At 75.4% G+C, this 111,873-nt stretch carries 100 protein-coding genes and 1 pseudogene (2 of these 101 running past the window's edge); 54 read left to right on the top strand and 47 right to left on the bottom strand.

Annotation, left to right across the window (positions count from 1 at the left end):
• The 3 genes from ACIBAI_RS19205 to ACIBAI_RS19195 all read right to left on the bottom strand — a co-directional run.
• Positions 1-127: the 5' portion of a LacI family DNA-binding transcriptional regulator gene (locus ACIBAI_RS19205; RefSeq protein ID WP_399035719.1), read on the bottom strand. It extends 959 nt beyond the left edge of the window; 127 of the gene's 1,086 nt are visible here — the first part of the coding sequence; the start codon lies at positions 125-127; the stop codon falls past the left edge of the window.
• 325 nt (positions 128-452) lie between these two features.
• On the bottom strand, positions 453-704 hold the full coding sequence (locus ACIBAI_RS19200; protein WP_399035717.1) for a DUF397 domain-containing protein: 252 nt from the start codon (positions 702-704) through the stop codon (positions 453-455).
• Entirely contained in the window at positions 701-1,534 is an 834-nt protein-coding gene (locus tag ACIBAI_RS19195; protein ID WP_399035716.1) for a helix-turn-helix domain-containing protein, read from the bottom strand. The genes ACIBAI_RS19200 and ACIBAI_RS19195 overlap by 4 nt, the downstream gene beginning before the upstream one ends.
• 82 nt (positions 1,535-1,616) lie before the next feature.
• Here ACIBAI_RS19195 and ACIBAI_RS19190 point away from each other — a divergent pair, with 82 nt between their 5' ends.
• Positions 1,617-2,096, top strand: coding sequence for an ATP-binding protein (locus ACIBAI_RS19190; protein WP_399035777.1), 480 nt, complete (start codon positions 1,617-1,619; stop codon positions 2,094-2,096).
• 14 nt (positions 2,097-2,110) lie between these two features.
• On the opposite strand, the gene mmuM is transcribed toward ACIBAI_RS19190, so the two are convergent.
• Positions 2,111-3,142 (bottom strand): homocysteine S-methyltransferase, encoded by a 1,032-nt coding sequence (gene mmuM / locus ACIBAI_RS19185; RefSeq protein ID WP_399035713.1) that lies wholly within the window; start codon positions 3,140-3,142, stop codon positions 2,111-2,113.
• A gap of 415 nt (positions 3,143-3,557) precedes the next feature.
• Here mmuM and ACIBAI_RS19180 point away from each other — a divergent pair, with 415 nt between their 5' ends.
• From ACIBAI_RS19180 to ACIBAI_RS19170, 3 genes are read left to right on the top strand one after another with little or no spacing between them, the layout of a single operon-like run.
• Positions 3,558-4,676, top strand: coding sequence for a family 43 glycosylhydrolase (locus tag ACIBAI_RS19180; protein ID WP_399035711.1), 1,119 nt, complete (start codon positions 3,558-3,560; stop codon positions 4,674-4,676).
• Position 4,677: 1 nt separating this feature from the next.
• Positions 4,678-6,090, top strand: coding sequence for an RICIN domain-containing protein (locus ACIBAI_RS19175; protein ID WP_399035709.1), 1,413 nt, complete (start codon positions 4,678-4,680; stop codon positions 6,088-6,090).
• Positions 6,087-7,142 (top strand): rhamnogalacturonan acetylesterase, encoded by a 1,056-nt coding sequence (locus tag ACIBAI_RS19170; protein WP_399035775.1) that lies wholly within the window; start codon positions 6,087-6,089, stop codon positions 7,140-7,142. The genes ACIBAI_RS19175 and ACIBAI_RS19170 overlap by 4 nt, the downstream gene beginning before the upstream one ends.
• Positions 7,143-7,180: 38 nt before the next feature.
• On the opposite strand, the gene ACIBAI_RS19165 is transcribed toward ACIBAI_RS19170, so the two are convergent.
• From ACIBAI_RS19165 to ACIBAI_RS19150, 4 genes are all read right to left on the bottom strand, one after another.
• A complete protein-coding gene (locus tag ACIBAI_RS19165; protein ID WP_399035707.1) occupies positions 7,181-7,699 on the bottom strand; it encodes a hypothetical protein in 519 nt (172 codons plus the stop codon).
• Positions 7,700-7,807: 108 nt separating this feature from the next.
• On the bottom strand, positions 7,808-8,908 hold the full coding sequence (locus ACIBAI_RS19160) for a glycosyltransferase family 4 protein (protein WP_399035705.1): 1,101 nt from the start codon (positions 8,906-8,908) through the stop codon (positions 7,808-7,810).
• Between the two features lie 293 nt (positions 8,909-9,201).
• The gene (locus ACIBAI_RS19155; RefSeq protein WP_399035704.1) at positions 9,202-11,346 is read right to left on the bottom strand and encodes a glycogen debranching N-terminal domain-containing protein; all 2,145 of its coding nucleotides are present in this window, start codon (positions 11,344-11,346) and stop codon (positions 9,202-9,204) included.
• A gap of 259 nt (positions 11,347-11,605) precedes the next feature.
• Positions 11,606-12,190, bottom strand: a complete 585-nt coding sequence (locus ACIBAI_RS19150; RefSeq protein WP_399035702.1) for a TetR/AcrR family transcriptional regulator — start codon at positions 12,188-12,190, stop codon at positions 11,606-11,608.
• A 300-nt stretch (positions 12,191-12,490) separates the two neighbouring features.
• Between ACIBAI_RS19150 and ACIBAI_RS19145 the strand changes: the two genes are divergently transcribed.
• The 3 genes from ACIBAI_RS19145 (at position 12,491) to ACIBAI_RS19135 (ending at position 16,115) form a co-directional block, all read left to right on the top strand.
• Positions 12,491-14,203 (top strand): PHP domain-containing protein, encoded by a 1,713-nt coding sequence (locus ACIBAI_RS19145; RefSeq protein ID WP_399035700.1) that lies wholly within the window; start codon positions 12,491-12,493, stop codon positions 14,201-14,203.
• A complete protein-coding gene (locus ACIBAI_RS19140; protein WP_399035699.1) occupies positions 14,200-14,712 on the top strand; it encodes a hypothetical protein in 513 nt (170 codons plus the stop codon). Before ACIBAI_RS19145 ends, ACIBAI_RS19140 begins: the two co-directional genes overlap by 4 nt.
• A 125-nt stretch (positions 14,713-14,837) precedes the next feature.
• Positions 14,838-16,115, top strand: coding sequence for an MFS transporter (locus tag ACIBAI_RS19135; protein ID WP_399035697.1), 1,278 nt, complete (start codon positions 14,838-14,840; stop codon positions 16,113-16,115).
• 127 nt (positions 16,116-16,242) lie between these two features.
• Here the strand turns inward: ACIBAI_RS19135 and ACIBAI_RS19130 are convergent, their stop codons facing one another.
• The 3 genes and pseudogenes from ACIBAI_RS19130 to ACIBAI_RS19120 all read right to left on the bottom strand — a co-directional run bounded on the left by ACIBAI_RS19130 (position 16,243) and on the right by ACIBAI_RS19120 (position 21,108).
• Positions 16,243-19,110: a glycoside hydrolase family 2 TIM barrel-domain containing protein gene (locus tag ACIBAI_RS19130; protein ID WP_399035695.1), complete on the bottom strand. Its 2,868-nt coding sequence runs from the start codon at positions 19,108-19,110 to the stop codon at positions 16,243-16,245.
• A 173-nt stretch (positions 19,111-19,283) separates the two neighbouring features.
• Positions 19,284-19,715: pseudogene (locus ACIBAI_RS19125) on the bottom strand (winged helix-turn-helix transcriptional regulator); the annotation flags it as partial.
• 124 nt (positions 19,716-19,839) lie between these two features.
• On the bottom strand, positions 19,840-21,108 hold the full coding sequence (locus ACIBAI_RS19120) for a D-arabinono-1,4-lactone oxidase (protein ID WP_399035694.1): 1,269 nt from the start codon (positions 21,106-21,108) through the stop codon (positions 19,840-19,842).
• A 366-nt stretch (positions 21,109-21,474) separates the two neighbouring features.
• On the opposite strand from ACIBAI_RS19120, the gene ACIBAI_RS19115 reads away from it, so the two are divergent.
• Complete coding sequence (locus tag ACIBAI_RS19115) at positions 21,475-22,794, top strand: radical SAM protein (RefSeq protein WP_399035691.1); 1,320 nt, start codon at positions 21,475-21,477, stop codon at positions 22,792-22,794.
• Between the two features lie 785 nt (positions 22,795-23,579).
• On the opposite strand, the gene ACIBAI_RS19110 is transcribed toward ACIBAI_RS19115, so the two are convergent.
• From ACIBAI_RS19110 to ACIBAI_RS19095, 4 genes are all read right to left on the bottom strand, one after another.
• A complete protein-coding gene (locus tag ACIBAI_RS19110; RefSeq protein WP_399035690.1) occupies positions 23,580-26,342 on the bottom strand; it encodes an AAA family ATPase in 2,763 nt (920 codons plus the stop codon).
• A 259-nt stretch (positions 26,343-26,601) separates the two neighbouring features.
• Positions 26,602-27,534, bottom strand: coding sequence for an alcohol dehydrogenase catalytic domain-containing protein (locus tag ACIBAI_RS19105; protein ID WP_399035688.1), 933 nt, complete (start codon positions 27,532-27,534; stop codon positions 26,602-26,604).
• A 96-nt stretch (positions 27,535-27,630) separates the two neighbouring features.
• Positions 27,631-28,548, bottom strand: coding sequence for an alpha/beta hydrolase (locus ACIBAI_RS19100; RefSeq protein WP_399035687.1), 918 nt, complete (start codon positions 28,546-28,548; stop codon positions 27,631-27,633).
• A 390-nt stretch (positions 28,549-28,938) separates the two neighbouring features.
• Positions 28,939-29,592: a hydrolase gene (locus ACIBAI_RS19095; protein ID WP_344600178.1), complete on the bottom strand. Its 654-nt coding sequence runs from the start codon at positions 29,590-29,592 to the stop codon at positions 28,939-28,941.
• 599 nt (positions 29,593-30,191) lie between these two features.
• Here ACIBAI_RS19095 and rsgA point away from each other — a divergent pair.
• The 5 genes from rsgA (at position 30,192) to ACIBAI_RS19070 (ending at position 36,454) form a co-directional block, all read left to right on the top strand.
• Complete coding sequence (rsgA, locus tag ACIBAI_RS19090) at positions 30,192-31,292, top strand: ribosome small subunit-dependent GTPase A (RefSeq protein WP_399035685.1); 1,101 nt, start codon at positions 30,192-30,194, stop codon at positions 31,290-31,292.
• 63 nt (positions 31,293-31,355) lie between these two features.
• The gene (locus ACIBAI_RS19085) at positions 31,356-32,735 is read left to right on the top strand and encodes a DNA-3-methyladenine glycosylase 2 family protein (protein WP_399035773.1); all 1,380 of its coding nucleotides are present in this window, start codon (positions 31,356-31,358) and stop codon (positions 32,733-32,735) included.
• 365 nt (positions 32,736-33,100) lie between these two features.
• The gene (locus ACIBAI_RS19080; protein ID WP_399035683.1) at positions 33,101-33,970 is read left to right on the top strand and encodes an alpha/beta fold hydrolase; all 870 of its coding nucleotides are present in this window, start codon (positions 33,101-33,103) and stop codon (positions 33,968-33,970) included.
• 269 nt (positions 33,971-34,239) lie between these two features.
• Positions 34,240-35,571 carry a protein phosphatase 2C domain-containing protein gene (locus ACIBAI_RS19075; protein WP_399035681.1) on the top strand — a complete coding sequence of 444 codons (1,332 nt, stop codon included), beginning with the start codon at positions 34,240-34,242 and terminating at the stop codon, positions 35,569-35,571.
• Between the two features lie 490 nt (positions 35,572-36,061).
• Positions 36,062-36,454: an ATP-binding protein gene (locus ACIBAI_RS19070; protein WP_399035679.1), complete on the top strand. Its 393-nt coding sequence runs from the start codon at positions 36,062-36,064 to the stop codon at positions 36,452-36,454.
• Between the two features lie 298 nt (positions 36,455-36,752).
• Here ACIBAI_RS19070 and ACIBAI_RS19065 read toward each other — a convergent pair whose 3' ends face one another.
• Both ACIBAI_RS19065 and ACIBAI_RS19060 read right to left on the bottom strand, forming a co-directional pair.
• A complete protein-coding gene (locus ACIBAI_RS19065) occupies positions 36,753-37,796 on the bottom strand; it encodes a DUF2637 domain-containing protein (RefSeq protein ID WP_399035678.1) in 1,044 nt (347 codons plus the stop codon).
• A 345-nt stretch (positions 37,797-38,141) separates the two neighbouring features.
• Entirely contained in the window at positions 38,142-38,996 is an 855-nt protein-coding gene (locus ACIBAI_RS19060) for a (2Fe-2S)-binding protein (RefSeq protein ID WP_399035677.1), read from the bottom strand.
• Between the two features lie 180 nt (positions 38,997-39,176).
• On the opposite strand from ACIBAI_RS19060, the gene ACIBAI_RS19055 reads away from it, so the two are divergent.
• Positions 39,177-39,992 carry a GntR family transcriptional regulator gene (locus ACIBAI_RS19055; protein ID WP_399035675.1) on the top strand — a complete coding sequence of 272 codons (816 nt, stop codon included), beginning with the start codon at positions 39,177-39,179 and terminating at the stop codon, positions 39,990-39,992.
• Positions 39,993-40,014: 22 nt separating this feature from the next.
• Here ACIBAI_RS19055 and ACIBAI_RS19050 read toward each other — a convergent pair whose 3' ends face one another.
• Positions 40,015-40,782 (bottom strand): hypothetical protein, encoded by a 768-nt coding sequence (locus ACIBAI_RS19050; RefSeq protein WP_399035672.1) that lies wholly within the window; start codon positions 40,780-40,782, stop codon positions 40,015-40,017.
• Positions 40,783-40,915: 133 nt separating this feature from the next.
• A complete protein-coding gene (locus tag ACIBAI_RS19045) occupies positions 40,916-42,616 on the bottom strand; it encodes a PucR family transcriptional regulator (protein ID WP_399035670.1) in 1,701 nt (566 codons plus the stop codon).
• A 365-nt stretch (positions 42,617-42,981) separates the two neighbouring features.
• On the opposite strand from ACIBAI_RS19045, the gene ACIBAI_RS19040 reads away from it, so the two are divergent.
• The 4 genes from ACIBAI_RS19040 to ACIBAI_RS19025 all read left to right on the top strand — a co-directional run bounded on the left by ACIBAI_RS19040 (position 42,982) and on the right by ACIBAI_RS19025 (position 48,247).
• A complete protein-coding gene (locus tag ACIBAI_RS19040; protein ID WP_399035668.1) occupies positions 42,982-43,872 on the top strand; it encodes an FAD binding domain-containing protein in 891 nt (296 codons plus the stop codon).
• Positions 43,872-44,420, top strand: a complete 549-nt coding sequence (locus tag ACIBAI_RS19035) for a (2Fe-2S)-binding protein (protein WP_399035666.1) — start codon at positions 43,872-43,874, stop codon at positions 44,418-44,420. The genes ACIBAI_RS19040 and ACIBAI_RS19035 overlap by 1 nt, the downstream gene beginning before the upstream one ends.
• Before the next feature lie 2 nt (positions 44,421-44,422).
• A complete protein-coding gene (locus tag ACIBAI_RS19030) occupies positions 44,423-46,888 on the top strand; it encodes a xanthine dehydrogenase family protein molybdopterin-binding subunit (protein WP_399035664.1) in 2,466 nt (821 codons plus the stop codon).
• A 168-nt stretch (positions 46,889-47,056) separates the two neighbouring features.
• Positions 47,057-48,247, top strand: coding sequence for an XdhC family protein (locus ACIBAI_RS19025; RefSeq protein ID WP_399035662.1), 1,191 nt, complete (start codon positions 47,057-47,059; stop codon positions 48,245-48,247).
• A 490-nt stretch (positions 48,248-48,737) separates the two neighbouring features.
• Here ACIBAI_RS19025 and ACIBAI_RS19020 read toward each other — a convergent pair whose 3' ends face one another.
• A complete protein-coding gene (locus ACIBAI_RS19020) occupies positions 48,738-49,487 on the bottom strand; it encodes a TetR/AcrR family transcriptional regulator C-terminal domain-containing protein (protein WP_399035660.1) in 750 nt (249 codons plus the stop codon).
• Positions 49,488-49,657: 170 nt separating this feature from the next.
• On the opposite strand from ACIBAI_RS19020, the gene ACIBAI_RS19015 reads away from it, so the two are divergent.
• Positions 49,658-51,289, top strand: coding sequence for a CocE/NonD family hydrolase (locus ACIBAI_RS19015; protein WP_399035658.1), 1,632 nt, complete (start codon positions 49,658-49,660; stop codon positions 51,287-51,289).
• 122 nt (positions 51,290-51,411) lie between these two features.
• On the opposite strand, the gene ACIBAI_RS19010 is transcribed toward ACIBAI_RS19015, so the two are convergent.
• Positions 51,412-51,852, bottom strand: a complete 441-nt coding sequence (locus ACIBAI_RS19010) for an SRPBCC family protein (protein WP_399035656.1) — start codon at positions 51,850-51,852, stop codon at positions 51,412-51,414.
• A 240-nt stretch (positions 51,853-52,092) separates the two neighbouring features.
• Here ACIBAI_RS19010 and ACIBAI_RS19005 point away from each other — a divergent pair, with 240 nt between their 5' ends.
• From ACIBAI_RS19005 to ACIBAI_RS18950, 12 genes are all read left to right on the top strand, one after another.
• Positions 52,093-53,055: a UDP-glucuronic acid decarboxylase family protein gene (locus ACIBAI_RS19005; protein WP_399035654.1), complete on the top strand. Its 963-nt coding sequence runs from the start codon at positions 52,093-52,095 to the stop codon at positions 53,053-53,055.
• 152 nt (positions 53,056-53,207) lie between these two features.
• Positions 53,208-54,842: a carbamoyltransferase gene (locus ACIBAI_RS19000; protein WP_399035652.1), complete on the top strand. Its 1,635-nt coding sequence runs from the start codon at positions 53,208-53,210 to the stop codon at positions 54,840-54,842.
• Positions 54,839-55,843, top strand: a complete 1,005-nt coding sequence (locus tag ACIBAI_RS18995) for a glycosyltransferase family 2 protein (RefSeq protein ID WP_399035649.1) — start codon at positions 54,839-54,841, stop codon at positions 55,841-55,843. The genes ACIBAI_RS19000 and ACIBAI_RS18995 overlap by 4 nt, the downstream gene beginning before the upstream one ends.
• Positions 55,840-56,484: a D-glycero-alpha-D-manno-heptose-1,7-bisphosphate 7-phosphatase gene (locus ACIBAI_RS18990; protein ID WP_399035647.1), complete on the top strand. Its 645-nt coding sequence runs from the start codon at positions 55,840-55,842 to the stop codon at positions 56,482-56,484. The genes ACIBAI_RS18995 and ACIBAI_RS18990 overlap by 4 nt, the downstream gene beginning before the upstream one ends.
• Positions 56,481-57,479, top strand: coding sequence for a glycosyltransferase family 9 protein (locus ACIBAI_RS18985; protein ID WP_399035646.1), 999 nt, complete (start codon positions 56,481-56,483; stop codon positions 57,477-57,479). The genes ACIBAI_RS18990 and ACIBAI_RS18985 overlap by 4 nt, the downstream gene beginning before the upstream one ends.
• On the top strand, positions 57,476-58,426 hold the full coding sequence (locus tag ACIBAI_RS18980; RefSeq protein WP_399035644.1) for a glycosyltransferase: 951 nt from the start codon (positions 57,476-57,478) through the stop codon (positions 58,424-58,426). Before ACIBAI_RS18985 ends, ACIBAI_RS18980 begins: the two co-directional genes overlap by 4 nt.
• Entirely contained in the window at positions 58,423-59,640 is a 1,218-nt protein-coding gene (locus ACIBAI_RS18975) for a glycosyltransferase (RefSeq protein WP_399035642.1), read from the top strand. Before ACIBAI_RS18980 ends, ACIBAI_RS18975 begins: the two co-directional genes overlap by 4 nt.
• Positions 59,640-60,272 (top strand): SIS domain-containing protein, encoded by a 633-nt coding sequence (locus ACIBAI_RS18970; protein WP_399035641.1) that lies wholly within the window; start codon positions 59,640-59,642, stop codon positions 60,270-60,272. Before ACIBAI_RS18975 ends, ACIBAI_RS18970 begins: the two co-directional genes overlap by 1 nt.
• Positions 60,265-61,632: a D-glycero-beta-D-manno-heptose 1-phosphate adenylyltransferase gene (gene rfaE2, locus ACIBAI_RS18965; protein WP_399035639.1), complete on the top strand. Its 1,368-nt coding sequence runs from the start codon at positions 60,265-60,267 to the stop codon at positions 61,630-61,632. The genes ACIBAI_RS18970 and rfaE2 overlap by 8 nt, the downstream gene beginning before the upstream one ends.
• Positions 61,629-62,594, top strand: a complete 966-nt coding sequence (locus ACIBAI_RS18960) for a glycosyltransferase family 9 protein (protein ID WP_399035637.1) — start codon at positions 61,629-61,631, stop codon at positions 62,592-62,594. Before rfaE2 ends, ACIBAI_RS18960 begins: the two co-directional genes overlap by 4 nt.
• Positions 62,595-62,743: 149 nt before the next feature.
• Positions 62,744-63,658 carry a glycosyltransferase family 2 protein gene (locus tag ACIBAI_RS18955; RefSeq protein WP_399035636.1) on the top strand — a complete coding sequence of 305 codons (915 nt, stop codon included), beginning with the start codon at positions 62,744-62,746 and terminating at the stop codon, positions 63,656-63,658.
• Positions 63,655-64,551 carry a glycosyltransferase family 2 protein gene (locus ACIBAI_RS18950; protein ID WP_399035635.1) on the top strand — a complete coding sequence of 299 codons (897 nt, stop codon included), beginning with the start codon at positions 63,655-63,657 and terminating at the stop codon, positions 64,549-64,551. Before ACIBAI_RS18955 ends, ACIBAI_RS18950 begins: the two co-directional genes overlap by 4 nt.
• A gap of 69 nt (positions 64,552-64,620) precedes the next feature.
• Here ACIBAI_RS18950 and ACIBAI_RS18945 read toward each other — a convergent pair whose 3' ends face one another.
• Complete coding sequence (locus ACIBAI_RS18945) at positions 64,621-64,929, bottom strand: DUF3040 domain-containing protein (protein ID WP_399035633.1); 309 nt, start codon at positions 64,927-64,929, stop codon at positions 64,621-64,623.
• 56 nt (positions 64,930-64,985) lie between these two features.
• Positions 64,986-65,873, bottom strand: a complete 888-nt coding sequence (locus ACIBAI_RS18940; protein ID WP_399035631.1) for a polysaccharide pyruvyl transferase family protein — start codon at positions 65,871-65,873, stop codon at positions 64,986-64,988.
• Between the two features lie 604 nt (positions 65,874-66,477).
• On the opposite strand from ACIBAI_RS18940, the gene ACIBAI_RS18935 reads away from it, so the two are divergent.
• The 9 genes from ACIBAI_RS18935 to ACIBAI_RS18895 all read left to right on the top strand — a co-directional run bounded on the left by ACIBAI_RS18935 (position 66,478) and on the right by ACIBAI_RS18895 (position 73,071).
• Complete coding sequence (locus ACIBAI_RS18935; RefSeq protein ID WP_399035629.1) at positions 66,478-66,909, top strand: DUF2243 domain-containing protein; 432 nt, start codon at positions 66,478-66,480, stop codon at positions 66,907-66,909.
• Entirely contained in the window at positions 66,906-67,808 is a 903-nt protein-coding gene (locus tag ACIBAI_RS18930) for a cytochrome c oxidase assembly protein (RefSeq protein WP_399035627.1), read from the top strand. Before ACIBAI_RS18935 ends, ACIBAI_RS18930 begins: the two co-directional genes overlap by 4 nt.
• Before the next feature lie 22 nt (positions 67,809-67,830).
• A complete protein-coding gene (locus ACIBAI_RS18925; protein ID WP_399035625.1) occupies positions 67,831-68,301 on the top strand; it encodes an SPW repeat protein in 471 nt (156 codons plus the stop codon).
• Between the two features lie 104 nt (positions 68,302-68,405).
• Positions 68,406-69,248 (top strand): MBL fold metallo-hydrolase, encoded by an 843-nt coding sequence (locus ACIBAI_RS18920; RefSeq protein WP_399035623.1) that lies wholly within the window; start codon positions 68,406-68,408, stop codon positions 69,246-69,248.
• Between the two features lie 197 nt (positions 69,249-69,445).
• The gene (locus tag ACIBAI_RS18915) at positions 69,446-69,898 is read left to right on the top strand and encodes a DUF4383 domain-containing protein (protein ID WP_399035622.1); all 453 of its coding nucleotides are present in this window, start codon (positions 69,446-69,448) and stop codon (positions 69,896-69,898) included.
• A gap of 6 nt (positions 69,899-69,904) precedes the next feature.
• Positions 69,905-70,375 (top strand): hypothetical protein, encoded by a 471-nt coding sequence (locus tag ACIBAI_RS18910; protein ID WP_399035620.1) that lies wholly within the window; start codon positions 69,905-69,907, stop codon positions 70,373-70,375.
• Positions 70,372-71,547, top strand: a complete 1,176-nt coding sequence (locus ACIBAI_RS18905) for a zinc-dependent alcohol dehydrogenase (protein ID WP_399035618.1) — start codon at positions 70,372-70,374, stop codon at positions 71,545-71,547. The genes ACIBAI_RS18910 and ACIBAI_RS18905 overlap by 4 nt, the downstream gene beginning before the upstream one ends.
• Before the next feature lie 64 nt (positions 71,548-71,611).
• Positions 71,612-72,541 carry a Rieske 2Fe-2S domain-containing protein gene (locus ACIBAI_RS18900; RefSeq protein ID WP_399035616.1) on the top strand — a complete coding sequence of 310 codons (930 nt, stop codon included), beginning with the start codon at positions 71,612-71,614 and terminating at the stop codon, positions 72,539-72,541.
• On the top strand, positions 72,538-73,071 hold the full coding sequence (locus ACIBAI_RS18895; RefSeq protein ID WP_399035614.1) for a hypothetical protein: 534 nt from the start codon (positions 72,538-72,540) through the stop codon (positions 73,069-73,071). The genes ACIBAI_RS18900 and ACIBAI_RS18895 overlap by 4 nt, the downstream gene beginning before the upstream one ends.
• A gap of 7 nt (positions 73,072-73,078) precedes the next feature.
• Here the strand turns inward: ACIBAI_RS18895 and ACIBAI_RS18890 are convergent, their stop codons facing one another.
• Both ACIBAI_RS18890 and ACIBAI_RS18885 read right to left on the bottom strand, forming a co-directional pair.
• Positions 73,079-73,963, bottom strand: coding sequence for a phosphodiesterase (locus ACIBAI_RS18890; RefSeq protein WP_399035612.1), 885 nt, complete (start codon positions 73,961-73,963; stop codon positions 73,079-73,081).
• A gap of 164 nt (positions 73,964-74,127) precedes the next feature.
• Positions 74,128-75,231, bottom strand: coding sequence for a glutamate--cysteine ligase (locus ACIBAI_RS18885; protein ID WP_344604788.1), 1,104 nt, complete (start codon positions 75,229-75,231; stop codon positions 74,128-74,130).
• A gap of 238 nt (positions 75,232-75,469) precedes the next feature.
• Between ACIBAI_RS18885 and ACIBAI_RS18880 the strand changes: the two genes are divergently transcribed.
• Positions 75,470-76,069, top strand: a complete 600-nt coding sequence (locus tag ACIBAI_RS18880) for a hemerythrin domain-containing protein (protein WP_399035609.1) — start codon at positions 75,470-75,472, stop codon at positions 76,067-76,069.
• Positions 76,070-76,229: 160 nt separating this feature from the next.
• On the opposite strand, the gene ACIBAI_RS18875 is transcribed toward ACIBAI_RS18880, so the two are convergent.
• Positions 76,230-76,577: an antibiotic biosynthesis monooxygenase family protein gene (locus ACIBAI_RS18875; protein WP_399035607.1), complete on the bottom strand. Its 348-nt coding sequence runs from the start codon at positions 76,575-76,577 to the stop codon at positions 76,230-76,232.
• On the bottom strand, positions 76,574-77,836 hold the full coding sequence (locus ACIBAI_RS18870; RefSeq protein WP_399035605.1) for a cytochrome P450: 1,263 nt from the start codon (positions 77,834-77,836) through the stop codon (positions 76,574-76,576). Before ACIBAI_RS18870 ends, ACIBAI_RS18875 begins: the two co-directional genes overlap by 4 nt.
• Positions 77,837-78,051: 215 nt before the next feature.
• Between ACIBAI_RS18870 and ACIBAI_RS18865 the strand changes: the two genes are divergently transcribed.
• Both ACIBAI_RS18865 and ACIBAI_RS18860 read left to right on the top strand, forming a co-directional pair.
• Positions 78,052-79,680 (top strand): FAD-dependent oxidoreductase, encoded by a 1,629-nt coding sequence (locus ACIBAI_RS18865; protein ID WP_399035603.1) that lies wholly within the window; start codon positions 78,052-78,054, stop codon positions 79,678-79,680.
• A 15-nt stretch (positions 79,681-79,695) separates the two neighbouring features.
• Positions 79,696-80,682: an amidohydrolase family protein gene (locus tag ACIBAI_RS18860; protein ID WP_399035601.1), complete on the top strand. Its 987-nt coding sequence runs from the start codon at positions 79,696-79,698 to the stop codon at positions 80,680-80,682.
• Positions 80,683-80,739: 57 nt separating this feature from the next.
• Here ACIBAI_RS18860 and ACIBAI_RS18855 read toward each other — a convergent pair whose 3' ends face one another.
• The 9 genes from ACIBAI_RS18855 to ACIBAI_RS18815 all read right to left on the bottom strand — a co-directional run bounded on the left by ACIBAI_RS18855 (position 80,740) and on the right by ACIBAI_RS18815 (position 91,048).
• The gene (locus tag ACIBAI_RS18855) at positions 80,740-81,075 is read right to left on the bottom strand and encodes a TcmI family type II polyketide cyclase (protein WP_399035599.1); all 336 of its coding nucleotides are present in this window, start codon (positions 81,073-81,075) and stop codon (positions 80,740-80,742) included.
• A 28-nt stretch (positions 81,076-81,103) separates the two neighbouring features.
• A complete protein-coding gene (locus tag ACIBAI_RS18850) occupies positions 81,104-81,583 on the bottom strand; it encodes an SRPBCC family protein (RefSeq protein WP_399035597.1) in 480 nt (159 codons plus the stop codon).
• Position 81,584: 1 nt separating this feature from the next.
• Positions 81,585-81,851 (bottom strand): acyl carrier protein, encoded by a 267-nt coding sequence (locus ACIBAI_RS18845; RefSeq protein WP_344604818.1) that lies wholly within the window; start codon positions 81,849-81,851, stop codon positions 81,585-81,587.
• 115 nt (positions 81,852-81,966) lie between these two features.
• Complete coding sequence (locus ACIBAI_RS18840; protein WP_399035595.1) at positions 81,967-83,214, bottom strand: ketosynthase chain-length factor; 1,248 nt, start codon at positions 83,212-83,214, stop codon at positions 81,967-81,969.
• Positions 83,211-84,479, bottom strand: coding sequence for a beta-ketoacyl-[acyl-carrier-protein] synthase family protein (locus ACIBAI_RS18835; protein ID WP_399035593.1), 1,269 nt, complete (start codon positions 84,477-84,479; stop codon positions 83,211-83,213). The genes ACIBAI_RS18840 and ACIBAI_RS18835 overlap by 4 nt, the downstream gene beginning before the upstream one ends.
• Positions 84,476-84,940 carry a cupin domain-containing protein gene (locus ACIBAI_RS18830; RefSeq protein ID WP_399035591.1) on the bottom strand — a complete coding sequence of 155 codons (465 nt, stop codon included), beginning with the start codon at positions 84,938-84,940 and terminating at the stop codon, positions 84,476-84,478. Before ACIBAI_RS18830 ends, ACIBAI_RS18835 begins: the two co-directional genes overlap by 4 nt.
• 119 nt (positions 84,941-85,059) lie before the next feature.
• Complete coding sequence (locus ACIBAI_RS18825; protein ID WP_399035589.1) at positions 85,060-86,229, bottom strand: SchA/CurD-like domain-containing protein; 1,170 nt, start codon at positions 86,227-86,229, stop codon at positions 85,060-85,062.
• A gap of 799 nt (positions 86,230-87,028) precedes the next feature.
• Positions 87,029-87,820: a S1 family peptidase gene (locus ACIBAI_RS18820; protein WP_399035587.1), complete on the bottom strand. Its 792-nt coding sequence runs from the start codon at positions 87,818-87,820 to the stop codon at positions 87,029-87,031.
• 378 nt (positions 87,821-88,198) lie between these two features.
• Positions 88,199-91,048 carry an AAA family ATPase gene (locus tag ACIBAI_RS18815; RefSeq protein WP_399035586.1) on the bottom strand — a complete coding sequence of 950 codons (2,850 nt, stop codon included), beginning with the start codon at positions 91,046-91,048 and terminating at the stop codon, positions 88,199-88,201.
• A gap of 651 nt (positions 91,049-91,699) precedes the next feature.
• Between ACIBAI_RS18815 and ACIBAI_RS18810 the strand changes: the two genes are divergently transcribed.
• Complete coding sequence (locus ACIBAI_RS18810) at positions 91,700-93,370, top strand: AMP-binding protein (RefSeq protein ID WP_399035584.1); 1,671 nt, start codon at positions 91,700-91,702, stop codon at positions 93,368-93,370.
• Positions 93,371-93,753: 383 nt separating this feature from the next.
• Here ACIBAI_RS18810 and ACIBAI_RS18805 read toward each other — a convergent pair whose 3' ends face one another.
• Both ACIBAI_RS18805 and ACIBAI_RS18800 read right to left on the bottom strand, forming a co-directional pair.
• Entirely contained in the window at positions 93,754-94,365 is a 612-nt protein-coding gene (locus tag ACIBAI_RS18805) for a TIGR04222 domain-containing membrane protein (RefSeq protein ID WP_399035582.1), read from the bottom strand.
• 158 nt (positions 94,366-94,523) lie between these two features.
• Positions 94,524-94,763 (bottom strand): hypothetical protein, encoded by a 240-nt coding sequence (locus tag ACIBAI_RS18800; protein WP_344604838.1) that lies wholly within the window; start codon positions 94,761-94,763, stop codon positions 94,524-94,526.
• 219 nt (positions 94,764-94,982) lie between these two features.
• Here ACIBAI_RS18800 and ACIBAI_RS18795 point away from each other — a divergent pair, with 219 nt between their 5' ends.
• The 6 genes from ACIBAI_RS18795 (at position 94,983) to ACIBAI_RS18770 (ending at position 99,113) form a co-directional block, all read left to right on the top strand.
• Positions 94,983-95,234, top strand: a complete 252-nt coding sequence (locus ACIBAI_RS18795; protein ID WP_399035579.1) for a hypothetical protein — start codon at positions 94,983-94,985, stop codon at positions 95,232-95,234.
• A complete protein-coding gene (locus ACIBAI_RS18790) occupies positions 95,231-95,599 on the top strand; it encodes a helix-turn-helix domain-containing protein (RefSeq protein WP_399035576.1) in 369 nt (122 codons plus the stop codon). The genes ACIBAI_RS18795 and ACIBAI_RS18790 overlap by 4 nt, the downstream gene beginning before the upstream one ends.
• 160 nt (positions 95,600-95,759) lie before the next feature.
• A complete protein-coding gene (gene uraD / locus ACIBAI_RS18785; protein ID WP_344604844.1) occupies positions 95,760-96,269 on the top strand; it encodes a 2-oxo-4-hydroxy-4-carboxy-5-ureidoimidazoline decarboxylase in 510 nt (169 codons plus the stop codon).
• 7 nt (positions 96,270-96,276) lie between these two features.
• Complete coding sequence (uraH, locus tag ACIBAI_RS18780; protein WP_399035574.1) at positions 96,277-96,666, top strand: hydroxyisourate hydrolase; 390 nt, start codon at positions 96,277-96,279, stop codon at positions 96,664-96,666.
• A gap of 5 nt (positions 96,667-96,671) precedes the next feature.
• Complete coding sequence (pucL, locus tag ACIBAI_RS18775; RefSeq protein ID WP_399035572.1) at positions 96,672-97,628, top strand: factor-independent urate hydroxylase; 957 nt, start codon at positions 96,672-96,674, stop codon at positions 97,626-97,628.
• A gap of 105 nt (positions 97,629-97,733) precedes the next feature.
• Entirely contained in the window at positions 97,734-99,113 is a 1,380-nt protein-coding gene (locus tag ACIBAI_RS18770; RefSeq protein WP_399035571.1) for an 8-oxoguanine deaminase, read from the top strand.
• A 182-nt stretch (positions 99,114-99,295) separates the two neighbouring features.
• Here the strand turns inward: ACIBAI_RS18770 and ACIBAI_RS18765 are convergent, their stop codons facing one another.
• From ACIBAI_RS18765 to ACIBAI_RS18740, 6 genes are all read right to left on the bottom strand, one after another.
• Positions 99,296-99,988, bottom strand: coding sequence for a maleylpyruvate isomerase family mycothiol-dependent enzyme (locus tag ACIBAI_RS18765; RefSeq protein WP_399035569.1), 693 nt, complete (start codon positions 99,986-99,988; stop codon positions 99,296-99,298).
• 136 nt (positions 99,989-100,124) lie between these two features.
• Positions 100,125-100,547: an acyl-CoA thioesterase gene (locus ACIBAI_RS18760; protein ID WP_399035567.1), complete on the bottom strand. Its 423-nt coding sequence runs from the start codon at positions 100,545-100,547 to the stop codon at positions 100,125-100,127.
• An 81-nt stretch (positions 100,548-100,628) separates the two neighbouring features.
• A complete protein-coding gene (locus ACIBAI_RS18755; RefSeq protein ID WP_399035565.1) occupies positions 100,629-101,270 on the bottom strand; it encodes a hypothetical protein in 642 nt (213 codons plus the stop codon).
• A gap of 215 nt (positions 101,271-101,485) precedes the next feature.
• Positions 101,486-101,692, bottom strand: a complete 207-nt coding sequence (locus tag ACIBAI_RS18750; RefSeq protein ID WP_399035563.1) for a DUF397 domain-containing protein — start codon at positions 101,690-101,692, stop codon at positions 101,486-101,488.
• Positions 101,689-102,552, bottom strand: coding sequence for a helix-turn-helix transcriptional regulator (locus ACIBAI_RS18745; RefSeq protein WP_399035561.1), 864 nt, complete (start codon positions 102,550-102,552; stop codon positions 101,689-101,691). Before ACIBAI_RS18745 ends, ACIBAI_RS18750 begins: the two co-directional genes overlap by 4 nt.
• Before the next feature lie 141 nt (positions 102,553-102,693).
• Positions 102,694-103,902, bottom strand: coding sequence for a pyridoxal phosphate-dependent aminotransferase (locus ACIBAI_RS18740; RefSeq protein ID WP_399035559.1), 1,209 nt, complete (start codon positions 103,900-103,902; stop codon positions 102,694-102,696).
• Positions 103,903-103,989: 87 nt separating this feature from the next.
• On the opposite strand from ACIBAI_RS18740, the gene ACIBAI_RS18735 reads away from it, so the two are divergent.
• A complete protein-coding gene (locus ACIBAI_RS18735) occupies positions 103,990-104,634 on the top strand; it encodes a winged helix-turn-helix transcriptional regulator (protein WP_399035557.1) in 645 nt (214 codons plus the stop codon).
• Between the two features lie 52 nt (positions 104,635-104,686).
• Here ACIBAI_RS18735 and ACIBAI_RS18730 read toward each other — a convergent pair whose 3' ends face one another.
• The 3 genes from ACIBAI_RS18730 to ACIBAI_RS18720 all read right to left on the bottom strand — a co-directional run bounded on the left by ACIBAI_RS18730 (position 104,687) and on the right by ACIBAI_RS18720 (position 108,353).
• Complete coding sequence (locus tag ACIBAI_RS18730) at positions 104,687-105,508, bottom strand: hypothetical protein (RefSeq protein WP_399035555.1); 822 nt, start codon at positions 105,506-105,508, stop codon at positions 104,687-104,689.
• Positions 105,508-106,773 carry a VWA domain-containing protein gene (locus ACIBAI_RS18725; RefSeq protein ID WP_399035554.1) on the bottom strand — a complete coding sequence of 422 codons (1,266 nt, stop codon included), beginning with the start codon at positions 106,771-106,773 and terminating at the stop codon, positions 105,508-105,510. The genes ACIBAI_RS18730 and ACIBAI_RS18725 overlap by 1 nt, the downstream gene beginning before the upstream one ends.
• A gap of 71 nt (positions 106,774-106,844) precedes the next feature.
• Entirely contained in the window at positions 106,845-108,353 is a 1,509-nt protein-coding gene (locus ACIBAI_RS18720) for an IucA/IucC family protein (RefSeq protein ID WP_399035551.1), read from the bottom strand.
• Between the two features lie 92 nt (positions 108,354-108,445).
• On the opposite strand from ACIBAI_RS18720, the gene ACIBAI_RS18715 reads away from it, so the two are divergent.
• The 3 genes from ACIBAI_RS18715 to ACIBAI_RS18705 all read left to right on the top strand — a co-directional run.
• Positions 108,446-109,960, top strand: a complete 1,515-nt coding sequence (locus ACIBAI_RS18715) for an IucA/IucC family protein (protein ID WP_399035549.1) — start codon at positions 108,446-108,448, stop codon at positions 109,958-109,960.
• A 149-nt stretch (positions 109,961-110,109) separates the two neighbouring features.
• Positions 110,110-111,000, top strand: a complete 891-nt coding sequence (locus tag ACIBAI_RS18710) for a LysR family transcriptional regulator (protein ID WP_399035548.1) — start codon at positions 110,110-110,112, stop codon at positions 110,998-111,000.
• A gap of 412 nt (positions 111,001-111,412) precedes the next feature.
• Positions 111,413-111,873, top strand: partial view of an FAD-binding oxidoreductase gene (locus ACIBAI_RS18705; RefSeq protein WP_399035547.1) — the start only. Its footprint extends 922 nt past the window's final position; 461 of the gene's 1,383 nt are visible here — the first part of the coding sequence; the start codon lies at positions 111,413-111,415; its stop codon lies beyond the right edge, outside the window.

The following is a 111,873-nucleotide window of genomic DNA, read 5'->3' as shown; positions in this document are numbered from 1 at the left end:
TCTCGGGCGCCACGTCCTCGCGGCCGTTGACCACCTTGGACGCCGTCGGCACCGACACCCCGGCCTCCCGGGCCACCACGGCCAGCGTCGGCCCGGCCGCCACGCCCGCCCTGCCCGCACGGACCATCGGGACACCACCTCTCCGGCCCGCCCGAGGGCCGTGGAAAGTTTCGACCAGCGCTGCGCTCAGTGGCCGGACCGGTGCCCGGGCCTGGCTGGGCCCGACCGGATCCGACCGGACAGAAAGCGCTTCCTACTGTAGGTGTGGGGCAGGGCGGCGGGAAGACGGCGGAAAGCGCGGGATCTTGTCGGCCGCACCTTTCGAAAACCCGGACGGGCGGCCGACGCGCCCCGGAGCGGGCCGCGGGTCCCGTGCTCGGACCGGTGGCGTCCGGCGAGTCGGCGGCCGGGGAAGGGGGCGCGTCACTAAGGCGCCGGGACGGCCGCCGCCGTCATCCCCGGCGGGTCCGGGCGAGGTCCAGGAAGGCGGTCCAGGATCCGGGGGCGACGGTGAGGTGGGGGGCGGTGGGGGTCTTGGAGTCGCGGATGTGGACGGCGGTGGGGTGGGGGGCCACCTCCACGCAGGCGTCGCCTTCGTCGGTGCTGTGGGTGGACTTGCGCCAGTGGTAGGCGACTTCCAGGCAGTTTCCGCCTTCGCTGCCGCTGTAGCTCGACTTGAACCACCGAAGTGCGGTGCTGTTCATTGCTCCCCCAGAAGACGGTCCAGCAGGTCCCTCGTGTCCTCAGGGGTGAGGGCCTGTGACCGCAGCATCGCACACTTCTGCGTGAGGATCGCCACCTCGTCTGGGTCGGCGATGAGTTGGCTGCCGCGCTGGTTCTCCATGTACGCGAGGCGTTGGTGCTCCGGGGTCTCCAGCAACACGAACGGGCCGTCAAGGGAGGCATGGGTAATGCGCTTTAGCGGCAGCACCTGGAGCATGAGACCTGGTAGTTCGGAGCACGCCCGCAGGTGTCGTAGTTGCTGGGCCCACACCTCTTTCCCGCCGATGGGCGCACGCACCACCGGCTCCCACACCACGAAACATGTGATCGGCGGCTCCTTACCACGCAGGATCTCCTGACGTGTGATGCGTGCCGTCACCAACTGGGCAATCCGGTTGTCGTCGTAGACCGGTACACGGCTACGGAACACCGCCTGTGCATACGCTTCCGTCTGGAGCAGGCCGGGCAGTACCTGATTCTCGTACGACGAAATCGCGATGGCCTCCCGCTCCCGGTCAAGGAACTCCTCCGCCCACAACGGCACCAGATCCACTTCGGGCAGATGCGCCAGCGCCGCCGACAACGCCCCCTTGGTGTCCAGCAGATCGTCCAGCTGCTCGGCGAGGTCGGGCTTGAGCGGCCGTCTGCCCTGCTCGATCGAGGCGATCTGCTCCTCGCTGACGACGAACGCCTCGGCCAGCGACTTCTGCGTGTGGCCGGCGGCCTGGCGGTAGAGGGCGAGCAGCGCGCCCACCATCCTCATCGCGGAGGCGTTCCGGCGTGACCGGCGTGACCGTGTCGTGGTGCTCATGCGGTCGGACTCCCCACCCGGGTGCGTACGTTCACCGGTGCGCGGCCGTACGGAGGAGGCGTACGGCCGCGCGCCCTGTGCCATGGTGGCCACACAGCGTCACGCTGGCCCTGTGAACGCGGAAAATTCACCCTCGCTCCGGCCGCCGTCCCCGCGCGAGCGGTTCTACCCCCGGGAGCGCAGATCCGTACCGGCGGCACGCGCGTTCGCGCGGGAGGCGCTGGCCGACTGGGGCGTGTGCGGGCGCGCGGACGACGTGCTGCTGTGCGTCAGCGAGCTGGCGACCAACGCCCTGGTGCACGGCGTGCCGCCCGGCCGGGGCTTCCTGCTGCGGCTGCTGCCCGGCGGCGACGGCGGGGTGCGGATCGAGGTGCACGACAGCGGGGACGGCGTACCGGCGCCGCCGCGGACGGACGGTCAGGAGCCGGGCGAGGGCGGGCGCGGGCTGCTGCTGGTGTCCGAGCTGGCGGACAAGTGGGGGGTGGGGGAGCGGGACCCCGGCAAGATCGTGTGGTGCGAGTTCGCCGGGCGGGGCCGGGGCTTCGGCGCGGAGGCGCTGTGACCGGGTGAATCCGCCTACGGCGCCTCCGCGCCGGGACCCGGGCTTCGGGCGGGAAGCGGGGAGGGCGGTTGCAGCACCTCCGCGATCCCCCCGATCGCCCCCGGCCCCACCCGGCAGCACCCCCCGACCAACCGCGCCCCCGCCGCCCGCCAGGCCCGCACCCGCTCGGCGTCGAAGGTCGAACCGCCGGTCCAGGCCCGCGTCCGCGCGTCCCATCGCTCCCCGCTGTTGGGGTACGCCACGACCGGCTTGCCGGTGACCCGGGACGCCGTCGCGACCGCGTGCTCCACGTCCTCGGGGGCGCAGCAGTTGACGCCCACCGCGATCACCTCGTCCGCGTCGGCGGCCAGGGCGAAGGCCTCCTCCAGCGGCTGCCCGGCGCGGGTGCGGTCGCCCGAGACGGTGTACGACAGCCAGGCCGGCACGCCGAGCCCGCGCACCGCGCGCAGCAGGGCGGCGGCCTCGTCGGCGTCGGGGGCCGTCTCCAGGGCGAGGACGTCCGGGCCGGCGGCGGCCAGGACCTCCAGGCGGGGCCGGTGGAAGCGCTCCAGCTCGGCCACGGTCAGGCCGTACCGGCCCCGGTACTCGGAGCCGTCCGCGAGCATCGCCCCGTACGGGCCGGCCGAGGCCGCCACCCACCGCGGGCGGCCGGGCGCGGCCCGCCGGGCCGCCTCGCGGGCCAGCTCCACGCTCAGCGCCATGAGGCCGGCCGCCCGCTCGCGTCCGATGCCGCGCCTGCCGAACCCTTCGAAGGTGGCCTGGTAGCTGGCGGTGATCGCCACGTCCGCGCCCGCCGTGAAGTAGGCGAGGTGCGCCTCGGCGACCGCCTCCGGCCGCTCGGCGAGCAGCCGCGCCGACCACAGCTCGTCGCCCAGGTCGTGCCCGGCCGACTCCAGCTGGTTGGACAGGCCGCCGTCGAGGACGAGCGTCCCGGCGGCCAGGGCGTCGGCGAGGGGCGGCGGAGCCTGCCGGGCGCCGTGATCGGTCCACCGGGTGTCGTGAGCGGCCCGCCTGGTGTCGTGGGCGGCACGAGAACGCCTGGTCATGTCTCGACGCTAGTCGAAGCGGCCGGCGCGGCGGTCCCCGGCGCCGGAACCCCTGGCGCCGCGAGGCCCGCGTCCACGAGTCCGGACCGGCCCGGATCCGGCAGCCGTACGGCATCCGCGCGCCCCGCCCGCCGGCCGGACCGCGCTACCGGGAGCGGGGGCCGGTGCCCGTGTCCCTCGCGGGGCGGGCGGCCGGGCGCCGTCGCCGGGCTTCCCGCGGGCGCCGAGCGCGGCCGCCGTCCCGAGGGGACGGGAATCCGCGGGCGCCTCTTCACGCCGGACCCGTTGACCTGTCCGTGACACACCCTTACCTTTTCGGCGTTCGTAATGACAGATGTTGTTTGAAATACCGAACAGATTCGCGCACAGCGGGACTGGACCCCGTTTCGATCCCCCCACCCGAGAGGAAGTCCGCATGAGCCGCGCCGACGACCTGCCCGAAGCCGCCGAAGCCCGTCAGGCCCCCCACGTGCCCAGCCGCAGACTGATGCTGAAGGGCGCCCTGGCCGCGGGCGCCCTCGCCGCCGCCCCCGCCCAGGCCCTCGCCGCCCCGGGGACCGCCCCCGCTCCCTCCCCGAAGGCGGCCTCGTACGTGAACCCGCTCGTCCGCAACCGCGCCGACCCGCACATCCACCGCCACACCGACGGCTTCTACTACTTCACCGCCACCGCCCCGGAGTACGACCGGATCATCCTGCGCCGCTCCCGCACCCTGAACGGCCTGGCGACCGCCGCCGAGTCGGTCATCTGGCGCAAGCACGCCACCGGCGCCATGGGCGCGCACATCTGGGCGCCGGAGATCCACCGCGTCGACGGCAAGTGGTACATCTACTTCGCCGCCGCGCCCGCCGAGAGCGTGTGGGACATCCGCATCTGGGTGCTGGAGAACGCCCACCCCAACCCCTTCCGCGGCGCCTGGGTGGAGAAGGGGCAGCTGAAGACGGCGTGGGAGACCTTCTCCCTCGACGCCACCACCTTCACCCACCGCGGCACCCGCTACCTCGCCTGGGCCCAGCACGAGCCCGGTATGGACAACAACACCGCCCTGTGGCTGTCCGAGATGGCCGACCCGTGGACCCTGACGGGCCCCCAGGTGCGGCTGTCCACCCCCGAGTACGCCTGGGAGTGCGTCGGCTTCAAGGTCAACGAGGGGCCGTCGGTCATCGCCCGCAACGGCCGGCTGTTCATGACCTACTCGGCCAGCGCCACCGACGCCAACTACTGCATGGGCCTGCTGACCGTCGACGCCGACGCCGACCTCATGAACCCGGCGAACTGGTCCAAGTCCCCGGTCCCCGTCTTCACCAGCAACGACACCACCCGGCAGTACGGCCCCGGCCACAACTCCTTCACGGTCGCCGAGGACGGCCGCACCGACGTCCTCGTCTACCACGCCCGCCAGTACAAGGAGATCACCGGCGACCCGCTGCACGACCCCAACCGCCACACCCGCGTCCAGAAGCTGGGCTGGAAGCCGGACGGCACCCCGGACTTCGGCGTCCCCGTGGCCGACACGGCGCGGGAGGGCGCGTGAGATGAGACGCGCGCACGCGATCCTGCTCGCCCTGTGCCTGGGCGTGCTCACCGCCCTGGCCGGCGCCGGGCCCGCCCAGGCCGCGCCCCGGACGATCGTCAACGGCACGCAGTTCACCGACACCTCGGGCAACCCCGTGCACGCGCACGGCGGCGGCGTCATCAAGGTCGGGGCCTACTACTACTGGTTCGGCGAGCACCGCAACGCCGACAACACCTTCCGGTACGTGGACGCCTACCGCTCCACCGACCTGAAGAACTGGGAGTTCCGCAACCACGTCCTGACCCAGTCGTCCGCGCCCGAGCTGGCCACCGCCAACATCGAACGGCCGAAGGTCATGTACAACGCGGCCACCGGCCAGTTCGTGATGTGGATGCACAAGGAGAACGGCACCGACTACAGCGAGGCCCGGGCCGCCGTCGCCGTCTCCTCGACCGTCGACGGGGACTACACCTGGCGGGGCAGCTTCCGCCCGCTCGGCCGGCACATGTCGCGGGACCTCACGGTCTTCACCGACACCGACGGCGCCGGCTACCTGGTCTCCGCCGCCCGCGAGAACTACGACCTGCACATCTACCGGCTCACCGCCGACTACACCGGCGTCGCGAGCCTGGTCGCCAACCCCTGGCCGGGCGGCCACCGCGAGGCCCCGGCCCTGTTCAAGCGGGGCGGCGTGTACTTCATGCTGACCTCGGGCGCCACCGGCTGGAACCCCAACCAGCAGCAGTACGCCACCGCCACCAGCCTCGCCGGACCCTGGTCGGCGATGACGAACGCCGGCGACTCCACGGCGTACGGCTCGCAGACCGCGTACGTCCTGCCGGTGCAGGGCACGTCCGGCACCGCCTACCTCTACCTGGGCGACCGCTGGGGCAACTCCTTCGGCGGGACCGTGAACGACTCGCGGTACGTGTGGCTGCCGCTGGCCTTCCCGACCGCCACCTCGCTGTCCCTGTCCTGGTACCCGGAGATCACGGTCGACGCCGACGCCGGGACGGTCACCGGCACCGCCGCCGCCTACCACACGCTGACCGCCCGGCACAGCGGCAAGTGCGCCGACGTCACCGGCCAGTCGCAGTGGCAGGGCGCCCAGCTCAAGCAGTACGACTGCAACGGCGGCGGCAACCAGCGGTTCTGGTTCCGGCCCGCCGGCGGCGGCTACCACCAGCTGATGGTCCGCAACAGCTCCCTGTGCGTGCGGGAGAACGCGAGCACCGTCACCCAGGAGGACTGCGACAGCGCGGCGACGGACCAGCAGTGGTCCCTCACCACCACCGGCTCCCACCTCACTATCAGATCCCGGGCGACCGGGGAGTGCCTGGACGTGAGCGGCGCGTCCACGGCCGACTCCGCCGCGCTCATCACCCACCCCTGCAACGGAGGGACCAACCAGCAGTGGACGCGCGGAACATGACCGGCCCGGCGGGACGCCTGTCCCTGGCCGTGCTGGCGGCGGCGGCCCTGGGCGCCGCCCTGCCGGCCGCACCGGCCCGGGCCGGCGAGGCCCGCCGGCCGCCCGGCATCGAGCACTGCACCGCCACGGCCTGCCACTTCGACGTGCCGCCCGGCACGTACGACGTGCGGGTGGTGCTGGGCGGCGGGACCGCGTCCGCCACCGCGATCGGCGGCGAGACCCGGCGCTCCCTGCTGCCCGAGACGTCCGTGCCGGCCGGCGAGCGGGCCGTCCGCTCCTTCACCGTGGACGTCCGCACCCCCGAGGGGGAGCCCACCGGACCCGACGGCAGCCCCGGCCTGGACCTGGTGATCGGCGGCCCGGCGCCCGCCCTGGCCGGCGTCCGCGTCACCCCCGCCCGGCACACCCGGCAGATCCTCCTGGTCGGGGACTCCACGGTCTGCGACCAGCCCGGCGACCCGTACGCGGGCTGGGGCCAGCAACTGCCCCGGTACCTGCGCAAGGGCCTGTCGGTCGCCAACCACGCCGACTCCGGGGAGAGCACCGTCTCCTACCTCCGGGACCCGCGGCTGTGGGACACCGTCCGGGCGCGGATCCGCCCCGGCGACCTGGTCCTGATCCAGCTCGCCCACAACGACAAGACGACGGACGGGGCGACCTACCGGGCCAACCTGGAGGCGCTGGTGGCGGGCGTGCGGGACCGGGGCGGCGAGCCGGTCCTGGTCACGCCGATCGTGCGGCGCTGGTTCAACGCCGACGGGACGCTGGACAACGGCACCGCGCTGCTCGTCAACGGCCTCGGCGTCGACCACCCGGCGGTGATCCGCTCGGTCGCCGCCGACCGGGACGTGCCGCTGATCGACCTCACCGCGAAGACCAAGGCGCTGGTGGAGTCCCTCGGCGTCGAGGGCTCCAAGGCGCTGTACCTCCACGACGAGAAACGGGACAACACGCACACCTCCGTGCACGGCGCCACCGTGTACGCGCAACTGGTCCGCGACGCGCTCGTCGCCCGGCGCCTGGTGCCCGAGGGCCTGGTCCGGGCGGGCTGAACCCCCGGGCGCCCCGACCGGAACCGGGGCGCTCCGGGTCAGCTCTGCAGGCGGCGCCGCATCTGTTCGAGACGGCGGGCGAAGCGGCGGTTGTACCAGGTGAACCAGGTCATGAACGCCACGGCCAGTGCCAGGGTCCAGCCGCCCGCGGTGACGGAGCCGGACGCGAACCACAGGGCCGAGACGCCGAAGAAGAGGAGGGCCAGCAAGGGCAGCGCCCACCAGCTGTTGCGGCGTATCCGCTCCTGGCGGGAGGCGACGAAGGCCGCCATCGCCTGCCGCCGCCGCGGATCCTGCGGCGCCGGCCCGCCCTTGAGGACCTGCCGCTCCATGGCCGGGACGTCGTCCGCCTCCGTCCCCGTGGTCGCGGCGTCGTGCCGCCGTCGGCGGCGCACCAGCCACACGGTCCAGCCGGCCAGGAACGCGGCGCTCACGGCGGCGTACGGCCACGCGGACATCCCGTCGAAGAGCAGGCGGACCACGAAACCGACGACCAGGGCGAACAGGCCGATCACCCATAAGCTGTCCTGCGGACGCCGCTTCGTCCCGTTCTCCATCTCCACCTCCAAGGCAGCGAAGGGCAGTCACGGAAGTACGACGCCCGCCGGGTACCCGGGAGCGGCCCGCCGGACACCGCCGGTCCGGCGGGCCGCCCGCCGGGCCGGTCAGGCCACCGGCGCCATGTCCTTCTGCCTCGGCCTCGGCACGAGGGGCGTCGGAGCCGGGGCCGAGGACTCGACGACCTTGCGGTAGACCGCCTCGTAGCCGGCCGCCATGGTGTCCGGCTGGAAGTGCTCGATGACGTGGTTGCGGCAGTCGCGCGAGTCGAGGGCGCCCACCGCCTCGACGGCGTCGGGCAGTTCGGCCACGTCGTCACGGACCAGGCCCGTCACCCCGTCGACGACGACCTCCGGGACCGAGCCGCGGCGCAGCGTGACCACCGGCGTGCCGCACACCATCGCCTCGATCATCACCATGCCGAACGGCTCCTCCCACTGGAGCGGGAAGAGCAGGCAGCGCGCGCGGGCCAGCAGCTGCTTCTTGCGCTCGCCCGTCACCTCGCCGAGCCACTCCACGCCCGGGCCGAGCCGCGGCTTGATCTCGGCCTCGAAGTAGGCGTGTTCGGCGGGCTCGCTGCACTTGGCCGCCAGCTTGATCGTCCGGCCCGCGGCGCGCGCGGCGTCGATGGCGAGGTGCATGCCCTTGTCGGGGGTGCAGCGGCCGAGGAAGAAGACCCAGTCCTCCTTGTCGCGCCGGTAGGGGAAGTCGCCCGCGCGCAGCGCGTTGTGCACCGTGCCCGCCCAGTTGAGGTCCGGGGCCTGGGAGCGCTGCGAGTCCGAGATCGCCACCAGGTGCACGGAGTCGCCCAGCTGCCGGTAGTAGTCGCCCGGTTCGCCGTCCAGCGGGCCGTGCGTGGTCACCACGGTGGGCACGCTCCGGCCGCGGGCCAGCAGCGGGCCGGCCAGGGTGTGGTCGTGGACGACGTCCACGTCGAGGCCGTCGAGGATGCGGGCGGTGGCCGCGGTGTGCCACACCTCGGGCAGCGGCTCGCCCAGCCGCTTGCCCTGCGGCACGTCGTAGGTGCGCAGCATGCGGCGGGCGCGGGTGCCGTTGCGGCCCGCGGCGATCAGGGTGACGTCGTGGCCGCGCTCCACCAGCGCGTCGGTGAGGTCGGCGCACATCGCCTCGATCCCGCCGTAGCCGCGCGGCGGGAGCTCGAACCACGGCGGCGCGACCATGGCGATACGAAGCGGCCGGTTGCTCACGTCAAGCTCCTTTCCTTGGGTGCGTCCGCCGCCGGGGCGCCGCGGCCGGCGCCGGACGGCCGCCCGGCGCCGGCGCGCGCCCGTGCGGCGGACGGCCGGTCGCGCCCGCTGCTTGCGCGCACGGCACGGCCCCGCCGCGGCTCGGCGTGCCATGTCATGCCCGGAAACAGGGGCGAGGGGTGGGAGTGGGCCGGCCACGGACGGCGTCGGCCGCGGCGGCGGGACACGGACGGCGCGGGCGCCCACGGGGGCGCCGGGCGCCGTCCGGTGCGGGGGAAAGCCTGCGTCGTGGGTCAGGAGGACGGCGGGGCGGAGGCGGCCGTGCAGGCGCAGGGCTGCGTCGAGACCTCCATCCCCGCGGGCAGCCCGGTGACCTGGACCTCCCCGGCCTCGGTCACCCGGACGCCCACCTGGGCCGTGCCGACCGGCACCTCGGTCAGCCGCAGGGCGCCGAAGCGGGCGGGCAGCACGGGGGCGAGCCGGATCCGGCCGTGCGGGACGCACACCTCGGCGCCCAGCAGCACCCGCAGCAGGTACACGGGCGTGGCGGAGGCCCACGCCTGCGGCGAGCAGGCCGCCGGGTACGGCACCGGCTGGGCGTACTCGGCGCGGTCGAAGCCGCACAGCAGCTCCGGCAGCCGCCCGCCGAAGGCCGCCGCGGCGTCCAGGACGGCCTCGGCGACGCGGCGGGCGTGGTCGGTGAAGCCGTAGCGCATCAGACCGGCGGCGACGATGCCGCTGTCGTGCGGCCACACCGAGCCGTTGTGGTAGCTCATCGGGTTGTACGCGGCCATGGTGGTGGCCAGGGTGCGCACGCCCCAGCCGCTGAACATCTCGGGGGACAGCAGCCGCTCGGCGACCGCTTCGGCCTTGTCCTCGTCGACGATGCCGGTCCACAGGCAGTGGCCCATGTTGGAGGCGAGGGAGTCGACCGGGTTCTTGTCGCCGTCCAGCGCCTCGGCGTACCAGCCGCGCCCGGGCAGCCAGAACACCTCGTTGAAGCGCCGCTTGAGCTGCCGGGCCCGCTCGTGCCAGCGCGCGGCGCCCGCCGCGTCCCCGGTGTGCTCGGCGAGCAGCGCCCGCGCCCGGTACGCGCCGTACACGTACCCCTGCACCTCGGCGAGCGCGATGGGCGGCTCGGCGAGCTTTCCGTCGGCGCTGTTGACGCCGTCCCAGGAGTCCTTCCAGCCCTGGTTGGCCAGGCCCCGGTCGGTGGAGCGCCGGTACTCGACGAAGCCGTCGCCGTCGCGGTCGCCGTACTTCTCCACCCACTCCAGCGCCCGGTCGGCGTGCGGCAGCAGCTCCCGCACCGCGTCCGGGTCGACGCCCCAGCGGCACAGCTCGCCGAGCAGCATCACGAACAGCGGGGTGGCGTCGACGGTGCCGTAGTACACGGTGCCGCCGAGCGCGAGGGACGCCTCGACGCCGAAGCGCAGCTCGTGCGGGATCTTCCCCGGCTCCTCCTCGGTCACCGGGTCGGTCCGCGTGCCCTGGTACCGGGCGAGCGTCTGGGCGGTGCCGAGGGCGAGCTGCGGGTCGAGGGGCAGCGACATCAGCGCGGTGAGGATCGAGTCGCGTCCGAACAGCGCCATGAACCAGGGGGCGCCGGCCGCGACGACGGGCGTGTCCGGCCGCCCGGGGTCGAAGATGCGCAGGGCGCCCAGGTCCTGGCAGCTGCGCCGCAGCGTCAGCGCCAGCGACTCGTCGCCGACCTTCACCCGCGGCCCGGACTGACGCCACTCACTGGTCCGCACCGACGGCCCGGCCTGCTCCACGGGCCGCTCCAGCGGGAACGACGTGGGCGTCTCCACCCCGTCGATCACCGGCGTCACCAGTACGGACGCCCGCCAGGTGCCGCGCGGCGGGACGAGTGCGCGGAAGGTGAGCTGGCCGGGCGAGCAGATGGCGTCCTCGGCGACGATCCGCACCCCCCGGCTCTCGCCGCGCCACTGCCGGTTCAGGGAGAGCACCCCGTCGCCGTAATCGACGCCGTACTGGCCGCGCGGCTGGACCCGGCCCTCCTTGACCTCGAACAGGTCGGCGAAGTCGGCCTCGACGCGCAGGGTGAGCCGGCAGGCGGCGGCCTCGTTGCCGAGGTTGCGCAGCACCAGGTCCTCGCGCATGCCCGCGCCCACGAACCGGCGCCGCTCGACCAGGACGGTGGCCTCGCTGTGTCCGGGACGCGGCCGGGCCCGGCCCAGGAACAGGGCCTCGTACGGCTCCTGCGCGATGACGGAGAGCGGGTCGACCTCCTCGTCGTCCAGCCGCAGCTGCCAGACGGACAGGATGCGGGTGTCGCGGTGGAAGAGTCCTTGAGGAGTACCGGGTGCGAGGTCACCGCCCCGCTCGGACAGACAGAACGACGATCCCTCGATCAGCGTCACCGAGTCGCCGCCGCCCTGCGTCGCCTCTCCGGCGAACGTCCAGCCCTGGCCCATCGATCACCTTCCCGCCATGACAGCCCAACACCACGAAACACGGGCACGGCATCACGGAGCACGCACGTGAGCACGAAACCCGTGAGAAGACGGTCGATCGGACATTGTTTATACGACGTAACTCAATTTTCCTGCAAGTGGCCGCATGTCCCCCCGGAGCGCCGGCGGCCGGCGCCGCCGCAAACCGCTCCGCGCGCCTTCCCGGGTACCCGCACCGCGCCGGCGTGCCCGCCGGGGAACGCGCCCGGCGCGGTGCGGGTCAGCGGCCGTCCCCGTCCTCGCGGGGCCAGTTCTCCAGCGTGATGTGCAGGGCGTCGACCGCCTTCTCCCAGGACGCCCGGACGTCGCGGGGGGCGCCGAAGCCGCCGGCCGCCTCCAGGGCGCAGTAGCCGTGGAAGGTGGCGCGCAGCAGGCGCACGGCGTCGGTGAGGTCGGGCTCCCGCAGGCCGTAGCCGCGCAGCATGCCGTAGGTGATCTCGGCGGTGCGGCGCAGGGTCGGGGAGCCGGCGACCAGGTCCTGGTCGATGCGGATCTGGGTCGCCGCGTACCGGCCCGGCCGGGTGAGCGCGTACTCGCGGTAGGCGCCGGCGAAGGCGGCCAGCGCGTCCTTCCCGGCCCGCCCGGCGACCGCCGCCGCGATCCGGTCGATCAGCTCGCCGCCCGCGAACAGGGCCAGGTGGGTGCGCAGATCCTGGAGGTTCTTGACGTGCGTGTACAGGCTCGCGTCCTTCACGCCGAAGCGGCGCGCCAGCGCCGACAGCGTGACGTTCTCGAAGCCGACCTCGTCGGCGAGTTCGGCGGCGGCCGCGACCAGGCGGTCGGTGGTGAGGCCGGCACGGGGCATGGCGGGACCTCCGCGAACCTGGGATTCCTAGGAGAGAGCCTAGTGTCCCAAGGATCCGGCGCGTTCGCCGGGACGCGGCCGACGAGCCGTCCGGCGCCGCTCACGGCCGGCACAACTGGTGTGATTTTCAGGGGAAACAGGGAAAGCTGTGACGGATGGGCCGAGCGGCCGTGTCCGGGACGTCTGCCGCTCACCTCCAGGCCGTTCAACATTCATCTTCCATGTTGATCCTCCTCACGCACGCACAGCAGTGCGGCGAGAAGGCAGCCGCGGAAGGCAGCGGCACTCAGGAGGCACATCATGGGACACGGCCACGACCACGGACACGGTCATGGACACGGGCATCACCACGGACACCACGGCCACGAGGGACCGGAGCTGCCCGCGGCCTTCGACACCTCCGTGCCCGACGAGGCCCTGACCCCCGAGCAGCGGTCGCGCCGCTCCCTGCTGCGCCGCGCCGGCCTGCTCGGCGCCGGCCTGGCCGCGGGCGGCGTCCTCGCCCAGACGACGGCCGCCGCCCCCGCCCGCGCCGCCTCCAACGGCCGCCGCGGCAAGGGCTTCCTGTGGCTGGCCGGCGACCACCACATCCACACCCAGTACAGCAGCGACGGCAAGTACCGCGTCGTCGACCAGGTCCGCCAGGGCGCCCGGCACGGCATGGACTGGCTCGTCATCACCGACCACGGCAGCGCCACGCACGCCAAGATCGGTGTGGAGAAGGTCAACCCGGACATCCAGGAAGCCCGCGCCGCCTACGAGGACACCCTCGTCTTCCAGGGCCTGGAGTGGAACATCCCCGCCGCCGAGCACGGCACCGTCTTCGTGCACCCCGGCAAGAACGAGGTCTCCGTCCTCAAGCAGTTCGAGACCGACTACGACGGCAGCGTCAAGGGCGCCTCCGACTCCACGCCCGCCAACGAGGCGCTCGCCGTCGCCGGCCTCGCCTTCCTCCACGACCAGGTCAAGCGGCGCAAGGTCAAGGACGCGCTGATGCTCGCCAACCACCCGGCGCGGCGCGGCGTCGACTCCCCGCACGAGATCCGCGCCTGGCGCGACGCCACGCCCGCGAGCCACCGGATCGCCGTCGGCTTCGAGGGCGCCCCCGGCCACCAGGCCGCCGGCCTGCCCACGCCCCTGGGCATGGGCCGCGCCCGCGGCATCTACGACAACAACCCCAGCGCCAACTCCTTCGCCGGCTACCCGCTGGAGTCCTACCGCACCTGGGGCGGCTTCGACTGGATGACCGCCACCGTCGGCGGCCTGTGGGACAGCCTCCTCGCCGAGGGCAAGCCCTGGTGGATCACCGCCAACTCCGACTCCCACCAGGTCTACGCCGACACCGCCGTGCGCGGCACCGGCGGCGACTTCGCCACCGACGGCCGCTACGCGGACCCGGTCTACGGCGGGCAGATCGACATCACCCAGGGCGACTACTGGCCCGGCCAGTACAGCCGCACCCACGTCGGCGCCGACGGCTTCTCCTACGCCGCCGTCATGGACGGCATCCGCGCCGGCCGCATCTGGGTCGACCACGGGCAGCTCATCAGCGGCCTCGACGTCCGCGTCGCCGGCGGCGGCCGCTGGGCCACGCTCGGCGGCGCCCTGCACGTGAAGAAGGGCGCGCACGTCACGCTCACCGCCGACGTGGCGCTGGCCGGCGGCCCCAACTGGGCGGGCTTCGTGCCGAAGCTGGCCCGCGTGGACGTCATCCAGGGCGACGTGACGGGCGAGGTGAAGGACAAGGACACCTTCACCGCCCCCACCGCCAAGGTCGTCAAGTCCTACGAGGTGGACAAGTCCACCGGCACGGTCCGCCTCACCTACGACCTCGGCCGCGTCGACCGCCCCGTGTACGTCCGGCTGCGCGGCACCGACGGCAACCGCACCGCCGTCGGCGCGATGGGCGCCGCGGTCGACCCGGCGGGCCCGGCCCTGGACGTCGTCGGCGACGCCGACCCGTGGCGCGACCTGTGGTTCTACTCCAACCCGGTGTGGGTCCTGCCCTCGTGACGCCGCACGTCCTCACCGTGGACGCGGGGATCCGGGACCTGCGCGCCGCCGACCACCTGCTGCACACGCTGGCGGTCGGACTCGCCCTGCCCGAGGACGCGTTCGGCTGCACGCACCTGGTGCGCGGCGGGCACCCGCGGGTCGTGGTGTCCCTCGCCCTGCCCTCGGAGCCGCTCCTGCGCATCGCCCGGGAGCGGCTCGGGGCCCAGGGGTACGAGGTGTCGCCCGGCGCGCCGGACGGCTCGGGACGCGCGGTGCTCTACCCGGGAGTCCGCGCGCTCACCGGCACGCTGACGGTCGCGGACCTGCTCGCCCGGTCCGCGATCGACGGCGTCACGGTCCTCGGCGCCCCGGAGCGCCCCGCCCCGGACACCCGGCTGCACACCCGGGACCACGTGCGCCCGCAGTGGCACGACGGCCGTCTCCTGCTGGCCGCGATGCCGGCCGCCGGGGGCACCCTGGTGCCCTTCGAGGTCCCCGAGCCCACGCCGTGCTGCGCCGACCACTGAGGCCGTGACGGCCCGCCCGTACCGCCCCGGCCGCGCCCTGACCCGCGGCCGGGGCGGTACGGTTGCCGGACGGAGGAGCCGACGGGGAGGGTGCGTGTGACGGGGCGGCGGACGGCACCGGACCGATGACGTACGAGGCGCCCGAGGAGCGGGCCGGGCGGCATCCGCCGGACACCGGCCGCACGCGGCCCGGCACCCGTCCGCCGGGCCGGCGGCGCGACTTCGGGATCTTCTGGGCCGCGCAGACCCTCTCCGTCCTCGGCGACTCCTTCGCCCTGATCGCCCTGCCGCTGCTGGTCCTGGACGCCACCGGGTCCGTCGCCCGGATGGGGCTGCTCACCGCGGTCGGCGGGGCGGCCTCGGTGGTGGCGGCGGTGTTCGCCGGGGTCGTGGTGGACCGCGTGGACCCCCGCCGGCTGCTCATCGGCTGCGACCTCGTGCGCATGGTCCTGTACGGCCTGGTCCCGCTGGTGTGGCTGTCCGGCCCGCGGATCCCGCTGCTGTACGCCGTGCTGCCGCTGTGCGAGGCCGTCGGCATGCTGTTCGCCGTCGGCTACGTCACCGTCGTGCGCGGCCTGGTCGGCACCGAGCGGCTCACGGAGGCCAACGGACGGCTGAACGCCACGGCCGCCGCCGCGGGCGTGCTCGGCCCGCTGTGCGCGGGGATTGTCGCCGCCTGGTCCGGCCCGGCCGCCGCGGTCGGCGTGAACGCGGCCAGCTTCGGGGTGTCGGCCGCCTGCCTGGCGCTCGTACGCTTCCGGGCCCGCCCCGCGGACGACCGGGCGGGGGAGCGGGCCGGGCTGTGGCGGGACCTGCGGGCCGGGATCGCCTTCCTGTACGGGCACCCGGTGCTGCGCGCCCTGACCGCCGCGCTGTTCCTCTTCAGCTTCCTCACCCTCGGCCTCAACGACCTGGTCATCTACCGCCTCAAGCACGACCTGGGCCGCGACGACGGCACCGTCGGCACCGTGCTGGCCGTCGGCGCGCTCGGCACCGTCACCGGCGCCCTGCTGGTCGCCCGCGTCCGCCGCCGCCTCGGCTTCGGCCCGACGTGGACCGGCGCCGTCGCGGTGTCCGGGCTCGCCCTCGCCGGACTCGGCGGGGCCCAGGACGTGCCGGCCGTCGCCGCGCTGAGCGCGGCCTTCCTGTCCGCCGTCGCCGTCGCCGGCACCTGCTCCATGTCGCTGCGCCAGGAGGTGACCCCGGAGCCCCTGCTGGGCCGGGTCACCGCCGCATTCTGGACCCTCCAGTACGCGGCCGCCCCGGTCGGCGCGGCCCTGCTCACCTGGGCCGCGGAACGGCACGGCACGGAACCCGCCGCCCTGGCCGCCGGCGCGTGCTGCGTCCTGATCGCCCTGGCCGCGCTGGTCACGCCGATCCGCACCGCCCGGGGCCGGGCCTGACGGACCGCGCCTCACCCGGAGCGCCCTCCCGCACCGGAGGCCGGGCCGCGGCGGCGCCGGGCGCGCGGACGCACACCCGGCGCCGCGCCACGACGCCGCGGACCCCCGTACCGCGCCCCGGGCGGGATCAGCCGGGCGACGGGGCGAACACGAAGGAGAACTCCGCGGGCTCGGCCCGCAGGAAGTACCGCGGCAGCGGGCCGGGGCCGCACGACTGCGACCCGATGCCGTGCTGCCCGTGGTCGAGGTTGACCCACACCGTGTCGCCGGGGACGAGGTCGGTCAGGTGCCGGGCCGCGTCCAGCTGCTCGGTGGTCCAGCGGCGCGCGGTGAACCAGAACTCCGGCTCGCCCTCGACGCGCAGCCCGCCGATCTCCGCCCAGCGGACGTCGGCCCGCGCGCCGTTCTCCTGCGGGCGGACGTACGGCGTCTGCAGCTCCTCCACCGTCGCCTCCCAGCGGCCCAGCAGCGACGCGGCCCTGGTGTCCGGGTACGCCTCGCCCGGGCCCCCGCCGAACCAGCGGACCCGGTCGGCCCGCGGCAGCCCGAACCGGATGCCGAGCCGGGGCAGCGGCACCGTCCAGTCCCCCTCCGGCACGACCGAGACGGCCAGCCGGACCCGGGTGCCGTCCGAGGTCCACCGGTAGGCGGCGGCCAGGCCCAGCTCCCGGCCCGCGGGCGCCACCCGGGTCCGTACCGTCAGCGCGTCGCCGCCGGCCTCGACGGCGTCCAGGCGGTGCCGCATCCGGTGCAGGCCCAGGGTGCGCCACAGCACCCCGTACCGGACGTCCGGCTGCCACGGGGCGCCGTCGTCGTTGTCGGTCGGCGCCCGCCACACGTCCAGGCGCAGCCCGGTGACGTCCACCCCGCCGATGCCGCGCAGGACGCCGGTGCGGGCGTCGAACACGGCCGGGCCGAGCGTGATCCGCCCGCCGTCGGCGGCGGGCCGGACACCGGCCGCGGCGGGCGCGGGAGCGCGCCGGGCGACCGTGCCCTGCCCCCACGCCACCACATGGCCCCGCTCCGCCCAGGGGGTGTCCTCGGCGAGCCGGGCGCGGACCGTCCACTGCACCTCGGCGCCCCGGCCGTCGGGGGCCGGGGGCAGCGCGACCTTTGCCGACTCGCCGGGCGCCAGCGGCTCCACCGTGAGCCGGGCCGTCGCCGTGACCTCGCCGTCCACCTGGTGCAGGCACTCGAACTCCAGGTGGGACAGGTCGGCGAAGTCGTACCGGTTGGTGATCCGCACAGCACCGTCCGCGGCGCCGCCGTCGATGCGGACCGGCTCGATCACCTTGGCGTACTCGACGAGCCCCGGCGAGGGCCGCCGGTCGGGGAAGAGCAGCCCGTCGCAGACGAAGTTGGAGTCGTGCAGCTCCTCCCCGAAGTCGCCGCCGTAGGCGAAGCCGAGCTCCGGATGCGCGATGCCGTGGTCGATCCACTCCCAGACGAACCCGCCCTGGAGCCGGTCGTACGTCTCGTACAGCTCCTGGTAGTCGGCGAGCCCGCCGGGGCCGTTGCCCATGGCGTGCCCGTACTCGCAGTGGACGAAGGGGAGTGCGCGCCGCTTGCGGGGACCGCCGTCCAGGCCCCGGCCGATCCGCTCCACCTCCTCGTGGAAGGCGTACATCCGCGCGTACACGTCCGTGTCGCGGCAGGTGGCGTCGCCCTCGTAGTGCACGAGCCGCGAGGCGTCCCGGCCGCGGATCCACTCGGCCATCGCGGTCAGGCCGCGCCCGGTGCCCGCCTCGTTGCCGAGGGACCAGAAGACCACCGACGGGTGGTTCTTGTCCCGCTCCACCATGCGGGCGGCGCGGTCCAGCAGGGCCGGGGTCCAGCGGTCGTCGTCGACGGGGTTGTCCCGCCAGCCCTGCTCGGTGAAGCCGTGGGTCTCCAGGTCGCACTCGTCGATCACCCACAGCCCGTACTCGTCGCACAGGTCGAGGAAGGCCGGGTGCGGCGGATAGTGCGAGGTGCGGACGGCGTTGACGTTGTGCCGCTTCATCAGCAGCACGTCCTCGCGCATCGTCGCCGGGTCCAGGGCGCGGCCCCGCTCCGGGTGCCACTCGTGCCGGTTGACGCCCCGGAAGAGGACCGGCCTGCCGTTGACCCGGATCAGGCCGTCCGCCAGGACGACCGTGCGGAAGCCGATCCTGAGCGGCACCCGCTCGCCGGGGGTGGCCAGCACGCCGTCGTACAGCGTCGGCTCCTCCGCCGACCACGGCTCGACCGGGACCGTCACGGACTCGCCGGTCGCGACGTCGACGCCCAGCGCGGGCACGGTGACCCGCCCCTCGACGTCGGAGTCGACGCGCAGGGTGCCCCGGCCGGTGGTGTGGTCGTAGGAGGCGTGCACGAAGAAGTCGCCCGCGCAGCCCGCCGGGCGGTGCAGCAGCGTCACGTCCCGGAAGATGCCGGGCAGCCACCACTGGTCCTGGTCCTCCAGGTATGACCCGGCCGACCACTGGTGGACCCGGACCGCGAGCACGTTGCCGGCCGGCTCCAGCAGGTGCCCGACGGCGAACTCGTGCGGCAGCCGGGAGCCCTTGAACTCGCCGAGCTCGGTGCCGTTGAGCCAGACCCGGGCGCAGGACTCCACCCCGTCGAAGCGCAGCACCGCGTCCCCGCCGGCGGGCCAGTCCGCCGGCAGGTCGAAGACGCGCAGGTGGTCACCGGTGGGGTTCTCCGCCGGGACGTGCGGCGGGTCCACCGGGAAGGGGTAGAGGTGGTTGGTGTAGATCGGCGCGCCGTGCCCCTGCAGGACCCAGTGGCCGGGGACGGACACCTCGGCCCAGTGGCCGGCGTCGTACCCGGGCGCGGCGAACGCGTCGTCCTCGGCGTCGGCGGCCGGCGACAGCCGGAACCGCCAGCTGCCGTTCAGGGAGAGGGACTTCGCGTCCGAGGACGCGTACCAGGCGCGCGGGGGCAGCGTTCCGCGGCCGGGCGCGACGTCCTCGACGTAGGCGGCGGCCGGGGCGGGAGAGGCGCGGAAGGACATCGGTCTCCTAGGTCGGCCCTTGATGCCGGTCCGTGCGGTCCCCCGGGCCGGCCGGCGCGGCAGGAAGGGGAGCACGGACACCAGGGGCGGAGTGGGAACGGCCGTGGCCATGAGGATCGGGTGGAAGGTGACGGACCGGTCGGCCGGATGGGGGGAGCGCGCCACCCGGACGGCCCGGGCGCCCGGGCCCCTTCGACGCCGGCCCGCGCGACCACCGAGCCGACGGCCGCGGCGACCCGGCCGGCCACCTGCTCGGGGCGGCTCTCGCCGGGGCGCATGTCCTCGCCGGCGCGGGCCGGCACGTTCAGGGCGAGGTCGAACAGCTCGACCCGGACGTAGGTCTCCGCGACGTCGACGCCGATCAGCGCGCCGCCCGGGGCGTTGACCGCGACCAGGCCCCGGGAGCGGCCGCCGGCCGAGTCCTCGGACCCGGCCTCCGTGATCACGCGGAGGCCGAGCAGCTCGCCGACCAGGGTGGCGACCGTGGCGAGCGAGAGGCCGGTGGCGGCCGCCAGCTCCTGCCGGGACGTGGGCGACGCGGCGATGATCTGGCGCAGCACCTCGTAGCGGTTCGCGGTGCGGATGTCGCGTGAGGTGCGCTTCACCGGACGGCCCCCTCCCTGCCAGGCCGGGCCGGGGCGACCCGAACTCCGGCGCGGCGCAAGGCTAGGGGCCGCGGTGGCTTTCGACAAGGGCTTCGGAAAAGGGCTTCGCGAGGCCCGGGCCGGGTCAGCCGCGGCCGGTCCGGCCGGTCCGGCCGTCCAGGACGTCCCGCACGAACGCGTTGGCGAACTTCCCCCGCGGGTCCAGCTCCCGCGCCAGCGCCCGGAAGTCGCCCAGCCGCGGGTAGCGCTTCCACAGCTCGGCCGCCGGAGCGGTGAAGACCTTCCCCCAGTGGGGCCGCGCCTCGAAGCCGGCCAGCGCCTCCTCGACCCGCCGCACCACCGGCAGCACCGCCGCCGTGTCCTCGACCCAGGTGAAGTGCACCGCCACGGTGTCCCGCCCGTACGCCGGGCTCAGCCACTGCTCGTCGGCGGCGACCGTGCGCACCTCGCAGGTCTGCAGCACGGGCGCCACCGTCGCCCGTATCGCGTCCAGCGCGTGCAGCACGTCGAGGGCGTACGGCCGCGGCATCAGGTACTCCGACTGCAGCTCGGCGCCGCTGCTCGGGGTGAACTCGGCCCGGAAGTGCGGCAGCCGCTCGTGCCACGGCCCGGGCACGCCGAACTGCTCGGTGCAGTTGACGGCGGGCATGCCCGGCACCGGGTGCAGCTTCTCGGTGGCGGGAGCGGCCCACGGGAAGACGGGCAGCGGCTGGTCGGTGCGCCGCTTCAGCCACACCTGCCGGAAGCCCGGCGCACGCCAGTCGGTGAACAGGCTCACGCTGTACGCGGTCGCCGCCACGGTCTCGAAGTCCAGCCCTCGGAGCGGCAGTTCGGTGAACAGGTGCTGCTCGACCTCGAACGCCGGCTCCAGGTCGAGGGTGAGCGCGGTGACCACCCCGAGCGCGCCGAGGGAGGTGACGGCGCCGCCGAAGCGCGGGTCCCCGCGGCCGATGACGACGGTCGAGCCGTCCGCCGTGACGAGTTCCACCTCCCGCACGGCCGACGCGAGCGAGCCGTTGCCGACGCCCGAGCCGTGCGTGCCGGTCGCCACCGAGCCGGCCACGGAGATGTGCGGCAGGGACGCCATGTTGGGCAGCGCCAGCCCGTGCTCGTGCACCCGGCGGGCCAGCTGCGCGTACCGGACGCCGCCGCCGACCCGTACCGTACGGGCCGCCGTGTCGACGTCGATCCGCGGCGGCAGGGCGGCCAGCGACAGCAGGGCCCCGTCGGCGCCCGGATCGGCGATCTCGTTGAAGGAGTGCCCGCTGCCCAGCACCCGCACCCGCGCGCTGTCCGCCACCAGCGCCCGCAGCGCGTCCAGCGAGTGCGGCCGGTGCACTTCCTTGGCCGTGTAGGTGATGTTGCCGGCCCAGTTGGTCACGGTCTCGGTCATCCCGCCCCTTTCCTGCCGCGTCGAGAACCAGGAGGTCACCGCTGGAACCTACCCCGGAGATCGTCCGGCCGGCGCAGCGGTCGCCGCTGCGGCGGGCAGCGGTTCCCGCCGCGGCGGCACCCGCCCCTGCCGCCCGCCTCCTCGCCGCCCCTGCCGCCCGCCCCGCCGCCCGTACCGGGGGAGCGCCTTCTCGCCCGGGCCTGCCCGGGCCCTTCCGCCCCGGCCGCGCCGGTTCGCCGGGGTGGTTTGCGACGGTATGCGGTGAATATCCGTCTCGTTCGCCGGCTGGGGGGACCCGGTACGGCTCACGTACAGGCGGGGGCATACCGTGAGGAGTCGTACGTCCGAACCGGGAGGAGACACGGGATGGGCAGCCGTACCGCGCTGGTCGAGGATCTGATGGAGCGCTTCCCGCACGTGCCGCGGGAAGCCGTCTTCAAGGAGGACCTGCTCCGCGGAGGCGTGGCCTTCGACCCGTCCGCCCTCAGCGACAACGAGAACGGCGAGGTCAAGCCGAAGTCGTACTTCATCTTCTCCTTCGACCACGGCACCCTGCCCGAGCTGGGCGAGGCGGCCCTCAGGCGCCCGCCGGAGGAGATCATCCTCACCGGCGGCCCGTACGACCTGCGCCGGACCGTGGTCTCGGTCCGGGTGAACCCCTCGTCGCCGTACCGCGTCGCCGCGAACGAGGACGGGGTGCTCGGCCTCTACCTCGACGGGCGGCGCATCGCCGACGTCGGCGTCCCGCCGATGCCCGAGTACTACCGGCACACCCTGTCCAACGGGAAGTCGGTGATGGAGGTGGCCCCGACCATCCAGTGGGGCTACCTGATCTACCTGACCGTCTTCCGGGTCTGCCAGTACTTCGGCGCCAAGGAGGAGTGCCAGTACTGCGACATCAACCACAACTGGCGCCAGCACAAGGCGGCCGGACGGCCGTACACGGGGGTGAAGGACGTCGAGGAGGTCCTGGAGGCGCTGGAGATCATCGACCGGTACGACACCCAGAAGGCGTCCACCGCGTACACGCTGACCGGCGGCGCCATCACCAAGACGGTCGCGGGCCGCGACGAGGCCGACTTCTACGGCCACTACGCCAAGGCCATCGAGGAGCGCTTCCCGGGCCGCTGGATCGGCAAGGTCGTCGCCCAGGCGCTGCCCAAGGCCGACGTGCAGCGGTTCAAGGACTACGGCGTGCAGATCTACCACCCCAACTACGAGGTGTGGGACCGCCGCCTGTTCGAGCTGTACTGCCCCGGCAAGGAGCGGTACGTCGGCCGGGACGAATGGCACAAGCGGATCCTGGACTCGGCGGAGGTCTTCGGCCCGCGCAACGTCATCCCCAACTTCGTCGCGGGCGTGGAGATGGCCGAGCCGTTCGGCTTCACCAGCGTCGACGAGGCGATCGCCTCCACCACCGAGGGCCTGCGCTTCTTCATGTCGCACGGCATCACGCCCCGGTTCACCACCTGGTGCCCCGAGCCCACGACGCCCCTCGGCAAGGCCAACCCGCAGGGCGCGCCGCTGGAGTACCACATCCGCCTGCTGGAGGCCTACCGCGCCACCATGGACGACTTCGGCCTGTCCTCCCCGCCCGGCTACGGCCCGCCCGGTGCCGGCCGCGCGGTCTTCTCCGTCAGCTCCTTCATGGACAGCCTCCCGGCGGACGAGCCCGTCGAGGCGTGACCGGAGGTCCGGTGCGCGGGACACGCCGCCGTCCGCGCACCGGCTCCGCGCCGTCCGGACGGCGGCCCCACACCGGCTCCGCGCCGTCCGGCGTCGGCTCCGCCGCCGGCTGCGAGGCCTCCGCCCCCGGGAACGGAGGCATCGCAGCCGGCCGCCCCGCCTTCCGGCGCGGCACGAACTCCCCGGCATACGGCTTCACACCGGACGGACGCGACCGCGCTCGCCGAAACCCGGCTGCTCGCCGGCCGCGTCGAATTCTTCGCCCCCCGCGAACCCGACCGAGCGCAGCAGCCCCTCCCGCGTGCCCTCCGGCCCGCAAGCGCTCGACGCCCCGCTGCTGGGAGCGGCCGCCCCGGCGCGCACCGCGTTCGTTCCTGGCTGGGACGGGCGTCGGGACGAGGCGGCTGAACGCATGGTCGCCGCCCGCGGCTAGGTCGTGTCCCCCGACTCCTGCGTGAGCACTGGGAACAGAGGGCTTCGTCGAAGCTCGTAGAATCATGGCGTGGCATTCATGAGCACCCCGCACTGCTGCTTCCTCTGATCGGAGGACTTTGCGGGCGATGCCGGACGGCGTCGCCCTCCTCGGTGTGCCTGTGGCGTGAAACCACGCTCCCGTCGCTGCCCGTTCCTTCCCGAGGCAGTGACGCTCTGAGCGCGCAAGCAGGCACGAACCCTTTCCTCCACCCTTGTATTTTCGATCACGCGTCGGACACCCGGCCACGTGAAAGACCGAGGCTGGGCCCGCCACCCGGAGCCCCCCGTCCGGCAGCGGCGGCACCGGCAGCTCACGCGGTCTGCGTCACCACCAGGGGAAGGCCGCGCAGTTGACGGCGCGAGGTGATGTCGAGCTTTTTGAAGATATTGCGCAGATGGGTGTCGACCGTGCGTGGGCTCAGGAACAACTGCGTGGCCACCTCCTTGGAGGTAGCGCCCGTGGCGACGAGCCGCGCGATCTGGAACTCCTGCGGCGTGAGCCGGTGCTGTGCCTCAGCCCTCGGCTTCCGCACCTGCCCGCCACCGGCCGCCAGTTCACGGGCGGCGCGTGCGGCGAACGCTTCCGCTCCGATCGACGAGAGCTGCTCGTACGCGGCACGCAGTTGGGTGCGGGCCTCGGAGAGGCGTCCCTCACGCCGCAGCCACTCACCGTGCAGGAGCCGGGCGCGCGCGAGATGGACGGTGCCTTCGCTGCGACCGAGCTGAACGATCGCCTCCTGGTAGAGCTCGTCGGCCGCCGGGCCGTCCGTGAGGAGCGCCCGGGACCTCAGCTCGGCCCCCGTCGCCCAGGGGGTGCGGCTGGCCCTGGCGCGTTCGGAGAGGCGCTTCATCACCGGGAGGGCGAGATCCCGCCGTCCGGCTCGCGCCGCCGCCTCCACGAATTCCACCGGGATCCAGGAGTGGAAGCCCGGTTCGTCGAGATCGCACGCGGGGCGGGCCGCCTGCAGAGCCTCCTCGTACCGGCCGAGACCGTTGTGCAGCACGGCGCGGGCGTACTCGGTGACATTGGCGAGTCTGCCTTCTCCTCGCTCGTGGGCGGCGCGCATCGCGACGTCGGCCAGTGCGGCCGTCGCGGCCTCGTCCCCCCGCCATGCGGCGAGGGAGACATCGACGTACACCACGGGCGGGGCGCCGGCGTCGACCGCGATCGAGTGGGTCTCGTCGACGAGTGCCGCCGCGTCGCCGAACTCCCCTGCGTGGATGTGAGCGAGGGCGCGGAAACTCAGGAGTACAGGAAGAGACGCCAGGGCGCCGTGCTGCCGGCACAGGGAGATCTGGCGGTCGGCCAGAGCTCTCCAGGCGGCGTCGTCCCACAGGTCCATCGCGGCGTTGCAGGCCATCCACACCTCGCCGAGGCCGTACTCGCTGCCGTCGTCGGCACGACGGTGGAGGTCGACGGCGCGGCGCAGCTGCGGGACGGCCGCGGTGTACCCCTCCCTCACCTGAGCGGCCAGCCCTTTGAGAAGTATGTCCAGCGGGCGCGGGGGGTCTTCGACGGGCGACATGGCATGTGCCGCGTCCGCCACCTCGAGCAGGCGCGGCCCCTTGGCGAACCGGCCGACGAACACGGCCGCCGCAAAGGCGTCGAGCAGCAGCTCCCGGGCACCGGCGGCATCGCAGCGCGTGGTCAGCTTCGCGGCCCGCAGGAGTCCGACCACCGCTTCGTCGTCGCGCTTCCTGTCGAAGGAGACCCGGGCGCGCAGGGCGGCCGCCTCCGCCCGTCGGGGCTCGTCGTCCGGTCCCAGGTTCGTCTCCGACATCGCCACCAGCGTCAGAGCCGCTTCCGCAGCGCCTGTGTCGCGCTTGGCCCGGGCCGCGGCCAGCGCGCGTACGGCACGGCGGCCGGGATCCGGGGTGAGGGTCGCCGCTCGTTCGAGAAAAGCGGCGGCCGCCGCGATGCCACCGCGTGCCCGTGCGCGTCCGGCGGAGTGTTCGAGTGCTGCGGCGACGCCCTCGTCGGGGCCGGCGGCCGCCATGGAACGGTGCCAGGCCCTCCGGTCGGGTTGGGCGTCGGCGTCCGTCACCTCGGCGAGCGCCCGGTGCGCCGCGCGGCGGTCTTCCGGGGAGGCGGCGCGGTAGACGGCGGAACGCACCAGCGGGTGCCGGAACCGGACCCAGGCGCTGACGGTCAGCAGCCCGGCGTCCTCGGCCGGTGTCACGGCCGCCGGATCGACGCCGAGAAGTTCCGCCGCCCGCCGCAGGAGTGATGGCTCCCCGATCGGCTCCGCCGCCGCCGTCAGCAGCAGGAGCCGGGTGTCCGCGGGCAGTCCTTCCCAGCGGCTGCGGAAGCTGGCCTCGACACTTCCCGGTGCGGGCACCGCCTCGGGAACGGCGAAGCCACCCGCCAGTTCGGCCGTCCGCGGCAGCTCCAGCAGGGCGAGTGGGTTGCCCCGCGCCTCGGCGATGATCCGTTCACGTACCTGACGGTCCATCGGCGCCCGGAACTGGGAGGCGAGCAGTCCGCGGGCATCGGCGTCGGCCAGACCTTCGAGGCGCAGCTCGGGAAGGTCCGTCAGTTCCGCACCGCCCGAGGGCGCCCGCACCGCGAAGACGACCGCCACCGGCTCGTCGTGAAGCCTCCGTGCGACGAAGGAGAGGGCCTGCGCCGAGGCCCGGTCGAGCCACTGGGCGTCGTCGACCAGGCAGAGCAGGGGCTGTTTGCCCGCCGCCTCCGACAAGAGGTTGAGTACTGCCAGGCCGAGGTGAAAACGGTCGGGCGTACCGCTGCTCAGCCCGAAAGCCGCCTCCAGCGCGCCGCGTTGCGGGCCCGGCAGGCGCTGCAGAACACTCAGCATCGACCCGCAGAGTTGGTGCAGCGCCGCGAACGCGAGCTCGCTCTCGAACTCGGCTCCGGACACTCTCAAGGTGCGTACCCCGGGCGCCGTCCTCATGTACTCCAGCAGGGCGGTCTTGCCGATACCCGCTTCCCCGCGGATGACGAGGGCGCCACCCCGTCCTGCCTGTGTCCGGTGGAGGAACTGATCGAGCACGTCCGACTCGTGACGGCGGCCGAGGAGCACTGGACGCCGGGGAACGAAGCGGTTTGCCGGCATAGGGCCTCCGCCGCCGTGACACCTCGGTGGGCGGCGCCGGGAGCGGGGGCGTCGAACCTGCCCGGGACGACCGTCGAAGCCACGCGGCACAGTCTCTGAGCAGCGGTTGTACCCCCTGGCCGGGAGCGTATGGCATGGCCGTTCGGCGCGTCAACGAAACGCCGGACGGAGATCCGGTTACGAGCGGCACGCCGGTGACGGTCGCTGTTCCGGGGCAGACCGGACGCCGCCGGGCACAGCTTGCTCGCGGCGTGCCGGCTCAGAACGTGATGGTCACCTTTCCGCGGATGTGCTGGTGGGCGAAGTCGACGAGCGCGCGCCGCGCTTCGGCGAACGCGTACTCGGCTCCGATCGCAATGCGCAGTCCGCCCGTGGCCGCCTGCGCGGCAAGGGCCGCAAGCCGCCCGTCCGGGGTGGTGGTTCCTCCGTACACGGCGGTGACGCCGCGCTCGAAGGACGCCGGTCCGCCCAGGGGCGAGACGAGGCGGCCGCCGCCGCGGGCCGCGCCGGCGGTCAGCGCCAGGGCGGGGCCGGTGTTCGCGAGGTCGAACACGACGTCGACTCCGCCCGGTACGAGCCGGAGAGCCTCCTCGGTGATGTCCACGTGCTGGTAGTCGATGGTGTGCAGCGCTCCCAGACCGTCCAGGAACTCCTGGTCGCCGGTGCGGCCGGTCGCGAGCACGACGAGGCCCGCCTGGCCGGCGAGCTGCACGAGGTAGGAGCCCACGCCACCACCTGCGCCCACCACGAGCACGGTGTCGCCCGGGCTCGTTCCCGAGATGTCGAGCAGCGCCGCTGCGGTCAGTGCAGCGGTCGGGAGCGCGGCTCCCTGCGCCGCGGTCAGTCCGGCGGGCCGTACGGCGGCCGCGGCGCTGGCCTTCACCAGTACGTACTCGGCCAGTGCTCCCGAGGGGACGCCGTTCCAGGCCACGATCGCCTCGCCGACGGTGAAGCGGGTGACGTCGGCGCCGACGGCCTCGATCACCCCGCTGACGTCGACACCGGGCACGAACGGGTGCCGCACCGGCAGCACGTGCCGCATCGTTCCGGTGATCAGGGCCTTGTCGATGGCGTTGAGGGCGGTCGCCTCCGTCCGGACGAGCACATGGTCCGGCCCGGGTACGGGTCTGGGCAGGTCGATGAACTCCAGTTCCTCCAGCGGTCCGTAGGCGGTGGCGGCAAGGGCTCGCATGATGAGTCTCCTCCGTGGTGCGGGTTCAGCGGACGAGGTGGCCGTGCGGGGGCCGGCGGCGTGGGACGACAGCGGGCGTGGGGGCCTGGCCGGCCGTTACAGGTGCAGGGTCCGGCGAAGCCAGCGCACCCGCGCCGCCCTCGCGTCCCTGGACAGGGTCGCGTCGGGCACGAGGGCGTCGAATCCGTGGAAACCACCGGGCCAGACGTGCATCTCGGCCTCTCCACCGGCCTGCCAGACGCGCGTCGCATAGGCGACGACCTCGTCCCGGAACGTTTCGGCGGAGCCCACGTCGACAAGGAGCGGAGGCAGCCCGGACAGGTCCGCCGCACGCGCCGGTGCGGCATAGGGGGAGACGTCGGGCCCGCCTCGCAGGTCTCCCAGCAGCGCGCTCCAACCGGTGTTGTTCGACGTCCGGTCCCACACTCCGAGCCCGGCCATCTGATGGCCGGAGACCGTGGTGTCGCGGTCGTCCAGCATGGGGCAGACGAGTATCTGCCCCGCCGGCGCCGGTTCGCCCCGGTCCCGCATGAGCAGCGTGAGCGCGGCGGTGAGGCCGCCACCCGCGCTGGCTCCCGCGACGACGATGCGGCCGGGGTCGATGCCGAGTTCGCCGGTGTGGGCCGCGGTCCACCGCAGGCCCGCGTGGATGTCCTCCAGAGCGGCGGGGTACGGATGCTCGGGGGCCAGCCGGTACCCGACCGAGACGAGTACGAGGTGCAGTTCCTGCACCCAGTCCAGCATCTCCGCGAGGAGACTTCGGTTGTCTCCGAAGACCATCCCGCCGCCGTGGGTGAAATAGACCGCGGGCAGGGGTCCCGAGACTTCGGCCGGGCGGCAGACCAGCAAGGGGACCGCCGGCGCGCCGGCCGGGCCCGGTACCCGGAACTCCTCGACCACGAGGGACCCGCCCCGGCGCAGTTCCTCGTCGGAGGGGCGCGTGGCGCGCATGGTCCGGCGTATGCCCGGGATCATGCCGGGCAGGACGGCCGTCGGGATGAGTTCGGACAACATGCCGAGCACATCGGCTAGTTCGGGATCGAAGGGGGGCGGTGGTCCGATGCGGCCGGTGGTGGTAATGGTCACTCCTGTTGTACGGGGTGGACGCTGGGAACAGGACCCGGCTTCCCGGCGGGGCCGGATCGGGGCAGGAAAGGACGCGCGGACCGCGGTGGCCGCGCCGTTCCGCCCGGTGCAGTACGCAAGGCGTTGCGGCAACGGCGACCGCCGGGCGGAACGGAGTGTCCGATCGCCGTCGGGACCGTCCGCCCACGCGGACGGGTCGGTCCTGCCCTCCGGCCCGTTCCGATCAGCCGCGGGGCGAGGACCGGAACCCGGGCCTTCGGGCCGCGGCCGGGCTGAAAAGTGCCGGGGTCCGGCCGGGGTCCGAAGACACGAGGGACGTCATCCCTTGTCGAGCCCGAGAAGCTGCAGTTCCCAGGCGAGGCTCGTACCGAAGCTGCCGCCGTGCTGCAGCATGATGTCGGTGATGCCGGGAACCGTCTCCTCCCGGGCCCAGTCCCGCTGCCACTCCGAAATGACGGTGCCGGCGCAGGTGGGGATGACACCGGCCTGGATCATGCGCTGGACGCCGCGCTCGTGGGCCTCGGTGGTGGTGGCACCCGAGGCGTCCGTCACCGCGAAGACCCGGTAGCCGTCGGCGAGGGCGTGAACGGCAGGCCAGGCCAGGCAGATGTCCGTCCACAGGCCCGCTATGACGAGGTCCCTGCGCCCGGTCGCGGCCACGGCGTCCACGACGCGCTGGTCCTCCCAGGTGTTGATCGCGGTGCGGTCGATCGGGGTCTGCTCGGGGAAGACTTCCTGCAGCTGGCGGATGATCCGACCGCCCCGGTCCTCCACCACGGTGGTCAGGACGGTCGGGACGTCGAACAGCTTGGCGCCCTTCGCCAGGGCCGTCACGTTGTTGACCACCAGGTTGGTGTCCGTGCTGCCCATTCCCGCGAACTGGGCACCCTGGTGGTCGATCAGCAGCAGAACCGAGTTCTCGGGGGTGAGCAGAGCGTCGAGGCCGGTGTAGGTGATGCCGTGGTCCGTCATGGGAAACTCCGGTGTCCGTGTCGGTCGCGGCGCCCACTGGCCGCCGTCGACTCGAAGTTCCCACGTGGCCACAGGCCCGCGCATCAGCGATCCCTACGTAAGCCGGGTACCTACTGAGGACTTCGGGTTGCCCGGTCGGTCTCGTTCAGCGGCGTCCGGCGGTGAGCCGGCCGCCGAAGGCGCTGCCGAAGACTTGGAGTGCGGTCTTCCAGCGCATGGTCCGGCGTTTGCGTCCGGTGCCGGTCGGGCCCGGGCCGTGATCCTGGCGACGGTGCAGGCGGACTGCGTCGGGCGTAGGCCTTGTGCCGGTGGGACAGCTCGCTCCGCCGAGCTGCGATCCACGAGCGGAAGGGGGCCGGAAAACCCGATGGCGCGCGATCGTCGGCGGCTCTAGGCTGTGCCGTGTTGGCGAAGCGCTCCGTGAGTGCTGTTCGTTCGAGTCGGGATTTCCGGGAGGTGTGACCGATGGCTGTCTCTGCGGTGGGCCCTGCCCGCATCCAGTCGCTCGTTCCGTTCACCTCCGTGGCCTCCGGCTGACGCCTTCCTCCTTCCGCGCCTGCGATGCGTGGCGCCGGGGGCTGCCCTTCGAAGGGTTTCCCTTGAATCTCTCTTCTCCTTCGGCTCCGTCGCACCCGCTTGCCCGCTTCGGCTGGGACGAGGGGTGGGAGGCCGAGTTCTCTCCGTACGCCGCGCAGGGTCTGGTGCCGGGCCGGGTGGTCCGGGTCGACCGCGGGCAGTGCGACGTGGTCACCGCCGACGGGACCGTGCGCGCCGACACCGCGTTCGTCACCCCGCACGACCCCGTGCGGGTCGTGTGCACCGGCGACTGGGTCGCCGTCGAACCGGACGGGAACCCGCGCTACGTCCGCGCGTATCTGCCGCGCCGCACCGCCTTCGTGCGCTCCACCTCCTCCAAGCGGTCCGAGGGGCAGATCCTCGCCGCCAACGTCGACCACGCGATCATCGCCGTGTCCCTGGCCGTCGAACTCGACCTCGCCCGCGTCGAACGGTTCCTCGCCCTCGCCTGGGAGTCCGGGGCGCAGCCGGCGGTGGTGCTCACCAAGGCCGACCTCGTGCCGGACGCGGCCACGCTGGCGTACCTCGTGCAGGACGTGGAGACGGCCGCGCCGGGCGTGCCGGTGCTCGCCGTCAGCGCCGTGGACGGCGAGGGGCTCGACGTCCTCGCCGCCGTCGTCGCCGGCGGCACGGCGGTGCTGCTCGGGCAGTCCGGCGCGGGCAAGTCCACCCTCGCCAACGCGCTGCTCGGCGAGGAGGTGATGGACGTCCGGGCCACCCGGGACGTCGACGGCAAGGGCCGCCACACCACGACCACCCGCAACCTGCTCCCGCTGCCCGGCGGGGGAGTCCTCATCGACACCCCCGGACTGCGGGGCGTCGGACTGTGGGACGCCGGCAGCGGGGTCGGGCAGGTGTTCTCCGAGATCGAAGAACTGGCCGGGCGGTGCCGCTTCCACGACTGCGCGCACGAGAGCGAGCCGGGGTGCGCGGTGCGGGCCGCCATCGACGCCGGCGAACTGCCGGAGCGCCGGCTGGACAGCTACCGCAAGCTGATGCGGGAGAACCAGCGGATCGTCGCCAAGACCGACGCCAGGCTCCGGGCCGAGATCCGCAAGGAGTGGAAGCGGCGCGGCGCCGAGGGCAGGGCGGCGATGGAGGCCAAGCGGGGCCGCCGGCGGTAGGGGCAGCGTCATGTCCGGTTTCCGCCGGACCGGGCCGAGGGTCCGGCGGAGACTGGAGGCGTGATGGACGAGGACACCAGGTACGAGGCCGTGCGCAGCCGGGACGCCCGGTTCGACGGCGTGTTCTTCTTCGCCGTCGAGACGACCGGCATCTACTGCCGGCCCAGCTGCCCGGCGGTCACGCCGAAGCGGCGCAACGTGCGGTTCTTCGCGACGGCCGCCGCCGCGCAGGGCTCGGGGTTCCGGGCCTGCCGGCGGTGCCGTCCGGACGCCGTGCCGGGGTCCGCGGAGTGGAACGCCCGCGCCGACGTCGTGGGCCGGGCCATGCGGCTGATCGGCGACGGCGTCGTCGACCGGGAAGGCGTCCCGGGGCTCGCCGCGCGGCTCGGCTACAGCGCCCGGCAGGTGCAGCGGCTGCTCACCGCCGAACTCGGCGCCGGCCCGGTGGCCCTCGCCCGCGCCCAGCGCGCCCACACCGCGCGCGTGCTGCTGCAGACCACCGGCCTGCCGGTCACCGAGATCGCCTTCGCCTCCGGGTTCGCCAGCGTGCGGCAGTTCAACGACACCGTCCGCGCCGTGTACGCGACGACCCCGAGCGGGCTGCGCGCCGCCGCCCCGGGAAACCGCCGTACGACGGACCCCGCCACCGCCGGCCTTCCGCTGCGGCTCGCCCACCGCGGCCCCTATCAGGCCGGACCCGTCTTCGACCTGCTGCAACGGGAGGCCGTCGCGGGCATCGAGGAGGTCCTCGGCGTGCCGGGCCGGCGCACCTACCGGCGCACCCTGCGCCTGCCGTACGGCACCGGCATCGCCGCCGTCGACGAGCGGCCGGGCCGTGCGCGGCCGGGCACGGGCGGCTGGCTGGAGGCCCGGCTGCACCTCACCGACCTCCGCGACCTGACCACCGCGGTCCAGCGGCTGCGCCGCCTGTTCGACCTCGACGCCGACCCGTACGCCGTCGACGAGCGGCTCGGCGCCGACCCGCGGCTCGCCCCGCTGGTCGCCGCCCGGCCCGGCCTGCGCTCCCCGGGCGCCGCCGACCCGGAGGAACTGGCCGTGCGGGCCCTGGTGGGGCCCGCGGAGGCCGGGCGGCTGGTCCGGCGCTACGGCAAGGTGCTGGACGCGCCCTGCGGCGGCCTCACCCACGTCTTCCCCGAACCGGCCGTCCTCGCCGAGGCCGAGCCCGGCGGCACCCTGGGCGCGCTCGCCGCCGCCCTCGCCGACGGCGTCGTACGCCTGGACGCGGGCGCCGACCGGGACGACGCGCAGCGGGCGCTGCTCGCCCTGCCCGGGCTGCGCCCCCGCACGGCCGCCGTCGTCCGTACCCGCGCGCTCGGCGACCCCGACGTGGCGCCGCCCGGCACCGACGTCCCCGACACCTGGCGCCCCTGGCGCTCGTACGCCCTGCGGCACCTGTGCGCCGCGGGGCAGCCGGAGCCGTGACGGCCGGGCCGCCCGCCGGACCACCGTCGCCGCCCGCCGGCGCCGGGCCGCCCGGCAGCGGTGCCGGGCAGCCCGTCCGCCCCGCCCGCGGTCGGGGCGACGCACACAAGCGGAAGGTTCCCTACGGGTAGTGCGGATGATCTTCCGCTGGATAGGGTGAGCCGCCGGACCGCACCACCGCACGTATGTCGCCCCCGGGCTCCGCGCTCGACCGCGTGGCCCCCACCCCGTACGAAGACGTCCCCGTGGCGGGGCGGCGCGCCGCAGGACGAAGGCCCGGCTCCCGGCCGCGGGGCGACCCGTGACGAGGGGACGGGCGACGCGCGGGCCGCCGACGCCGCGGGCACCGGAAAGCGAGAAGACAGATGCAACCGACGTTCGTCCTGGTGCACGGAGCCTTCGCGAACTCCTTCTCCCTGGCGCCGCTCCAGGCGGAGCTCGGCCTCCTCGGTCACCGCTCGGTCGCCGTCGACCTGCCCGGCCACGGATTCGGGGCGACCTACACCCGCGCCTACCAGGCGCCGCAGGACCTCGAAGGGCTCGCCACCGCACCCGGCTCGCTCAAGGGCGTCACGCTCGCCGACAACGCCGCGCACCTGATCGGGATCCTGGAGCGGGCCAAGCGCAACGGCCCCGTGATCCTCGTCGCCCACAGCCGCGGCGGCGTCACGGTCACGGCCGCGGCCAACGCGCGGCCGGACCTGATCGACCGCCTCGTCTACGTCGCGGCCTGGTGCCCGGTCGAGCTCGACGTCAACGACTACTACGCCGAGCCGGAGATGGCCACGGTCGACGCCGCCTCCCTGGGCCTGGCGGCGGCCGGCGACCCCGCCGAACTCGGCCTGCTCCGCGTCAACTTCCGCACCGCGGACCCGGACGCCCTCGCGGCGTTCAAGGCGGCCCTCCTCGCCGACGGCACCGACGAGGAGTTCCTGGCCTTCCTGAGCACCTTCCAGCCCGACGAGAACCTGGACGCCGGCACCTCCGCCGACCGGGCGCAGGCCGCGACCTGGGGCCGCGTCCCGAGGACCTTCGTCCGCCTGGCCGACGACGCGAGCATGCCGCTCGCCCTGCAGGACCGGCTGATCCGCGAGGGCGACGAGCTGACGCCGGACAACCCGTACGACGTCCGCACCCTCGCGGGCAGCCACCTGAAGTGGCTGGTCGACCCGGCGCCGGCGGCCCGGATCCTGGCCGAACTCGCCGAGCTCCCGGCCCCGTCCGCCCGGCCCTGACCGTGACCGGCCGAGGAGGGCGGCGGCGGACCGCACCGGCAGGCGCCTCCCGCACCCCTCGGCCCGCCCCTTCGGGGACGGCGGACCACAGGGCGGGCGGCGGGAAAGCGCGGCGCATCCGGTCCGGGAGGCCCGGACGTCACCGGACGGTTCCCCCCCGCGGGGGCGGGGCCGTCCGGCGGCCCCCGCCGCGCGGCCGCCCGGCGCGGCCCGACCGATTTTCCCGACGCCCCGTTCCCAGGCGGCCCGTGCGGTGGACAATCAGGGGCATGAGCCAGCAGGGGGGAAGGCCCACCGGTCACGAGGACGACTGGTGGGGGCAGTTGTACGACGACTCCACCGGGGACACGGGCCCCACGGCCACGGCCGATTCCGTGGACGACCGGTACGCCTCGGCGGCCGGGACGGTCGGCCCGGGGGAGTCACGGGAGGGTCCGGAGGCGGGGCCGGGGGCGCGGGAACCCCGGTCCGGCCCGCCCCCGGGAGCCGCCGGCCGGTGGGAGCGCCCGGCGGGCGGCGGTGTTCCCGCGCCGCGCGCCGGATCCGCCCCTCCCCCCGGCGCCCCCTGGACCGCACCCGCCCCGGCCGGACGCGCCGGCCCCCCGCCCGCTCCCCGGACCTCCCGCCCCCGCACCCTGCCCCCGTCCCGCGACCACGCCGGGTCCGGGCCGCCCGCCCACGACGCCGAGCCCACCGCGCTGCCGGCCGCCGATCCCGACGCGCTGGACGGCCTCGCGGCGGACACCGTGCTGGACGGGGCCCGGTACGGCAGCTGCACGCTGCGGGCCGTGTCCGTGCGGGGGGAGCTCGCGCGGCACCGGGGCGAACCGCGCCGCGACGCGCTGCTCACCGCCCGCTTCGGCGCGGGGGACCGGGCGCTGGTCCTGGTGGCGATGGCGACCGGCGCCCGTGCCGCGCCGCAGGCGCACCGGGCCGCCGCCGAGGCCTGCCGCTGGATCGGCCGGGCCGTGGGCCGCAGCCACGCCCGGCTCGTCGAGGACATCCGCGCCGCCCGGCGCGGCGACCTGAAGTCCGGCCTGCACCGCCTCACCGACCGCAGCCTCGGCAGGCTCCGCGCCGCCGCCGCCGAACGGGGCCTGTCCCCGGACGCGTACCAGGCCACCCTGCGCTGCCTGCTGCTGCCCGCCGACCCCGCGTGCCGGACCCGCGTGTTCTTCGGCGTCGGCGGGGGCGGGCTGTTCCGGCTCAGGGACGAGCGGTGGCAGGACATCGAGCCCCGAATCGCCGCCGCCGGCGAGCCCGCCGCCGGATCCGGCCCGGCCCCCGCCGAGACGCCCGAGGGCGACCGGCTCACCCTGGACCTGGGCATCACCACACCGCCGAGCCCCTACGGCGATCCGGAACCGCCCCGCGAACCCTTCCGTTTCCGCGCCTCCGTCGCCCGCCCCGGGGACGTCCTGCTGATGTGCACCGCGGGCCTCGCCGACCCGCTGCGCGGCGGACCGGAGCTGGGCGGGCACCTCGCGGGACGGTGGGCCGGCCGCACCCCGCCCGGCCTCGCGGCGTTCCTCGCCGACAGCCAGACCAGGGTCGAGGGGTACGCGGACGACCGTACGGCCGCCGCGGTCTGGGAGGCGTGACGCCCGCCGGCCGGCCGTCCCCGCACGCCCGCCGGCGGGCCGGCACCGCTTCGCGCCGACGTGGGGACCGACGGATTCCGGCCAGTTTCCCCGGCCGTGGGGAGGCGGCGGCGCGGGAGACCCCGCGACCGGCCGCCGGGTCTCCCGCGCCCCGCCGACCGGTTTCCGCCCCGCGCGGTCTCCGCGATACGGCCCGGATATGCGAATGCCGCGGACCGGACCGCCCCCGACGCCGTACCGTGTCCCTCCCGCCCGGCGACCGGGTCCTCCACCCGGAAACCCCGTGGCCGAACACCCGGTCGTCGGCGACGCGGCATGACTGCCTCCTGCCCGAACGGGCAAGCATCCCCGTGAACGTGTTCGAGCACGGAGGGGAACCGACATCGGCACGCGGGCGGGGGACATGAAGAGGCAGGCACGAGGAGGCGGTCCCACGGCGGTCGGGGCATCCTCGGCGAACGACACGGTGGAGGAGAAGGCCGACGGCGTCATGACACAGGCGCCCCAGCTGCGGTGCAGACTCGGGCGGGCCGACCTCAGAGCGGTGCCCGAGGCCCGCCGAGCACTGCGCGAACTGCTCAGACACTGGGGGAGACCCGAACGCTCGCAGGTGGCGGAACTGCTCACCAGCGAACTCGTCACCAACGCGCTCGTCCACACCGACGACGACGCCGTTCTCACGGCCACCGTCGGCCCCCGCGCACTGCGGGTGGAGGTGCGGGACTTCGTGGCCCGCCGCCCCCGGCCGCGGGTACCGAACGCCGACGACAGCACGCACGGCCGGGGCCTGCTGCTGGTGGAGTCGCTCGCGGACGCGTGGGGAGTGCGGGCGCACGGGGTGGGCAAGGCGGTGTGGTTCGAACTCGACGCGGAAGCCGCGTGAACCGGCCGCACGGCAACGCGCGGCGCGACGACGGCGACGGGGGGGGGGGGGGGGGGGGCCCCCCCGCCGCCCCCCCCCCCCCGGCCGCCGGGGGGGGGGCGGGGCGGGCCGCCCCCCCCGCGCGCCCCCGGGGGGGGGGGGGGGGGGGGGGGGGGGGGGGGGGGGGGTCCCCCCCCCGCCGCCCCCCGCGCGCCCCCCCCCCCCCCCCCGCCGGGGGGGGCCCCCCGGGCGCGGGGGGGGGGGCGGGCCCCCCCGGGCCCCCCCCCCCTCGCCGAGAGAACCGGTGGAGCCGCCGGCGTCAGCCGAACTGCTGCTCCAGGTCCTTGAGCTTACGCTCCAGGGAGTCCAGGCGCGGCAGGGCCTGTGTGTCGTCCTCCGCGGTGAGGTCGACGGTGACCGGGTCGGAGCCACCGCGCACGGGCTGCAAGGAGGCCCGCGGCGCGCGGGCGGGAAGCTGCTCCGGCGCGGATATGGCAGGCTCCGCGGGCGCCGGGGCGGAGCCCCGCTCGACGGCCTGGACCTCCACCTGCCGCGCGCCGTTGCGCCCGACGATCCGGTGCCCCCGGCTGATCGCCTTCAGCTGGGCCCGCTCCACGCGCTCCTGCTCGCGCCGGCGGCGTCGCTCCTCCTCCTTCTGGCGCTTGTCCTCGCGCACCTCCTCGACGGCCTCGTCGAGGCTGCGCACGCCCTCCAGGAGCATCAGCGACCAGGCCCGGTACGTCTCCCGGGGCGCCCGCAGCCAGCGGACGACCCGGATCTGCGGCAGCGGCCTGGGCACCAGGCCCTGCTCCCGCAGGGCGGCCCGGCGGGTCTGCTTCAGCGCGCGGTCGAACAGCACCGCCGCGGACAGGGACATGCCGGCGAAGAAGTGCGGGGCTCCCGCGTGGCCCGCGCCCCTGGGCGCGTGCACCCAGTTGAACCAGGCCGCGGCGAACGCGAAGGTCCACACGAGTATCCGGGAGCCGAGCGCCGCGTCACCGTGGCTCGCCTCGCGCACCGCCAGCACGGAGCAGAACATCGCGGCGCCGTCCAGCCCGAACGGCACCAGGTACTGCCAGCCGCCGGAGAGGCCGAGGTTCTGCTCGCCGAAGCCGACCAGGCCGTGGAAGGAGAGCGCGGCGGCCACCGCGGCACAGCAGAACAACAGGCCGTAGGAGACGGCGCCGTAGATGGCCTCCTTGCGCCTGCGGCGCTCCTCGCTGCGCTCCCACGAGTCGTCGGCGCTCGTGTCCTTCCCCGCGGAGCGCTTGCCGCGCGCGAGCACCGCCACCGCCACCAGCATGCCCAGGAGCAGTACGGCGCCCGGAAGCAGCCAGTTCAGCGATATGTCGGTCAGTCTCATCTGGGGTCCCTTGCATTGGGATAGGGCGTAACGCCCGCCATAGTGGCCCAAACCCGCTGGTCCTCAGGGGGTTTCGGGGCAAGAGGCCGCCGAGGAGGTGCAAGGGGATGCCCAAGGCGGCTTTCTGCTCGAACTGCCGCTTGAGGAGCGGGAGTTGAGTTCGAATAAGACTACCCGTACGGGCGGTTCCATGGAAACTTCCTACGACGGGTGAGGAAGTTGTGAATCGCCTGTAACCGTGTGGGTGCCGTATTCGCGGGTGATCTTACGGGACGGCGGGGGCGTTGGGCACGGCGGGGCGCCGAAAGGGCGGGAGAACGCTCCACGATGCGGACCGGGGGCGGCTCAACTCGCGGTGGCGAGCAGCTTGGTGACGCGGTCCGCGTCGCAGGTGCGCGGGCAGGTGACGCAGGTGTCCTCGGGGCGCAGGGTGTAGAACATGCAGCAGCTCGCCCGGTCCCGGGTGCGCAGCGGCTCGCCGTCGGGCCCGGTCAGCTCCCGGAACGCCGCCGCGCCGACGTACGGCCGGGTCGCCCCCGGCAGCAGCAGCTCCAGCTCGCGCCGCGCCCGCTCCTCCTCGCCGAGCAGGTGGGCGACGTACCAGAGGCCCTCCACGACCTCGTCGGTCGCCATGCCCCACAGCGCGCGCCCGCGGCGCCGCATGCGCGGGCCGAAGCCGGCGAGGACGGGTTCCAGGTGCTCGGCGACGGCGGCCCGCACCTGTGCGCGCAGGGCCTCCTCGTCGGCGACCACCCGGGCGCCGGGCAGGGCGGCGGCCGGGTCGCCGGGCAGGCAGGCGAAGCCGTCCGGGCGGACGGCGAGGCGGCCCATGGACAGGCCGGGGGCCGTGCGGTCGTACGAGACGTGCGTCACGGGGTAGCGGGGCACGCGGCGGTGCAGGAACCACGGGACGGTGATCAGTAGGCAGGCCGGCCAGGCGTACCGGTGCAGGCCGAAGCTCGCGACCACGTCCGGGCGGGCCTTCTGCCCGTAGTCCCGCAGCACCTGGGCCTCGTCCCAGGCCAGGAAGGAGTCGAGGGCGGGGCCGCCGGCCGCCAGGGCGGCGGCGGTGACCCAGCCGCCGCCCCGCGGCAGCTCCTCGCCGGCGGCCGCCTCCGTGACGGCCAGACCGGGGAAGACGCCGGTCAGGCGCGCGTAGGCCTCCGCGACGGCCGAACGAGGGGCGGGCGGGACGGGCATACCGGGACCACCGATCCAGGACTGGTGTGCGGGCCAACTAAAGGTAAGCCTTACCTTACCCAAGATTGTCGGTGTTTGAACCGGCGGCTTGTGCGCTTATGGTGCTCGACGGGTGAGCAACCGCTCGCCGTGACGACCGCGAACGCCGACACGTCTGGGACACGTCCGGAGGAGGACCCCGTGGAGCAGGGCGCACCGGGCTTTGCCGGGGCCGGCGGGCAGCCGGACGTGCGGACGGGCCCCGGAGCCGTGCGGGTGCCGGCGCAGCCGGGGGCCGCGGACGCGGACCGGGCCGGGGGCGGCGCGGCCGGGGCGGTGCGCGGGGAGCACCCGCACGACGGGCGGGGCGTTCCGCGGGACCGGCCGGCCGTCCGGCGGTCCTCCGTGCGGGGGCAGGTCCTGGACGCCCTGCGGACCGCGCTGGTGACCGGGGAACTGCGGCCCGGCGAGGTGTACTCGGCGCCGGTGCTCGCGGAGCGGTTCGGGGTGTCGGCCACGCCGGTGCGGGAGGCGATGCAGCAGCTGGCGCTGGAGGGCGCCGTCGAGGTCGTGCCGAACCGCGGGTTCCGGGTGGTCGAGCGGGGCGCGCGGGAGCTGGCGGAGCTGGCCGAGGTGCGGGCGCTGATCGAGGTGCCGGTGATGCTGCGGCTGGCGCGCACGGTGCCCGCCGAGCGGTGGGCCGAGCTGCGTCCGCTGGCCGAGGCGACGGTGCGGGCCGCGTCGTCCGGGTGCCGGGCCTCCTACGCCGAGGCCGACCGCGCCTTCCACCGGGCGGTGCTGTCGCTCACGGGCAACGGGCAGCTGGTGCAGATCGCCGAGGACCTGCACCGGCGCGCGCAGTGGCCGCCGGCGGGGGCGGCGGGGTCCGTGACGCGGGGGCGGGCCGAACTGGTGGCGGACGCGGCGGAGCACGGGGCGCTGCTGGACGCGCTGATCGCGCGGGATCTGGACGTGGTGCGGGTACTGGTGCGGGAGCACTTCGCGGGAGCGGGATGAGCCGGGGGCGGGGCCGGCCGGGTCAGGCCGTCGCCGCGTCCGGCGCCGGCGGTGTCAGGTGGCGGGCCAGCCAGGTGGGGACGCCGCCCAGGAGCCGGTACAGGCGGTGGGCCTCCGCGCGCAGGCGGGAGGCCTCCGGTTCGGCTTCGGTGTCGGCCAGGGAGGCCAGGGCCGGAGCCGTGCCGACCAGGTAGCCCAGTTCCTCGCGGATCCGCAGGGATTCGGCGAAACCGTGCCGGGCCTCCGCCAGCTCGCCGTCCCGCAGGGCGAGTCCGGCCAGGTGGCGCCAGGTGAAGGAGAGGAGCAGGGGGTCGGGGTGGGCGGTGGCGGCCGCGTGGGCGCGGCGGTAGGCGGCGCGGGCGGCCTGGGGGGAGCGGGCGAGGTTCTCGGCGAGTAAACCGCGGCGGAAGTCCAGGAGGGCCCGGGCCGGCCTCCCCGGAGGGATGAGCGCCGCCGCCCTGCCGAGGGCGGCGCGGGCCTCGTCGGCCCGGTCGCGTACGCCGTGCAGCGTGGCCGCGTAGGCGAGTTGGCCGCGTTCGCAGGCGGCGGCCCCGCGCTCGTCGTCGCTGTGGGCCAGCGCCTCCGCGGTGCGCAGCGCGTCCTCGGCCTCCTCCCAGCCCTGCTCGGTGTACAGGCACCGCTCCACGAGCAGCGCGGCCCGTTGCAGTGCCGCGGCGGCGGTGACCGGCTGCAGCAGGGCTGCCGCGTCGGCCCAGCAGGCGCGTGAGCGCAACCGCCATACCGCGGTCTGGAGCGGATCGTCACCTGCGGTCGTTCCCGTACCAGACATGGCGGTATGCGCCACGTTGCCCTCCCCTAGCACGCCATCGAGCTGTTGAGTGGTGGCCGCATCTCAGCACGAATCGCCCGGCCCGGCCAAGAGGGTGGGTGAAGGATTTCACAAAGTCGGGGGACCGGGCCCCTCAGCTCATCCGCAGTGCCAGGAAGAAATCCAGCTTGTCCTCCAGCCGCGACAGGTCACGGCCCGTCAGCTGCTCGATCCGCCCGACGCGGTACCGCAGTGTGTTGACGTGCAGGTGGAGGCGGGTCGCGCAGCGGGTCCAGGAGCCGTCGCAGTCCAGGAAGGCCTCCAGGGTCGGGATCAGCTCGGCGCGGTGACGGCGGTCGTAGTCCCGGAGGGGGTCCAGGAGGCGGGCGGTGAAGGCGCGGCGCACGTCGTCCGGGACGAAGGGCAGGAGCAGGACGTGGGAGGCCAGTTCCTGGTGGCCGGCCGCGCAGACCCGGCCGGGGCGGGCCGCCGCCACGCGGCGGGCGTGCCGGGCCTCCTCCAGGGCGCCGCGCAGGCCCTCCGCCGAGTGCACGGCCGCGCTGACGCCGAGGGTGATCCGGCCGTCGTCGCCCAGGCCGGCCGTGAGCGGGCCCCGGATGGACTCCAGGAGGGCGTCGGCGAGGACGCCGGACTCCGAGCCGTCGTGCTCCGCCGCGACCGCGGGGAGGGGGACCAGGGCGACGGCCTCGTCGCCGGTGTACGCCACGGCGATGCGGTCGGCGGGCTCCGGGCCGGCGAGGTCGTGCCCCCCGCTCGCGGGGCCCGGCAGCGGGGCGGCCAGGACCTCCTCCAGGAGGGCCTGGGCGACCGGGCCCTCCTCGACGCCGCCGCCGTCCCACTCGACGCGGGCCACGACCACCTGCCAGTGCGGCGCCGCCCCGAGGCCGGGGAGCAGGACCGGGGCCGCCACGCGCAGGCGGGCGGCGATCTCGGCGGGGGCCGCGCCCGTCTGCGCCAGCTCCAGGACCTCCTGGGCCAGGCGGCGGCGGACCGTGCGCGCCGCCTCCCGGCGGTCCCGCTCGACCGCGATCAGCTGGGTGACGCCGTGCAGCAGGTCGAGCCGCTCCTCCGGCCAGTCCCCGGCGTCCGCCTCCACGGCCAGCAGCCAGTCGGACAGCACCGTCTCGCGCACGTCCCGGGCGGCCTGCGGGGAGCGGCCGCCGGAGCGGACCGGGAAGAGCGAGTAGGCCGTGGCGCCTAGGGTCACGCGGTGGGGGCCGTGCCGGCCCGTGCGGGTGGCCGCCAGGTGTTCGGCCGCGAGCCGCGCGCACACGTCGGCGGCGGGGGCGGGGCCCGCGACCTTCGGACCCGCGATCAGCCGGCCGGTGGGGGACAGGACCCAGGCGCGCAGGTCCAGGTCCGAGCCGAGCAGGTCCAGGACCACGTCCGGGCCGCCGCCCGCCGGGCCCGACGTCATCATCCGGCGGTGCCGGTCGACCACGGCCGCGAGGTCTCCGGCGCGCTCGCCGGAGACCTGCCGCACGACGTGCTCGGTGATCGTCGCGAAGGCCACCGACTCGTGCACGGCGAACAGGGGCAGGCGGTGGCGGGCGCAGGCGACGACCAGATCCTCCGGGACGTCGCCGAGTTCCGCCTCGCCGGCGGCCAGGGCGGCCACGCCGGCCTGGACCAGGATCCGCACGAACGGTTCGGAGTCGGCGGCGTCCCGGCGCCAGGCCAGGCCCGTCAGCACCAGCTCACCGCCCGAGAGGTAGCGGCTGGGGTCCCGCAGGTCGGTGGTCATCACACCCCGGACGGTGCGGTCCAGCTCGTCCTCACCGCCGAGGAGCCTGAGGCCCAGCGCGTCGGTGGCCAGCAGTGCGCGCAGCCGCATTCTCGTCGCCGCCGTTCTCTGTCTCGAAGTCTTCGCCGAATGGTGCAGGGCGGGGTCCGTCCGGCGGGGTGGTGAGCGGTGCCCGCCGTCTCCCGAGCTGTGTCCCGGCCGTGTTTCCGGTCACGCGGACGTGTCGCGCGTTTCCACAGGAAAACACGGAGGTTACCGATGCCCTCCGTTCATACGAATCTACAAGATACCTGCCCTGGCCAGCCAACTCCTTCATGGTTTCCGTGACTGACCCGCCCGGGTGCAGCGCTGTGTACTGAGGCCACCGCACGGTGACAACACCTGCACGAGCCGGACCGGCCGCACACGGATTGGCTCGATCTTTACGCCCCACGAGACGAAGAAGAGAGCCGGTCATGGACTTCCTTCGCCCCGCCAGCTGGGAGGAGGCGCTCGCCGCGAAGGCGGCGCATCCCACCGCTGTGCCGATCGCGGGCGGCACCGACGTGATGGTCGAGATCAACTTCGATCACCGCCGGCCCGAGTACCTCATGGACCTGAACCGCGTGGACGACCTGTACGAGTGGGAGGTCGGCGAGGAGAGCGTACGGCTCGGGGCCTCCGTCCCGTACACGAGGATCATGCAGAACCTGCGCGCCGAGCTGCCGGGGCTCGCCCTCGCCGCGCACACGGTCGCCTCCCCGCAGATCCGCAACCGCGGCGGCGTCGGCGGCAACCTCGGCACCGCCTCCCCGGCCGGCGACGCCCACCCGGCGCTGCTCGCCGCGGGCGCCGAGGTGGAGGTCGCCTCGGTGCGCGGGGCGCGCCGCATCCCGATCGACGAGTTCTACCGGGGGGTGAAGCGCAACGCCCTGGCGCCCGACGAGCTGATCCGGGCCGTGCACGTGCGGAAGGCCGACGGGCCGCAGCAGTTCTCCAAGGTGGGCACCAGGAACGCGATGGTCATCGCCGTGTGCGCGTTCGGGCTCGCGCTGCACCCCACGACGCGGACCGTGCGCACCGGCATCGGCTCGGCGGCCCCCACGCCGGTCCGGGCCGGGGCCGCCGAGGAGTTCCTGAACGCCGCGCTGGAGGAGGGCGGCTTCTGGGACGGCGGCAAGGCCGTCCCGCCGTCGGTGGCCCAGCGGTTCGCGCAGCTGTGCTCCGCCGCCTGCGCCCCGATCGACGACGTCCGGGGCACCGCGCGCTACCGCCGCCACGCGGTCGGCGTCCTGGCCCGCCGCACGCTGACCTGGACCTGGGAGACGTACCGCGGCACCCGCCGCGCCACGGAAGGAGCCGCGTGATGCGCGTCAGCCTCACGGTCAACGGGCGTCCGCGGGAGGCGGACGACGTGTGGGAGGGCGAGTCCCTGCTGTACCTGCTGCGGGAGCGGCTGGGGCTGCCCGGCTCGAAGAACGCCTGCGAGCAGGGCGAGTGCGGGTCGTGCACGGTCCGGCTCGACGGCGTGCCGGTGTGCTCCTGCCTGGTGGCGGCGGGCCAGGCGGAGGGCCGCGAGGTCGTCACCGTCGAGGGCCTGGCGGACCACGCCCGGCGGCGCGCCCGCGGCACGGACGCCCCCGGCACGACGCACGGCGCCGCCGGCTCCCGGACCGGCGAGGAGGCCGGACTCTCCCCGGTCCAGCGGGCGTTCATCGACGCCGGCGCCGTCCAGTGCGGCTTCTGCACGCCCGGCCTGCTGGTCGCCGCCGACGAGATGCTGGAGCGCGACCCGAACCCGACCGACGCGGACATCCGCGAGGCCCTGTCGGGCAACCTGTGCCGCTGCACCGGCTACGAGAAGATCATGGACGCGGTCCGCCTCGCGGCCGCCCGGCAGTCCGAGGGGGCCTGACCATGCCGTCCAGCAGGCCCTTCGCCGCGTCCGCGCGGGGCGGCGCCCCCGCCGGCGCGCCCACCGGGATCACCCAGGGCTCCCGGACCGGGGGCGGCGTCGGCGAGTCCACGCTCCGCCCCGACGGCACCCTCAAGGTCACCGGCGAGTTCGCGTACTCGTCCGACCTGTGGCACGAGGACATGCTCTGGGGCCAGATCCTGCGCTCCACCGTCGCGCACGCCGAGATCGTCTCCATCGACACGAGCGGGGCGCTGGCGACGCCGGGCGTGTACGCCGTGCTGACGTACGACGACCTGCCGGCCGGCGTGAGGCACTACGGCCTGGAGATCCGGGACACCCCCGTCCTCGCCCACGGCAAGGTCCGCCACCACGGCGAGCCGGTCGCGATCGTCGCCGCCGACCACCCGGAGACCGCGCGCCGCGCCGCCGCCAGAATCGAGGTCGAGTACCGGGAGCTGCCGGTGGTCACCGACGAGGCCTCCGCGCTCGCACCGGACGCGGTCCTGGTCCACGAGAACCGCACCGACCTCCCCCAAGGACCTCCGGCGGGCTCCGGCCCGGGGGGGACCCCCGTCGCCGACCGCGTCCCGCACCCGAACATCGTCCACCGCCAGCCGATCGTGCGCGGGGACGTGGCCGAGGCCCGGCGGCGGGCCGACGTGATCGTCGAGGGCGAGTACCACTTCGGCATGCAGGACCAGGCCTTCCTCGGCCCCGAGTCCGGTCTCGCCGTGCCCGAGGAGGACGGCGGCGTCCACCTCTACGTCGCCACCCAGTGGCTCCACTCCGACCTGCGCCAGATCGCGCCCGTGCTCGGCCTGCCCGAGGACAGGGTGCGCATGACGCTGGCCGGCGTCGGCGGCGCGTTCGGCGGCCGCGAGGACCTGTCGATGCAGATCCACGCCTGCCTGCTGGCGCTGCGCACCGGCCGGCCGGTGAAGATGGTCTACAACCGCTTCGAGTCCTTCTTCGGACACGTCCACCGCCACCCCGCCACACTGCGCTACGAGCACGGGGCGACGAGGGACGGCAGGCTGACCCACGTCAGGTGCCGGATCGTGCTGGACGGCGGCGCGTACGCCTCCTCCTCCCCGGCGGTCGTCGGCAACGCCGCCTCGCTCGGCGTCGGCCCGTACGCCGTCGACGCCGTCGACATCGAGGCGATCGCCCTCTACACCAACAACCCGCCCTGCGGCGCCATGCGCGGCTTCGGCGCGGTCCAGGCGTGCTTCGCCTACGAGGCGCAGATGGACAAGGTGGCCGGCAGACTCGGCATGGACCCGGTGGAGTTCCGGCAGCGCAACGCCATGGCGCAGGGCGACCTCATGCCGACCGGGCAGGTCGTCGACTCCCCGGCCCCGGTCGCCGAACTCCTGCGCCGCGTCAAGGCGATGCCGATGCCGCCGGAGCGGCAGTGGCGGAGCAGCGAGGGCGTGGACGTACGGCAGCTGCCGGGCGGCCTGTCCAACACCACGCACGGCGAGGGGGTCGTCCGCGGGGTCGGCTACGCGGTCGGCATCAAGAACGTCGGCTTCTCCGAGGGCTTCGACGACTACTCCACCGCCCGCGTCCGCCTGGAGGCCGTCGGCGGGCGGCCCGTGGCCGTCGTGCACACCGCCATGGCGGAGGTCGGCCAGGGCGGCGTCACCGTCCACGCGCAGATCGTCCGCACCGAGCTGGGCGTCACCCAGGTGACGATCCACCCGGCCGACACGCGGGTGGGGTCGGCGGGTTCGACGTCGGCGTCCCGGCAGACCTACGTCACCGGGGGCGCCGTGAAGAACGCCTGCGAGCTGGTGCGGGAGCGGGTGCTGGAGACCGGGCGCCGCAGGTTCGGCTCCCGCCACCCCGCCTGGGCGACGGCCGGCCTGCGGCTGGCGGACGGCAAGGTCGTCACCGACGGCGGTGAGGTGCTGGCCGACCTGGTGGACGTGCTCGGCGACGAGGCGGTCGAGGTCGAGCGGGAGTGGCGGCACCGGCCGACCGAGCCCTTCGACCCGCGCACCGGGCAGGGCAGGGGACACGTGCAGTACAGCTTCGCCGCGCACCGGGCCGTCGTCGAGGTCGACACCGAACTGGGCCTGGTCAAGGTGGTCGAGCTGGCCTGCGCCCAGGACGTCGGCAAGGCGCTCAACCCGCTGTCCGTGGTCGGCCAGATCCAGGGCGGCACGGTGCAGGGGCTGGGCATGGCGGTGATGGAGGAGATCGTCGTCGACCCGGAGACGGCGAAGGTGCGCAACCCCTCCTTCACCGACTACCTGATCCCCACCATCCTCGACACGCCGGCCATCCCCGTCGACGTGCTCGAACTCGCCGACCACCACGCCCCGTACGGCCTGCGCGGCGTCGGCGAGGCACCCACCCTGTCGTCCACCCCGGCGGTGCTCGCGGCGATCCGCGACGCCACCGGGCTGGAGCTGAACAGGACGCCGGTACGGCCGGAGCACCTGACCGGGACCGCGTGAGGAACCCTTCGGGCGGCGCCCGGGACGGTCCTCCGGGCGGCGCCCGCAGCGCCGCGGACCGGACGCCGGGGCCGCCCGGGGCGCCGTCCGCCGACGCCCCGCCGGACGGGTGCCGGCCGCGCCCGGCGGGGCCGCGCCCCACAACCGCTCTTCCGAGGAGACCGACGGATGCTGGACATCGCCGAAGAACTGCACCGGTGGATCGGGCAGGGACGGGACGTCGCGGTGGCGACCGTCGTCGCGGTCGGCGGCAGCGCGCCCCGCCCGCCCGGCGCCGCGCTCGCGGTGGACGCCGGCGGCACGGCGCTCGGCTCGGTCTCCGGCGGCTGCGTGGAGGGCGCGGTGTACGAACTGTGCGCCCAGGCGCTGCGGGACGGCGAAACCGTCCTGGAACGCTTCGGATACAGCGACGAGGACGCCTTCGCCGCCGGTCTGACCTGCGGCGGCGTCATCGACGTCCTCGTCACGCCGGTACGGGCGGACGCCCCCGCCCGGCCGGTGCTCGCCGCCGCGCTCGCCGCCGCGGCGCACGGGCGGGCGGCGGCACTGGCGCGGGTCGTGTCGGGTCCGCGGGACCTGAGGGGCCGGGCCCTGCTGGTCCGCCCCGGCGGTGCGTACGACGGCGGCTTCGGGGCGCACCCCGGGCTGGACCGCGCGGTCGCCGCCGAGGCGGGCGCCTTCCTGGACGCCGGCCGCACCGGCACCCTGGAGATCGGGGAGCGGGGCTCTTGGCGCGGAGCACCGCTCACGCTGCTGATCGAGTCCTCCCTCCCGCCGCCCCGGATGATCGTCTTCGGCGCGATCGACTTCGCGTCTGCGCTGGTCCGGATCGGCAAGTTCCTCGGCCACCACGTGACGGTGTGCGACGCCCGCCCGGTGTTCGCGACCCGGGCGCGCTTCCCGGAGGCCGACGAGATCGTCGTCGAGTGGCCGCACCGGTACCTGGAGCGCACCGAGGTCGACGGCCGTACCGTCCTGTGCGTCCTCACCCACGACAGCAGGTTCGACGTGCCGCTGCTGGAACTCGCGCTGCGGCTGCCGGTGGCGTACGTCGGCGCCATGGGCTCCCGCCGCACCCACCTGCACCGCGACCGGCTGCTGCGCGAGGCCGGCGTGACCGAGCCGGAACTGGCCCGGCTCAGGTCGCCCATCGGACTGGACCTCGGCGCCCGCACCCCGGAGGAGACGGCCCTGTCGATCGCCGCGGAGATCGTCGCCGCCCGGCGCGGCGGCAGCGGGGTCCCCCTGGCCGGCGCGCGCACCCCGATCCACCACGACGCGGCGTCCGGGGCCGGGACGAGCGAGAACAGGCCCCGGGCGCGGTTCGTGGCCGGCCCGGTGGCTCGTCAGGGGTTCTGATCCGGCGCTCCGCGTGGCGGACGTGTCCGTGACGGGTCAGGCCGGCCGCCGGCCCCGGTCGCGGACCACGGGATCGGCGAGGCTGCCCTGGAACCGCTGGGGGCGCTTCCACGGTGACCACCCGGACTCCTGCCGGGCGTCGGCGCCGTCCGCTCCCGGAAGGTCTGCCGCCCGCGTCCCGGGACCGGACGGACCAGCCGTCGCATCCTCACCCGGCCCGCGACCTGCCGGCCGCCGGCCGGGTACATCCCGCACCGTTTGGCCGTGATGCCCGTGGACCCTCCCCGTCACGCCCCCGCACACCGGACGGGGAACGGGAACGTCCCGGGTCCGAGCCGTGACCCGGACCGTCTCGCCACCGTCCACCGCGTCCTCGACGACCAACGCCGACGCCCCGGGAACACCGTTTCCGCGAACGCGTTCGCATCATGCACGCTCAGTGATCACAGACGAGCACTCACCGTCACCACCGGCTACGGAACAGACCCGCTCATTCGACGGACCCGTCAAAGGCGCCGCGGGACCAGTCGGTGTCGAGACCGTCGATCAGGCGGTCGAGGAACCGGGTGAAGACGGCTTCGGGGGTGAGGGGGCGGCCGGGCGCGGAGAGGGCTTCGGCGAGTTCCGGGTGGTGGCCGTCCGCGGCGACGGCGGCGAGGTAGCGGGCTTCGGCTGCGGCTCGGTCGGGGGACCGCGCGGCTGCGGCCTGCGCGGTTTCGTGGGCGACGTGCCCGGCCACGAATGCCGTGAGCTGGGCGAAGACCTCCAGTTTCGCCCCGCCGTCCAGTCCGGTGGGCCGCAGGGCGGCGAGCGCGTGTTCCAGGAAGGCCAGGGTGTTGGGTCCGGGGATGCGCCGGGTGGACAGGGCGGCGGGCAGCCAGGGGTGGCGCAGCATGTGGGCGCGCTGGAGGTGGGCGATGGCCTTCAGGTCGGCGCGCCAGTCGCCGGTGAGCGTGTTCGTGGTCGGCAGTTCGCCGCTGACGTGGTCGACCATCAGGTTCAGCAGCGTCTCCTTGTCGGGGGCGTAGCTGTAGAGCGACATGACGCCGGCTCCGACCTGTGCGGCGACTTTGCGCATGGTGACCGCTTCGAGCCCCTCGGCGTCCGCCAGGGCGACGGCCGCCGCGGTGATCGCCTCCCGGCTGTAGGCGGGCTTGCGGCCTCGGTGCGGCCGGCCGGAGGTCGGCCAGAGCTGTCGGGGGTCGACGCCTGGGGCACCGGCCCCTCCGTCCCGGGGCATGGCAGTGCTCCTTCCTCGATCGGCGGTCCTTGCGGGCCTCAGTCAAGCATCCTCTATTCTCGTACACCGTACGGAAATAGAGGAGGGGAACGATGACGTCACGCGCACACGGTGCTGCGCCGAGGCCGGCCTGGGCGCCGCCTTCCGGTAAGCCGCCGCCGGCCGCACGGATGTTGAGGGCGACCTGGCGCGGCCTTCCGGCCAGGCGGCACGATGTCGGGTGGGAGCCGGGGCTGCCGGTGCCGGCCGCCGACGGCAGCCCGCTGATCACGGACCACTACTTTCCGCGCGCCGAGGGCGACTTCCCCACCCTCCTGGTGCGCTCGCCGTACGGCAGGGGCCTGCCGTGGTCCCCCATGTACGGCCTGCTCTTCGCCGAACAGGGCTTTCACGTGGTCCTGCAGAGCTGCCGCGGCACCGGCGGTTCCGGGGGCGCGTTCGACCTGTGGCGCAACGAGGCCGCCGACGGCCGGGCCACGGTGTCCTGGCTGCGCGAGCAGCCCTGGTTCAACGGCACACTGGGCACCGTCGGCCCCAGTTACCTGGGCTACGTGCAATGGGCCCTCGCCGCGGACCCGCCGCCGGAACTGAAGGCCATGGTGGTGCAGGTGGGCCTGCACGATCCCCACGCCCTGTTCCACGCGCACGGTGCGCTGCGCCTGGAGACCGCGCTCGCCGTCGGAGTCGGCATGACCTACCAGCACCGGGGCATGGCACCGTTCCTGAGGGCGACACTGCGCCTGCAACGACGCCTGCGCGACGTCACCACCGCGCAGCCGCTGCGCGGGGCGTACGCGTCGGCCCTCGGGGGCGAAGTGCCCTGGCTGGACGACGTGATGACCCACCCGGACGCCGAGGACGCGTACTGGCGCGGCGCGTCCCTGGCGCAGGTGGCGGAGCGGCTCGGCGTGCCCACGAGTCTGATCACCGGATGGCACGACGCGCTGGTCGACCAGACCTTCGAGCAGTACGACCGGCTGCGTCGGGCCGGATGCGAGACCGCCCTGCTCGTCGGCCCCTGGACCCACACCTCCGCCCTGCGGCAAGGATGGCCCGAGGTGTTCGCCGAGAGCCTCGCCTGGCTGCGCGCCCACCTGTACGCCGACCCCTCCGGCCTGCGTCCCACCAGGGTGCGCGTGCACCTCGGCGGCGAAGACGCCTGGCGGGACCTCGACGACTGGCCGCCGGCCACGGCCGCGGGCCCCTGGTTTCCCACCCCGCAGGGGCACCTCACCCGGCAGGCTCCCACGGACGTCGCACCCCTGGCGTCGTTCCGCTACGACCCGGGCGACCCCACCCCGTCCCTCGGCGGCCCTCTGCTCTCCCGCACCGCCGGCCCTCGCGACAACAGCAGCCTGGAGGCCCGGGAAGACGTCCTGACGTTCACCGGCCCCCCGCTGACCGAGCCCGTGGACGTCCTCGGGCCGGTCTCGGCGCGGTTGAGCATCTCCACGGACACCGGTCATGCCGACGTCTTCACCCGCCTGTGCGACGTGGACCCGCGAGGCCGCTCCGTCAACATCTGCGACGGGCTGGGCCGACTGCGGACGGACGGGCAGGAGCCGTCGCGGATCACCGTGCCGATGAGTTCGACCGCCCACAGATTCGCCGTCGGCCACCGCATACGCTGGCAGATCAGCGGAGGCGCGCATCCGCGCTACGCCCGCGGTACCGGCAACGGGGAGTCGCCGGTGGACGCCACCGCCTTCACACCGGTGCGCATCACGCTCCACACCGACTCGGCGCTGATGCTTGCGGTGCACGCCCACGGTTCCGGGTCCGGTCCTGCGGTGAACGGCTGACCGGCCGGACCCGGCGGCCCGGCTCGCTCCCCGGCGCCGTCTTCGTCGTCCACCCGGCCGCCTCCGGGTCGCGCAAGGCGCGCAGGCCGCCGCCGGCCGGGGTGGAGGAGCGGACCGCCCGGTCACGGCATCCGCAGCAGCCGGTTCGCCGCCCGCCCGAACACGTGCCGCGCGGCCCGCCGCAGCGCGCCGTCGAACACCGCCGGCAGGAACCGCACCCGCACCTCCTCGCGCCACACCACCCGGGCCCGGCCGCCCGGCCCCGGCCGCACCTCGATCTCCGCCCAGCCCGTGATCGCCCGGCCCCGTTTCTCCAGGCGGCACCGGCCGGGCGCCCCGTCCCGGGGCGGCTGCCAGACCGTCACCTCCATCGGGTCGTCGAAGGCGAGCGGGCCGACGCCGGTGCGGGCCACGAAGAGCGTGCCCCGGCGGGTCGGCGGGGGCGTGGTGACGGTGACCCGGGTCAGCGGCACCACCTCGCCGTGCCGGTGCCACTCGGTGAGCCTGCGCCACGCCTCGTCCGGAGGGAGCGGTGCCGTGCGTTCGACGAAGAAGGTGACCACGGCACGATCGTAGGGAACCGGGCCGCCCGCGCGGCGGGGCCGCCACGGCCCCGCCGCCGCGCGGCCCGGCCCCGCACGCCCGCGGGGCGGCGCCGCCCGCACGGCGCCGCGACGGCGCGTGGTCGCGCGGGGCGCCGGACGGCACCCCGCCCGGGCATCGAACGGCGGTTCGAGGTAGGCGGAACCGCTCCCGGGTTACTCGCGCGGACACGCAAGTGAAGCGAGAGTGAGGAGAGCCCCATGAGCGGACACCCCTGGCACCGGGCCCTGGTGACCGGTGGAGCCGGTTTCGTGGGTTCCCACCTGTGCGGCCGGCTGCTGGACGCCGGCACCGAGGTCGTGTGCCTCGACAACCTGTCCACCGGCTCCCGCGCCAACGTGGCCGAGCTGGAGCGGCGCCCCGGCTTCCGCTTCGTCCGGGCCGACGCCGCCGACCCGGCGGCGCTGCGCGGCCTGCCCGGCCGCTTCGACCTGGTGCTGCACTTCGCCTGCCCGGCCTCGCCCGCCGACTACCTCCGGCTGCCGCTGCAGACCCTCGACGCCGGCAGCACCGGCACCCGCAACGCCCTGGAGCGCGCCCGCGCCGACGGCGCCCGCCTCGTCCTCGCCTCCACCTCCGAGGTCTACGGCGACCCGCTGGAGCACCCGCAGCGCGAGACCTACTGGGGCAACGTCAACCCGGTCGGCCCGCGCAGCGTCTACGACGAGTCCAAGCGGTTCGCCGAGGCCCTGACCACCGCCCACCGCCAGGTGCACGGCACCGACGCCGCCATCGTCCGCATCTTCAACACCTACGGGCCCCGCATGCGCACCGGCGACGGCCGCGCCGTGCCCACCTTCATCGCGCAGGCCCTGGACGGCATGCCCCTCACCGTCGCCGGCGACGGCAGCCAGACCCGGTCCCTGTGCTACGTCGACGACACCGTCGACGGCGTCCTCGCCCTGGCCGCCTCCCGCGAGACCGGGCCGGTGAACATCGGCGGCGGCGAGGAGATCACCGTGCTGGAGCTGGCCCGGCGCATCGTCGAGCTCACCGGCTCCGCCTCCCGCATCCGGTTCGTCGAGCGCCCCGTCGACGACCCCGGCCGGCGCCGGCCCGACACCGCCCTGGCCCGCGCACGCCTCGGCTGGCAGCCGCGCGTCGGCTGGGGCGAGGGCCTGGAACGCACCATCGGCTGGTTCGCGCACGCCGCGGCCGCGTGAGACGGCCGGGACGGCCACCGCTTCCCCGTCACGGACGGTGAGACACGGACGCACTCCTGTCATTGAGCTGTCTCCAAGTGTTTGAGACAGCCGCGGCGCGGCACCCGCGTGTCCCATAAGAACCATTTGTCGCTCGGGACGGAGCACATCCCATGCGCATCCTTGGTATCAACGCCCTGTTCCACGACCCCGCCGCCGCCCTCGTCGTCGACGGCAGGACCGTGGCGGCCGCCGAGGAGGAGCGCTTCAGCCGCCGCAAGCACGGCAAGCGCCCGGTGCCGTTCTCCGCCTGGGAGCTGCCCGAGCTGTCGGCCCGCTGGTGCCTGGCCCACGGGGGCGTGCGGCCGGAGGAGCTGGACGCCGTCGCCTACTCCTTCGACCCCGGGCTCGCCCGGCCCGCGCGCGCCATGGGCCTGGACGACCCCTGGGACCCGCTGCGCCTGGAGTACGCCCGCCGCGCCCCGGAGTTCCTCGCCGAGGCACTGCCCGGACTCGACCCCGGCCGGGTCGTCCTCGTCCCGCACCACGTGGCGCACGCCGCCTCCGGTGGGCTGGCCTGCCCGCATCCCGACAGCGCCGTCCTGGTCCTCGACGGCCGCGGCGAGGCCGCCTCCCACCTGGCCGGCCGCTACCGCGACGGCAAGCTCGACACGCTCGCCGCGCAGGCGCTGCCGCACTCGCTCGGCCTGCTCTACGAGGAGCTGACCGCCCACCTCGGCTTCCTGCGCAGCAGCGACGAGTACAAGGTGATGGCCCTCGCCTCCTACGGCACGCCCCGCTTCCTGCCCCGGCTGCGCGAGCACGTGCACGCCACCGGCGACGGCGGCTTCCGCGCCCACGGCGTGGACTGGGCCGCGCTCGCCCCGCCCCGCGCCGGGGACGAGCCCTGGACGCGGGACCACGCCGACCTGGCCGCCAGCGCCCAGGCCGCCCTGGAGGAAACCCTCCTGGAACTCGTCCACTGGCTGCACCGCCGGGCCGGCGGCGAGTCGCTCGCCCTGGCCGGCGGCGTCGCCCTCAACTGCGTCGCCAACTCGAAGATCGCCGCCCGCGGCCCGTACCGGAACGTGTGGGTGCAGCCCGCCGCCGGCGACGCCGGCACCGCCCTCGGCGGGGCCCTGCACGTGGCCGCGCAGGAGGAGCTGCCGCAGCCGATGCCGGGCGCCGACCTCGGCCGCGGCTGGCGCGACGAGGAGCTGCGGGCCTGGCTGGAGACGGCCGCCGTCCCCTACGAGCGGCCGGACGACGTCGCCGAGACCGTCGCCGAGGAACTGGCCCGCGACGGCATCGTCGCCTGGTTCCAGGGCCGCAGCGAGTACGGGCCGCGCGCCCTGGGCCACCGCTCCCTGCTCGCCCACCCCGGCCGGGCCGAGAACCTGGAACGGCTCAACCACGTCAAGGGCCGCGAGGAGTTCCGGCCGGTCGCCCCGATGGTCCTCGCCGACCGCGCCGCCGGCATCTTCCGCGGGCCGCTCCCCAGCCCGTACATGCTCTTCGTGCACGACGTCGCCGCCGAGTGGCGAAACCGCATCCCGGCCGTCGTCCACGTCGACGGCACCGCCCGCATCCAGACCGTCGAGGAGCGCCGCGAGCCGCTGGTCGCCCGCATGCTGCACGCCTTCGAGCGGCGCACCGGGCTGCCGGTCGTGGTCAACACCAGCCTCAACACCGCCGGGCGGCCCATGGTGGACGACCCGCGCGACGCGCTGGAGTGCTTCGGCTCCGCGCCCGTGGACCTGCTGGCGATCGGGCCGTACGTGGTCCGCCGCGGGAAGGCGTACGCATGACCGGATACGCCGTCGTCATCCCCACCCTGGCGCGCGGCACGCTCGCCGACTGCCTCGCCGCGCTCGCCGCCGCCACCGGGCCGCCCCCCGAGCGGATCGTCCTCGTCGACGACCGGCCCGGCCCCGACGCCGGCCCGGAAGCGCTGGAGCACCCGCTGAGCGTCCTCGGCGACCTGCGCGAGCGCACGGTCGTGCTGCGCGGCGGGGGCCGCGGCCCGGCCGCCGCCCGCAACACCGGCGTCCGCGCGGTCACCGCGCCGTGGACCGCCTTCCTCGACGACGACGTGCAGGTCGGCCCCCACTGGTGCGACCAGCTCGTGCGGGACCTCGCCGAGGCGGCCCCCGACACCGCGGGCGTGCAGGGCGTGATCACCGTCCCCCTGCCCGGCGGGCGCCCCCCCACCGACTGGGAACGCGGCACCGCCGGCCTGGCCCGGGCCCGCTGGATCACCGCCGACATGGCCTACCGCACCGACGCCCTCAAGCAGGCCGGCGGCTTCGACGAACGCTTCGAACGGGCCTTCCGCGAGGACGCCGACCTCGCGCTGCGGCTGCTCGACGCCGGCTGGCGCATCCGGCGGGGCCGCCGCACCACCCGGCACCCGGTGCGCCCCGCCTCCCGCTGGGTCTCCCTGGAACAGCAGCGCGGCAACGCCGACGACGCCCTGATGCGGCGGCTGCACGGCCCCGGCTGGTGGGCGAAGGCGACGGCGCCGCGCGGCCGCATCCGCGCCCACGCCGCGATCACCGCCGCGGGCGCCGCCGCGCTCGTCCTGGCCGCCGCCGGCCGCCGGCGGGCCGCCGCGGCCGCCGCGCTCGGCTGGGCGGCCGGCACCGCCGAGTTCGCCTGGGCGCGCATCGCCCCCGGCCCGCGCACCCGGGACGAGGTGACGACCATGCTGGCCACCAGCGTGCTCATCCCGCCGGCCGCGACCTGGCACCGGCTGAGCGGGACGTGGCGGCACCGCGCCGCCCCCGCCTGGCGGGAGGTGGCCGCATGAGCCGCACCGGCCCGGTGAGGGCCGTCCTGTTCGACCGCGACGGCACCCTCGTCCACGACGTCCCCTACAACGGCGACCCCGAACTGGTCCGGCCCGTGGCGGGCGCCCGCGAGGCGCTCGCCCTGCTGCGCGCGCGGGGCATCCGCACCGGCGTCGTCACCAACCAGTCCGGCGTGGCCCGCGGCCTGCTCACCGACGCCGACGTGCGCCGCGTCAACCGGCGCGTCGAGGAGCTGCTCGGCCCCTTCGACGTGTGGGCGGTCTGCCCGCACGGCCCCGGCGACGGCTGCCGCTGCCGCAAGCCCGAACCCGGGCTCGTGCTGCGGGCCGCCGGGCGGATCCGCACGCCGCCCGAGGACTGCGTGGTGATCGGCGACATCGGCGCTGACGTCGAGGCCGCCCGCCGGGCCGGCGCCCACGGCATCCTCGTCCCCACCCCGCAGACCCGCCCGCGGGAGACGGCGGCCGCGCAGCACGTGGCACCGGACCTGGCGACCGCCGTCCGCGCGGTGCTGGACGGGCCGCCGCGAGGCCGGGCCCTGGTGGACGGCCGCCCGATCGGGAACGCCCTCGACGGCGACGGGGCCACCGCCGGCCCGCGCGGAACCGGACCCGCCGACACCAGCGGGAGGTCGTGGTGAAAGCACTGGTCACGCGCTTGGACAGCTTCGGGGACGTGCTGCTCGCCGGGCCCGCCGTCCGCGCCGTCGCCGCACGGGCCGAGCACGTCACCCTGCTGTGCGGACCGCGCGGCGCGCCCGCCGCCCGGCTGCTGCCCGGCGTCGACGACCTCCTCGTCTGGGACGCCCCCTGGGCCGGCTTCCAGCCGCCGGACGTCGACCGGGCCGAGATCGACGGCCTCGTCGAGAGGATCGCCGCCGCCGGCGCCGACACCGCGCTGGTCCTCACCTCCTTCCACCAGTCCCCGCTGCCCACCGCGCTGCTGCTGCGGCTGGCCGGCGTGCGCCGCATCGCCGCGGACAGCGAGGACTACCCCGGCTCCCTGCTGGACGTGCGCCACCACCGCGCCCCGCACGCCCACGAGGTGCAGGCCGCGCTCGACCTGGCCGAGGCCGCCGGCTTCCCGCGCCCCGGCGACGACCGGCTGTGCGTGCTGCCCCCGCCCGGCACCACCCACCTGACCGGCCCCGGCCCGTACGTCGTGCTGCACCCCGGCGCCAGCGTCCCGGCCCGCGCCTGGAGCCCGGAGCGCAGCGCGGAGGCGGTGCGCGAACTGGCCGCGGCCGGACACCGGGTGGTGGTGACCGGCGGCCCGGGCGAGCGGGACCTGACCGCGTACGTCGCGGGCCGGCACGGCCTCGACCTCGGCGGCCGCACCGAGGCACCGGAACTGTCCGGCGTCCTCGCCGGGGCCGCCGCCGTCGTCACCGGCAACACCGCCCCGGCCCACCTGGCCGCCGCCGTCGGCACCCCCGTCGTCTCGCTGTTCGCGCCGGTCGTGCCCGCCGAACGCTGGCGGCCCTACGGCGTGCCGTACGTGCTGCTCGGCGACCAGGACGCGCCCTGCGCGGACAGCAGGGCCCGCACCTGCCCGGTCCCCGGCCACCCGTGCCTGGACACGGTCACCGCCACGGACGTGGTCGCCGCAGTCGAGAAACTGACGGGGGAGACATGAGGATCCTCATCTGGCACGTGCACGGGTCGTGGACCACGGCCTTCGTGCAGGGCCCGCACACCTACGTCGTCCCCGTCACCCCCGACCGCGGCCCCGACGGCCTCGGCCGCGCCCGCACCTGGGACTGGCCGGAGTCGGTGATCGAGGTCCCGCCGGAGCGGCTGCGCGACGAGGACATCGACGTGGTCGTCCTGCAGCGCCCGCACGAACTCGCCCTCGTCGACCGGTGGCTGGGCCGCCGCCCGCCGCTGGTCTACCTGGAGCACAACGCCCCGCACGGCGACGTGCCCGACACCCGGCACCCGGCCGCCGACGTCCCCGGCGTCACCCTCGTCCACGTCACCCACTTCAACCGGCTGATGTGGGACGCCGGCGCCACCCCCACCACGGTCGTCGAGCACGGCGTCGTCGACCCCGGCCACCGCTGGACCGGCGAGCTTCCGCGGGCGGCCGTGGTGGTCAACGAGCCGGTGCGGCGCGGCCGCACCACCGGCACGGACCTGCTGCCCGCGTTCGCGCGGGCCGCCCCGCTCGACGTGTTCGGCATGGGCACCGACGGCCTCGCCGGCCGGATCGGCGTGTCCCCGCGGCGCTGCCGCTCCCACGAGCTGGTGCAGGCCGACCTGCACACCGAACTGGCCCGACGGCGTGTGTACGTCCACCCCGTCCGCTGGACCTCCCTCGGCCTGTCCCTGCTGGAGGCCATGCACCTGGGCATGCCGGTGGTCGCGCTCGCGACCACCGAGGTGACCGAGGCGGTGCCCCCGGGCGCCGGCGTGGTCACCAACCGCATCGACGTACTGACCGACGCCGTACGGGAGTTCCTGGCCGACCCGCTGCGCGCGCGCACGGCCGGCGACACGGCCCGTGCGGCGGCCCTGGCCCGCTACGGGCTGTCCCGCTTCCTGAACGACTGGGAGCGGCTGCTCAAGGAGGTGACCCGATGAGGATCGCCATGGTGTCCGAGCACGCCAGCCCGCTCGCCGCGCTCGGCGGCGTCGACGCCGGCGGCCAGAACGTCTACGTGGCCCGCCTCTCCGAGGAGCTGGCCCGGCGCGGCCACGACGTCACCGTCTACACCCGCCGTGACGCCGCCGACCTGCCCGACCGGGTGCCGCTGCCCGGCGGCGCGGTCGTCGAGCACGTCACGGCCGGACCGCCCGAACCGGTCCCCAAGGACGAGCTGTTCCCCCACATGCCCGGCTTCGGCGCCCACCTGGCGCGGGCCTGGCGGCGCGAGCGGCCCGACGTGGCGCACGCCCACTTCTGGATGTCCGGCCTGGCCTGCCTGCTCGGCGCGCAGCCGCACCGCATCCCCGTCGTGCAGACCTTCCACGCGCTGGGCACCGTCAAGCGGCGCCACCAGGGCCGGCGGGACACCAGCCCGCAGGAGCGGATCGGCATCGAGCGGCAGCTCGGCCGCACCTGCGAACGGGTCCTCGCCACCTGCACCGACGAGGTGCGGGAACTGGCCGGCATGGGCGTGCCGGAGCGGCAGGTGTCCGTGGTGCCCTGCGGGGTGGACGCCGAGCACTTCCACCCCGGCGCCGACACCGGCGCCACGCCCGCCCGGCGGCAGCGGCACCGCCTGCTCGCCTGCGGCCGGCTGGTCCCCCGCAAGGGCTACGACCAGGCGATCCAGGCGCTCGCCCGCGTCCCCGACACCGAACTCCTCATCGCCGGCGGTCCCCCGGCCGGCGCGCTGGACGCCGATCCGGAGGCCCGGCGCCTCACCCGGCTGGCCCGGCGCGCCGGCGTCGCCGACCGGGTGCGGCTGCTCGGCGCCGTCGACCCGCGCGACATGCCCGGGCTGCTGCGCAGCGCCGACCTGGTGCTGTGCACCCCGGTCTACGAGCCGTTCGGCATCGTGCCGCTGGAGGCCATGGCGTGCGGCGTGCCCGTCCTGGCCACCGACGTCGGCGGCCACCGCGACTCCGTCGCCGACGGCGCCACCGGCCGGCTCGTCCCGCCGCAGGACCCCGGGGCGGTCGCGGCCGCCGCCCGCGGCCTCCTCGCCGACGAGGGGCTGCGCCGCCGCTACGGCACGGCCGGCCGCGCCCGGGTCCTCGCCCGCTACACCTGGCGGCGCGTCGCCGACGGCGTCGAACACGTCTACCGGCTGACGCTCGCCGGCCACGCACTGTCGAAGGAGGTGGCGTGATGACCGTGCATCCGCCCGTGGCCGGACACTGCGACGAACTCCAGGACGCGCTGACCGCGTTCCGGGCGTCGGCGCACATCACCGAACGCTGGGGCGCGCGGCTCGCGTCCGTGCTGTCCGGCGGCGGCCGGCTGCTGGCCGCCGGCAACGGCGGCAGCGCCGCCCAGGCCCAGCACCTGACCGCCGAGATCGTCGGCCGCTACCGCGACGACCGGCCGCCGTTCTCCGCGATCGCCCTGCACGCCGACACCTCCGCGACCACCGCCATCGCCAACGACTACGGCGTCCACGAGGTGTTCGCCCGCCAGGTGCGCGCCCACGGCCGCCCCGGCGACGTGCTGGTGCTGCTGTCCACCTCCGGCGCCAGCGCCAACCTGCTGTCCGCCGCCGACGCGGCCCGCGCCGCCGGGGTGCGGGTGTGGGCGCTGACCGGACCGGCCCCCAACCCGCTCACGGCCGGCTGCGACGAGGCCCTGTGCGTGGCGGCGCCCGCCGCGGCGACCGTGCAGGAACTGCACCTGGTGGCGGTGCACATGGTGTGCGCGGCCTTCGACGCGGCGCTGGAAGGCGGGGTGGGGCGCGGGGTGCGGCGCGGGGCGGACGGCCACGGAGGTGACCGCGCGCATGGCTGACAAGTCCCCGCTGGTCGTGGTCGGCGACGCCCTGCTGGACCGGGACCTGGCCGGCAGCGCCGACCGGCTCGCGCCGGACGCGCCCGTCCCGGTCGTCTCCGGGTGCGCCGAGCGCGTCCGGCCCGGCGGCGCCGCGCTCACCGCGTACCTCGCCGCCCGCGACGGCCGGGACGTCACGCTCGTCACCGGGGTGGGCGACGACCCGGCGAGCCGCGCGCTGCGCCGCCTGCTGGACCCCTGGCTGGACCTGGTGCCGCTGCCGCTGACCGGAACCCTGCCCGAGAAGACCCGCGTCCTCGCCCAGGACCGTCCCGTGGTCCGCCTGGACCGCGGCGACGGCCGCACCCGCGAGGCCACCGGCGCCGCCCGCGCGGCGGTCCGCCGCGCCCCGGCCGTGCTGGTCTCCGACTACGGCCGCGGCGCCGCCGACGCCCTCCGGGACGACCTGGCCGCCCGCCCGCCGCTGGTGTGGGACCCGCATCCGCGCGGGGGCCCGCCGGCGCCCGGCACCCGGCTGGTGACGCCCTCCGAGAAGGAGGCGCACGCCTTCGCCCCGCGGGGCGACCGGCCGCGGGAGGGCCTGCGGGCCGCCGCGCACAGCGCCGCCGCCCTCGTACGGCGGTGGCGCGCGGCCGCCGTCGCGGTCACCCTCGGCCCGCGCGGCGCCCTGCTGTCCTACGGGGAGCACCCGCTGCTCGTACCCGCGCCCGCCGCGCACCACGGCGACGCCTGCGGCGCCGGGGACCGGTTCGCCGCGACGGCGGCCGGGCTGCTCGCGGACGGGGCGCTGGTGGGGGAGGCCGTCGAGGGGGCGGTCGGCGCGGCGAGCGCGTTCGTCGCCGCCGGCGGCGCGGGCGCCCTGCCCCGCGCGGACTCCCGGACCCCGGCGCCCCCGCCCGCCGCCGACGACCCGTACGCCCTGGCCGCGCGGGTGCGCGCCGAGCACGGCACCGTCGTCGCCGCGGGCGGCTGCTTCGACCTGCTGCACGCCGGTCACGTCGGGCTGCTCCAGGCCGCCCGGCGGCTCGGGGACTGCCTGGTGGTGTGCGTCAACTCGGACGCGTCGGTGCGGCGCCGCAAGGGCGAGGGCCGCCCGGTCAACCCGCTCGCGGACCGGGTCCGCGTCCTGCGCGCCCTCGCCTGCGTGGACGCGGTCGCCGTCTTCGACGAGGACACCCCCGAACGCCTCCTCGCCGACCTGCGCCCCGACGTGTGGGTCAAGGGCGGCGACTACGCGGGCGCCGACCTGCCGGAGGCCGCGCTGCTGCAGGAGTGGGGCGGGCAGGCGGTCCTGCTGCCGTACCTGGACGGCCGCTCCTCCACGGCCCTGATGGCCCGCGCGGCGGAGGGGGTGCGATGACACCGGCCGCTCCGCCGCGCGTCCTGGTGCTGCGCGCCCTGGGCCTGGGCGACCTGCTCGCCGGGGTGCCCGCGCTGCGCGCCCTGCGGCGGGGTTTCCCGGACCACGAGATCGTGCTGGCCGCCCCCGCCGCACTGGCGCCCGTCGCGGCGGCGGCCGGGGCCGCGGACCGGCTGCTGCCCGCCTCCGCGCCCGGCCGGGCCGTGCCCGCCCGCCTCGACTGGAGCGGGCCGCCCCCGGACGTCGCCGTCGACCTGCACGGCAACGGGCCGCCCAGCCACCGGCTGCTGACGCGGCTGCGCCCGCGGCGGCTGTTCGCCTTCGCGCACCCCGGGACACCCGAGGTCGACGGCCCGCCCTGGTACGCGCAGGAGCACGAGCGCGACCGCTGGTGCCGGCTGCTGCGGGCGTACGGCGTCGACGCCGACCCCGCCGACCTGCTGCTGCCCCGCCCGCCCGGGCCGTCCCCGGCCCCCGGCGCGGTCGTCCTGCACCCCGGCGCGGGCGCCCCCTCCCGCCGCTGGCCCGTGGAGCGGTACGCGGCCGTCGCCGACGCCCTGCGCGCCGGGGGGCACCGCGTCGTGGTCACCGGCGGACCGGACGAGGACGACCTGGTGGCCCGCCTCGCCGAACTGGCCGGCCTGCCCGGCCCGGACGTGTTCGGCGGCGGCCTGCCCTACGACCGGCTGTCCGCGCTGGTCGCCGGCGCCCGCGCCGTCGTCAGCGGCGACACCGGCATCGCCCACCTGGCCGTCGCCCACGCCGCGCCGTCCGTCACCCTCTTCGGCCCGGTGCCGCCCAGCCGCTGGGGCCCGCCCGCCGACCCCCGCCACCGCGCCCTGTGGCACCCGGGCCCGGACGGCGACCCCCACGGCCGCCGCCCCGACCCGGCCCTGCTCCGCATCACCCCCGACGACGTCCTGGACGCCCTCGCCGGCCTGCCCGGCGCCCCGGGGCCGTGACCGCGCGCCCCGGCCCCGGCGCCTCGCCGCGGCACGCCGGCGGGACACCGGCCGACCCCCGGGGCCGTGCCCCGCGGCCGGCCCGCGAACCGCTCACCAGGGCCGTGCCCCGCGGCCGGCCCGCGAACCGATCCCTTGCCGAGGACCCCATGGACAACGGCCTGTCGACCCTCGCCCACCGCCCGCCCGCCGATCCGGCGCGCCGCCCGGCCGTCGGCGTGGTCATCGCCACCCGCAACCGCTCCGCGCGCCTCGCCGTCACCCTGCGCCACCTGCTGGCCCTCCCGGAGCGGCCTCCCGTCGTGGTCGCCGACAACGCCTCCACCGACGGCACCCGCGCGCTGCTCGCCCGGGACTTCCCCGAGGTCCGCGTCCTCGCCCTGCCCGGCAACCGCGGCGCCCTGGCCCGCACCGACGGTCTGCGCCTGCTGGACACCCCCTACGTGGCCTTCAGCGACGACGACTCCTGGTGGGCGCCCGGCGCGCTCGCCACGGCGGCCCGCCTGTTCGACGAGCACCCCCGGCTCGGCCTGCTCTCCGCCCGCACCCTGGTCGGCCCCGCCGGCGCCCCGGACCCGCTCAACGCCGTCCTCGCCGGCTCCCCCCTCGGCCGCGCGACCGACCTGCCCGGCACCCAGGTCCTCGGCTTCATCGCCTGCGCCGCGGTCGTCCGCCGCAGCGCCTACCTCGACGCGGGCGGCTTCCACCGGCTGCTGTTCATCGGCGGCGAGGAGACCCTGCTCGCCTACGACCTCGCCGCCCGCGGCTGGGGCGTCGCCCACTGCCCCGACGTGGTCGCCCACCACCACCCGGACCCCGGGCCCCGGACCGACCGCCCGGCCGTGGTCCGCCGCAACCACCTGCTCACCGCCTGGCTGCGCCGGCCCCTGCCGTACGCGCTGGCCCGCACCCGCGACCTGGTCGCCGAGGCCCGCCACGACCCGCACGCCCGGCGCGCCCTGCGCGACGTCCTGCGCCTGCTGCCCGCCGCGCTGCGCGACCGCAGGCCCCTGCCGCCGTACCTGGAACGGGCCGTCCGCCTGCTGGAGGGAGCGGCCGCATGACCGACCCCCGCACGACGGTCGTCGTCATCACCCACGACCGGCGCGACGAACTCCTGCGCACCCTCGACCGCCTCGCCGAGCTGCCGGAGCGGCCACCGGTGATCGTCACCGACAACGGCTCCACCGACGGCACGTCCGCCGCCGTCGCCCGGCGCCACCCCGGGGTGCGGCTGCTGCGCCCCGGCCGCAACCTGGGCGCCGTCGGCCGCAACCTGGCCGTCCGTCAGGTGAGCACCCCCTACGTCGCCTTCTGCGACGACGACTCCTGGTGGGCGCCCGGCTCGCTCGCCGGGGCCGCCGACCTCCTCGACCGGCACCCCGGCCTCGCCACCGTCACCGCCCGCATCGTCGTCGAGCCGGACGGCACCGAGGACCCGATCGTCGAGGAGCTGCGCGACTCGCCCATCCCCGGCCCCGCGTGGCTGCCCGGCCCCGCCCTCGGCTCCTTCCTGGCCGCCGCGACCGTGCTGCGCGCCGACGCCTTCCGCGCCGCGGGCGGCTTCCACCCCCGGCTGTGGCTGGGCGGCGAGGAGGAACTGCTCGCCGCGGACCTCGCGGCCGACGGCTGGTGGCTGACGTACGCCGATCACCTGACGGTCCATCACCAGCCGTCCACGGCCCGGGACCCGACGCTCCGGCGGACCCACGGCATCCGCAACACCCTGTGGTTCACCTGGCTGCGCCGCCCCGCCGGCCCCGCCCTGCGCCGCACCCTGCACCTGGCCCGCACGGTGCCGCGCGACACGGCGTCCCTGCGCGCCTTCGCGGAGGCGGCGGCCGCCCTGCCGTGGGTGCTGCGCGAACGCCGGGTGCTGCCCCCGCAGGTCGAGGCGCGCCTGCGGCTGCTGGAACCGTCCCAGCGCCGCTCCAAGGCCCGCAGCTACATCGGCTGACCGCGCGCGGTCGGCGTCAGCCGCCGGGGCGTTCGCCCGCGGGCCCCCGGGGCTCCCGCGGGCCGACGCTCAGCCCTCCGTGCACCGGCACAGCAGCCGGAACACCGCGAACAGCGCCATCGGCCACACGGCGGCGAACGCCAGGATCACGCCCGGCTCGGAGGTGACGATGCCGGCCACCATCAGCGCGACCGACACCACGAGCAGGACGACCGCCGTCGCCGTCCGCGGCCGGCGGCCGGCGCGGCTCGGCGCGCGGCGCCGCCGCGGCGGACCGAGCGTGCGCAGCCGCCGGGCGAGCCGGCGGTCGCGCCGCAGCCCGCGTTCGATCTGGTCGAGAATGCGCTGCTCGTGATCGGGGAGTCGGCCGGTGGTCACTGTCCCTCCTCACGGGGCGACCGGACGGACAAGCGGGTGCCCCGCGAGCCCGGGAGCTAACCGGCGGGATGCGGCGCCAGCGCCTCGACGAGCCGGTCGGCCCCGTCCGGTGCCGCGCCCGCCCGGAAGGCGGCCCGGATCCGCCGCGCGCTCCCGCGGCCGCCGGTCAGGCACCACCGCCACCAGTGCTCCAACTGCCGCGCGTCCAGCCGCTCGGCGGCCACCAGCGCGGGCCAGCCGCAGGCGCGGGCCTGCGCGGTCACCTTCGCGCCGCCCGCGACCGGGTCGACGGCCAGCGCCGGGGTGCCCGCCCGCAGCGCCAGCACCAGCCCGTGCAGCCGGTCGGTGACCACCAGGTCCAGCCGGGCCAGCACCGACTCCAGCTGCGCGGGCGTCGCGCTCAGCCGCCAGTCGTGCGCGTCGAGCCGGGTCTCCAGCTCCAGCCGGGCGCAGTCCTTGCCGGCCAGCCAGCGGGTCACCGCGGCGGCGACCTCGTCGTGCCGCCGCCGCGGCCCGTACTCGTGCTGCCCGCGGGTGAGGACCACCCCCACGACGGGGCGCGCGGGCAGGCCGGGGGCGCGGGCCGCCAGGTCCTGCGTCGGCCCGCCGCCCGCGGCGTCCCGGGCCAGTACCCGGTGGAAGCCGGTGACGGCCGGGGAGCCCGGGTCGATCACGGAGGTGCCGACGGCGACGCGCACACAGTGCGCGAACCGCCGGTGCAACTCCTCGACCTGCGGCCCGTGCACCGGCCCGCACACGAACACCAGGTGGGAGTAGGCCCCGGGGTCCACGTCCGCCAGGTGCGGTCCCTCCGCCCGGAACCCGGGGCTCCACACCACGTCGTAGCCGAGGCCGGCCCGCCGCAGCACCTCCTCCACCCGGTGCAGGGCCAGCACGTCCCCGGCGGTCGCCTCCCCGTGCAGGAAGCTGAACCACCCGGCCACCAGAATCCTCCGCCGTCCACGCACCGTGCGACCCGGGTGCCCGGCCGCCGCGCACGCAATCACCGGCGCGCGCCCCCGCCCCGCGCTCGGCACGCTCGGTGTCTGCGCCGTCGTGCCCGCCGGGTGCGCGTCCGTCGCGCACGCCGTGCCCGCGCGCCGCGACCGTGCGCCCGCCGACGGCGCCCCGGCCGCAGCGCCCGGTTCCGGCGCGCCGGGCGCGGACGTCCCCGGCTCCGAAGCCGCGCCCGGGCGACTGGTAGGGCCGGGCGCGCCGCCGGCCCGGGCGGTGCCGAACCCCCTCGCCGCACCGAGGGGTTGCCGGCTTCCCGCCCCCGGCTCCGCCGCGCGGCGGAGCCGGGGGCGCCCCGGGGCGGCGGGCGCGGGCGCGTGACTCCGCCGCGCCGGGTACTCGACGCGTCCACCGTTCACCCGTCCGAGCGGGCCACGCTGCGCCGGCCGACCACCGGAGGACCGGCGGGCGGCCGGACCCGGTAGGACGGACCGGCAGGCAGGCCGTGTCCGGCAGAAAGGCGATCCGAACCGCATGAGCGACGCAGCCCCTTCGCACCCCGCCCCCGGTCCGCGCCCGCAGCCACGGAGATCCATGGCCGTGGGCGCGCTGATCGGCGCGGCCGTCATGGCCGCGGCCGACGAGATCGTCTTCCACCAGCTGCTGGGCTGGCACCACTTCTACGACCGCTCCACCACGAAGGTGGGCCTGCTCTCCGACGGCCTGCTGCACACCGCCGAACTGCTGGGCCTGGTCGCCGGATTCTTCCTCCACGCCGACCTGCGCCGCCGCCGCGCCCTGGCCGCCGCCCACGCCCGGGCCGGGTTCTTCCTGGGCCTGGGCGGCTTCCAGCTCTTCGACGGCGTCGTGGACCACAAACTGCTGCGCGTGCACCAGATCCGCTACGGCGTGGACGTCACCCCCTACGACTGGGCGTGGAACCTCGCCGGCCTGGTCCTGCTGCTGGCCGGCTGCGCCCTGGCCGTCCGCGCGGCCCGCCGCGCCCGGACCGGGCCGGCGGCATGACACCGGCCCACGTCCACCCCGTGCCGGCCGGCCCGGGCGCGGACCTCGGCGGCTGGGCCGCACCGGCCGCCGCCGCGGCGGCCACCGCCGCGGTCGCCGCCTACCTGGTGGCCGCCCGCCGCCTGCGCCGCCGCGGGGACGCCTGGCCCCGCGCGCGCGACGCGTCCTTCACCGCCGGCGGCCTCGCGGTGGCCTGGGCGGTGCTGGGCGAACCGCCGGGCGGGCCGTTCACCGCACACACGGCCCGGCACCTGGCCGCCGGCATGGCGGCCCCGCTGCTCCTCGTGCTCGCCCGCCCCCTCACCCTGGCCCTGCGGAGCCTGCCGCCCGGCCGGCCGCGCCGCGCCCTGCTCGCGGCGGCGCACACCCGGTACGCCGCCGTCCTGCTGTTCCCGCCGGTGGCGGCGCTGGTGGACGCCGGCGGCCTGTGGCTGCTGTACCGCACCGGACTCCTCGCCGCCGCCCACCACCGGCCCCTGCTGCACGCGGCCGTGCACCTGCACGTGTTCGCGGCCGGCCTGCTGTTCGCCTTCGCCGTCTGCCGGCTCGACCCGGTGCGCCGCCGCAGCGGCACCGCCGTGCGCGGCGCCGCCCTGCTGGCCGCCGGCGCCGCGCACGCCGTGCTCGCCAAGAGCCTGTACGCGGCGCCCCCGCCCGGCACCGCCTTCACCGCGACCGACCTGCACACCGGCGCCCGGCTGATGTACTACGGCGGCGACCTGGTCGAGACCGCCCTCGCCGTCACGCTGGCCGTCCAGTGGTACGCCGCCACCGGCCGCGCCCACGCCCGCCGTCGGCGCCGGGCGGCCGCTCCGGTCGCCCGCGGGCCCCGACAGCGGCAGGCTGGGATTGCGGCCGTCCGGTGGGTACCCGGCCCCCACCGGGAAGCCGGACCATGACTCCCGGACGCAGGAGGCGATCATGACCGAACGCACACACACCACCATGGAGTCGCATCCGGACATCGTGGAGATGCGGGAGCGCCACGCCCGGGCCGAGCGGGCGGTGTCGAGCCAGCGGGGGCAGGCCGTCGAGACGCTGGCCCTGCTCACCGGCCTCTACCTGGCCGCGTCGCCCTGGATCGCCGGCTTCAACGGCTTCACCACCCTGGCCGTGAACAACCTGATCACCGGCATCGCCTACACGCTGCTGCTGAGCGGCTTCGGCCACGCCTACGAGCGCACCCACTCCCGGGCGTGGGCGGCCGCCCTGCTCGGCCTGTGGACCATCATCTCGCCCTGGGTGGTGGCGGGAAACGTGGACACCGCCCGCACGGAGATCAACAACATCATCGTCGGCGCCGTCGCCCTGCTGCTCGCGCTCGCGGCCGCCGCGGCGGTCCGCGCCGCCCACCGGAGCGGCCGCGGCCACTCCGGCCCGACGGTCCGCTGACCCGGCGCCCGCGGGCGGTCCACCCCCCGGCGGTGACGGCGGCCACGCCCCCCCGCGGCCGCCGCCACCGCCCGACGACCCACCGACAGCGGAGGTGCCGGCCCATGGCCGCTGTTCTCCCGGACGACGCCGTGGAGATCTCTTTCATCGGCAACGCGACGACGCTCATCCGCTACGGCGAGCTGACGCTGCTGACGGACCCGAACTTCCTGCACCGCGGCGACCACGCCTACCTCGGCTACGGCCTGTTCGCCCGCCGCCTGACCGAACCGGCGCTCGACGTCCGCGACTTGCCCGGCGACCTGGACGCCGTCGTCCTGTCCCACCTGCACGGCGACCACTGGGACCGGGTCGCCCGGCGGAACCTGGACCGGTCGCTGCCCGTCCTGACCACCCCGCACGCCGCGCGCCGGCTGCGGGTGCGCGACGGTTTCCGCCGGGCGGGCGGCCTGCCGACCTGGCACAGCCACACCCTCGTCCGGGGCGCCGGCCAGGTCAGGGTGACCGCCCTGCCGGGGCGGCACGCGCTCGGCCCGCTGCGCCGGCTGCTGCCGCCCGTCATGGGCAGCCTCCTGGAGTTCGGACCGGTCCGCGGCCCCGTCCGGCTGCGGCTGTACATCTCCGGCGACACCCTGCTGTTCGACGGGCTCGACGAGATCGCCCGCCGGTACCCGGACATCACCCTGGCGGTACTGCACCTCGGCGGCACCACGCTGCCCGGCGGCTGGATGGTGACCATGGACGGCGCGCAGGGCGCCGAACTGGTGGACCGTCTGCGCCCGCGCCTGACGCTCCCGGTCCACTACGACGACTACTCGGTGTTCCGCTCGCCCCTGTCCGCGTTCCTGACCGAGGCGCAACAGCGCGGCTGGGCCCGCACGGTCGTGCGCTGCGAGCCCGGCCGGCGGGCCCGGGTGACCGCCGGAGCCGAGGTCCACGTCGGGTGAGCCCCGCCCGGCGGGACGCGGCCCGCCCACGGCCCCCCGCCCGCGTCCGGACACGGACACCGACGCCCGGTCCGTGACCGCCGCGCCGGGGACGAGGACGGGGGCGGCCGGGCGGGGAGATAGCGCGACGGCGTTCCGGGTACTCGCCGCGCACCGGCGCTCACCCGGAAGCGCCCCGAACGACAAGGCCGATCGCCATGACCACGCACGCGACGAGAAGCGCCCGCAGTCCGATCCAGCAGGCGGCACTGCTGGTCGGATCAGTCTTCCTGCTGGTGGGAATCCTCGGCTTCATCCCGGGGATCACCACCGACTACGACACGATGAAGTTCGCCTCGCACGACTCCGACGCCAAGCTGCTCGGCATCTTCCAGGTGTCCATCCTGCACAACCTGGTCCACCTGGCGTTCGGCGTCGCCGGCCTCGCGATGGCCCGGGCCGCCGCCACCGCCCGTACGTACCTGCTGGCGGGCGGCGCCGTCTACCTGGTGCTGTGGCTGTACGGCCTGATCGTCGGCCACGACAGCGCCGCCAACTTCGTACCGCTGAACACGGCCGACGACTGGCTGCACTTCGTCCTCGGCATCGGCATGATCGCCCTGGGCGTGCTGCTGAGCCGCCGGTCCGCTCCCGGCCACCCGAGGATCTGACCGCCGATGGCTTCAGGGAAAACGCTGCTGGCCGCGGCCGCCGGGCTCGCCGCCGGGGCCGTCGTCGTCACGCGCCGCCGGCAGGCGGCCCCGACGGCCCCGTCCGCCTTCGACCGGTGGCTGACGGTGACCGTCAACTGCGCACCGGCCGACCTCCGGCCCGAGAAACTGCCGGCGCCGCTCCAGGAGTACGGCGACCGGATCGAGACCCGGATCCGCCCGGCGCCCGGGGACCACGGGACGGAACTGGCGGTCCGGCTGAAGGAGGACCCGCCCGAGGCCGCGTCCTCCCTGCCCGCACGGCTCGCCGGCGCGGACCCGCGCCAGGACCTGCGCCGCGCCCTGCGCGAGGCCAAGGCGCTGCTGGAGACGGGCGAGGTCATGCTGCCCGACACCCCGCCGACGACGCACGACACCCCCGGCGGGAGGCTCGTCGGCCTGCTGAGCCGCCGCGCGAGCGGGGAGGGAGTGCTGTGAAGGCCCTGTGCTGGGAAGGCGTCAACAAGCTCGCCGTGGAGGACGTGCCCGATCCCGTCCTGCGCAACGACCAGGACATGATCGTCCGGCTGATCGCGGGCACCACCTGCGGCTCCGACCTCCATCTCATCGGCGGGTACATCCCGTTCATGCGGTCCGGGGACGTCATCGGCCACGAGTTCCTCGGCGAGGTCGTCGAGGTCGGCGCCGGGGTGCGCCGGCACAAGGCGGGCGACCGGGTGGTGGTGTCCTCGTTCGTCGGGTGCGGGCGCTGCTGGTACTGCACCCACGACCTGTGGTCCCTGTGCGACAACACCAACACCAACCCCGGTGTCGGACAGGCCCTGTTCGGCGCCGACACCGGCGGCATCTTCGGCTACTCGCACGCCCTGGGCGGCCTGCGCGGCAGTCACGCCGAGTACGTGCGCGTGCCGTTCGCCGACTACGGCGCCTTCCCCGTCCCGGAGGGCGTCGACGACACCAGCGCCCTGTTCGTGTCCGACTCGGTGCCGACCGGCTGGATGGGCGCCGACCTGGGGGGCGTCAAGCCCGGCGACGTGGTCGCCGTGTGGGGCTGCGGGGCCGTCGGCCAGATGGCGGCGCGCGCCGCGATCCTGCTCGGCGCGGAACGCGTCATCTCCATCGACCGGCTCCCCGAACGGCTGGAGATGACCGAGCGGCACATCGGCAGCGAGGTCATCGACTACACGGCCACCGACGTCGGCGCCGAGCTGCGCGAACGCACCGGCGGCCGGGGGCCGGACGTGTGCATCGAGGCGGTCGGCATGGAGGCGCACAGCGACAGCCCCGTCCACCTCTACGACCAGGTCAAGCAGCAGCTGCGGCTGCAGAGCGACCGCCCCACCGCCGTCCGGCAGGCCGTCCACGCCTGCCGCAAGGGCGGCACGGTCTTCGTCCTGGGCGTCTTCGGCGGCTTCGTCGACAAGTTCCCCCTGGGCGCGGTGGTCAACAAGGGCCTCACGCTCCGGGGCGCCCAGCAGCACGGCCAGCGCTACATCCCGATGCTGCTGGACCGGCTGGCGGCCGGGGAGATCAGCACGTCCCACCTGGCGACCCACACCGTGTCCCTGGACGAGGCGCCGCGGGCGTACGAGATGTTCAAGGACAAGACGGACGGCTGCGTCCGCGCGGTCATCCGGCCGGGCGGCTGAGCCGGCGCGGCCCGCCGCCCCCGGCGGGCCGTTTGCCGTGCGTGCCGGTGGAAACCCGGCGCGCATGAGCGCGAAGCCCCGCCGCCGAACGCGGCAGAACCGGACTCTGTGGCTGCTGGACCGCCTGGAACGCGACACCCGGGCCGACGCGGTGATCGACGTGCTGCGCAAGGGCGTGTGGGCCCTGCCGCTGGGACGCGGCCGGGACCTGCTGCACGGCAGATGGCTGGGACACCCGGTCCATCCGCTGATGGTGCAGGTGCCCATCGGCAGCTGGATGTCCGCGGCGGTCCTCGACCTGCGTCCGGGCCGCTCCCGCGAGGCCGACCTGCTGGTCGGCCTCGGCCTCGCCGCCGCGGCCCCCGCGGCGCTCGCGGGCGCCGCCGACTGGGCGGAGCTGCACCGGGAGCAGCAGCGCGTCGGATTCGTGCACGCCCTCGCCAACACGGTGGCCGTCGGCCTGTACGGGGCCTCGCTCGTCTGCCGCGTCAAGGGCCGCACCGGACCGGGCCGCGCGTTGGGCTTCCTGGGCCTGACGGCGGTCGGCGTCGGCGGCATGCTGGGCGGCCACCTGGCCTACCGGCAGGCGTCCGGCGCCAACCACGCCGAGGAGGTCCCGCACGTCGTCACCGAGGGCTGGCACCGTATCGGAGGCGTGGACGAGTTCCCGGCCGGGCAGCCCGTGCGGCGCAGCGTGGACGACGTGCCGGTGCTCGTGGTGCGCGAGACCGGCGGGCAGATCCACGCGCTGGCCGAGCGGTGCAGCCACCTCGCGGGCCCGCTGTCGGAGGGCACGGTCGCCGACGGGTGCGTCACCTGCCCCTGGCACGGCAGCGTCTTCCGCCTCTCGGACGGCTGGAACGTGCGCGGCCCCGCCATCGCCCCCCAGCCCGCCTTCGACACCCGGGTCGTCGACGGGCACGTCGAGGTGCGCCTGCGCGGGCCGGACCGGGAGGCGGACCGGCGGCCGGCCGGGACGGGAGCGGAGAAATGATCAAGCGTGCGCTGTGGCAGGGCCTGCTCGCCGGCGCCGCCGGAGGCGTCGCGATGACCCTCGGCGAGAAGGTCGAGCAGGCCCTCACGGGCCGGCCCGACTCCCATGTGCCCGCGCGGGTCCTCCAGCGCCTGACCGGCCTGCCCGAACACCCCGGCAGACAGCCGCTGCCGGTCAACTGGGCCATGCACTACGGCCAGGCCGCCCTCCTCGGCGTGGTGCGCTCGGTCATGGCCCAAGCCGGGCTGCGCGGACCGTTCGCCTCCGCCAAGTTCGCCGTCGTCCGCCTCACCAACGACCAGATCCTCGAGAACGCCACCGGCGTCGGCGCCCCGCCTCCCACCTGGCCGCGCCGGGAACTCGTCGTGGACGTCCTGCACAAGACCGTCTACGCCTTCGTCACCGGCCTGGTCGCCGACGCCCTCGCCGCCCGCGGCGGCCCCGGCCCCGGCGAACGGCACGCGGCGCTGCGTCCCGGCCGCCGCGCCGGAGTCGGACCGCTGCCCCGCGAGGACGCCTACGGCCGGTGAGGAGGCTCTACGGCCGGTGAGGCCGGCCGGGGACGCCTTGCGAAGGCGCCCGGAGGCCCCGACCGCCCTTGCGGCCCGCCCGCGAGCCCCGGTAGGCGGCGCGGCGGGTCGCGGCCAGGGCGCGGCCCGGGGCGAAGCCGGGGACGCTGTGCTCGTAGATGTCGAAGTCCAGGCTCTCCCGCTGCGGCACCGGCAGGGGAGCGCCCACCATGAGCACGGCGAACACGCGCCAGGTCCGGCCGTCGGCCGTGCGCCGGAGCCGGCCCGCGGTGCCGGCGGCCTCCGCGGCGCCGGCGGCCTCCGCGGCGCCGGCGGCCGCCGCGGTCTCGGCGCACAGGTCGAGGACGAGCGGCCCGGCCGCCAGGGCGCCGGCCAGGTCCGCCGGGTCGCCGTGCACCGGGCCCGGCCGGGTGCGGCGGGGGAAGGCGGCCAGGAGGCCGCGCCGTCCGCCGATCCGGTAGGAGATCATGCTGGAGTACGGGCCGGCCAGCGCGTCGGTGCGCGGCAGCGGCAGACGCCGGGTGATCCGGCCCCGGCCGCTGCTGGTGAGGAGCAGGTCGAGGGCGCGGTCCGGCCCGTCGGCCCGGGCCACGCGCACGGCCAGCCCCAGCCCGTCGGGCCAGCGCCGGGGCAGGCCGGCCGCCCGGGAGAGGCGGACCGTGGCGGCGTACCGCCCGGGCGCGTCCAGCCAGGGCACCCCCCAGGGTCCGCGCCCGTCGTCGACGACCTCCAGCTCGGCCGAGCACGTCAGCCCCACCGGATGCAGCGCCGGGGCCCGGCGCAGCCGGGCCAGCAGCCGGAAGGCCGCTTCGACGGCGCCGGCCGGCCAGGCGCGCGCCGGCTGCGGCGTCACCCCGCTGCCGGACGGCGCGGTGCGGCTCCTGTCACTCATCGGCGGCCTCCTGGCGGGTGTCGTGCCGGGTGCCGCGCGCGACCGCGTTCACGGGCTCCCGGACTCCGGTGCTGCTCACAGGGCCTCCCTCCGTAGGGTCGGCCGGGTACCCCGGGCCGGGTGCGCCTATCCAGCGGGCGCCGCCGGCCCGCGCGCGGGGCGTGCTACACGGCGAGGTCGCTGGTGCTCTCGGCGCCGATCAGGCCGGTGACCGCCCGCAGACCGCCGCGGGCCAGGGCGGCGCGCTGCCGGTCCGCGCCGGTCCCGTGCTGCAGCAGCCGGTGGACCAGGGCCGTCACCTGCCGGGTGTCGCCGGACGCCTCCAACGCGGGGGCGACGTACCGCAGGAGCTCGTACAGCACGTCGCCGGCCCGGCGGACCCGGCCGTCCGGATCGATCAGGGTGTCGCTCAGCCCGTGGCGGGCGGCGTGCCACATGGCGGCCTGCAGCAGCTCCGGGGCGGGGCGGGGCTCGGGCGCGTCCGCGGCCGCCTCCGCGAGGAGGGTCTCCACCAGGGCCCGGACGATCCCCGCGAGCATGACCGCGTCGTCCGCGCGCAGCTGGACGTCGAAGCAGCGCACCTCGATGGTGGGGTAGCGGGCCGAGAGGCGGGCCTGCCAGTACAGCTGGCCGGTGTCGGAGATCAGACCGCACTCCAGCAGGTGCTGCACGCGCCGGTCGTAGTCGGCCGCGTCCGCGAAGTGCGGGGGCAGCCCGCTGACCGGCCAGCGGCCGAAGATCATGGTGCGCCAGCTGGCGAAGCCGGTGTCGTGGCCGTCCCACAGCGGGGAGTTCGCCGACATGGCCGTCAGCGTCGGCAGCCAGGCCCGGATCCGGTTCAGCACCCGCACGCCCGCCTCCCGGCCGGGCACGGCCACGTGCACGTGCATGCCGTTGACCAGCTGCTCCGCCACCAGCTGGGGCGCCTGCACGACCATGGCCCGGTACCGGGCCTGGTCGGTGACGGCCACGGGACGGCCGTGGCGCAGCGGCGGTGTGCCGCAGGCGGATATCCGGCAGCCGTACGCCTCGGCGGCCGCCCCGACGGCGTGCCGCAGCCGCAGCAGATGCCCCCCGACCTCCTCCAGCGTGCCGCACACCTGGGTGGCCACCTCGACCTGTGCCTGCAGCAGCTCGGGCTGCACCTCCTGGTCGGCCACCAGACGCCCCAGGCCCGCCGCCGCGCGCACCTTGTCCGCCTGGGGCACCGGCAGGCCCGTGACCGGGTCGACCAGCAGGTACTCCTCTTCCACGCCGATCGTCGTCATCGATCGCCCTCTGTCCGGCACGCGTCACACGGCGACGGCCCCGGAAGGGTGCCCGTACGCGCAGTGACCCGAGCGTCTCGGTCCTTGCACGGCAAACCGGCACATGGTGCGCGCCCGCGGAACGCCGGACGCGCTATTCGTACGGTACGCCGCACCGCGCCGGGGTACCCACCCCGCGTCGCGGCGTCCGCCGGCGCCCGGGGCCGGCCTCGTCGCCGGTGTGCGAGAGGAGCCAGTCATGACCAGGAGCATCGCCGAACAGACCGTCGAGGAGCTCGGCGGCCCGGACAGCGTCCTGGCGCGGCAACGCCGCGACCACGTCGAGATGGACCGGCTGATGGACCGCTACCGGGCCCTGGCGGACGGCGAGGAGCGCGAGCGGGTGCTGAAGGAGACCGTGCAGCTGGTCTTCAGCCACGCCTTCGCGGAGGAGACCGTGCTGTGGCCGGCCGTGCGGCGCCTCGTCCCGGACGGGGAGGAGCTGACCTCCCGGGTGGAGGAGGAGCACCAGCAGATCAACGACCTCGTCGCCGGCATCGAACGCCTCGCTCCCGGCGAACCGGAGCGCGAGGAGAAGGTGCGGCGCGCCTTCGCCCTCGTCCAGGAGGACATCAGGGACGAGGAGGATCTGCTCCTGCCCCGGCTGCAGGAGGCCGTGGACACCGCGCAGCTGCGCCGCCTCGGCGCGGCCTGGGAGACGGTGCGCCGCACCGCCCCCACCCACCCCCACCCCGTCGTGCCCCGCCGCCCGCCCGGCAACGCCCTCCTGGGCGTGCCGCTGAGCCTGTACGACCGGATACGCGACGCCCTCGGACGCAGGGGCTCCAAAGCGGCCTAGCAGCCCTGCCGCCGCCTCCGCGTCCGCCGCTTCGTCCGCGCTCGCGGGCGCGGCGCCCGGTTCCGGCCGGCCCGCGGGACCGGGCGGTCCGGCCCCTCGTCCGGCCGGAGGCCGGCGGGGCCGCCGCCCGCGGGACGGCCCGGCCCGCGGCCGGCCGCGGTCAGCCGGCCGTGGCGTCCGGACCGTCCACGACATGGAAGACCGCCGTCCACCGGTCGTCGTGCAGACAGGCGTTCATCGGCTCGACCAGCGCGGTGTGACCGGGGTCGGCGCGCCACCGCTTGAGGGATTCGAGGTTCCGCCACTCGCTGGTGAGCAGCCAGCGGCCGGGCTCGTCGACCGAGCGGCACAGCTGTTCGCCGAGGTGGCCGGGGAAGCGCACGGCGCGTTCGAGCACGCCGCGGTAGGACCGTACGAAGTCCTCCTCCCTGCCCTCCCGCACCCGCAGCAGCCGCAGGACGCGCACCCGCGCCGGAGCCGCGGTCCCGCCCCCCGCAGGGCCGGTCACGACGACGGATCGAGGACGACGGGAAGTTCCGCCAGCCCGCGGAAGGCGGGGAACGGCACGGTCAGCCAGCGCGCGTCCTCCGGCGCCATGCCCAGGGCCAGGCGCGGGTACCGTCCGAAGAGCGTGGTGAGGGCGGTCTGCATCTCCAGGCGGGCCAGCGGGGCGCCGATGCAGTAGTGCGGGCCGAAGCCGAAGGTGAGGTGCGCCGCCTGGACGTTGGGGCGCGTGACGTCCAGGCGGTCGGGGTCGGCGAAGGCCTCCGGGTCGCGGTTGGCCCCGGCGATCGAGATCTGGACGAGCGCTCCCTTGGGGATGAGCGTGTCCCGGACGACGATGTCCTCCTTGGCGTAGCGGAACGTCGAGTTCTCCACGGACGGCTCGAACCGGAAGATCTCCTCCACGGCCGCGGCCGTCGCGCCCGCGTCCCGGAACGCCAGCCGCCGCTGCTCCGGCCGGCTGAGCAGGTGGTAGACGGCGTTGCCGGTCTGGTACGCGGTCGTCTTGTGGCCCGCGAACAGCAGCACCCACGCCGTCGAGACCAGTTCGTGGTCGGTGAGCGCGCCCTCCTGGTCCTGGGCGGTGACGAGCGCGCTGAGCAGGCCCTCGTCCGGCTCCCGCCGCTTGCGCGCGATCAGGTCGACCAGGTAGTCGCGCAGGTTGCCCTCGGCCACCTCCAGCGCCTTCCTCGCCTCGGGTCCGAACCCGGTCTGCGCGACGGTGCTGGACCACTCCTGGGCCTGCTTGCGCTCGTTCTCCGGGACGCCCAGCAGCTCGCAGATCACCTGGAGCGGCAGCGGGAAGCAGAACTCCGGGAGCAGGTCGAAGGGTTCGGCGGCCGGGCAGCGCTCCAGCAGGTCGTCGACGATCTTCTGGACGCGCGGGCGCAGCGACTCCACCCGCTTCGGGGTGAACGTGTTGCCGACGATCCTCCTGAGCCTGGTGTGCTTCGGCGGGTCCGAGAACAGCATGTTGTCGTCCAGGGCGATCGACGAGTCGCCGAAGATGCGGTGGTAGGCGTCGAGGGCGCCGTACATGTCCTTGCTCAGCCGGGGATCGGCCAGGGCGGCACGGGCGTCGTCGTACCGGGTGATGAGGTACGTGTCCACACCGTGGGGAGGGGACAGCGGGCACACGGGTGCCGTCTTGCGGAGCGTGGCGTACACGGGGTGCGGATCGGCGCGGAACTCCCGGCTGCAGGACGAGGCGGCGGCCGCGGCCTCGTCGGACGACAGTTCCTCGGATGCGAACGCTTGCGACATGACTGGTCCCGGGGGGCGAGCTGCCGGTGGCAGCGGTGCGGTGTGGTCAGTGGCCACGGTTCCCCGGGCGGTACCGCGCGGCAAACGGTGCTGGGCCATACGGGTCGGATCGCCGCCGGGAGCGCGGACCGGCGACTTCCGCTTGGTAAAGACTGACTGTCAGGCCGGTCCACGACGCCCCGGAGCGGGCACCGCCGGATGGGGGTAGGAAACCAGTGAGCGGACGCGCAGCGGAATCCGTACCAGTTCTCGTCGTAGGCGGATCCCTGGTGGGTCTGTCCACCTCCGTCTTCCTGGGGCGCCTCGGGATCGAGCACCTGCTCGTGGAGCGGCACGCCGGGACGTCGACGCACCCGCGCGGCCGCGGGAACAACGTGCGCACCATGGAGATCTTCCGGACCGCCGGACTGGAGGCGCGGATCCGGACGGCCGCCCGCACCCTCGCCGGCAACGACGGCGTGCTCCAGGTGGACACCCTCACCGGCGGTGAGCGCCGCTGGATCATCCGGGACATCTCCGCAGGCGTCGACATGGCCGAGGTCAGCTCCTCCGACTGGTGCCTGTGCAGCCAGAACGATCTCGAACCGGTGCTGCTGAGCCAGGCCCGCCGGGGCGGGGACATCCGCTTCGGCACCGAGATGCTGTCCTTCACGCAGGACCGGACGGGGGTCCGGGCCCGGCTCGTGCACCGGGACACCGGTGAGACCTACACCGTGAACGCCGACTTCCTGGTGGCGGCCGACGGGCCCAGGAGCCCGGTGCGCAAGAGCCTGGGCATCGGCGTGTCGGGACCCGGCGACCTCTTCCACAACGTCAGCGTCACCTTCCGCAGCAAGCGGCTGAAGGACTGCGTCGGGCCGAAGCGGTTCGTCGTCTGCTACGTCACCGACCCGCGGGGCGAGGGGGCGCTGCTGCCGGTGGACAACGAGGAGCGGTGGGTGTTCCACCTCCCCTGGTTCCCGGACCGCGGGGAGACCCTGGAGGACTTCGGCGACGACCGCTGCGCGGCGCACATCCGGGCGGCCGCCGGCGTCCCCGACCTCGACGTGGAGATCACGGGGAAGGCGCCCTGGCACGCCTCGAAGCGGGTCGCGGACCACTACGGGCAGGGCCGGGTCTTCCTGGTCGGCGACTCGGCGCACGAGATGCCGCCCACCGGCGCGTTCGGTTCCAACACCGGGATCCAGGACGCCCACAACCTCGCCTGGAAACTGGCCGCGGTGCTCCGCGGGTGGGCGGGGCCGCCCCTGCTGGACACCTACGAGCGGGAACGCCGGCCCGTCGCCGTCGCCACCGGCACCCGGGCGTCCCAGCAGGCCGTCGAGGAGCAGCACCCGGGGTTCACCCCCGCCCTGGGCCGCAACGACGACCCGGCCGACCTCATGACCGTCGCGCTCTGCTACCGCTACGCGTCGCCCGCCGTCATGGGCGCCCTCCCGGAGCAGCCCGTGGTCCCGGACACCTTCCAGCTCGGCGGCGACCCGGGCAGCCGCGCACCCCACATGTGGGTCACCCGACGGGGCGTCAGGATCTCCACGCTGGACCTGTACGAGCGCTCCTTCGTGCTCCTGTGCGGGCCCGAGGGCCAGGCGTGGCGGGCCGCGGCGGTGCGGGCCGCGCAGCGGACGGGCGTTCCCGTCCAGGCCTACCTGGTGGGCGACGGCCGGGACGGCGACCTGGTCCCCGAGCCGGACGCCGACTGGGCGAAGCTGCACGGCGCGGCCGAGGAGGGCGCCGTCCTGGTGCGCCCGGACGGGTTCGTCGCGTGGCGGGCGCACGCCGACATGCCGTACCCGGACCGCGTACTGACGAACGTGCTGCAGACGATTCTCTGCCGCGACTGAGAAGAGGACAGGGCGATGACATCAGCAGATCACGACGGCCCCGCCGCGGGCCGGGTGGACGTCCACCACCATTTCACCGCGCCGGCCTGGCTGGACTGGGCGGAGGAGCGGGGCGTCGTCAGCCGCGAGAGGCTGCCCTGGTGGACGCGCTGGGACCTGGACGCGGCCCTGGAGCTCATGGACAAGACGGGCATCGGCACGTCCGTGATGACCGTGGCGATGCTCGGCCGGCTCCGCGGGCACGCCGAGCGCCGGGAGAGCGCGCGGGTCGCCCTGCAGGCCGCGGCCGAGGTCGTCGAGAGCCACCCCGCGCGCTTCGCGTTCTTCACGCCCGTCTTCCTCGACGACCTGGAACTCTCCCGGTGGAGCCTGGAGTACGGCCTCGACGAGCTCGGCGCCGTCGGGGTGAGCACGCGGACCAGCATGGACGGCGTCTACCTCGGCGACGACTCGCACGACCGCCTGCTGGCCGAACTGAACGAACGGTCCGCGGTCGTCAGCACCCACCCCATGGACGTGCCGGCCGGAGCGGGCGGCGCCGGCGCGGCGCTGCCGGGAGTGCCGCCCTTCGTGTGCGACTTCCTCGTCGACACCACGCGCGCCGCCGTCAACCTCATCAAGGGCGGCGTCCTGGACCGCTACCCGAACCTCACCTTCGTCCTCCCGCACGGGGGAGGGTTCCTGCCCTACATGGCCGGCCGGCTCGAACTCTTCGGCGACCGCCTCACCCCCGGCATCGAGCCGGGCCGCGTCCGCGACTACCTGCACCGCTTCTACTACGACACCGCGGGCCCCATGTCCCCCTCGGCCACGCCCACCCTGCTGGCCACCGTCGACCCCGGCCGCATCCTCTTCGGCACGGACTGGCCGCCCACGCCGGCGCACGTCGTCGCCGACGTCACGACGCCGGCGCTGGACGGCGACCCGGCTCTCTCGGAGCGGCACCTGCGCGGGATCAACCGGGACAACGCCCTGCGCCTGATGCCCGCGCTCGCCCGCTGAGACGGCGCCCGGCACGACGGAAGGCCGCTGCCCGCACGGGCAGCGGCCTTCCGTCGTTCAGCGGGCGACCCGGTCCCGCTCCCAGTGGTAGAAGCACTGCGCCATCGCGTCCTTCGGCCCGCGCCAGGTCTGCGGGTCGTACGGGCTGACGTACGCTTCGAGCTTCCTGCTGATGTCCCGGAACTCCGGGTGCTCGGCCACCCGCGCGACGGCGGGCCCCGGGTCCTGGTCGGCTTCGATGAAGTGCATGTACACGTCGCCGAACTGGAAGAGGGAGCGCTGGGTCACCCCCACGAGGCCGGGGAGTTCGCCTCGGTCGGAGGCCGCGAAGACCTCGGCGATGCGCGGGGCCGACCGCGGGTCCATCCGGGCGACGATCAGGGCGTGGTGCATGGGATCTCCTTCCGCGACCGTGTCGCGTTCAGGCGGGGGTGCCGGGTGCGGTCCGCCGCTCGGCGGCCGCCTTCTCGACGCGGTCGCGGATGAGGGCCAGCTGCACGGCCGAGTTGCGGTTGATGATGTCCGTCATCCCGGCGTCGTCCACGGGGGCGTCGGGCCGCATGGCGAAGTCCTGCGTCCAGCGCATCCGCGTGCCGTCGGCGGTCTCCTCGTACTCCCACCGGATGTCCATGTACGCGAACGGCCCGGGCTCCACGCGGCGCGCGCGGACGGTGAGCTTGTCGCGGTCGGTGGTCCGCTCCGACACCCAGCTCCACACCTTGCCGTTCTCGTCGGGGTGCATCGTCAGGCGGAAGGTCACCGTGTCGCCCTCGCGGGAGAGGATCTCGACGGACGCGTACTCGCTGAACAGCTGCGGCCACTTCTCCAGGTCGTTGGTCATGTCCCAGACCAGGTCGACGGGCGCGGCGATGGTGATCTCGTTCTCCGTGTGTCCTGCCACTTCAGGCTCCAGTCGTGAGGGTGCCGTTGACGAGGTCGAGGAAGGCGCGGGGGCTCCTGCACCGCTCCGCGTCGGTGGGCAGCGACCAGCCGTGCCGGTTCTCCAGCTCGCCCACGATGCCGAGAAGGCCGAGGGAGTCCAGCCCGAACTCGGCGAACGGGCTGTCCAGCCGGCTCTGGAGGTCCTGCGGGTCGACGGTGACGCCGGCGGCCTTCTTCATCAAGGCGGCCAGTTCCTCCACGGTGAGCGGGGTCGCTTCGGCGGTCATGCGTGTTCTCCTTGTCGTACCGGGTGCTGAGGGGGGGCCGCCGGGGGCCGCCGGTTCACGGCGGCCCCCGGCGGCGACGGTTCCGTAGGGGGCGGGGCGGTGCCGCCGCGGAGGGCTACGCGGCGGTCTCCGGTCCGCGGCGCAGGACCAGCGCCGCGTTGGAGCCCATGAGCCCCCGGCTGAGGACCAGGGCCGTGCGGATCTCGGCCGGGCGCGCCGAGGCGGTCACCAGGTCGATCTCGTGGCAGACGTCGAGGACGCCCGGCGTCGGCGGTATCTGGCCGTGCTCCATGGCGAGCACCGCGGCCGCGACGTCCAGCAGGGGCGCTCCGCAGTACGACCGCCCGATGCCGGTCTTGGGGGCCGTGACGGGCACGCGGGTGCCGTACGGGCCGAGGGCGTCGGCCAGGGCGAGGGCCTCGGCGCGGTCCGCCTCCGGGGTGCCCATCGCGTCGGCGAAGACCACGTCGATCTCCTCCGGTGCGCAGCCGGCCTCGTCGAGGGCGCCGTGTACGGCGCGGGCGAGCCCCTCCCGGGAGCGGTCCCAGCGCGAGGCGCCGGTGAACGTGGCGGCGTGCCCCGCCACGGTGGCGCGGACGGCCGCGCCGCGGCGGCGTGCCCGGTCCGCGTCCTCGACGACCAGCACGGCCCCGCCTTCGGCGGGCACGAAGCCGCAGGCCTGCGGGGTGAAGGGGCGGTAGGCGGCCGCCGGGTCCTCGACGGTGCTGAGCTCGGGGTAGCCGAGCTGGCAGACCACCGAGTACGGGGCGAGCGGCGCCTCGGCCGCCCCGACCACGACCACGTCGGTGCCCCGCCGCACGGTCCGGGCGGCGTGCGCGACGGCGTCCAGGCCGCCCGCCTCGTCGCTGGCCACCACCCCGCAGGGGCCCTTGAAGCCGCCGCGGATGGAGATCTGCCCGGTGCTGGCCGCGTAGAACCAGGCGATGGACTGGTAGGGGCCGACGAACCGGGACCCCTGCCCCCACAGCTTCTGCAGTTCCCGCTGGCCGAACTCGCCGCCGCCGGACCCGGCGGCGGTGACCACCCCGATGGAGTACGGCGAGTCGGCGGCGGCCTCGTCCAGCCCCGCGTCCTCCAGGGCGGCGCCCGCGGCGGCCATCGCGAAGTGGGTGAACCGGTCGGTCTGGACGAGGAACGTCTCCTCGACGAGCGTCGCGGGATCGAAGCCCCGCACCTCGCCGGCGACGCGGAGCGGCAGGTGCCCGCACCCCTCCCGGGTGACCCGGTCCAGTACGCTCACGCCCTCCTTGACGGACTTCCAGTACACGTCCGTGCTCAGCCCGTTGGGCGCGATCACCCCGATCCCGGTGATCGCGGTGCGCCGGGTCCGCTGCCCGCTCATGCTTTCCTCCCGCCCGGCCCCGTCAGGAGCACCGCGGACTGGAACCCGCCGAAGCCGCTGCCCACCGAGAGCACGTTGCCGAGCCTGCGGGGGCGTGCGGTGCGGGGCACGTAGTCCAGATCGCACTCGGGGTCCGGGGTCTCGTAGTTCGCCGTCGGCGGCACCACCTGGTGGGCGATGGCCAGGACGCAGGCGACGAGCTCGATCGCGCCGATCGCACCCAGCGAGTGGCCCACCATGGACTTGATCGAGCTCATGGGCGTGTCGTAGGCGTGGGCGCCCAGGGACCGCTTGACCGCGGCGGTCTCGTGGCGGTCGTTCTGGCGGGTGCCCGAGCCGTGCGCGTTGACGTAGTCGATCTCCGAGGGGTCCACCCGCGCGTGGTCGAGCGCGGCGTCGATGGCCCGGGCCATCTCCAGGCCCTCACTGGTCAGCCCGGTCATGTGGTACGCGTTGCCGAACGTGGCGTAGCCGCCGATCTCGCAGTACACGGGCGCGCCGCGGGCCCGGGCGTGTTCGAGTTCCTCCAGGACGAGCGCCGCGGCGCCCTCGCCCATGACGAATCCGTCGCGGTGGGCGTCGAAGGGCCGCGAGGCGTGCGCCGGGTCGTCGTTGTTCGGCGACGTCGCCTTGATGGCGTCGAAACAGGCCATGGTGATCGGGGAGATGGGGGAGTCCGACGCCCCGGTGATGCAGACGTCCGCGCGGCCCTCCTCGATGGTCTGGAAGGCGTAGCCCACCGCGTCGAGTCCGGAGGTGCAGCCGGTCGAGACGGTCTGCACCGGGCCGAGGACGCCGAACCGCTCCGCGACGACCGAGGCCAGCGTGCTGGGCGAGAACGCCAGGTGCAGCTGCGGCTCGGCGGCGCGGTGGTCGACGTCCCAGCGCCGTCCCCGCTCGCTGACCAGGACGTAGTCGTGCTCCAGGCGGGTCGTGCCGCCCACCGCGCTGCCGAGGGAGACGGCCACGCGCCACGGGTCCTCCCTGCCGAAGTCGATGCCGCAGTCGGTCACCGCCTCCGCCGCGGCGGCCAGGGCGAACTGGATGTAGCGGTCGGTGCTGCGCACCAGCTCGGGGTCGATTCCCTGCGCGAGCGGGTCGAAGTCGCACTCGGCCGCGATACGGGACCGCAGCCCCTCGGGGTCGAACAGGGTGATGCCGCGGGTCGCCGTACGGCCGTTGGACAGCAGGTCCCAGAACGCCGGCGTCCCGATCCCGCCGGGTGCGACGACGCCGATGCCGGTGACCGCCACCCGCCGGGTCACGAGGGCACCCCGGGGCGTTCGGGCCGGGCGCCCTCCCCGTGGACGAGCGGGTACGGCTTGAGGCTCTCGCCCTCGGCCGTGGCCTCCGTGTCGACGTGGCCGAGGCGCGGCTCCGGCGCCAGCGGACCGAGGTGGAAGACCATCCGGGCTTCCTCGTCGCCGACGTTGCGGAAGCGGTGCCGCATGTCGATGGGGATCATGAGGCCCTGGTCGGAGCGAAGGGGAAACGTTTCACCGTCCAGGTCGACCTCCAACCGGCCCTGGACGAGGTACACGAACTCCTCGGAATACGGGTGGTAGTGCTCGCTGATGCGTTCGCCGGGCTGCATGATCGCCAGGCCCATGAAGCCGCTGGTGGAGCCGACGGTGAGGGGGGTGAGCAAGGTGCGCAGATCGCCGCCGCGCTTGCGGTTGGGCTCGATCTCGTCGAGGTCCACGATGCGCGGGCTTGTCTTGTGCATGGTCCGTCTCCAGGTGGGGCGGTGAGGGTGGCCCGGGCTCGCCCGTGCCGGTCGGTGCGGTGACGGCCGGAACGGCCGGTGATGACTTGCGGTGGTGCGCGCCGGTCGGCGGCGCGCCGTCAGGGCCGGGGAGCCGTGCGGTCGGTGATCAGCGTCATGCCGGCGTGTGCCAGGAGACGGGTCGCGTCCCGTTCCCCCGCGAGGGGACCCCGGATGCCGAGCGCGGCGCCGTCGAGCAGACGGGCCAGCACGGCGGCCTTCTTCTCGCCGTGGACGCCCAGGACCCGGACCGGGTCGGCCTCGGGATCGCCCGACACGTCGACGAGCCGGACGACGAGGTCCTCCCGGTGGAAGACGGTGCTGCGGTGCACCGGGCCGGCGGGGTCGTCCGCGGCCGTCTCGTCCTGCTGGGCCAGCAGCCGGGCCAGCATCAGCCCGCAGCCCTCGCGGGCCGGGTAGTACAGCGCGTGGCGCCGCAGACCGGACGGTTCCGGGCCGCCCCGCGTCACGTGGTGCACGGCCGGCATGGCCGCGCGGGTGAAGAAGGCCCGGGCGGACTCGGGGTCGTTCAGGTCCCTGCTCTGCTCCAGGTGCGGGTTGAGGGCTTCCTCGACGGCCCGCACCTCCGGCTGGCGGGAGACGTGGCGCAGCGCGGCGACCAGGTCGCCCTGGACCTCGACGGTGCGTACGACCCGGTTGCCGTGCATGAACAGGGTGGTGCGGCACAGGCGCGTGGTGTCGTCGACGCGGGACTTCGGCGGGGCGTAGTCGGCGAGGATCTCGGCGACCTTCGACTCGGAACCGGGCTTGACGGTGAAGGTCAGCGCGTGCCGGATCAGGCCGTCGCCCACGCGCGGGGGTGCGTGGACGCCACCGGCTGCGCCGGCGGTCTTCGCCGCCGCGGTGGCCTGGTGGACTCCGCGGGCGGCCGGGGCGGGGGGCGGAGCGGCGCCGCCGGTCTCGCGGACGATGTGGTACCGCATCGACCGCAGGTCGCGGACGCAGCTCTGCATGGGTCTGACCGTCTCGATGTGCGCTTCACTGTTCACCCATGCCAGATATGGTGGGGCGCTCTCCCACTCGCTTGTGATGAGCCATTGGGACGGATTCTCCGCGGACTGGCACAGCTGGTCGCCGAGGTGGCCGGGCACCGACGCGACGTGATGGCGCATGTGCTCGTACGCGTCGAGGAACTGTTGCTGGGCGCCCTCGTTGAGGTCGACGAGCAGGAGGACTCGCAGCCTGGAGCCGTCGAACGCGGACTGGGTTATCGACTTGGCACTGGTCATCAGACAGGCCCTTCCTTCGCGGGAGCAAATGGCGGTCGCCGCGTCCGACGTGCGAACGACGCTCGGCCCTGAGCCTTCAGCGTGAGTCGGTACGACGGACTTTGCGAGCGCTGCGGGCCAATGGGGGGAACCGGCCGGGAAGGGCCGGCGGATCCTCCCGGCGGCCGGAGGGGATGCCTGCGGGGCGCGGGGACGCGCGGCGCGGTCGCGGTGCGGCGGCGGGACCGGGCCGCGCCGGGGACGCCGCCCGCGGAACGGCCCGGAGGCGGCCGCTCGCGGACCGGCTCGGCCCCGTCCGTACCGGACCGCCGCGGGCGGCCCCCGGCGGGTCCTCGCAGGACCGGAGGAGCGGTTCCGGAAGCCGGGCGTCGACGTCCCGGCCCGCGTGTGGCCGGACGGACGGGGAACCGGGGGGGGGAGGAGGAGCGGCTCGGCCGCCGAGCGCGGCCGAGCGCGCCGGACACGCCGCCCGCCCGTGGGGAGCGCGGACCGAGGCCCGGACGTGCCGCCGCCCGCCCCCGGGAGCACGGGCGGGCGGCGGCACGTCCGGGACCGGCGCCCCTCTCCTCGGCAGGCTCACCGGGATCGGCGGGGCGGGGCCGTGGCCGGGGCGGAGCGGATGCCGGGCGCGGCGCACGGGGAGCCGTCGTGCCGCCGTCCGCTCGGGGAGCGCACGGCGGCGCCGGGGGGCCCGCGGGCCGCGGGGAACGCATGGAAAGGGGGCGTTGCGGGCCGCTCGTGGTGGCCCGCAACGCCCCCTGGCTCTTCGCCTGAGGGGTGCTCAGGAGACTTTCGGAGGTTACGAGTTGACCTGTGCGGTCACCAGGCTGGAGAAGGTGGTCAGCCGGGTGTACACACCCGGGTAACCGGCCTGGGCGCAGCCCTCGCCCCAGGAGGTGATCCCTGCCAGGACGCCCCCGACGAGCAGGGGACCGCCGCTGTCGCCCTGGCAGGTGTCCACGCCGCCGGAGCTGTAACCGGCGCACACCATCTCGTTCGCGACGAAGTCGGAGCCGTAGGAGGTGCGGCAGCTGGAGTCGGAGACGATCGGCACGGTCGCGGTCCGCAGCTGGTTGGAGGAGCTGCCGCCCGAGGAGGTGGTGCCCCAGCCGAGGATGCGGGCGGTGGCACCGGCCGCGTACACGGAGGTGTCGGTGGACGAGACGTACTTGGCCGTCGCGTACGGCATCGCCGTCGACAGCGTCAGCACGGCCACGTCCTCGCCTCTGGTGGCGGTGGTGTAACTCGGGTGTATCCAGATCCTGCTGACCCGGCTCACCGTGCCGTTCGTGCCGTTGAGGTAGGTGCGGCCGCCGACCACCCGGACGCTGCTCGTGGTCTCGCCGACCATGCAGTGGGCCGCGGTGACCACCTTGGTCGGGGACACCAGGGTGCCGCCGCAGAACTGGTTCTGCGAGGCGTCCGTGATCTGCATGACGAACGGGTACGCGGTCGTCGTGGTCGTCGTGCCGCCGACGATGGGCTGGGGAGCGGCGGCCGCGCTCGGGGCGCTGAGCAGGGCGGTCGCGGCGGCGGCGGCGGTCGCGGCGGCGAGGGCGGCGGCCTTCTTGGCACGGATGAGCCCGAACATGAGTCTCCTCGTCGGATTGCCGGTGGGGGGTCGCGCGGGTGGGGGTGGTGCACCGGGGGTCTGGGGACCGACCCCCGTGTGTCCGGCGAGCGGCACGCCCTTACGCTAGGAGCCGGGCCGTGACGTCCCAATGAGGGAACGCCCTAAGGGAGTTGGGCAGGGAAAACCCTCGGTCGCCCGGCCGCGGACCTCCCCGGCGGATCCCTTCCGCGGCCCTTCGGACCTTTTCGGCGGATCCCTCCGGCGCCCCTTCCGGGCTTCCTCGGCGATTCCTTCCGCCTCCTTCCGGGCCTCCCCGGCGGCCCCCGGCGGACGCTCCTCAGCGGTCCGCGGACCGCCCCCGGCGGTCCCCGGACGACGGCCGCGCCCCCGCGCGGCTCAGTCCGTCCGCCGTTCCGCGGCCAGCCGGACGATGTCCACCCGCGAACGGATCCCCAGCTTGCGGTAGACCCGGGTCAGGGTCGCCTCGACGGTCTTGACGCTGATGAACAGCCGTGCGGCGATCTCCCGGTTGGTCGCGCCCTCCATCACCAGCGAGGCGACCTGACGTTCCATCGAGGCCAGCCCGTCGAGACCGGCGGGGACGGCGGCGGGCGCGGGCGCCGGCTCCGGCGGGCGCGTCGCGGCCGCCGCGTCCACCTGCCGCAGCCACGGCAGCGCCCGGCAGCGCCGGAACAGCCGGGCCGCCTCGTCGTACGACGTCGGTCCGGGCCTGGAGGCCTCGCCCGCTCGGGCGAGGCCGGGGGAGCGGGGCAGGGTGCGCAGCCGGGCCAGTTCGAAGGCGGCCCGCGCCTCCTCCAGGCCGTGGCCCAGCTTGGCGAGCCGTTCCTGTACCGAGGTCAACTGGGCCATGGCGGCATCGTGTTCGCCGCGCGCCGCCCGCACCAGCGCCTCGGCCCGGTCCAGGACGGCGAGCACGCTCTCCCGGCCCAGCCGCAGCGCCTGCACCCGCGTGACGTCGATGAGGTCCTGCGCCTCGGCCACCTCGCCGGTCCTCACCAGGGCCTCGGCGAGGTCGCCGTGCCAGCGTCCGCGCGCCGGGTCGGTGATGCCGATGCCCTGTTCCAGCTCGCGCACCCGGCGCAGGGCGCGGACGGCGGCCCGGGCGTCGCCCGCGACCAGACGGGCGTGGCCGAGGGCGGCCAGGGCGCGCGAGAGGTAGACCACGTCCCCGTCCTCCTCCGCCCGGTCCACCGCCTCCCGCGCGAGGGAGAGCGCCCGGCCGACGTCGCCGCCCGCGGCCTCGGCCAGCGAGGTGAGCATCGCGCTCGCCGCCTCCCCGATCCCGGCGTCCCGCGCCAGCCGCAGGCTCTCCCGGGCGAGGTCGAGGGCCCGGCCGCAGTGCCCGGAGCGCAGTTCGGTCTCGGCGAGGAAGCGCAGGTAGTGCACCTCGCTCTCGGCCATGCCGCGTCGGCGCACCTCGCGCAGCAGCGCGGTCAGGGTGGTCCGGGCCTCGGGCAGCCGGTCGCTCATGATCAGCCAGCGGAACCGGGCCGAGCCCGCGCCGTTGTGGTGGCAGGCGACCCGCGGGTCCTGCGGCTCCTTCAGCGCCCGCTTGATGGTGGCGGGGGCGTCCGGGTGGCCCATCAGGGTCTCGGCCTGCGCCTGGAAGGCGAGGGCGAGGAGTTCGGTGCGCCGGTCGCCGGCGCGGGCGGCCAGCTCCGCGGCGTGCGCGGCCTCCTCGCGGCCCTGCGCGAAGTCGCCCTGGACGACCAGGCCGCGCCAGGCCAGCTGGTAGTGGACCAGGGCCAGCAGCCGCGGGTCGTCGCCCGCGTCGGCCAGCGCCTGCGGGAAGGCGGCGTCGACCTCCCCGAGCGCCTGCCCGGCCGACTCGATCACCACCATCCAGGCCCGCACCCGCTCCGCCGGCGCGCTCGCCCGGGTCAGCACCTCGCGGGCGATGTCCCGGGCGAGGTCCACCTCCCCGGCGGTCAGCGCGTCCTCGGCGGCCTGCAGCCTGCGCTCGTCCGGGCCGGGATCGCTGCCGGGCGGGGTGTGCCGGGCCGCGAGCAGCCCCAGCGACGCGGCGACCGACGGCGCTCCGCGGTCCCGGGCCAGCGCGGCGGCCTCCGCCAGCCGGGCCGCGACCTCCGGGTCGGCGCCGCTGGTCGCCAGCGCCAGGTGCCGGGCGCGTTCGATCGGGTCGGACGCGGCCGTGGACAGCGCGGCGTGCGCGGCCCGCCGCTCGTGCGCCGGGGCCTCCGCGTACAGCGCGGCCGAGATCAGCGGATGCGCGAACCGCACGGCCGGCCCCTCCGGCTCCGTCGCCAGCAGCCCCAGTTCGGCCGCCCGGGCGGTCTCGGCCTCGGCGTTCCGCCGGCCGGCCGCGTGCAGCAGCGCCAGGGTGGGGCGGGCGCCGGCGCTGGCCACCAGGAGGGTGCGGCGGGCCTCGTCCGGGAGCATCTCCAGCCGGCTGAGCACCAGGGCCCTTAGCGAGGTCGGCACCGGCAGCGGCTCGCCCGGCCGGGGCGGGGCGGGGTTCTCGGCGAGCGCGCGGCCGAGCTCCAGGGCGAACAGCGGGTTGCCGCCGCTGGTGCGGTGGATGTCGCGGACCGTGGAGCGGGACAGGCCGGTGTAGCCGCGGTGGTCGAGGAGCGCGGAGACCTGGGCGCGGGAGAGCGGGCCGAGCCGCACGGCGAGGGCGTCCGGCGGCAACGCGCGTAGATGACGGTCGTACTCCTGGCCCTCGGTGCGGACCGCGCACAGCAGCCGCACCGGGGTGCCGCCCAGGCGGCGGGCGGCGAAGCCGAGGAGTTCGGCGCTGGCCGGATCCAGCCACTGCAGGTCGTCGGCGACGACGAGGACGGGGCCCTCGGCGGCGAGCGCGCGCAGCGTGGACAGCACCGCCAGGCGCAGCGCCAGCCCGTCGCGCTGGAGGGTGGACTCGCCGCGGCCGGTGAGCGCCGACTCCAGGGCGGTGCGCTGGGCGGCGGGCAGCCGGTCGGACACCTGGTCCAGGACCAGGCCGAGGAGGTCGGCCAGGGCGAGGAAGGGGAGATGGGATTCGGACTCGGTGGCCGAGCAGCGCAACACGGTCCGGGCCTCGCCGGCGTATTCCGCCGCCAGTGCGCGCAGGACGGTCGACTTTCCTATTCCGGCGGGGCCGTGGAGCAGCACACTGCCGCCCGAGGCGAGCCGCTCACGCGCCGTCGTGAACAGCTCCTCCCGGCCGATGACCAGGTCGGGGCGGCATCTGGCAGGCTCCTTGAAGTCCCGTCGCACGGTCACCGCTCCCCTCCGTGTGTCGTGTCCTGGCCAATATTAGGCAACGGCCCATTGAATTTCGGACGGATGGAGTGGTGAGGGAAATAACAGAGGAGGGGCCTGGAGAAATACAAAGCGCGCCCGAATGGACGGCGTCCCGGCCCGGAAACCGTGACGAGCACGGGCGAAAACCCCGCAGCCTCGCGGCAACTGTCCCGTCCGGCGGGCGGCGACCGCGTTCGGCCGGCCCTCCGGGCGGCGGGCGGGTCCGGGTCCGCGGCCGGTCCGCCGGGACGCGGAGCGGTCCGGCACCGGCACCCGGCCGGGCGGGCGCCGCCCGGGCCGCCGCCGAAGGCCGCGGCGGACACACGGAGCGCGGGCGGCACGGCACCGCCGGGCTCGCCGGCTCCGCTCCCGCCCGCTCCCGCCCGCGCCTGCCCGAACCGGCCCGGACCGCCCGGACCCGCCCGTGCCCGTCCGGAGGCACCCGGGCGCTGTGGCCGCGCCGGCGCGCCGCGCGGCTCCACCGTCCGGGCCGCGCCCGCCCCACCTGTCCGCCTGCCCCGCGCCCCCACCGGGGCGCCCGTCCCGTTCCGGGGTGGTGAAATCCACGTCGGGGATTGGACGATGACGGGGAGCCGCCCGACAACGGCCCGGTACGAACGAGGAGGACGGATGACGACGGCGACGGACAGCTTCCGCAGGGCGCGGGACTTCCTGCTGCGGCACCGCGAGGACTACACCACCGCCTACGAGGGCTTCGACTGGCCCCGCCCCGAGCACTTCAACTGGGCGCTGGACTGGTTCGACGTCATCGCGGACGGCAACGACCGCACCGCGCTGCACATCGTGGAGGAGGACGGCGCCGAGACCCGCCTCACCTTCGCCGAGCTGTCCGCCCGCTCGGACCGGGTCGCGAACTGGCTGCGCGCGCGGGGCGTCGGCGCCGGGGACCGCGTCCTGGTCATGCTCGGCAACCAGGCGGAGCTGTGGGAGACGGCCCTCGCGGCGATGAAGCTGCGCGCCGTCGTCATCCCGGCCACCCCGCTGCTCGGCCCCGCCGACCTGCGCGACCGCGTCGACCGCGGCCGGGTGCGGCACGTGATCGCGCGCGCCGAGGACACCGGCAAGTTCGACGGCGTGCCCGGCGGCTACACCCGCGTCGCGGTCGGCGGCGCGGGCGCGGGCTGGCAGCCGTACGAGGACGCCCACGCCGCCCCCGACGGCTTCACCCCGGACGGCCCCACCCGGGCCGACGACCCGCTGATGCTGTACTTCACCTCGGGGACGACCGCCCGCCCCAAGCTGGTCGAGCACACCCACACCTCGTACCCGATCGGGCACCTGGCGACCATGTACTGGATCGGCCTGACCCCCGGCGACGTGCACCTGAACATCTCCTCGCCGGGCTGGGCCAAGCACGCGTGGTCGAACCTGTTCGCGCCGTGGAACGCCGAGGCGACCGTCTTCCTGTACAACTACACCCGCTTCGACGCCGCCCGGCTGATGGCGGAGATGGACCGCGTGGGCGTCACCACCTTCTGCGCCCCGCCCACGGTGTGGCGCATGCTCATCCAGGCCGACCTGACCCGGCTGCGCACCCCGCCGCGGGAGGCGGTCGCCGCAGGCGAACCGCTCAACCCCGAGGTCGTCGAGCAGGTCCGCCGCGCCTGGGGGGTGACCGTCCGGGACGGCTTCGGCCAGACCGAGACCGCCGTACAGGTCGCCAACACCCCCGGCCAGCCCCTCAGGACCGGATCCATGGGCCGCCCCAGCCCCGGCTACCGCGTCGAACTGCTCGACCCGGTCAGCGGCGCGCCCGGCGCCGCCGAGGGCGAGATCGCCCTGGACCTGTCGGCCCGGCCCGTCGGCCTGATGGCCGGCTACCACGGCGACGCGGACCGTACGGCGGAGGCGATGGCGGGCGGCTACTACCGCACCGGGGACATCGCCGCACGGGACGAGGACGGATACCTGACCTACGTCGGGCGCGCCGACGACGTCTTCAAGGCCAGCGACTACAAGATCAGCCCCTTCGAGCTGGAGAGCGCGCTGCTGGAGCACGAGGCGGTCGCCGAGGCCGCCGTCGTGCCCGCCCCGGACGAGCTGCGGCTGGCCGTGCCCAAGGCGTACGTCGTGCTGGCGGAGGGCTGGGAGCCGGGCCCCGACACCGCGAAGGTGCTGTTCGAGCACTCCCGTGAGGTGCTCGCCCCCTACAAGCGGATCCGCCGCCTGGAGTTCGGCGCCCTGCCCAAGACGGTCTCCGGGAAGATCCGCCGCGTCGAGCTGCGCGAGGCCACGGCCGCGGGCTCGGCCGCCGAGTACCGGGAGGAGGACTTCCGGTGACTCCGCACACGCGGGGGCGGCCGGACCCCGCTGACGCGCTCCCGGCGGCCGCGCCGGGGACGGCGCGCGGGGCGGAGCCCCGGCAGACGGCCGTCCGGGAGGGCTGACGCGGGGCAGGGCCGGCGCGGGCAGGGCGGGGCCGGCTCGGGGGCGTCCCGGGCCCCCGGCGCGGCGAGTTGCGCGGTGAGGGCGTCACGGACGCGTTCGGGTTCGGGACGCCGGGCGCGGCGGTCCGCCCCTCCGCCGGGCGTTGAAGGCCTTCGGGCGGCGTCACCCGCGCCCTCGCCCGGCGGACCGGTGCGGCCCCGCCATGGCCGGGGCCGCCCCCGGAGCGCTCAGGGGCCGCACCCGGAGCGCTCGGCCCGTGCCGTCCCGTGGAGTGCTCAGCCCACGCCGCCGCCGCAGGAGTACCCGCCGTTGCAGGAGTAGCCCCCGATGCCCGAACCCGCGGAACGGGAGTGCTTCGGCAGCCCCTTGTCGGCCAGGTCGACCCGCTCGGTCAGCCCCGCCCGCAGGGCGAAGCGCGGCGCGAGCACCCGCAGGGCCGCCTCGCCGTGCAGCGCGGCGGCGAGCAGCTTGTCGTCCTGCGTCAGGCCGAGCCGGCTCGCGGGCAGCGGATGCCGCTCGCCCAGCTCCCGCACCCGGCGGCGGGCGGCGCGCGTCGGGCCGGGCAGCCGACGCCTCAGCAGCCCGGCCTCCGCGAGGCCGGCGCGCAGTGCGGCGACCGCCGCGCGCACCTTTGGCCGCTTCGCCAGCTCGCGCGGCGCGGCGGGTTCGGCGAGGGAGGCGAGCACCGCCTCCGCCAGCGGCGGGAGCGGCGGGGACTGCCCCGCCGCGGTGTCCGGCTCCGTCGCCCGGATCGTGCCCGGCCGGCCCGCGTCGACCGCGCCCCGCAGGTGCAGGGCGAGGACGGCGACCGCGACGGCGGCGTCGGGGCCGCCCCGCACCAGCGCGATCTCGTACGGACCGAGTCCTGCTGTCGTACCCCTGCTCATGGCACCTCCCCAGTGCCGGGGCCCGCCGCCCCCGTGCCGGCGGGCCCCGTGTGCCGGGAATGTGCCCGCGGGCGGGGGCGGTCGAAGCCTCCGGAAGCCGGTTCAGAGGTTGATTTGAGGGTGCCGTAGCCGGAGTACGACCGGTGGCGTAGCCGGGCTCAGGGCTCGTGGTGCTCCGACAGTCCCGGCCAGTCGTCGGGGCCGCCGCCCTGCCACTCGACGAGGTCGCTCGCCGCGACGTCGGTGACGTACAGGTCGGCCAGCCGCAGGATCTCGCCCACGTCGTCGGCGTGCGAGGCGACGCCGAGGGTCTCGTCGCCCGAGGTGACCCGCCGGGATCCGTCCAGACCCGGGGCGTGCACCACGATGTGCGGATGGTCCGCGGGATGCGCTGCCATGCCTTCAGGCTCCTGCGGGCGGGGCGGATCCGCACCCCGGGCCCGAGCGGGCCCTCCCGCCCGTCGCCGCCGGGGCCGCGGCGGGCGCGGGCCGCCCCGCCCGGTGGCTGCCCGGCCCGCGGGGCGGGGTCCGTTAGGGTCTCCCCAGGCGGCCGGGCGCCCGGTCCCGGTCGCGGACCGGGCGGCCCGCGCGGGCCGGAGCAGAGCCATGGGGACACAGTGCGACTGAGAGTGGAGTTCACGACCGAGCCCTTCGACCTCGACGAGGCGCCCGCGCACGCGCTGGTGGCCCGCGAGGTCGTCGAGGCGGCCGAACTGGACGCGGTGGACGTCGGCCCGTTCGGCAACACCGCCGAGGGCTCCGCCGACGCGGTCCTCACCGCCGTCGGCGCCCTGCTGCGCGAGACCCTGGCGGCCGGCGCCACCCGGATCTCGTTCCAGGTCAACGTGATCGGGGAGGGCGACCGGTGACCGGCGCCGGCGACAAGCCGTTCATCGCGGCCGTGAAACCGCTGGTCGACGCGATCGGCGGCGAGCTGCTCCCGCCGGACGAGGCCGGTCCCGACGACGTCGTGCTCTCCTGGGAGGGCGCGGACGTCGTCGCCGTGCGCCTGCCACAGCTCGCGGACTCCCTCGACCACATCCTGGCCGCCCTGGAGCGCAAGAAGGGCAAGCCGCTCGCCGAGCTGGACCGCAGGGCCAAGCAGGAGATCGTGCGGAACCTGGAGGCGCGCGGCGCCTTCTCCGTACGGCACGGCGTGGAGACCGTGGCGAGCGCGCTCGGGGTGAGCCGCTTCACCGTCTACAACTACCTCAACCGGGAGAAGGGCGCCTGAGCGGGCCTTCCGGGGCCGGCCGGGCGGTCCGGACCGACGGGGCCGCCCGGGGTTTGTAACCCCGAATTTTCAACAAACTGTTGACGCGGTGTTTTCGGGGGGCGTTAGCTGGCGGCACGCCTGTTCAGCACGAAGGCCGTTCGCGGCCACGGAGGCTCCCGTGACGCCCACTCCCACTCCGCCGGGCCTGGCCCGTCTCAACGCCCTGGAGGAGACCGCGGCCCTCGCCGCGCTCCGCGCGGTGTGCGCCTCCACGGCATGGGCCCGGCGCCTGCTCGCCGCCCGTCCCTACGCCACCCCCGAGGACCTCTACGCCGCCGGCGACGCCGCCACGGCCGGGCTGTCGGCCGGGGACCTCGCGGAGGCGATGGCCGGGCACCCGCCGATCGGCCGCCCCGCACCCGGCGACCCCGCCTCGGCCCGGGAACAGCGCGGCATGGCCGGAGCCTCCGCCGCGCTCCGGGCGGAGATGCTGGAACTGAACCTGGCCTACCAGGAGAAGTTCGGCCACGTGTTCCTGATCTGCGCCACCGGCCGGACCGGTGAGCAGATGCGCGACGCGCTCGAGGAGCGGATCGGGAACCCGCCGGAGCGGGAGCGGGAGATCGCCCGCACCGAGCTGGGCAGGATCAACCGCATCCGCCTGGCCCGACTCGTCGAGGAGGACTGACCGCGCCATGAGCACCCGCACCACCGCCTCGGTGTCCACCCACGTCCTGGACACCAGCCTCGGCCGCCCCGCCGGGGGCGTCGCCGTCCGCCTCCTTGCCCGCTCGGGGCGGGAGGCGGCCTGGCGGGCGCTCGGCGGCTCCGCGACCGACGCGGACGGGCGGTGCACGGACCTCCCGGCGCCGCCGGAGGGAACCACCCACGTACGGCTGGACTTCGCCGTCGAGCCGTACTTCGAGAAGAGGCAAGCCGACGCGCAGCAGGACGCCCCCGCGAACCGGGACGGCGGCGCGTTCTTCCCGGAAGTCACCGTCGCCTTCGCCGTGACGCCCGGCGAGCACCACCACGTACCGCTGCTGCTCAGCCCGTTCGGCTACTCCGTATACCGAGGGAGCTAGCTGAGATGACAGACCTTCCCCGCCCGGCCCGCCCCGTGCTCCTGGGGCAGAACCAGTACGGCAAGGCCGAGACCCGGGTCGTCAGGATCACACGGGATGGCGCCACCCACCACATCAAGGACCTGAACGTCTCCGTCGCGCTCTCCGGCGACATGGACGAGGTCCACCGCTCCGGCTCCAACGCCCACGTCCTGCCGACCGACACCGCCAAGAACACGGTGTACGCGTTCGCCAAGGAGTACGGCGTCGAGTCCGCCGAGCAGTTCGCCGTCCACCTCGCCCGCCACTTCGTCACCAGCCAGGAGTCCATCCACCGGGCCCGCGTCCGCGTCGAGGAGTACGCCTGGGAACGGATCGGGACCTCCGGGACCGGCCCGCAGGCCGCCGGCGCCGCCGGGACCGGGCACTCCTTCGTCCGCAAGGGCCAGGAGACGCGGCTCGCCCAGGTCACCTACGACGGCGCGTCGTGGGAGGTCGTCTCCGGCCTGACCGACCTGACCGTGCTGAACTCGACCGACTCCGAGTTCCGGGGCTACGCCCGGGACCGCTACACGACCCTGGAGGAGACCCGCGACCGCGTCCTGGCCACCTCCGTCTCCGGCCGCTGGCGGTTCAACTGGACCGACGACGCGCAGGAGATGCCCGACTGGGACGAGTCCTACGAGCAGACCAGGAAGCACCTGCTCCAGGCCTTCGCCGAGACGTACTCGCTCTCGCTCCAGCAGACGCTGTACCAGATGGGCGCGCGCATCATCGGCCACCGCGGCGAGATAGACGAGGTCCGCTTCTCCCTCCCCAACAAGCACCACTTCCTGGTGGACCTGGAGCCGTTCGGACTGAGCAACGACACCGCCGACGCGGCCGTGTACTTCGCCGCCGACCGCCCCTACGGCCTGATCGAGGCGACCGTCCTGCGGGACGGCTGCGAGCCGCGCATCCCGGTGGACCTCACCAACCTGTGACCTCCCTCCCTCGGCACCCGCGGCCGGGACCCGGCCGGCTCGTTCTCCCGGCCGCGGCACCCGGCACGCCGCCGTGCCCCTCCTCATGAGCGAAAAGGACCGACCATGGCGGCAGCCCAGCGCATCGTCATCGAGAACTGCGCGATCGCGACGGTCGACGCGCACGACACCGAGTACGCCCGCGGACACGTCGTCCTCGCCGGCGACCGCATCGAGTCGCTCGGCGCCGGCGAGGCTCCCGAGGGCCTGCGGGACGTCGTCCGCCGGATCGACGCCACCGGGCACCTGGCGACCCCCGGTCTGGTCAACACCCACCACCACTTCTACCAGTGGCTCACCCGGGGCCTGGCCACCGACCACAGCCTGTTCGACTGGCTCGTCGCGCTCTACCCGGTCTGGGCGCGCATCGACGAGCCGATGGTGTACGCGGCGGCCCAGGGGTCGCTGGCGATGATGGCCCGCGGCGGCGTCACCACCGCCATGGACCACCACTACGTCTTCCCGCGCGGCTGCGGCGACCTGTCCGGCGCCGTCGTCCGCGCCGCCCGCGAGACGGGGGTGCGCCTCACCCTCGCCCGCGGCTCCATGGACCTCGGCGAGTCGGACGGCGGACTGCCGCCGGACTTCGCCGTCGAGACGCTGGAGGACGCGCTCGCCGCCACCGAGGAGACCGCCCGGCAGCACCACGACGCCTCCTTCGGCGCGATGACCCAGGTCGCCGTCGCGCCCTGTTCCCCCTTCTCCGTCTCCACCGAGCTCCTGCGCCAGGGCGCCGAGCTGGCGCGCCGCCTCGGCGTACGGCTGCACACCCACGGCTCGGAGACCGTGGAGGAGGAGAAGTTCTGCCACGAGCGGTTCGGCATGGGCCCGACCGACTACTTCGAGTCCACCGGCTGGCTCGGCGAGGACGTGTGGATGGCGCACTGCGTCCACATGAACGACTCCGACATCGCCGCCTTCGCCCGCACCGGGACGGGAGTGGCCCACTGCCCCTCCTCCAACGCCCGCCTCGCCGCGGGCATCGCCCGGGTTCCCGACCTGCTGGCGGCCGGCGTCCCGGTCGGCCTCGGCGTCGACGGCACCGCCTCCAACGAGTCCGGCGAACTGCACACCGAACTGCGCAACGCCCTGCTCGTCAACCGCCTCGGCGCCCACCGCGAGGCCGCGCTGACCACCCGCCAGGCGCTGCGCCTGGGCACCTACGGCGGCGCCCGGGTCCTCGGCCGCGCCGCCGAGACCGGCTCCCTGGAGCCGGGCAAGCTGGCCGACCTGGTGCTGTGGCGGCTGGACACGCTGGCCCACTCCTCGATCGCCGACCCGGTGGCCGCGCTGGTCCTCGGCGCGGCGGCCCCGGTCACCGCCTCCTTCGTCGGCGGCCGCCAGATCGTCGAGGACGGACGGCTGCTGACCGTCGACGAGGACGCCGTCGCCCGCGCGACGCGCGCCGAGGCCCGGCGGCTGGCGCGGCTCGCCGCGCGGGGCTGACGCCCGGGCGCCCTCCGCCGCGGAACGGCGGCCGTCTCCCCGGGCGGCCGCAGGGGGGCGCCGCCGTGGCCCTTCTCCCCTCCGGGCGGAGCAGCTTCATCACCGGTCCGGGCCCGTACGCCGGCGGCGGCCCGAACCGGGTCGGAGTTCCGGGGCCGCGCGTCCGGCGGGGCCGGCGGCGGTCAGGGCGTCAGCGGGCCGGCGAGAACCGCCGCTCCCGCCGCGCGGTCCCCGGACCACGAGAACGACGCGGCGTCGGCGGGCAGCCGGCCCCAGAGCATGAGCAGCAGCCGCTCCGCCGTTCCGGAGATCTCGGCCACGGGCTCGCCCGGACCGTAGGTCCAGGACCGGCCGGTGTCCGTGGCCCGCAGCCGGAGCGCACGGCGCGGCGGTTCGGCCCGTCCGAGCGCGACCTGGCGCGGTGCCATGGTGTCGAAGACCTCCGCCACCCCGTCCGCCGCGAACTCCGGGCCGAAGGGGAGGGCGTCTCCCAGGGCGCTCTGCGCGTCCCAGCGATGGATCAGCGTCTCCTGGGCGCGCCGCCGCTGCCAGAAGCCCACGGTGTGCGGGGGGTGAAAGGTCCACGCCTCGCCGGCCGGATCAGTGTCCAGCACGGCCAGCAACTCGTCCACCGAAGCGTCGAACCAGCCCCGCACCTCGGCGTCCCCGCGCGGTGCGGGCGGCGGCTCGTGGTCGCCGCGCTTGTCGGTGACCGCCGCGACGACCCACCGGTTGCCCCGGCCCATGTGCTCGGCGAGGTCGCGCAGCGTCCAGTCCCCGCAGTGGGGGACCGGCGTGCTCAGGTCGTGTCCGAGGCAGGCGCTGAATGCGGCGGACTCCTGGCGCAGCATCTGGAGGTAGGGAAGCGGAACCATGGCACGGACCCTACTCGCCCCCGGTCCGCGGGAGTTGTCCCACTGGAGCCATCCTCGGCTTCCCGATCTCCTGCGCCGTCCCGCTGAGGTGCCCGGCGCCGGCCGACGCGCCGCCCGAACCGGAAGGCCCGCCCGCTCAGAGCCCGAACAGACCCGGATCCGCCGCCAGGTCCTCGAAGTACCGCCGCGGGTCGGGAACCAGCTTGCGGGCCTTGAGGTCCATCAGCCCGCCGACCGCCGTGATCTCGGCGGCGACCGTGCCGTCCGCCTTGCGCACGGTCTGGTGGATCCGGAACGTCTTGCCCTTACCCCACTCGAAGCCGCACGTCACCTCGACCTCGTCGCCCGCCAGCAGCTCCCGCAGGTAGCGGATGGTCGTCTCCAGGGCCACCGGCCCGACGCCCCTGCCGACGAGGTCGGCCTGCCGGATCCCCGCGGCCTGGAGCAGCGACCAGCGGGCGTGCTCGGCGTAGTTGAGGTACACGGCCTGGTTCAGGTGCCCCTGGACGTCGGTCTCGTACCCGCGGACGGTCACACCGACGGAAAACGGCTCGCTCACGGACTCCCCTTCTCGCGCCACGGCTGCCGGGCCGGCCGGTCGGTCCGGCCGGCGAGTCGGACCGATCCTGGCACGCGGCTTCTACGACCGTCGCGGAGACGCCAGCAGATACCGTCTCCGCGTCCGCGGCTCCGTGTGCTCGCCGACCTGCCATCCGGCCCGCTCCAGCGTCGCCGCGCAGGCCCGCAGCGCGGCACCGTCCGGAGCGTGCACGGCGACGGCCTCCGGCTGCGGCGTGGCGCGCACCCGGTAGCCGTCGGCGTCCCGCCCGGCCGGCCGGTGGCCGTCCGCCTCCAGGGCGAGCGCGGCGGCCTGCACCAGATGCCCGCGCTCCCAGGCGCACGGCCGGTCGATGGCGCCGTCCGTGTGCGTCATCCGGCGCAGCTCCAGCAGGCCCTGCCAGGCGCTGCGCACCTCACGGGCCCGGGCCGGACCGGTGTCCGGTACCTCGTCCTCGTCGCCGGCGTACGCGGCGAACACACCGCCGCCGGACGCGGAAGCCTCCGGGGCCGGCTCGGGAGGGCCCTTCGGGGCGGGCTCGGCCTCGCGCAGGCGGCGCCCGGCCGGCGTCAGGAAGCAGTCGTGCGGCGGCCGCGGATGCCGGAAGGCGAGCCCTCGCTCCACCAGTGCCGCGAGCTGCGCCGGGGTGCCCTTCAAGCGCCCGGTGACGGGATCGGCGGCCTCGATGACACGCCGCTGCGCGGCGGTCGGCGGTCGTGCCACGGCGTGCTCCTTTCCGGGGAAGCCCTGTCGGCCGGCTGCCCGCGACACCCTCACGGGGCTGCGGCCGGCGCTTCAAAGGCTACGCCGAGGGTCTGACAACCCACCGGCTTCGACGGGCGCCCCGGCCCCGGCGCGGTCACGCCGCGCGGGTCCCGCCGCCCACCCGCGCCCCGCGTCCGGCGCGGAGCCGGACCCGGGGCGCGGCGGGACGTACGTCAGCGACCGGCGGCGTAGGAGACGAAAGCGGCCCACTCCCGCGCCCGGAAGGCGAGCCGGGGGCCCAGCCGGTTCTTCGAGTCCCGTACGTGGACGGTGCCGGGGGCGGCGGCGACCTCGACGCAGGCAGCACCGTCAGGATTGCTGTGACTGCTCTTGACCCACTTCAACTCCGAGCCGTGACCGGCCGGGGGCTTTGTCGTCATGTCTCTCCAAGGAGCGTCTCGATGAAGGCCAGCGACTCTCGCGGGGGGAGGGCCTGAGCCCGGATGATCCCATAGCGCAGTTCGAGGATCTGGACCTCCTTGGGGTCCGAGATCAGCCGGTTGGTGAGCTGAACCTCGTTGTGTCCCACCGTGGTTCCCTCCTTGAGCCGCAGCAGGTGGAAGGGACCGTCGAGACCGGCGTTGTCCTCTCGATCGAGAGGGAGCACCTGGATCTCCACGTTCCGCATCCGGCCGATCTCCAACAACCGTTCGAGCTGCCGGCGCTGGACCATTCTGTCCCCGACCCGTCGCCGCAGAGCGGCCTCGTCATGGACGAAGCTGAAAGCCGGGATCGTCTGCCCGCCGTCGAGGATCCTCTGGCGGGCCAGCCGCGCTTCCACTCGCTGCTCGAACTCCTCCTCGCAGAACGCGGGGCGTCGCGTGCCGAACGCGGCCCGCAGATACTCCTCGGTCTGCAACAGCCCGTTGACCACGGAGTTGTCGTACGCGCAGATCTCGACGGCCTCCGCCTCCAGCTTCGCCAGGTCCCGGACCTTCTTCGGGTACCGCGCCTCGGCCACGTCCTTGCTCAGCCCGGCGAGCATCCCGCCCGCCCCGAGCACCCGGTCCGCCGCGTCGAGGAGGGGCGCCTTCGGCGCCCGCCGCCCCCGTTCCACGGAGGACACCTGATCCTCGCTGTAACCGATCGCCGCGCCCAGCTCGGCCTGGGTCATCCCGGCCCGCTCGCGCCACATCTTGACGACCTTGCCGACCGTCCGCAGGACCGCCGCCGAGTCCCCGTCCCAGCCGTACGGCTCCGGCCCGTCCGCGATCCGCTGCCCCTGCCCCGGCACGTCCATGTCCCGGCACCTCCCTTCGCACCCGGGTCAACTCCGCACCGGCGCACGGCGTCACGCGCGCCGCCCGGACGAACCCGGGCGGCGGCCGGTCAGTCGCACCGTGTACCGGTGACGGCGGTGTGCGCGGGGCCCGGCCGGCCGCTACTGCCGGTATCCGCTGAGGAACCGCCCGATCCGCCCGATCGCCGTCTCCAGGACGTCCGCGTGCGGCAGGGTCAGGATGCGGAAGTGGTCGGGGTAGGGCCAGTTGAACCCGGTGCCCTGGACCACCTGGATCTTCTCGCGCAGCAGCAGGTCCAGGACGAACCGCTCGTCGTCGTGGACGGGGTGCACCTTGGGGTCCAGGCGCGGGAACGCGTACAGCGCGCCCTTGGGCTTCACGCACGTCACGCCGGGGATCTCGTTGAGCTTCTCCCACGCCACGTCGCGCTGTTCGCGCAGCCGCCCGCCGGGCGCGGTCAGCTCGCGGATGGACTGGCGGCCCCCGAGGGCGGCCTGGATGGCGTACTGCGCGGGCGCGTTGGCGCACAGCCGCATGGAGGCCAGCATGGTCAGGCCCTCCAGGTAGTCCTTCGCGTGCTGCCGGGGGCCGGTGACCACCAGCCAGCCGGAGCGGAAGCCGGCCACCCGGTACGTCTTCGACAGGCCGCAGAAGGTGAGGACCACCAGGTCGGGGGCGAGCGCGGCGGCCGAGTGGTGCACGGCGTCGTCGTAGAGGATCTGGTCGTAGATCTCGTCGGCGAACACCATCAGGCCGTGGCGGCGGGCGAGGTCGAGGATGCCCTCGACGATCTCCTTCGGGTAGACGGCGCCGGTGGGGTTGTTCGGGTTGATGATCACGACCGCCTTGGTGCGGTCGGTGATCTTCGCCGCCATGTCGTCCAGGTCCGGGTACCACTCGGCCTGCTCGTCGCACAGGTAGTGCACCGCCTTGCCGCCCGCCAGCGTCGTCACCGCCGTCCACAGCGGGAAGTCCGGGGCGGGGATCAGGATCTCGTCGCCGTCCTCCACCAGCGCCTGGACGGCCATCGACACCAGCTCCGAGACGCCGTTGCCGAGGTAGACGTCGTCGACGTCCACCTCCAGGCCGAGGGTCTGGTAGCGCTGGGCGACGGCCCGGCGGGCGGAGAGGATGCCGCGGGAGTCCGTGTAGCCGTGCGCCCGCGGCAGCATCCGGATCATGTCCTGGAGGATCTCCTCCGGCGCCTCGAAGCCGAACAGCGCGGGGTTGCCGGTGTTCAGCCGCAGCACGCTGTGGCCCGCCTCCTCCAGCGCGTTGGCGTGCTCTATCACCGGGCCGCGGATCTCGTAACAGACCTCGCTGAGCTTGTTGGACTGCCGGAACTCCATGCGCTCTCGCCCCTCCGGTACGTGGTGTTGCTTGGTTTTACCAAGTACGAGCTTGGAAAGTCCAACAACACGTCTACACTGCGTCGCATGTCACCCCGCACTCGCCGTAGCTACGACCAGTTCTGTTCCGCCGCACGGGCGCTCGACGTCGTGGGCGACCGCTGGACCCTGCTGATCGTCCGTGAACTCCTGGCCGGCCCGCGCCGCTACACGGATCTGCACGCGGACCTGCCCGGCGTCAGCACCGACGTGCTCGCCTCGCGGCTGAGGGACATGGAGCGGGACGGTCTGACGACCCGGCGCCGGCTGCCGCCGCCCGGCGCGGCCTACGTGTACGAACTCACGGCGCGCGGGCGGGAGTTGCTGCCGGTGCTGGAGGCGCTCGGCGCGTGGGGCGCGGCCGAGCTGGGGGAGCGGCGGCCGACGGACGCGGTCCGGGCCCACTGGTTCGCGCTGCCGCTGCTGCGCGCCCTGAGGGAGGCGGGGGCGGGAGCGGGACTGGTCGAGGTGCGGCTGGCGGAAGGCCGCTTCCACCTGTACACCGGCGCCGGGGAGGGACCGGTGTACGGCGACGGTCCCGCCCCCGGGGAGCCCGACGCCCGGCTGGCGCTGGACGCGGCGACGTGCACGGCGATCGGCCGCGGCGAGGTGAGCGTGGCCCAGGCGGTGCGCGACGGCCGCATCGAGGTGAGCGGGGACGGCGCCCTGGCCAAGGAGCTCAGGGAGGGCTGAGCCGGCGGGGGGCCCGCACCGGGCGGGCCCCCCGATGGTCACCGACGGCGGGTCAGACCCCGGACGGCACCCGGGAAGGGCGCCCCGCGCCCCGGGCCAGCGCGTACCCGCCGACCCCCGCCAGCGCGGCCAGCGCGCCGCCGGCCGCGGTCCACACCCAGCGGTCGGACCACCGGCCCGACGCCCAGCCGTCCTCGGGTTCGAGGTCGGACAGCACCGCCGAGTCCCCGTCCTCGGCGTGCCCGGTGTCCGGCTCGGGCCTCGACGCGATCCCCGGCACCAGCGGCTCGGCCAGCGAGCCGTCCACCGCCGCCGACCCGCCGACGTCCTCGGACCCGACCCGGACCTCGGCGTCCACCGGCAGGCCCAGGTCGGAGGTGGCGAGACCGGTGGCCGTCAGCCGGATGTAGTACGTGCCCGGCAGCGGGTCGTTCGCCCACGGCTCCGACCAGGCGCGGACCGTGCGCAGCACGCAGGCCAGCTCCACGGAGGAGGCGTCCCGCGGGGCGGTGCGGGTCTGCGCCCCGTACTGGCAGGCCTGGCGGCGGCGCAGCCCGTCGTACACGTCGAGCTGCCAGGTCTCGGCGGCGTGCGCCTCCGGCAGCTGCACCGTCGCCCGCACGGTGGGGCGCTGCCCGGTGTCCGCCGGGAACGACCAGTACAGGTAGTCGCCCGCGGAACCGCTCGCCGTGGCCCGCTGCCCCTGCTCGATCTCGGTCGCGGTGCGGAACGAGGTGCCGGCCTCGGTCGGCGCGTCCGGGTCGCCCGAGGGGTCCGCGGACGGCGAGGAGCCGGCCGCGGCGGGGGCCGCGGCGAGTCCGAGCAGCAGCAGCGCGGAACCGAGCGCGGAACCGAGAAGACGTACAGAACGCATCAGTTGGTCCTCCAGACCGCGATCCGCCAGCGCGACAGCCAGCCCCACACCAGACCCGCCAGGAAGCCGGTCAGGACCAGCACGCCCAGCAGCCACCAGCCGCGGCCGAGGCCGAAGGAGGCCACGTCGCCCGCCTCGTCGGGGCCGTCGACCACGTCCACGGTCAGCTCCAGCGGCAGGCCGGGCGTGGTCTTCACCCCGGCGGCCGCCGAGAAGGAGTGGGTCACCTGGAGGCACACGGTCTCGGCGGCGGCGTCCTCCTCGTCGCTCTCCGCCTTCGGGTAGCGCAGCCCCGTGGCGATCACGTCGGTGCGGCCGTTGCCCGCCGCCTCCCCGCGCACGATCTCCCGGCCGTGCGTGGTCACCGCCCGCAGCAGCACCCCGTAGGAGGGGGCCACGTCCCGGTCGGCGGCCACGCTCACCGAGGCCCGCAGCTCCTGGCCGGGCAGCACGTCCACGCGGTACCAGCGCTGCCGCCCGAACTCCTCGCGGTCGGTGTACAGACCCGACTTCAGCACCGGCGCCTTCGCGCACGTGTCCGCGCCCTCGGCGGCCACCGGCGTCACCACCGGATCGGCCGCGCGGTCCACCAACTGGTTCACCCGGTCGGTGAGTTCGTCGGCGTGCTCGACCGAGGTGTACGTCCCGCCGGTCGCCTCGGCGATGCAGCTGAGCTGCCGGCGCATCCTGGTGTTGGGGACCAGGCCGAGGGTGTCGATGGTCAGGCCGATGCCCTTGGCGGCGATCTCGCGGGCCACCTCGCACGGGTCGAGCGGGGCGCAGGTGTCCTCGCCGTCGCTGATCAGCACGATGCGCTTGGAGCCGGTGCCGCCGTCGAGGTCGTCGGCCGCCGCGAGCAGGGCCGGGCCGATCGGCGTCCAGCCGGTGGGCACCAGCGTCGCGACCGCCGTCTTGGCCTCGGCGCGGTCCAGCGGGCCGACCGGGTAGAGCTGCGCGGTGTCCTCGCAGCCGGTCCTGCGGTCGTCGCCGGGGTAGTTCGCGCCCAGGGTGCGGATGCCGAGCCGGACCTCCTCGGGCGTCGCGTCGAGCACCTCGTTGAACGCCTGCTTGGCCGCGGCCATCCGCGACTGCCCGTCGATGTCCCGGGCCCGCATCGAGCCGCTCACGTCCAGCACGAGGTCGACCTTCGGCGCGTCTTCACCCGTGGGCTCACCGGCGGCCGCCCCGGCCGGGACGGCGATCCCGGCCGCCAGCGCGGCGAGCAGGGCGCCCACGCCCGCCGCCAGCCGTTTTCTTGTGATCATCGGCGGATCTTATTGACCGGCGGTTCCGCGCTCCAAAACGTGACCGCGGCGGCCGGCGCCGGTACGGGCCGTCAACAAGGCGCCCGGTGCAGCGGATTGGGCAGTTCGCCCCACAGGTCGCCGGTCCTGCCCGGCGACAGCCGCATCAGCGTCAGCGCCTTGACGGGCAGCGGCCCGTCCAGCAGCGCGGCGAGGTCCGGGGTGCGCGGCAGGTCCCGTACGGCCGTCTCCAGCGCGGCCCGCAGCGCCGGCCCGGAGCCCGCCGCGCCCGCCAGCGCCCCCGCCACCAGCGAGCCGAACAGCTTGCGGCGCAGCGCCACCGGGTCGTCCGTGACCATGCGGGCGGGCAGCTCGGGGACCGGGACGCCGTGCCGGGCCAGACGGGCCGGGCTGATGCGCAGGTCGGCCAGGTCGCGGTAGACCAGCCGCAGCGGGACGCCCGTCGCCGACAGCACCACCAGCAGGTTCTGCCCGTGCGCCTCCAGGGCCGCGCCCAGCTCCAGCAGCCGCAGGCCCACGGTGAGCGCCAGCCGCGCCAGACCGGCCAGCCGGGCGGGGTCCCGGACCAGCCCCGTCGGGGCCAGCGCGGCCACCGGCACCACCCGCTCGCCGCGCCCGGCCGCCGCGTACGCCTGCGGCGGCTCCCGCAGCACGGCCGCCAGCTCGGGGGAGCGGGCGGCCGCGCCCAGGGTGCGGGTGAGGTGCAGCAGCCCGTCCGTGCGCGCGGCCAGGGCCTCCCCGAACGCCGAGAGCGTCGCCGACGCGGCGACGGAGGCGACCGAGATGTCCCGCACCGAGGAGGTCAGCCGGGCGCTCAGCGCCGTCTTGACGTGCGGCCCGCCGGGCACGGCGAGGGTCCGCAGGGACATCAGCGGGTGCGCGCCGAGCCACGCCTCGCACGGCCGTCCGAGCACATGCGCCGCCTGCCACGGGTGCACCGGGACCAGCACCCGCCGCCCGTCCCGCAGCTCCTCGGGCCACACCCCCGTCACCAGGCACTCCGCCTCCGGGACGGGCGCCAGCCCCAGCTCCACGACCGGCCGGTGCTCGGGCGCGCAGGCGAGCTGCTCGGCCACCGAGAAGCCGGGCCGGGAGCGGCAGCTGGGGTGGAACGGATGCCCGTCGACCACGCGCTGCTCCCACTCCCAGTCGTGCGCGGGCCACTCGTCCGGGTGGTCCCCCTGCCCCGCCCGGGACAGCGCCAGCGACGCGACGCTGTGCCCGAGCTCAGCGGCGAAGCCCGCCGAGCGGGGCACGGCGAGATCCGTCATCAGCCGCGCCGGGTCGTCGTACGGCGACTCGCCGAGCCGTACGACCGTGACGTACGCGGCGGTGGAGTACGGGTCGGGGCGCGGGCCGCGCAGCCGGCGGCCGTCGCGCAGGCGCAGCACCAGCTCCTCCCGGTCCCGCTCCCGGCCCGCGACCCAGGGCAGCGGCTCGTGGGCCAGCGCACGCCACAGACGGGACAGCACGGCCGCGCGGGCGCCGGGCAGCTCGGCCGCGTACCGCGACACGAGGCCGGGCCGTACGGCGGCCAGCTCCTCGGCGACCTCGGCCTCGGCGGTGGGGGGACGGTGCACGGGCGGACTCCTCGGGTACGGACACGGCGTCGGGCGGGCGACATACTGATGATCGTCCCCGCCCGGACGGACCGTAAGGAACGAGTGGATCCGTGAACCCCCTGCCCCCGCCCGCCGACGGCGGCGCGGCCCGAGGCGACGTCGCGGGCCGCGCCGACGCGTACGCGGCCGCGCCGCTGCTGAACTGCCTGCTGCGCGAGGTGGCCGAGCCCGTGCCGGGCCCCGGCGAGCGGCGGGTGTACCGGCTGCCCGGCGGGGACCGGCTGCTGCGGGTGCGGGGCACGCGGCGGCCCGCCGAGCCCGAGGTCTACGCGGCGGGCCGCTGGCACCGCGTCGGCCACACCGAACTGGTGAAACTCGTCGCCGAGGAGCTGCGCCGGCACACCGGCCTGCCCAACCACGAGCTGCCCGCCGAGATGCTCGACAGCCGGGACGCGGTGGCCGCGCTGCTGACCGCACGCGCGCGGGCCACCCCGCCCGACGACCCGTACCTGGTCTCCGAGCAGTCCCTGCTCACCGGACACCCCCACCACCCCGCGCCCAAGGCGCGCGGCGGCGGCCCGGCCGCGGGCTGGCTGCCGTACGCGCCCGAGGCGCACGCCCGCTTCCCGCTGGCACTGCTCGGGGTGCGCGAGGACGCGGTGGCCGAGGAGGGCGACACCTCGGCCCTCGACGCCCTCGGCGAGGCCCCGCCCGGCTACCGGCTGCTGCCCGCCCACCCCTGGCAGCTCGACCTCGCCGCCCCGGAGCTGGCGAGCGCCTTCGCGGACGGCCGGCTGCTGCGGCTGGGCACCACCGCCTTCGACGCCTGGCCGACGGCCGCCGTCCGCACGGTGTACGCCCCCGGGCGCGACCTGTTCCTGAAGTTCAGCCTCGACGTGCGCATCACCAACGACGTCCGGCGGCTGTGGCGGCACGACCTGCTCGGGCTGCGCCGCACCGACGCGGCCGCGGCGGGCGCCCTCGCGGCGCTGGACGGCCCGGCGGCCTGGCTGAGCGACCGCGGCTACCGCACCGCCGCCTTCGCCTTCGAGGCCCTGGCCGTCGTCGTCCGCGAGGGCCTGCGCGGCCACCTCCTGCCCGGCGCGACCCCGCTGCTCGCCGCGGGACTCGTGGAGGGCTTCGACGGCAGCCCGCTGGCGGGCGCGGCCGACCCCGCGCGGTGGTGGGAGGCGTACCTGCGGCAGGTCGTGCCGCCCGCGCTGGCCGCCTTCGCCGAGCACGGCGTCGTCCTGGAGGCCCACCTGCAGAACACCCTGGTCGCCGTGGACGCCGCCGGCACCCCCGTGCAGGCGCTGTTCCGGGACGCCGAGGGCGTCAAGCTGCTGCCGGACACCTCCCGCGCGGCCGGCTGGGAACGGCTGGTGTACTGCCTGGTCGTCAACCACCTGTCGGAGATCGCCGGCGCCCTCGCCGAACGCCGGCCCGGCCTCGACCCCTGGCCCGCCGTCCGCCGCGAACTGGCCCGCCACGACCTCCCGGAGGCCGCCGCGCTGCTCACCTCGCCCACCCTGCCCGGCAAGACCAACCTGCTGCTGCGCTGGACCGGCGCCGACGGCGCCGACGCCCGCTACCTGCCCCTGCCCAACCCGCTGGCCCGCCCCTGACCCGGACCGCGCCGGCCGGTGCGGCGCCACCCGGCCGCCGGCCGCTTCACGGCGCCCGACCGGGCGTCACGCCCCTCGGCCCGCGCCCGGCTCGGTCACCGCGACCGAACACACGCTTATGGGAACAGGCGTTGCTGGCATCGTCGGTTATGGAGCTGCGTCAGCTTGAGTACTTCGTCGCCGTGGCCGAAGAGGCGAGCTTCACCAAGGCAGCCGCCGGGCTGTACGTGACTCAGCCCGGGGTGAGCGCGCAGATCCGGCGCCTGGAGCAGGAGCTGGGGCAGCAGCTGCTGGACCGCACGGGACGCACGGTCCAGCTGACGGAGGTGGGCGCCGCCGTCTTGTCCTACGCCCGCAGGGCGCTCGAAGGGGTCGCGGGAATGCGCCTCGTGGTCGACGATTTCACCGGGCTGATGCGGGGCCGCGTCTCCGTGGGGATGGTGCGCTCCTGCGCGTCGCTCGACCTCCCCCGACTGCTCGCCGACTTCCACAAGGACCACCCGGCGGTGGAGATCACCCTCGTCGAGGAGAACACGGACCGTCTGCTGGAGAACGTTCGAAGCGGCGCGCTCGACGCGGCGGTGGTCGCCCTGACGACGGTCACACCCCAGGGGATCGACCTCCACGTCGTCGCCGACGAGTCACTGGTCGTCGTGGTGAACCCCGGCGACCCGCTGGCCGAGCACGCCGCCGTCGCCGTCGACGCGCTCCGCGAACGGGCCCTGATCAGCCTCCCGCGCGGGACCGGTATGCGCGCCTGCCTGGACAACGCCTGTGCCGACGCGGGCTTCGAGCCCCGCGTCGCCTTCGAGGCGAGCGACCCCGACGTGCTCGCCCAGCTGGCGATGCGGGGCCTCGGCCCGGCCATCGTCCCGGAGTCGCTCGCCGCCGCGTACCCGGGGGAACTGCACGCTCTGACCGTGACCTGTCCGTGGTTCCGCGGCCGCATGGCGCTCGCCTGGCGGTCGGACGGCCCGGTCAGCCCGGCGGGCCGCGCGTTCGTCGCGCACGCGAGGGCCGCCCTGCCGGCTCCCGCATAACCGCGGCTTCCAGGAGCCAGAACGACCCGCTCTTGGACTTTCGACCCGGACTGCTCCAGAGTCGATCACACAGCTCGTGCCGGTGAGGCCCGCCGCTGCCGGGAGCGATCGGCTCCTCCGTCCACCGCGCTGACCGGGGGAACGGGGAAGCCGGGCGCGACGCCGCTCCGGCGGGGACCGGACGCGGCACCACCCGGGCGAAAGCGTCCGGCCCCGCTCCGCGAGGCGCCGGGCGACCGGTGACGGCGCACCCTGGCCGCCGACCCGGACACGGGCTGTCCCGGGCCACCGCTTCACGGGCGACGGGAACCGGATCCCGGAACCCGGACCCGGCGGTGTCCGGGACGAGACAGGACGAGACGGCCACGTGGTCCGGACGGCCCACTGGCCCGGCGACGACCACGAGGATTCCGTGAAGACGACCGAAGACGTGCGAAACGACATCCCGGAACTGGCGCGCAGGGTCCGCGGCCCGGTCCTTCTGCCGGACCAGGACGGCTACCAGGAGGAGACCAGCGGCTTCCAGGCCGGATACCGGCACGCGCCGGCGGTGGTCGTCGGCGCGGAGACGGCCGAGGACGTGCAGGCGGCGGTGCGCTTCGCCGCGGCCCGCGGCATGGCGGTGGCCGTCCAGTCCACCGGCCACGGCGTCACGGTGCGGGACGAGGGCGGTGTGCTGATCTCCACCAGGCGGATGCGGGACGTGGTGGTGGACCCCGGGACCCGGTCCGCGCGCGTCCAGGCCGGGGCCCGCTGGCAGCAGGTGGTCGAGGCCGCCGAGCCGCACGGACTGGTCCCGCCCAGCGGCTCCGCGGGACACGTGGGCGTGGCCGGCTACACCCTGGCGGGCGGCATGGGCCTGCTGGCCCGCCG

This window comes from Streptomyces sp. NPDC051041 (assembly GCF_044456065.1).
GTDB classification, from domain to species: domain Bacteria; phylum Actinomycetota; class Actinomycetes; order Streptomycetales; family Streptomycetaceae; genus Streptomyces; species Streptomyces glaucus.
Note: the sequence above shows the minus strand (reverse complement) of the source record. Positions and strands in the feature narration are given on the sequence as shown.

Coding starts and splice junctions, on each gene's coding strand:
- ACIBAI_RS18935 (WP_399035629.1), top strand. CDS start 66,478: ATGGCCGTGGGCGCGCTGATCGGCGCGGCCGTCATGGCCGCGGCCGAC.
- ACIBAI_RS18845 (WP_344604818.1), bottom strand. CDS start 81,851: ATGACCGCCGAAGCGACCCCGCTCACCGTGGAGGAACTGGCCGCCTTG.
- ACIBAI_RS18770 (WP_399035571.1), top strand. CDS start 97,734: ATGGCGGCAGCCCAGCGCATCGTCATCGAGAACTGCGCGATCGCGACG.
- ACIBAI_RS18740 (WP_399035559.1), bottom strand. CDS start 103,902: ATGGAGTTCCGGCAGTCCAACAAGCTCAGCGAGGTCTGTTACGAGATC.
- ACIBAI_RS19005 (WP_399035654.1), top strand. CDS start 52,093: ATGAGCGGACACCCCTGGCACCGGGCCCTGGTGACCGGTGGAGCCGGT.
- ACIBAI_RS19190 (WP_399035777.1), top strand. CDS start 1,617: ATGGTGGCCACACAGCGTCACGCTGGCCCTGTGAACGCGGAAAATTCA.
- ACIBAI_RS19050 (WP_399035672.1), bottom strand. CDS start 40,782: ATGTCTGGTACGGGAACGACCGCAGGTGACGATCCGCTCCAGACCGCG.
- ACIBAI_RS19145 (WP_399035700.1), top strand. CDS start 12,491: ATGGGACACGGCCACGACCACGGACACGGTCATGGACACGGGCATCAC.
- ACIBAI_RS18925 (WP_399035625.1), top strand. CDS start 67,831: ATGACCGAACGCACACACACCACCATGGAGTCGCATCCGGACATCGTG.
- ACIBAI_RS18975 (WP_399035642.1), top strand. CDS start 58,423: ATGAGGATCGCCATGGTGTCCGAGCACGCCAGCCCGCTCGCCGCGCTC.
- ACIBAI_RS19000 (WP_399035652.1), top strand. CDS start 53,208: ATGCGCATCCTTGGTATCAACGCCCTGTTCCACGACCCCGCCGCCGCC.
- ACIBAI_RS18800 (WP_344604838.1), bottom strand. CDS start 94,763: ATGGCAGCGCATCCCGCGGACCATCCGCACATCGTGGTGCACGCCCCG.
- ACIBAI_RS19130 (WP_399035695.1), bottom strand. CDS start 19,110: ATGTCCTTCCGCGCCTCTCCCGCCCCGGCCGCCGCCTACGTCGAGGAC.
- ACIBAI_RS18920 (WP_399035623.1), top strand. CDS start 68,406: ATGGCCGCTGTTCTCCCGGACGACGCCGTGGAGATCTCTTTCATCGGC.
- ACIBAI_RS19020 (WP_399035660.1), bottom strand. CDS start 49,487: ATGCCCCGGGACGGAGGGGCCGGTGCCCCAGGCGTCGACCCCCGACAG.
- ACIBAI_RS19115 (WP_399035691.1), top strand. CDS start 21,475: ATGGGCAGCCGTACCGCGCTGGTCGAGGATCTGATGGAGCGCTTCCCG.
- ACIBAI_RS19150 (WP_399035702.1), bottom strand. CDS start 12,190: ATGCCCCGTGCCGGCCTCACCACCGACCGCCTGGTCGCGGCCGCCGCC.
- ACIBAI_RS18890 (WP_399035612.1), bottom strand. CDS start 73,963: ATGAGTGACAGGAGCCGCACCGCGCCGTCCGGCAGCGGGGTGACGCCG.
- ACIBAI_RS18735 (WP_399035557.1), top strand. CDS start 103,990: ATGTCACCCCGCACTCGCCGTAGCTACGACCAGTTCTGTTCCGCCGCA.
- ACIBAI_RS19105 (WP_399035688.1), bottom strand. CDS start 27,534: ATGCGAGCCCTTGCCGCCACCGCCTACGGACCGCTGGAGGAACTGGAG.
- ACIBAI_RS18765 (WP_399035569.1), bottom strand. CDS start 99,988: ATGGTTCCGCTTCCCTACCTCCAGATGCTGCGCCAGGAGTCCGCCGCA.
- ACIBAI_RS18860 (WP_399035601.1), top strand. CDS start 79,696: ATGACATCAGCAGATCACGACGGCCCCGCCGCGGGCCGGGTGGACGTC.
- ACIBAI_RS18825 (WP_399035589.1), bottom strand. CDS start 86,229: ATGACCAGTGCCAAGTCGATAACCCAGTCCGCGTTCGACGGCTCCAGG.
- ACIBAI_RS18805 (WP_399035582.1), bottom strand. CDS start 94,365: ATGAGCAGGGGTACGACAGCAGGACTCGGTCCGTACGAGATCGCGCTG.
- ACIBAI_RS18745 (WP_399035561.1), bottom strand. CDS start 102,552: ATGGACGTGCCGGGGCAGGGGCAGCGGATCGCGGACGGGCCGGAGCCG.
- ACIBAI_RS18970 (WP_399035641.1), top strand. CDS start 59,640: ATGACCGTGCATCCGCCCGTGGCCGGACACTGCGACGAACTCCAGGAC.
- ACIBAI_RS18910 (WP_399035620.1), top strand. CDS start 69,905: ATGGCTTCAGGGAAAACGCTGCTGGCCGCGGCCGCCGGGCTCGCCGCC.
- pucL (WP_399035572.1), top strand. CDS start 96,672: ATGACAGACCTTCCCCGCCCGGCCCGCCCCGTGCTCCTGGGGCAGAAC.
- ACIBAI_RS19015 (WP_399035658.1), top strand. CDS start 49,658: ATGTTGAGGGCGACCTGGCGCGGCCTTCCGGCCAGGCGGCACGATGTC.
- ACIBAI_RS19030 (WP_399035664.1), top strand. CDS start 44,423: ATGCCGTCCAGCAGGCCCTTCGCCGCGTCCGCGCGGGGCGGCGCCCCC.
- mmuM (WP_399035713.1), bottom strand. CDS start 3,142: ATGACCAGGCGTTCTCGTGCCGCCCACGACACCAGGCGGGCCGCTCAC.
- ACIBAI_RS19035 (WP_399035666.1), top strand. CDS start 43,872: ATGCGCGTCAGCCTCACGGTCAACGGGCGTCCGCGGGAGGCGGACGAC.
- ACIBAI_RS19095 (WP_344600178.1), bottom strand. CDS start 29,592: ATGACGGACCACGGCATCACCTACACCGGCCTCGACGCTCTGCTCACC.
- ACIBAI_RS19080 (WP_399035683.1), top strand. CDS start 33,101: ATGCAACCGACGTTCGTCCTGGTGCACGGAGCCTTCGCGAACTCCTTC.
- ACIBAI_RS18880 (WP_399035609.1), top strand. CDS start 75,470: ATGACCAGGAGCATCGCCGAACAGACCGTCGAGGAGCTCGGCGGCCCG.
- ACIBAI_RS19100 (WP_399035687.1), bottom strand. CDS start 28,548: ATGTTGTCCGAACTCATCCCGACGGCCGTCCTGCCCGGCATGATCCCG.
- ACIBAI_RS18980 (WP_399035644.1), top strand. CDS start 57,476: ATGAGGATCCTCATCTGGCACGTGCACGGGTCGTGGACCACGGCCTTC.
- uraH (WP_399035574.1), top strand. CDS start 96,277: ATGAGCACCCGCACCACCGCCTCGGTGTCCACCCACGTCCTGGACACC.
- ACIBAI_RS18830 (WP_399035591.1), bottom strand. CDS start 84,940: ATGCACAAGACAAGCCCGCGCATCGTGGACCTCGACGAGATCGAGCCC.
- ACIBAI_RS19065 (WP_399035678.1), bottom strand. CDS start 37,796: ATGAGACTGACCGACATATCGCTGAACTGGCTGCTTCCGGGCGCCGTA.
- ACIBAI_RS19070 (WP_399035679.1), top strand. CDS start 36,062: ATGACACAGGCGCCCCAGCTGCGGTGCAGACTCGGGCGGGCCGACCTC.
- ACIBAI_RS19165 (WP_399035707.1), bottom strand. CDS start 7,699: ATGGAGAACGGGACGAAGCGGCGTCCGCAGGACAGCTTATGGGTGATC.
- ACIBAI_RS19180 (WP_399035711.1), top strand. CDS start 3,558: ATGAGCCGCGCCGACGACCTGCCCGAAGCCGCCGAAGCCCGTCAGGCC.
- ACIBAI_RS18955 (WP_399035636.1), top strand. CDS start 62,744: ATGGACAACGGCCTGTCGACCCTCGCCCACCGCCCGCCCGCCGATCCG.
- ACIBAI_RS18885 (WP_344604788.1), bottom strand. CDS start 75,231: ATGACGACGATCGGCGTGGAAGAGGAGTACCTGCTGGTCGACCCGGTC.
- ACIBAI_RS18895 (WP_399035614.1), top strand. CDS start 72,538: ATGATCAAGCGTGCGCTGTGGCAGGGCCTGCTCGCCGGCGCCGCCGGA.
- rfaE2 (WP_399035639.1), top strand. CDS start 60,265: ATGGCTGACAAGTCCCCGCTGGTCGTGGTCGGCGACGCCCTGCTGGAC.
- ACIBAI_RS19060 (WP_399035677.1), bottom strand. CDS start 38,996: ATGCCCGTCCCGCCCGCCCCTCGTTCGGCCGTCGCGGAGGCCTACGCG.
- ACIBAI_RS18950 (WP_399035635.1), top strand. CDS start 63,655: ATGACCGACCCCCGCACGACGGTCGTCGTCATCACCCACGACCGGCGC.
- ACIBAI_RS18840 (WP_399035595.1), bottom strand. CDS start 83,214: ATGAGCGGGCAGCGGACCCGGCGCACCGCGATCACCGGGATCGGGGTG.
- ACIBAI_RS19170 (WP_399035775.1), top strand. CDS start 6,087: ATGACCGGCCCGGCGGGACGCCTGTCCCTGGCCGTGCTGGCGGCGGCG.
- ACIBAI_RS19195 (WP_399035716.1), bottom strand. CDS start 1,534: ATGAGCACCACGACACGGTCACGCCGGTCACGCCGGAACGCCTCCGCG.
- ACIBAI_RS19025 (WP_399035662.1), top strand. CDS start 47,057: ATGCTGGACATCGCCGAAGAACTGCACCGGTGGATCGGGCAGGGACGG.
- ACIBAI_RS18730 (WP_399035555.1), bottom strand. CDS start 105,508: ATGCGTTCTGTACGTCTTCTCGGTTCCGCGCTCGGTTCCGCGCTGCTG.
- ACIBAI_RS19200 (WP_399035717.1), bottom strand. CDS start 704: ATGAACAGCACCGCACTTCGGTGGTTCAAGTCGAGCTACAGCGGCAGC.
- ACIBAI_RS19075 (WP_399035681.1), top strand. CDS start 34,240: ATGAGCCAGCAGGGGGGAAGGCCCACCGGTCACGAGGACGACTGGTGG.
- ACIBAI_RS18725 (WP_399035554.1), bottom strand. CDS start 106,773: ATGATCACAAGAAAACGGCTGGCGGCGGGCGTGGGCGCCCTGCTCGCC.
- ACIBAI_RS19120 (WP_399035694.1), bottom strand. CDS start 21,108: ATGACCGAGACCGTGACCAACTGGGCCGGCAACATCACCTACACGGCC.
- ACIBAI_RS18710 (WP_399035548.1), top strand. CDS start 110,110: ATGGAGCTGCGTCAGCTTGAGTACTTCGTCGCCGTGGCCGAAGAGGCG.
- ACIBAI_RS18960 (WP_399035637.1), top strand. CDS start 61,629: ATGACACCGGCCGCTCCGCCGCGCGTCCTGGTGCTGCGCGCCCTGGGC.
- ACIBAI_RS18810 (WP_399035584.1), top strand. CDS start 91,700: ATGACGACGGCGACGGACAGCTTCCGCAGGGCGCGGGACTTCCTGCTG.
- ACIBAI_RS18900 (WP_399035616.1), top strand. CDS start 71,612: ATGAGCGCGAAGCCCCGCCGCCGAACGCGGCAGAACCGGACTCTGTGG.
- ACIBAI_RS19040 (WP_399035668.1), top strand. CDS start 42,982: ATGGACTTCCTTCGCCCCGCCAGCTGGGAGGAGGCGCTCGCCGCGAAG.
- ACIBAI_RS19110 (WP_399035690.1), bottom strand. CDS start 26,342: ATGCCGGCAAACCGCTTCGTTCCCCGGCGTCCAGTGCTCCTCGGCCGC.
- ACIBAI_RS19045 (WP_399035670.1), bottom strand. CDS start 42,616: ATGCGGCTGCGCGCACTGCTGGCCACCGACGCGCTGGGCCTCAGGCTC.
- ACIBAI_RS18855 (WP_399035599.1), bottom strand. CDS start 81,075: ATGCACCACGCCCTGATCGTCGCCCGGATGGACCCGCGGTCGGCCCCG.
- ACIBAI_RS18930 (WP_399035627.1), top strand. CDS start 66,906: ATGACACCGGCCCACGTCCACCCCGTGCCGGCCGGCCCGGGCGCGGAC.
- ACIBAI_RS19085 (WP_399035773.1), top strand. CDS start 31,356: ATGGACGAGGACACCAGGTACGAGGCCGTGCGCAGCCGGGACGCCCGG.
- ACIBAI_RS18820 (WP_399035587.1), bottom strand. CDS start 87,820: ATGTTCGGGCTCATCCGTGCCAAGAAGGCCGCCGCCCTCGCCGCCGCG.
- ACIBAI_RS19135 (WP_399035697.1), top strand. CDS start 14,838: ATGACGTACGAGGCGCCCGAGGAGCGGGCCGGGCGGCATCCGCCGGAC.
- ACIBAI_RS18990 (WP_399035647.1), top strand. CDS start 55,840: ATGAGCCGCACCGGCCCGGTGAGGGCCGTCCTGTTCGACCGCGACGGC.
- ACIBAI_RS18750 (WP_399035563.1), bottom strand. CDS start 101,692: ATGACGACAAAGCCCCCGGCCGGTCACGGCTCGGAGTTGAAGTGGGTC.
- ACIBAI_RS18870 (WP_399035605.1), bottom strand. CDS start 77,836: ATGTCGCAAGCGTTCGCATCCGAGGAACTGTCGTCCGACGAGGCCGCG.
- ACIBAI_RS18995 (WP_399035649.1), top strand. CDS start 54,839: ATGACCGGATACGCCGTCGTCATCCCCACCCTGGCGCGCGGCACGCTC.
- ACIBAI_RS19155 (WP_399035704.1), bottom strand. CDS start 11,346: ATGGGCCAGGGCTGGACGTTCGCCGGAGAGGCGACGCAGGGCGGCGGC.
- ACIBAI_RS19175 (WP_399035709.1), top strand. CDS start 4,678: ATGAGACGCGCGCACGCGATCCTGCTCGCCCTGTGCCTGGGCGTGCTC.
- ACIBAI_RS18915 (WP_399035622.1), top strand. CDS start 69,446: ATGACCACGCACGCGACGAGAAGCGCCCGCAGTCCGATCCAGCAGGCG.